This is a genomic window from Lacisediminimonas profundi (genome assembly GCF_008831265.1).
Taxonomy (GTDB): domain Bacteria; phylum Pseudomonadota; class Gammaproteobacteria; order Burkholderiales; family Burkholderiaceae_D; genus Lacisediminimonas; species Lacisediminimonas profundi.
Genome location: NZ_VTTH01000007.1, coordinates 115,344 through 228,885 on the forward strand (window position 1 = coordinate 115,344; position 113,542 = coordinate 228,885).

The 113,542-nt window shown below is 61.3% G+C and carries 103 protein-coding genes (2 of these 103 only partly in view); 54 read left to right on the forward strand and 49 right to left on the reverse strand.

The features are described 5' to 3' along the window. Positions 1 to 613, forward strand: partial view of an NnrS family protein gene (locus FVE66_RS18100; RefSeq protein WP_151448877.1) — the 3' portion only. 614 nt of this gene lie to the left of the window's left edge; 613 of the gene's 1,227 nt are visible here — the last part of the coding sequence; the start codon falls outside the window, past its left edge; the stop codon is at positions 611 to 613. A 90-nt stretch (positions 614 to 703) separates the two neighbouring features. Here FVE66_RS18100 and ribA read toward each other — a convergent pair whose 3' ends face one another. The 3 genes from ribA to FVE66_RS18115 form a co-directional block, all read right to left on the reverse strand. Further along, positions 704 to 1,330: a GTP cyclohydrolase II gene (ribA, locus tag FVE66_RS18105; RefSeq protein ID WP_151448878.1), complete on the reverse strand. Its 627-nt coding sequence runs from the start codon at positions 1,328 to 1,330 to the stop codon at positions 704 to 706. A 106-nt stretch (positions 1,331 to 1,436) separates the two neighbouring features. After that, positions 1,437 to 2,567 carry an alkene reductase gene (locus tag FVE66_RS18110; protein ID WP_151448879.1) on the reverse strand — a complete coding sequence of 377 codons (1,131 nt, stop codon included), beginning with the start codon at positions 2,565 to 2,567 and terminating at the stop codon, positions 1,437 to 1,439. A 93-nt stretch (positions 2,568 to 2,660) separates the two neighbouring features. Beyond that, a complete protein-coding gene (locus tag FVE66_RS18115) occupies positions 2,661 to 3,221 on the reverse strand; it encodes an NADPH-dependent FMN reductase (protein ID WP_151448880.1) in 561 nt (186 codons plus the stop codon). A gap of 212 nt (positions 3,222 to 3,433) precedes the next feature. Here FVE66_RS18115 and FVE66_RS18120 point away from each other — a divergent pair, with 212 nt between their 5' ends. The 7 genes from FVE66_RS18120 to FVE66_RS18150 all read left to right on the forward strand — a co-directional run bounded on the left by FVE66_RS18120 (position 3,434) and on the right by FVE66_RS18150 (position 10,150). Further along, positions 3,434 to 4,813 (forward strand): NAD(P)/FAD-dependent oxidoreductase, encoded by a 1,380-nt coding sequence (locus tag FVE66_RS18120; RefSeq protein ID WP_151448881.1) that lies wholly within the window; start codon positions 3,434 to 3,436, stop codon positions 4,811 to 4,813. A 1-nt stretch (position 4,814) separates the two neighbouring features. Further along, a complete protein-coding gene (locus FVE66_RS18125; protein ID WP_151448882.1) occupies positions 4,815 to 5,627 on the forward strand; it encodes a DUF1365 domain-containing protein in 813 nt (270 codons plus the stop codon). After that, positions 5,624 to 6,910, forward strand: coding sequence for an SAM-dependent methyltransferase (locus tag FVE66_RS18130; protein WP_151448883.1), 1,287 nt, complete (start codon positions 5,624 to 5,626; stop codon positions 6,908 to 6,910). The genes FVE66_RS18125 and FVE66_RS18130 overlap by 4 nt, the downstream gene beginning before the upstream one ends. Further along, a complete protein-coding gene (locus FVE66_RS18135) occupies positions 6,867 to 8,246 on the forward strand; it encodes an MFS transporter (RefSeq protein ID WP_241673272.1) in 1,380 nt (459 codons plus the stop codon). The genes FVE66_RS18130 and FVE66_RS18135 overlap by 44 nt, the downstream gene beginning before the upstream one ends. A gap of 64 nt (positions 8,247 to 8,310) precedes the next feature. Beyond that, positions 8,311 to 8,871 (forward strand): DUF3833 domain-containing protein, encoded by a 561-nt coding sequence (locus FVE66_RS18140; protein WP_206668791.1) that lies wholly within the window; start codon positions 8,311 to 8,313, stop codon positions 8,869 to 8,871. Positions 8,872 to 8,897: 26 nt separating this feature from the next. Continuing rightward, the gene (locus FVE66_RS18145) at positions 8,898 to 9,704 is read left to right on the forward strand and encodes an SDR family NAD(P)-dependent oxidoreductase (protein ID WP_151448884.1); all 807 of its coding nucleotides are present in this window, start codon (positions 8,898 to 8,900) and stop codon (positions 9,702 to 9,704) included. 5 nt (positions 9,705 to 9,709) lie between these two features. After that, positions 9,710 to 10,150 (forward strand): nuclear transport factor 2 family protein, encoded by a 441-nt coding sequence (locus FVE66_RS18150; RefSeq protein ID WP_151448885.1) that lies wholly within the window; start codon positions 9,710 to 9,712, stop codon positions 10,148 to 10,150. A 101-nt stretch (positions 10,151 to 10,251) separates the two neighbouring features. Here FVE66_RS18150 and FVE66_RS18155 read toward each other — a convergent pair whose 3' ends face one another. From FVE66_RS18155 to FVE66_RS18165, 3 genes are all read right to left on the reverse strand, one after another. Beyond that, the gene (locus FVE66_RS18155) at positions 10,252 to 10,638 is read right to left on the reverse strand and encodes a Zn-ribbon domain-containing OB-fold protein (protein WP_151448886.1); all 387 of its coding nucleotides are present in this window, start codon (positions 10,636 to 10,638) and stop codon (positions 10,252 to 10,254) included. A 4-nt stretch (positions 10,639 to 10,642) separates the two neighbouring features. Next, entirely contained in the window at positions 10,643 to 11,806 is a 1,164-nt protein-coding gene (locus tag FVE66_RS18160) for a thiolase domain-containing protein (protein WP_151448887.1), read from the reverse strand. Between the two features lie 92 nt (positions 11,807 to 11,898). Further along, on the reverse strand, positions 11,899 to 12,879 hold the full coding sequence (locus tag FVE66_RS18165; protein WP_151448888.1) for a Bug family tripartite tricarboxylate transporter substrate binding protein: 981 nt from the start codon (positions 12,877 to 12,879) through the stop codon (positions 11,899 to 11,901). A gap of 383 nt (positions 12,880 to 13,262) precedes the next feature. Between FVE66_RS18165 and FVE66_RS18170 the strand changes: the two genes are divergently transcribed. Next, complete coding sequence (locus tag FVE66_RS18170) at positions 13,263 to 14,231, forward strand: Bug family tripartite tricarboxylate transporter substrate binding protein (RefSeq protein WP_151448889.1); 969 nt, start codon at positions 13,263 to 13,265, stop codon at positions 14,229 to 14,231. Positions 14,232 to 14,287: 56 nt separating this feature from the next. Here the strand turns inward: FVE66_RS18170 and FVE66_RS18175 are convergent, their stop codons facing one another. The 11 genes from FVE66_RS18175 to FVE66_RS18225 form a co-directional block, all read right to left on the reverse strand. Beyond that, positions 14,288 to 15,523 (reverse strand): YlbE family protein, encoded by a 1,236-nt coding sequence (locus FVE66_RS18175; RefSeq protein ID WP_151448890.1) that lies wholly within the window; start codon positions 15,521 to 15,523, stop codon positions 14,288 to 14,290. 6 nt (positions 15,524 to 15,529) lie between these two features. Continuing rightward, positions 15,530 to 16,342: an ABC transporter ATP-binding protein gene (locus FVE66_RS18180; RefSeq protein ID WP_241673273.1), complete on the reverse strand. Its 813-nt coding sequence runs from the start codon at positions 16,340 to 16,342 to the stop codon at positions 15,530 to 15,532. Then, positions 16,339 to 17,103 (reverse strand): ABC transporter ATP-binding protein, encoded by a 765-nt coding sequence (locus FVE66_RS18185; protein ID WP_151448891.1) that lies wholly within the window; start codon positions 17,101 to 17,103, stop codon positions 16,339 to 16,341. Before FVE66_RS18185 ends, FVE66_RS18180 begins: the two co-directional genes overlap by 4 nt. Next, positions 17,100 to 18,101 carry a branched-chain amino acid ABC transporter permease gene (locus FVE66_RS18190; RefSeq protein WP_151448892.1) on the reverse strand — a complete coding sequence of 334 codons (1,002 nt, stop codon included), beginning with the start codon at positions 18,099 to 18,101 and terminating at the stop codon, positions 17,100 to 17,102. The genes FVE66_RS18185 and FVE66_RS18190 overlap by 4 nt, the downstream gene beginning before the upstream one ends. Continuing rightward, entirely contained in the window at positions 18,098 to 18,961 is an 864-nt protein-coding gene (locus FVE66_RS18195; protein WP_151448893.1) for a branched-chain amino acid ABC transporter permease, read from the reverse strand. The genes FVE66_RS18190 and FVE66_RS18195 overlap by 4 nt, the downstream gene beginning before the upstream one ends. A 106-nt stretch (positions 18,962 to 19,067) precedes the next feature. Beyond that, the gene (locus tag FVE66_RS18200; protein ID WP_151448895.1) at positions 19,068 to 20,261 is read right to left on the reverse strand and encodes an amino acid ABC transporter substrate-binding protein; all 1,194 of its coding nucleotides are present in this window, start codon (positions 20,259 to 20,261) and stop codon (positions 19,068 to 19,070) included. Positions 20,262 to 20,313: 52 nt separating this feature from the next. Next, complete coding sequence (locus FVE66_RS18205) at positions 20,314 to 20,967, reverse strand: SRPBCC family protein (protein WP_151448896.1); 654 nt, start codon at positions 20,965 to 20,967, stop codon at positions 20,314 to 20,316. Further along, complete coding sequence (locus FVE66_RS18210; protein WP_151448897.1) at positions 20,957 to 21,487, reverse strand: (2Fe-2S)-binding protein; 531 nt, start codon at positions 21,485 to 21,487, stop codon at positions 20,957 to 20,959. The genes FVE66_RS18205 and FVE66_RS18210 overlap by 11 nt, the downstream gene beginning before the upstream one ends. Further along, positions 21,484 to 22,338 carry an FAD binding domain-containing protein gene (locus tag FVE66_RS18215; protein ID WP_151448898.1) on the reverse strand — a complete coding sequence of 285 codons (855 nt, stop codon included), beginning with the start codon at positions 22,336 to 22,338 and terminating at the stop codon, positions 21,484 to 21,486. The genes FVE66_RS18210 and FVE66_RS18215 overlap by 4 nt, the downstream gene beginning before the upstream one ends. After that, entirely contained in the window at positions 22,335 to 24,731 is a 2,397-nt protein-coding gene (locus tag FVE66_RS18220) for a xanthine dehydrogenase family protein molybdopterin-binding subunit (protein WP_151448899.1), read from the reverse strand. The genes FVE66_RS18215 and FVE66_RS18220 overlap by 4 nt, the downstream gene beginning before the upstream one ends. A gap of 14 nt (positions 24,732 to 24,745) precedes the next feature. Next, positions 24,746 to 26,017 carry an amidohydrolase/deacetylase family metallohydrolase gene (locus tag FVE66_RS18225; RefSeq protein ID WP_151448900.1) on the reverse strand — a complete coding sequence of 424 codons (1,272 nt, stop codon included), beginning with the start codon at positions 26,015 to 26,017 and terminating at the stop codon, positions 24,746 to 24,748. Between the two features lie 432 nt (positions 26,018 to 26,449). Between FVE66_RS18225 and FVE66_RS18230 the strand changes: the two genes are divergently transcribed. The 12 genes from FVE66_RS18230 (at position 26,450) to FVE66_RS18285 (ending at position 40,803) form a co-directional block, all read left to right on the forward strand. Then, positions 26,450 to 26,983, forward strand: a complete 534-nt coding sequence (locus FVE66_RS18230) for a MarR family winged helix-turn-helix transcriptional regulator (RefSeq protein ID WP_151448901.1) — start codon at positions 26,450 to 26,452, stop codon at positions 26,981 to 26,983. A 145-nt stretch (positions 26,984 to 27,128) separates the two neighbouring features. After that, a complete protein-coding gene (pabB, locus tag FVE66_RS18235; protein ID WP_166454489.1) occupies positions 27,129 to 28,943 on the forward strand; it encodes an aminodeoxychorismate synthase component I in 1,815 nt (604 codons plus the stop codon). A gap of 244 nt (positions 28,944 to 29,187) precedes the next feature. Continuing rightward, a complete protein-coding gene (locus tag FVE66_RS18240) occupies positions 29,188 to 30,141 on the forward strand; it encodes a LysR family transcriptional regulator (RefSeq protein WP_151448903.1) in 954 nt (317 codons plus the stop codon). Positions 30,142 to 30,426: 285 nt separating this feature from the next. After that, positions 30,427 to 31,407, forward strand: a complete 981-nt coding sequence (locus FVE66_RS18245) for a Bug family tripartite tricarboxylate transporter substrate binding protein (RefSeq protein WP_151448904.1) — start codon at positions 30,427 to 30,429, stop codon at positions 31,405 to 31,407. 140 nt (positions 31,408 to 31,547) lie between these two features. Next, positions 31,548 to 32,909: an amidase gene (locus tag FVE66_RS18250; protein WP_421830253.1), complete on the forward strand. Its 1,362-nt coding sequence runs from the start codon at positions 31,548 to 31,550 to the stop codon at positions 32,907 to 32,909. A 7-nt stretch (positions 32,910 to 32,916) separates the two neighbouring features. Then, positions 32,917 to 34,125 carry an IscS subfamily cysteine desulfurase gene (locus FVE66_RS18255; protein ID WP_151448906.1) on the forward strand — a complete coding sequence of 403 codons (1,209 nt, stop codon included), beginning with the start codon at positions 32,917 to 32,919 and terminating at the stop codon, positions 34,123 to 34,125. Between the two features lie 15 nt (positions 34,126 to 34,140). Beyond that, positions 34,141 to 34,818: a DUF2848 domain-containing protein gene (locus tag FVE66_RS18260; RefSeq protein ID WP_151448907.1), complete on the forward strand. Its 678-nt coding sequence runs from the start codon at positions 34,141 to 34,143 to the stop codon at positions 34,816 to 34,818. Positions 34,819 to 34,832: 14 nt separating this feature from the next. Next, positions 34,833 to 35,225 carry a cupin domain-containing protein gene (locus tag FVE66_RS18265; RefSeq protein ID WP_151448908.1) on the forward strand — a complete coding sequence of 131 codons (393 nt, stop codon included), beginning with the start codon at positions 34,833 to 34,835 and terminating at the stop codon, positions 35,223 to 35,225. Between the two features lie 193 nt (positions 35,226 to 35,418). Then, on the forward strand, positions 35,419 to 36,393 hold the full coding sequence (locus FVE66_RS18270; protein ID WP_151448909.1) for a Bug family tripartite tricarboxylate transporter substrate binding protein: 975 nt from the start codon (positions 35,419 to 35,421) through the stop codon (positions 36,391 to 36,393). Between the two features lie 65 nt (positions 36,394 to 36,458). Further along, entirely contained in the window at positions 36,459 to 37,931 is a 1,473-nt protein-coding gene (locus FVE66_RS18275; RefSeq protein WP_151448910.1) for a UbiD family decarboxylase, read from the forward strand. Between the two features lie 65 nt (positions 37,932 to 37,996). After that, positions 37,997 to 39,676, forward strand: a complete 1,680-nt coding sequence (locus FVE66_RS18280) for a thiamine pyrophosphate-binding protein (RefSeq protein ID WP_151448911.1) — start codon at positions 37,997 to 37,999, stop codon at positions 39,674 to 39,676. A gap of 131 nt (positions 39,677 to 39,807) precedes the next feature. Beyond that, positions 39,808 to 40,803, forward strand: a complete 996-nt coding sequence (locus FVE66_RS18285; RefSeq protein ID WP_151448912.1) for a Bug family tripartite tricarboxylate transporter substrate binding protein — start codon at positions 39,808 to 39,810, stop codon at positions 40,801 to 40,803. A gap of 79 nt (positions 40,804 to 40,882) precedes the next feature. Here the strand turns inward: FVE66_RS18285 and FVE66_RS18290 are convergent, their stop codons facing one another. Genes FVE66_RS18290 through FVE66_RS18300 form a run of 3 tightly spaced genes read right to left on the reverse strand, consistent with a single transcriptional unit; the run spans position 40,883 to position 44,172 of the window. After that, positions 40,883 to 41,431 carry a flavin reductase family protein gene (locus FVE66_RS18290; RefSeq protein ID WP_151448913.1) on the reverse strand — a complete coding sequence of 183 codons (549 nt, stop codon included), beginning with the start codon at positions 41,429 to 41,431 and terminating at the stop codon, positions 40,883 to 40,885. A gap of 19 nt (positions 41,432 to 41,450) precedes the next feature. Then, on the reverse strand, positions 41,451 to 42,941 hold the full coding sequence (locus tag FVE66_RS18295) for a 4-hydroxyphenylacetate 3-hydroxylase family protein (RefSeq protein WP_151448914.1): 1,491 nt from the start codon (positions 42,939 to 42,941) through the stop codon (positions 41,451 to 41,453). 22 nt (positions 42,942 to 42,963) lie between these two features. Beyond that, positions 42,964 to 44,172 (reverse strand): ABC transporter substrate-binding protein, encoded by a 1,209-nt coding sequence (locus tag FVE66_RS18300; RefSeq protein WP_151449013.1) that lies wholly within the window; start codon positions 44,170 to 44,172, stop codon positions 42,964 to 42,966. A 186-nt stretch (positions 44,173 to 44,358) separates the two neighbouring features. Here FVE66_RS18300 and FVE66_RS18305 point away from each other — a divergent pair, with 186 nt between their 5' ends. Beyond that, entirely contained in the window at positions 44,359 to 45,021 is a 663-nt protein-coding gene (locus tag FVE66_RS18305) for a MarR family winged helix-turn-helix transcriptional regulator (protein ID WP_151448915.1), read from the forward strand. Between the two features lie 942 nt (positions 45,022 to 45,963). Here FVE66_RS18305 and FVE66_RS18310 read toward each other — a convergent pair. Continuing rightward, entirely contained in the window at positions 45,964 to 47,250 is a 1,287-nt protein-coding gene (locus tag FVE66_RS18310) for an O-acetylhomoserine aminocarboxypropyltransferase/cysteine synthase family protein (RefSeq protein ID WP_151448916.1), read from the reverse strand. A 106-nt stretch (positions 47,251 to 47,356) separates the two neighbouring features. Then, the gene (locus FVE66_RS18315; RefSeq protein ID WP_151448917.1) at positions 47,357 to 51,139 is read right to left on the reverse strand and encodes a hydantoinase B/oxoprolinase family protein; all 3,783 of its coding nucleotides are present in this window, start codon (positions 51,137 to 51,139) and stop codon (positions 47,357 to 47,359) included. A gap of 428 nt (positions 51,140 to 51,567) precedes the next feature. Here FVE66_RS18315 and FVE66_RS18320 point away from each other — a divergent pair, with 428 nt between their 5' ends. The 3 genes from FVE66_RS18320 (at position 51,568) to FVE66_RS18325 (ending at position 53,080) form a co-directional block, all read left to right on the forward strand. Then, on the forward strand, positions 51,568 to 51,969 hold the full coding sequence (locus FVE66_RS18320; protein WP_151448918.1) for a GreA/GreB family elongation factor: 402 nt from the start codon (positions 51,568 to 51,570) through the stop codon (positions 51,967 to 51,969). A gap of 92 nt (positions 51,970 to 52,061) precedes the next feature. Further along, positions 52,062 to 52,226 carry a hypothetical protein gene (locus FVE66_RS20240; protein WP_161993337.1) on the forward strand — a complete coding sequence of 55 codons (165 nt, stop codon included), beginning with the start codon at positions 52,062 to 52,064 and terminating at the stop codon, positions 52,224 to 52,226. Beyond that, a complete protein-coding gene (locus FVE66_RS18325; RefSeq protein ID WP_151448919.1) occupies positions 52,217 to 53,080 on the forward strand; it encodes a DUF342 domain-containing protein in 864 nt (287 codons plus the stop codon). Before FVE66_RS20240 ends, FVE66_RS18325 begins: the two co-directional genes overlap by 10 nt. A gap of 83 nt (positions 53,081 to 53,163) precedes the next feature. On the opposite strand, the gene FVE66_RS18330 is transcribed toward FVE66_RS18325, so the two are convergent. From FVE66_RS18330 to FVE66_RS18355, 6 genes are read right to left on the reverse strand one after another with little or no spacing between them, the layout of a single operon-like run. Next, positions 53,164 to 54,204 (reverse strand): extracellular solute-binding protein, encoded by a 1,041-nt coding sequence (locus tag FVE66_RS18330; protein WP_151448920.1) that lies wholly within the window; start codon positions 54,202 to 54,204, stop codon positions 53,164 to 53,166. Between the two features lie 48 nt (positions 54,205 to 54,252). Further along, complete coding sequence (locus FVE66_RS18335) at positions 54,253 to 55,059, reverse strand: ABC transporter permease (RefSeq protein ID WP_151448921.1); 807 nt, start codon at positions 55,057 to 55,059, stop codon at positions 54,253 to 54,255. 11 nt (positions 55,060 to 55,070) lie between these two features. Beyond that, entirely contained in the window at positions 55,071 to 55,922 is an 852-nt protein-coding gene (locus FVE66_RS18340; protein WP_151448922.1) for an ABC transporter permease, read from the reverse strand. Positions 55,923 to 55,926: 4 nt separating this feature from the next. Continuing rightward, positions 55,927 to 56,973, reverse strand: a complete 1,047-nt coding sequence (locus FVE66_RS18345; RefSeq protein ID WP_151448923.1) for an ABC transporter ATP-binding protein — start codon at positions 56,971 to 56,973, stop codon at positions 55,927 to 55,929. A gap of 25 nt (positions 56,974 to 56,998) precedes the next feature. Then, entirely contained in the window at positions 56,999 to 57,433 is a 435-nt protein-coding gene (locus FVE66_RS18350; protein ID WP_151448924.1) for a cupin domain-containing protein, read from the reverse strand. Continuing rightward, positions 57,430 to 58,113 carry a GntR family transcriptional regulator gene (locus FVE66_RS18355; protein WP_151448925.1) on the reverse strand — a complete coding sequence of 228 codons (684 nt, stop codon included), beginning with the start codon at positions 58,111 to 58,113 and terminating at the stop codon, positions 57,430 to 57,432. Before FVE66_RS18355 ends, FVE66_RS18350 begins: the two co-directional genes overlap by 4 nt. Before the next feature lie 145 nt (positions 58,114 to 58,258). Between FVE66_RS18355 and FVE66_RS18360 the strand changes: the two genes are divergently transcribed. The 4 genes from FVE66_RS18360 to FVE66_RS18375 all read left to right on the forward strand — a co-directional run bounded on the left by FVE66_RS18360 (position 58,259) and on the right by FVE66_RS18375 (position 61,642). Then, positions 58,259 to 58,672 (forward strand): RidA family protein, encoded by a 414-nt coding sequence (locus FVE66_RS18360; protein WP_151448926.1) that lies wholly within the window; start codon positions 58,259 to 58,261, stop codon positions 58,670 to 58,672. 2 nt (positions 58,673 to 58,674) lie between these two features. Next, positions 58,675 to 59,529 (forward strand): fumarylacetoacetate hydrolase family protein, encoded by an 855-nt coding sequence (locus tag FVE66_RS18365; protein WP_151448927.1) that lies wholly within the window; start codon positions 58,675 to 58,677, stop codon positions 59,527 to 59,529. A 71-nt stretch (positions 59,530 to 59,600) separates the two neighbouring features. Continuing rightward, positions 59,601 to 60,560: a Bug family tripartite tricarboxylate transporter substrate binding protein gene (locus tag FVE66_RS18370; protein WP_161993338.1), complete on the forward strand. Its 960-nt coding sequence runs from the start codon at positions 59,601 to 59,603 to the stop codon at positions 60,558 to 60,560. 161 nt (positions 60,561 to 60,721) lie between these two features. Next, on the forward strand, positions 60,722 to 61,642 hold the full coding sequence (locus FVE66_RS18375; RefSeq protein ID WP_151448929.1) for a LysR substrate-binding domain-containing protein: 921 nt from the start codon (positions 60,722 to 60,724) through the stop codon (positions 61,640 to 61,642). Between the two features lie 46 nt (positions 61,643 to 61,688). Here FVE66_RS18375 and FVE66_RS18380 read toward each other — a convergent pair whose 3' ends face one another. From FVE66_RS18380 to FVE66_RS18390, 3 genes are all read right to left on the reverse strand, one after another. After that, entirely contained in the window at positions 61,689 to 62,471 is a 783-nt protein-coding gene (locus tag FVE66_RS18380) for an enoyl-CoA hydratase (RefSeq protein WP_151448930.1), read from the reverse strand. An 11-nt stretch (positions 62,472 to 62,482) separates the two neighbouring features. Further along, positions 62,483 to 63,463, reverse strand: coding sequence for a Bug family tripartite tricarboxylate transporter substrate binding protein (locus tag FVE66_RS18385; RefSeq protein ID WP_151449014.1), 981 nt, complete (start codon positions 63,461 to 63,463; stop codon positions 62,483 to 62,485). 62 nt (positions 63,464 to 63,525) lie between these two features. Then, the gene (locus FVE66_RS18390) at positions 63,526 to 64,716 is read right to left on the reverse strand and encodes a CaiB/BaiF CoA transferase family protein (protein ID WP_151448931.1); all 1,191 of its coding nucleotides are present in this window, start codon (positions 64,714 to 64,716) and stop codon (positions 63,526 to 63,528) included. 221 nt (positions 64,717 to 64,937) lie between these two features. Between FVE66_RS18390 and FVE66_RS18395 the strand changes: the two genes are divergently transcribed. From FVE66_RS18395 to FVE66_RS18430, 8 genes are all read left to right on the forward strand, one after another. Continuing rightward, positions 64,938 to 66,086, forward strand: a complete 1,149-nt coding sequence (locus FVE66_RS18395) for an acyl-CoA dehydrogenase family protein (RefSeq protein WP_151448932.1) — start codon at positions 64,938 to 64,940, stop codon at positions 66,084 to 66,086. Further along, positions 66,083 to 67,237 carry a thiolase family protein gene (locus FVE66_RS18400; protein ID WP_151448933.1) on the forward strand — a complete coding sequence of 385 codons (1,155 nt, stop codon included), beginning with the start codon at positions 66,083 to 66,085 and terminating at the stop codon, positions 67,235 to 67,237. Before FVE66_RS18395 ends, FVE66_RS18400 begins: the two co-directional genes overlap by 4 nt. A gap of 1 nt (position 67,238) precedes the next feature. Continuing rightward, positions 67,239 to 67,637, forward strand: a complete 399-nt coding sequence (locus FVE66_RS18405; protein ID WP_151448934.1) for a Zn-ribbon domain-containing OB-fold protein — start codon at positions 67,239 to 67,241, stop codon at positions 67,635 to 67,637. Then, a complete protein-coding gene (locus FVE66_RS18410) occupies positions 67,634 to 68,038 on the forward strand; it encodes a hypothetical protein (protein ID WP_151448935.1) in 405 nt (134 codons plus the stop codon). Before FVE66_RS18405 ends, FVE66_RS18410 begins: the two co-directional genes overlap by 4 nt. An 8-nt stretch (positions 68,039 to 68,046) precedes the next feature. After that, positions 68,047 to 68,448 carry a MaoC family dehydratase gene (locus tag FVE66_RS18415; protein WP_241673274.1) on the forward strand — a complete coding sequence of 134 codons (402 nt, stop codon included), beginning with the start codon at positions 68,047 to 68,049 and terminating at the stop codon, positions 68,446 to 68,448. Positions 68,449 to 68,543: 95 nt separating this feature from the next. Beyond that, a complete protein-coding gene (locus tag FVE66_RS18420; protein ID WP_241673275.1) occupies positions 68,544 to 69,740 on the forward strand; it encodes a CaiB/BaiF CoA transferase family protein in 1,197 nt (398 codons plus the stop codon). A gap of 46 nt (positions 69,741 to 69,786) precedes the next feature. Next, entirely contained in the window at positions 69,787 to 70,758 is a 972-nt protein-coding gene (locus FVE66_RS18425) for a tripartite tricarboxylate transporter substrate binding protein (RefSeq protein WP_151448936.1), read from the forward strand. Between the two features lie 90 nt (positions 70,759 to 70,848). Further along, a complete protein-coding gene (locus FVE66_RS18430; RefSeq protein WP_151448937.1) occupies positions 70,849 to 71,634 on the forward strand; it encodes an IclR family transcriptional regulator in 786 nt (261 codons plus the stop codon). 75 nt (positions 71,635 to 71,709) lie between these two features. Here the strand turns inward: FVE66_RS18430 and FVE66_RS18435 are convergent, their stop codons facing one another. From FVE66_RS18435 to FVE66_RS18445, 3 genes are all read right to left on the reverse strand, one after another. After that, on the reverse strand, positions 71,710 to 72,537 hold the full coding sequence (locus FVE66_RS18435) for a response regulator (protein WP_151449017.1): 828 nt from the start codon (positions 72,535 to 72,537) through the stop codon (positions 71,710 to 71,712). Beyond that, positions 72,530 to 74,530: a PAS domain-containing hybrid sensor histidine kinase/response regulator gene (locus FVE66_RS18440; protein WP_241673276.1), complete on the reverse strand. Its 2,001-nt coding sequence runs from the start codon at positions 74,528 to 74,530 to the stop codon at positions 72,530 to 72,532. Before FVE66_RS18440 ends, FVE66_RS18435 begins: the two co-directional genes overlap by 8 nt. Before the next feature lie 108 nt (positions 74,531 to 74,638). Beyond that, positions 74,639 to 75,382 carry a Crp/Fnr family transcriptional regulator gene (locus FVE66_RS18445; RefSeq protein WP_151448938.1) on the reverse strand — a complete coding sequence of 248 codons (744 nt, stop codon included), beginning with the start codon at positions 75,380 to 75,382 and terminating at the stop codon, positions 74,639 to 74,641. 228 nt (positions 75,383 to 75,610) lie between these two features. Between FVE66_RS18445 and FVE66_RS18450 the strand changes: the two genes are divergently transcribed. The 3 genes from FVE66_RS18450 (at position 75,611) to FVE66_RS18460 (ending at position 77,060) form a co-directional block, all read left to right on the forward strand. Further along, the gene (locus tag FVE66_RS18450) at positions 75,611 to 75,922 is read left to right on the forward strand and encodes a BON domain-containing protein (RefSeq protein ID WP_151448939.1); all 312 of its coding nucleotides are present in this window, start codon (positions 75,611 to 75,613) and stop codon (positions 75,920 to 75,922) included. A gap of 66 nt (positions 75,923 to 75,988) precedes the next feature. Next, on the forward strand, positions 75,989 to 76,201 hold the full coding sequence (locus FVE66_RS18455; protein WP_151448940.1) for a glycine zipper 2TM domain-containing protein: 213 nt from the start codon (positions 75,989 to 75,991) through the stop codon (positions 76,199 to 76,201). A 235-nt stretch (positions 76,202 to 76,436) separates the two neighbouring features. Further along, the gene (locus FVE66_RS18460) at positions 76,437 to 77,060 is read left to right on the forward strand and encodes an outer membrane lipoprotein (RefSeq protein WP_151448941.1); all 624 of its coding nucleotides are present in this window, start codon (positions 76,437 to 76,439) and stop codon (positions 77,058 to 77,060) included. Positions 77,061 to 77,543: 483 nt separating this feature from the next. On the opposite strand, the gene FVE66_RS18465 is transcribed toward FVE66_RS18460, so the two are convergent. Together FVE66_RS18465 and FVE66_RS18470 are read right to left on the reverse strand one after the other, a co-directional pair. Then, on the reverse strand, positions 77,544 to 78,659 hold the full coding sequence (locus tag FVE66_RS18465; RefSeq protein WP_161993339.1) for a glycine zipper 2TM domain-containing protein: 1,116 nt from the start codon (positions 78,657 to 78,659) through the stop codon (positions 77,544 to 77,546). Positions 78,660 to 78,722: 63 nt separating this feature from the next. Beyond that, the gene (locus FVE66_RS18470) at positions 78,723 to 79,109 is read right to left on the reverse strand and encodes a hypothetical protein (RefSeq protein WP_151448943.1); all 387 of its coding nucleotides are present in this window, start codon (positions 79,107 to 79,109) and stop codon (positions 78,723 to 78,725) included. A 255-nt stretch (positions 79,110 to 79,364) separates the two neighbouring features. Between FVE66_RS18470 and FVE66_RS18475 the strand changes: the two genes are divergently transcribed. The 6 genes from FVE66_RS18475 (at position 79,365) to FVE66_RS18500 (ending at position 88,904) form a co-directional block, all read left to right on the forward strand. Continuing rightward, positions 79,365 to 80,591 (forward strand): AI-2E family transporter, encoded by a 1,227-nt coding sequence (locus tag FVE66_RS18475; protein WP_241673277.1) that lies wholly within the window; start codon positions 79,365 to 79,367, stop codon positions 80,589 to 80,591. A 167-nt stretch (positions 80,592 to 80,758) separates the two neighbouring features. After that, positions 80,759 to 81,454, forward strand: coding sequence for an OmpA family protein (locus FVE66_RS18480; RefSeq protein ID WP_151448944.1), 696 nt, complete (start codon positions 80,759 to 80,761; stop codon positions 81,452 to 81,454). A 131-nt stretch (positions 81,455 to 81,585) separates the two neighbouring features. Further along, a complete protein-coding gene (gene cls / locus FVE66_RS18485) occupies positions 81,586 to 82,932 on the forward strand; it encodes a cardiolipin synthase (protein WP_241673278.1) in 1,347 nt (448 codons plus the stop codon). A 417-nt stretch (positions 82,933 to 83,349) separates the two neighbouring features. Then, positions 83,350 to 85,014, forward strand: a complete 1,665-nt coding sequence (locus FVE66_RS18490) for a ShlB/FhaC/HecB family hemolysin secretion/activation protein (RefSeq protein ID WP_241673279.1) — start codon at positions 83,350 to 83,352, stop codon at positions 85,012 to 85,014. A 60-nt stretch (positions 85,015 to 85,074) separates the two neighbouring features. After that, the gene (locus tag FVE66_RS18495; RefSeq protein ID WP_151449020.1) at positions 85,075 to 88,005 is read left to right on the forward strand and encodes a two-partner secretion domain-containing protein; all 2,931 of its coding nucleotides are present in this window, start codon (positions 85,075 to 85,077) and stop codon (positions 88,003 to 88,005) included. 92 nt (positions 88,006 to 88,097) lie between these two features. Beyond that, a complete protein-coding gene (locus FVE66_RS18500; RefSeq protein WP_241673280.1) occupies positions 88,098 to 88,904 on the forward strand; it encodes a hypothetical protein in 807 nt (268 codons plus the stop codon). Here the strand turns inward: FVE66_RS18500 and FVE66_RS18505 are convergent. The 4 genes from FVE66_RS18505 to FVE66_RS18520 all read right to left on the reverse strand — a co-directional run bounded on the left by FVE66_RS18505 (position 88,878) and on the right by FVE66_RS18520 (position 93,898). Further along, on the reverse strand, positions 88,878 to 90,104 hold the full coding sequence (locus FVE66_RS18505) for an ATP-grasp domain-containing protein (RefSeq protein WP_151448947.1): 1,227 nt from the start codon (positions 90,102 to 90,104) through the stop codon (positions 88,878 to 88,880). The two genes, FVE66_RS18500 and FVE66_RS18505, sit on opposite strands and share 27 nt — an antisense overlap. Next, complete coding sequence (locus FVE66_RS18510; RefSeq protein WP_151448948.1) at positions 90,091 to 91,314, reverse strand: NAD(P)-binding domain-containing protein; 1,224 nt, start codon at positions 91,312 to 91,314, stop codon at positions 90,091 to 90,093. Before FVE66_RS18510 ends, FVE66_RS18505 begins: the two co-directional genes overlap by 14 nt. Positions 91,315 to 91,335: 21 nt before the next feature. After that, positions 91,336 to 92,499 carry a GNAT family N-acetyltransferase gene (locus tag FVE66_RS18515; protein WP_161993340.1) on the reverse strand — a complete coding sequence of 388 codons (1,164 nt, stop codon included), beginning with the start codon at positions 92,497 to 92,499 and terminating at the stop codon, positions 91,336 to 91,338. Between the two features lie 247 nt (positions 92,500 to 92,746). Beyond that, positions 92,747 to 93,898: a GNAT family N-acetyltransferase gene (locus FVE66_RS18520; protein ID WP_151448950.1), complete on the reverse strand. Its 1,152-nt coding sequence runs from the start codon at positions 93,896 to 93,898 to the stop codon at positions 92,747 to 92,749. 197 nt (positions 93,899 to 94,095) lie between these two features. On the opposite strand from FVE66_RS18520, the gene FVE66_RS18525 reads away from it, so the two are divergent. Then, positions 94,096 to 95,154: a polysaccharide deacetylase family protein gene (locus FVE66_RS18525; RefSeq protein WP_194164412.1), complete on the forward strand. Its 1,059-nt coding sequence runs from the start codon at positions 94,096 to 94,098 to the stop codon at positions 95,152 to 95,154. A gap of 65 nt (positions 95,155 to 95,219) precedes the next feature. On the opposite strand, the gene FVE66_RS18530 is transcribed toward FVE66_RS18525, so the two are convergent. The 4 genes from FVE66_RS18530 to FVE66_RS18545 form a co-directional block, all read right to left on the reverse strand. After that, positions 95,220 to 95,603 (reverse strand): hypothetical protein, encoded by a 384-nt coding sequence (locus tag FVE66_RS18530; protein ID WP_151448951.1) that lies wholly within the window; start codon positions 95,601 to 95,603, stop codon positions 95,220 to 95,222. 133 nt (positions 95,604 to 95,736) lie between these two features. Next, positions 95,737 to 96,714: a YihY/virulence factor BrkB family protein gene (locus FVE66_RS18535; RefSeq protein ID WP_151448952.1), complete on the reverse strand. Its 978-nt coding sequence runs from the start codon at positions 96,712 to 96,714 to the stop codon at positions 95,737 to 95,739. A gap of 84 nt (positions 96,715 to 96,798) precedes the next feature. Continuing rightward, positions 96,799 to 98,886 carry an AsmA family protein gene (locus FVE66_RS18540; RefSeq protein ID WP_151448953.1) on the reverse strand — a complete coding sequence of 696 codons (2,088 nt, stop codon included), beginning with the start codon at positions 98,884 to 98,886 and terminating at the stop codon, positions 96,799 to 96,801. Continuing rightward, positions 98,883 to 99,035 carry a DUF3096 domain-containing protein gene (locus FVE66_RS18545; RefSeq protein WP_151448954.1) on the reverse strand — a complete coding sequence of 51 codons (153 nt, stop codon included), beginning with the start codon at positions 99,033 to 99,035 and terminating at the stop codon, positions 98,883 to 98,885. Before FVE66_RS18545 ends, FVE66_RS18540 begins: the two co-directional genes overlap by 4 nt. Before the next feature lie 457 nt (positions 99,036 to 99,492). On the opposite strand from FVE66_RS18545, the gene FVE66_RS18550 reads away from it, so the two are divergent. The 4 genes from FVE66_RS18550 (at position 99,493) to FVE66_RS18565 (ending at position 104,225) form a co-directional block, all read left to right on the forward strand. Continuing rightward, positions 99,493 to 100,806, forward strand: coding sequence for a tyrosine-type recombinase/integrase (locus FVE66_RS18550; RefSeq protein ID WP_151448955.1), 1,314 nt, complete (start codon positions 99,493 to 99,495; stop codon positions 100,804 to 100,806). A gap of 379 nt (positions 100,807 to 101,185) precedes the next feature. Further along, a complete protein-coding gene (locus FVE66_RS18555; protein ID WP_151448956.1) occupies positions 101,186 to 102,322 on the forward strand; it encodes a hypothetical protein in 1,137 nt (378 codons plus the stop codon). A 908-nt stretch (positions 102,323 to 103,230) separates the two neighbouring features. After that, a complete protein-coding gene (locus tag FVE66_RS18560; RefSeq protein WP_151448957.1) occupies positions 103,231 to 103,623 on the forward strand; it encodes a helix-turn-helix transcriptional regulator in 393 nt (130 codons plus the stop codon). Next, positions 103,623 to 104,225: a hypothetical protein gene (locus FVE66_RS18565; RefSeq protein WP_151448958.1), complete on the forward strand. Its 603-nt coding sequence runs from the start codon at positions 103,623 to 103,625 to the stop codon at positions 104,223 to 104,225. The genes FVE66_RS18560 and FVE66_RS18565 overlap by 1 nt, the downstream gene beginning before the upstream one ends. Before the next feature lie 435 nt (positions 104,226 to 104,660). Here FVE66_RS18565 and FVE66_RS20630 read toward each other — a convergent pair whose 3' ends face one another. Further along, positions 104,661 to 104,972: a helix-turn-helix domain-containing protein gene (locus tag FVE66_RS20630; RefSeq protein ID WP_338325411.1), complete on the reverse strand. Its 312-nt coding sequence runs from the start codon at positions 104,970 to 104,972 to the stop codon at positions 104,661 to 104,663. Positions 104,973 to 104,985: 13 nt separating this feature from the next. Between FVE66_RS20630 and FVE66_RS18575 the strand changes: the two genes are divergently transcribed. From FVE66_RS18575 to FVE66_RS18585, 3 genes are all read left to right on the forward strand, one after another. Then, on the forward strand, positions 104,986 to 105,222 hold the full coding sequence (locus FVE66_RS18575; RefSeq protein ID WP_151448959.1) for a recombinase family protein: 237 nt from the start codon (positions 104,986 to 104,988) through the stop codon (positions 105,220 to 105,222). Between the two features lie 259 nt (positions 105,223 to 105,481). Continuing rightward, positions 105,482 to 105,676 carry a hypothetical protein gene (locus FVE66_RS18580; RefSeq protein WP_151448960.1) on the forward strand — a complete coding sequence of 65 codons (195 nt, stop codon included), beginning with the start codon at positions 105,482 to 105,484 and terminating at the stop codon, positions 105,674 to 105,676. Positions 105,677 to 105,718: 42 nt separating this feature from the next. Further along, complete coding sequence (locus FVE66_RS18585) at positions 105,719 to 107,308, forward strand: hypothetical protein (RefSeq protein WP_151448961.1); 1,590 nt, start codon at positions 105,719 to 105,721, stop codon at positions 107,306 to 107,308. Positions 107,309 to 108,306: 998 nt separating this feature from the next. Here FVE66_RS18585 and FVE66_RS18600 read toward each other — a convergent pair. The 4 genes from FVE66_RS18600 to FVE66_RS18620 form a co-directional block, all read right to left on the reverse strand. After that, on the reverse strand, positions 108,307 to 108,726 hold the full coding sequence (locus tag FVE66_RS18600) for a hypothetical protein (RefSeq protein ID WP_151448963.1): 420 nt from the start codon (positions 108,724 to 108,726) through the stop codon (positions 108,307 to 108,309). A gap of 785 nt (positions 108,727 to 109,511) precedes the next feature. After that, the gene (locus FVE66_RS18610) at positions 109,512 to 110,228 is read right to left on the reverse strand and encodes a M48 family metallopeptidase (protein WP_151448965.1); all 717 of its coding nucleotides are present in this window, start codon (positions 110,226 to 110,228) and stop codon (positions 109,512 to 109,514) included. Then, the gene (locus tag FVE66_RS18615; RefSeq protein ID WP_151448966.1) at positions 110,228 to 113,281 is read right to left on the reverse strand and encodes a type I restriction endonuclease subunit R; all 3,054 of its coding nucleotides are present in this window, start codon (positions 113,279 to 113,281) and stop codon (positions 110,228 to 110,230) included. The genes FVE66_RS18610 and FVE66_RS18615 overlap by 1 nt, the downstream gene beginning before the upstream one ends. Further along, positions 113,278 to 113,542: the final stretch of a DUF262 domain-containing protein gene (locus tag FVE66_RS18620; protein ID WP_151448967.1), read on the reverse strand. It continues 1,607 nt past the right edge of the window; the window shows 265 of its 1,872 coding nt (coding positions 1,608–1,872); the start codon falls outside the window, past its right edge; the stop codon is at positions 113,278 to 113,280. Before FVE66_RS18620 ends, FVE66_RS18615 begins: the two co-directional genes overlap by 4 nt.

A 113,542-nucleotide genomic window follows, 5' to 3' on the forward strand; every position in this document is an offset into this window, starting at 1 on the left:
CGGCGGCCGCGTCATTCCCGGCTTCACGGCGAACATGGCGCGCGGCGCGCAGCCCGTGGTCAACGCGCAGCGCGACCGCATCTGCATCGCCCTGGTTGCCGCGACTGCCCTTGCGTGGAGCGTAGGCCTGCCCGCGCCGGTAACCGCCAGCTTCAGCATCGCGGCCGCCTTCGCCGTCCTGACCCGCCTGCTGGGCTTCATGCCGCAGCGCTCCGTGCGCCATCCGCTGCTGTGGATATTGCATCTTTCCTACGGCTGGCTGGTCATCGGCCTGTTCCTGCTCGGCCTGTCATCCCTCGGCTTGGTCAGTACCAGCGCGGCATTCCATGCGCTCGGCGTCGGCGCGACTGCCGGCCTGGTCATCGGCATGCTGACGCGCACCGCGCTCGGGCATACCGGACGCCCGCTGAAAGCGGGCGCAGCAGAAATCACGATGTACCTGGCCTTGCACGCGGGCGCCGTGCTGCGGGTGCTGGCATCGCTGCAGGTGACGGATTCGTATGCCTTTCTGGTGGGAGCCTCGGCGCTTTGCTGGAGTGCCGCTTTCCTGCTGTATGCGGTGGTGTACGGCCCCTGGCTTTGCAGCGCGCGGGCAGATGGCAAGGATGGTTGACCCACAATCACCGGCATTGCCCTGCGGCCAGCGGTCGGGCCGGGGCAAGTACGCCAGACCGGGGCGACGAGGGCTATCGATCCGGGAAGCTCAGAACAGGTGCCCGAGCTTGCTCGATTTGGTATCGAGATAGCGTTCATTGGCCGGGTTGCGGTTCACCGCGAGCGGCAGCCGCTCGGCCACATTAACGCCGGCGGCCTGCATTGCCGCCAGCTTGCGCGGGTTGTTCGTCATCAGCCGCAGCGACTTGATGCCGAGAGCGTCCAGCATGGGCCGGACGATGGAGTAGTCGCGCAAGTCGGAGTCGAATCCGAGCGCGTGGTTGGCCTGCACGGTGTCGGCGCCCGCATCCTGCAGCCGGTAGGCACGCAGTTTGTTGACGAGTCCGATGCCGCGACCCTCCTGGCGCAGGTACAGCACAACGCCACGCCCTTCGGCCGCGATCCGTTGCAATGCGGTTTCCAGCTGCGCGCCGCAGTCGCAACGCTGGCTGAACAGCGCATCGCCGGTCAGGCACTCCGAATGGATGCGCGACAGCACCGGCTCACCGTCGGCGACGTTGCCGAGCACCAGCGCCAGATGTTCCTTGCCAGTTGCATGCTCGACAAAAGCGTGCAGGGCAAATGTCGCCCACGGCGTCGGCAAGTTGCACGGCGGGATGATGTCGAATGGCGGATCCGTTGCCGGGCTGTGTGCCTGCGGTGGCGTTGAAGTCATGAAAGAAAGCTATTGGATGGTTCGGTAAGACAGGTCATGCACGCCAGCATAAACGAGATGGCTGCCGGCGGGTACGCCGCCCTGCGTGCTGACCGTTCAGATGGCGTCAGCCTTCCAGCGAAGGATAATCGATATAACCCACCGGGCCCGGCTTGTAATAGGTTTTCGCATCGGCCTGGTTCAGCGGCGCATCCTTTTTCAGGCGTTGCACCAGGTCGGGATTGGCCAGGAACAGCCTTCCGAATGCGACCGCATCAGCACGGCCGGTCTCGACCGCGTCGATTGCCATCTGGCGCCCATAACCGTTGTTGGCGATGTACGCGCCGCGGAATGCCTTGCGCGCCGCGGCGAAGTCGAAGCCTGACAGCTCACGCGGGCCGCCGGTGACGCCCTCGACGAAATGAATGAAGGCGATGCCGCGCTTGTCCAGTTCTTCAACCAGGCGCCCGAACACGGGCTGGGGATTGCTGTCCGTCAGTCCATTCACCGGCGCCACCGGGGAAAGGCGGATGCCTACCCGTCCAGCGCCAATTTCCGCCACGACTGCATCAACCACCTCGAGAGCAAACCGGCAACGGTTCTCGACCGAGCCGCCGTAACGGTCGGCGCGCTGGTTGGCGCCATCGCGCAGGAACTGGTCGATCAGGTAGCCATTCGCGCCGTGGATCTCGACACCGTCGAAGCCGGCCCGGATTGCATTGGCAGCAGCGCGCCGGAATTCGTCGACGATGCCGGCAATTTCATCCATTGCCAGCGCTCGCGGTTGCGGCACCTGCACCTTGCCTGAATGTGTATAGGCGTCCATCTCGGGCTGGATGGCGGACGGCCCGACTGGCTGCACGCCACCGGTCAGTTCCGGATGCGTGACGCGCCCGACATGCCAGAGTTGCGCCAGGATTTTTGAGCCCGCCTGATGGACCGCGTGGGTGATACGCTTCCAGCCGTCCACCTGCGCATCCGAATAGATGCCCGGCGTCGCCATGTAGCCCTTGCCAAGCGGCGACACCTGGGTGCCTTCGCTGATGATGAGGCCGGCGTTGCTACGCTGGCGGTAATACTCGACGTTCATCTCGCTGCCCGGAATATCGCCGGCGGCTTCATCCGCACGGCTGCGCGTCAACGGCGCCATCACCACGCGGTTGGCGATTTCAATGTCGCCGATTCGGGTCGGCTGGAACAGCTTCACGGCTTCGGCCCGGCTGATGTCGGGATCGGTTTGCGTCAGTGGTGCATTCATCGCTTCTGCTTTCTCTTGCCCTGGGGACGGCCGGACCGGCATGGGCCGGTTGCCGTGGCCCATTGCTGTAGTCCGGTTATTGCGGCCCGACTACTACGCCGTATGCTGCTCAACCCAGGCCGAGAATGCGACCCCGAACTTGGACAGGAATTCGCGCGTGCTTTCTGCCGTCATGTTGCCCTCGGCGTCGAACATGCCGGCGACGTTGCCAAGATAAACCTCAGGCTGCTGCATGCAGGGCACATTCAGGAATACCAACGACTGCCGCAGGCTGTGGTTGGCGCCAAAGCCACCCAGCGGGCCCTGTGAAATGCTGACCACGGCGCCCGGCTTGCCGCTCCAGACCGCTTTGCCGTATGGCCGCGATCCGACGTCGAGCGCATTTTTCAGTAGCGCCGGCAAGCCGCGGTTGTACTCCGGCGTCACGAACAGCAGCCCGTCGCAGTCACGGACCTGGTCCCGGAAACTCAGCCATTGCGCCGGCGAATTGCCAGCATCTTCCAGATCCTGGTTATAGAAAGGGAGCTGGTCGATCTCGATGATTTCCATGCTCAGCGAATCGGGCGCGAGCGACACGATGGTCTTTGCCACCTTGCGGGAAAACGATTCCTTGCGCGGGCTTCCTACCAGTACGGCGATTTTCTTACGGGCCATTTATGTTCCTTTTTGGGAAGGTTACGGAAATGAGGCTGAATCAAGCCGCCCTATTCTACTGACGCCGCCGTCGATTTGCTTGCGGCCAAGCCATCGCAGGATGAAAATCATCTTGTCTTGGACAATTATTGGACAATTCTGATTATGATGTAGAATTTCCGGTGAAATTCAAATATTTGACCAAGACAAACTAAGCGAACTAGGCAAGGCTAATGAACATTGCTGTCATCGGCGCTGGCATCAGCGGACTTGCGTGCGCATGGAAGCTCGAGCGCCTGTTCGCCGAGCGCGGCCAACACCATCACCGCGTCACGCTGTTCGAATCGAACCGCTACTTCGGCGGACACAGCAACACCGTCGAGGTGGGCTTCGACACGCCGGCCGGGGTCGTCTCGCACGGCGTTGACACCGGCTTCCTGGTCTTCAACCGCCGCACCTATCCGCAACTGGTTCAACTTTTCGAGGAACTCCAGGTAGCGACGGCGGCATCCGACATGTCGTTTGCCGTGTCAATCCCGGAACTCGATCTTGAATGGTCGGGCAGCAGCCTGGATACGGTCTTCGCGCAACGCCGCAATTTGCTCAATCCGCGCTTCCTGCGGATGCTGGCCGATATCATGCGTTTCAACCGGCTCGCGACCGGCTTCGCCGCATCGGGGGAGCTGGATCAGTTGCATGTTTCGCTGGGTGATTTCCTGATCCTGCACGGGTTCTCGGCCGAATTTCGCGACTGGTATTTCCTGCCCATGGCCGGCTGCATCTGGTCCTGCCCGACAGCGCAGATGCTCCAGTTCCCCGCCAGTACGATGATCCGGTTTTGCCACAATCACGGACTGTTGCAAGTAAGCGAGCGCCCGCAGTGGAGCACGGTCCAGGGCGGGTCACGGGAATATGTGCGACGGATGGTGGCGCAGCTGCGCGATGCGCGGCTTGACCCGGTGATCGCCGTTCGCAGGAAAACGACAGAACACCAGGCGCAGGACGCGAACAAGGCCCCGGGAAGCCTGCAGGTTCACAGTAATGCCGGGGTCGAAACGTTTGACGAGGTGGTGTTCGCCTGCCACAGCGACCAGGCACTGGCGTTAATGGCGGACGCCACGCCCGACATGCGAGCGGTGCTGGGAGCAGTGCAGTACCAGCCCAATCGAGCTGTGCTGCACACGGACACATCCCTGTTGCCAGCACGCCGCAAAGTCTGGTCGGCCTGGAATTACACCAGGCGCATGCCGGCGTCGCCAGCGGCCGACGGACCGGGAGCGCAGGTGTGCGTGCATTACCTGCTGAACCGCTTGCAAGCGCTGCCCCCGGCCTGGGGTGACCGTGCTGTCATCGTCAGCCTGAATCCCGTGACGCCGCCAGACCCGAACCTGGTGCTGCGCGAAATCGACTATGCGCACCCGGTATTCGATGCGGCGGCCATTTCGGCGCAGCGCGAATTGCCGCAGTTGCAGGGGCGCCGCCATACCTGGTTTTGCGGCGCCTGGACCGGCTACGGCTTCCACGAGGACGGATTGCGCTCCGGCCTCGACGTTGCGAACCGTGTCGCTGCCTTGACGGCGCCCGGGGATTACGACACCGTGCGGGTCGCCTGAAATGAAACCGGGAACAGCGTCAGTGCAGTTGTGCCTTGCCCTGGTGCGGCATACCCGCCTGCGCCCGATCCGCCATGCCTTCAACTATCCGCTCTACCAGTTGCGGCTGCCGCTGCGTTCCATGCAGGAAAAGACCTGGAGCAATGCGCTGCTGTCGCATAACCGCTTCAACCTGCTCTCCTTCCACGACTGCGACCACGGTGACCAGGGTGAACGCAAGCAGCCGCCGCTCGAATGGATAGAGCGCCTGCTGGCGGCCGAGGGCATTGACGGCGCAGACGGCGAAATATGGCTGCAGACTTTCCCGCGCGTCCTCGGCTTTGTCTTCAATCCGGTCAGCTTCTGGTTCTGCGAATCTCGCGACGGTCAGCTGCGCGCAATCCTGTGCGAAGTGAACAATACCTTCGGGGAGCGCCATTGCTATCTGCTGGCCGGCAACGACGGCAACAGCCTGCAGTGGGGCGCCGAACTGAGCGCGCCCAAGCGCCTGCATGTCTCTCCATTCTGCCCGGTATCGGGCCGCTACCGGTTCCGCTTCATGCAAAGCACCCGGCCCGGCCCGAACGGCGCCACCCTGCTGCGTCATGTGGCGCGCATCGACTATGAAGATGAGGACGGCCCGCTGTTGCTGACCAGCATAGGCGGCACCGCCCTGCCACTGACGGCGATGCGGGCGCTGGCCGCATTCCTGCGCCTGCCGTTCATGACCCTGGCTGTTTTCGTGCGCATCCACAGCCAGGCGCTGCGACTGTTCCTGAAGCGGGTACCCGTACTGCGCAAACCCGCTCCCCCTGCCAACCAGGTATCCCGATGATTGAAGCCAGCCCATTCAGAGCCCTGCTTGCACGACGCGACCGCGCGGCGGCCGAGGCCTCCAGTTCCCGTAATCCTGCGCTCGATGTCTCCCATTTCCCGATGGCAGGCAAGATCGCGGTGCGCGTGCTCGAACGCTTGCGGGCAGGAGCGCTGGCCGTGACCTTCCCGGATGGCCAGCGCGCTGTATTTGGCCACGGACCGGATGCTGCCGACATCACGCTGCGCAACTGGAACGGCGTTCACGCCGCCCTGCGCTCCGGAGACATCGGCTTTGCCCAGGCCTACATCGACCATGGCTGGAACACCAGCGACCTTCCCGCCCTGATGCATCTGCTGCTGGCAAACCGGCAGGCGCTGGAACAGTTCGTCTACGGCAGCTGGTTCGGCCGGTTGGCGCACCGCGTGCGCCATCTGCTGAACCGCAACAGCCGAGCCGGCAGCCGTCGCAACATCCACGCCCACTACGACATCGGCAACGCGTTCTACCGCCTCTGGCTGGACCCGAGCATGACTTACTCGTCGGCCATGTTCACCCATGCCGGCTTCAATGACGAAAGCCGCGACGACGAAACGCTGGCGGCGGCGCAGCAGGCAAAATATGAACGCCTGCTCGAACAGTTGCAGCTGCAACAGGGCGCTACCGTGCTCGAGATCGGTTGCGGATGGGGTGGATTCGCCAGCGTCGCGCAAGACCGCGGATTGCGGGTAACCGGGCTCACGCTGTCGTCCGAGCAGCTGGCCTGGGCGCGCGAACGCTGCGACCCGTCGCTGGTTGAACTGCGCCTGCAGGACTATCGCGATTGCGACGGACAGTACGACGCCATTGCCTCGATCGAGATGTTCGAAGCGGTCGGCGAACAGTGGTGGCCTGCCTATTTCGCGGCAATAGCGCGCAAGCTCAAGCGCGGCGGGCACGCATGCATACAGACCATCGTGATCGACGACAAGCTGTTCGAACGTTACCGCGTCAGCAGCGACTTCATCCAGCAAACCATCTTCCCGGGCGGCATGCTGCCGAGCGACCAGCAGTTCCGGCTGCATGCGCAACGGGCCGGCCTGGAAATCATCGACACCTGCAACTTCGGCCTCGACTATGCGCGCACCCTGCGGGTGTGGCGCGAGCGCTTCCACAAGGTGCTGCCACAGATGGACAAGCTGGGCTTCGATCAACGCTTCATCCGCACCTGGGATTTTTATCTCTGCTACTGCGAGGCAGCTTTCCGGAATGGAAATACGGATGTTGTCCAGTACACGCTGCGCCATGAAGGCAGCGGCGGATGAAGCCGGGCCGGGCCCGCGCCAGGTGACCATCATGGCGAACGGCATTGCCGTACGCAGCAGCAGCCTGCTCGCGTATGGGTTTCTCGGCCTGCCGCTGGCGTTTGCCGCCATGCCGCTGTACCTGATGCTGCCGGACTGGTATGCCCGCATGTACGGCATTCCGCTGGCCCTGATCGGCCTGCTGCTACTCGTCACCAGGCTAGGGGATGCCTTGGTCGACCCCCTGATTGGCTTATGGATAGAACGCGTGCGCGCCCGAGCCGACAGCTACCGGGTTCCGGTATGCGTTGCGCTGCCGCTGCTCGCAGCCGGCTTCATCGGCTTGTTCCACCCGCCGTCCTGGGCACTTGCCATGCTCCCCGCCTGGGCCTGCCTGATGCTGGTGATCACCAACCTCGGGTTCAGCACCGCCACCATCGCCTGGCAGTCGTGGGGCGCCGCAGCAGGCGGGTCGGCAGCCCATCGCGCCCGTGTGTCGGCCGTGCGTGAAATATTCAGCATCGGCGGTGTATTGCTGGCAACCGCCCTGCCCTCTGCGGGAGGCATGCCGCTGGTGTCAGGCAGCCTGGTGTTGCTCCTGGTGCTTGCCGCTGTACTGCTTGCGTACGTGCCGAATCAGCAAACGCAGGCAAGCGCCGGCTTCAGCGCTGCAATCGGAACCCGGCCCGCCGCCAGCATGCTGTCCTGCTGGACCGACACCCGCTTTCGGCGCTTGCTGGTCATCTTCGCGCTCAACGGCATCGCCAGCGCGCTGCCTGCAAGCTTGCTGCTGTTCTTTGTGCGCGATTCCCTGAAGCTGGAATCGCAGGCTCCGGTGTTCCTGGCGATCTATTTCCTGGCGGCTGCCTGTGCCATGCCAGCCTGGGTGAAGGCGGTTGCCCGGTTCGGACTGGTGCGCGCCTGGCTCGCGGGGATGATGCTGGCGGTATGCAGTTTTGCCTGGGTGATGCTATTGCCCGGCGCTGCGCCCGGGACCGCCTATGCAGGTTTCGCGCTGGTGTGTGCGGTTTCCGGCGTGGCGGTTGGCGCCGACCTGGCCCTGCCTGCGGCGCTGCTTGCCGGGGTGATCCGGCGTTCAGGTGGCGAGGGCCGGAAGGAAGGTCGGAAGGAAGGCCGGCAAGAAGGCCCGTATTTCGGTGCCTGGAACCTGGTGGTGAAGCTGAACCTTGCCCTGGCCGCTGGCGCTTCCTTGCCCCTGCTGCAACTGGCAGGCTACCAGCCCGGCGCTGGCCATGTTGCGGCACTGACGCTGATGTACGGACTTGCCCCTTGCGTGATGAAACTCTGTGCGGCCGCGCTGCTGTGGCGCTGGCGCACGCATCTGGAGACGACCTGACATGTCCGCAATTGCCGATCCAATCCCCCATCATTCGCGCCTGCCCGGCGCCGCTTCGATCCGCATGCTTGCATCCCGGCTGGCAAGCATGGGAGCGTGGCTGGTGCCGGGCCTTGCGCTTCTTGCCGGCTGCGCCAGCGTCGAGCCGGAAAGCTATGCGCGGGAAACCCCGATCCTGGACGTGAAGGAGTATTTCAACGGGACAGTCGACGCCTGGGGCATCTTCACCGACCGCTCCGGCAAGGTCGTCAAGCGCTTCACGGTAGAGATTCGCTGTCGTTGGGAATCCGTTGACGGCATAGAGACCGGAATCCTGGATGAACAATTCATCTACTCCGACGGCACCCGGCAACGCCGGGTATGGACGCTGCAGAAGACCGGCCCCGGCCAGTTCAGCGGCACCGCGGACGACGTCGTCGGCACCGCGCAGGGACGGTTGGCGGGCAATGCGCTGCAATGGCGCTATACGCTCGCCTTGCCGGTCGACGGCCGCGTCTGGAACGTGCAGTTCGACGACTGGATGTTCCTGATGGACAGCCGCGTGATGATCAATCGCGCCGTGATGAGCAAGTTCGGCGTACGGCTGGGCGAGGTCACGCTCTCGTTCCGCAAGCGGGGAGACTGAGCATGGTGCCATTCCGGATGCGTCCGATGAATCCGCCGGTGACTTCGTGGGCGGGAAGGCGGGTCTGGATCATCGGCGCCTCCAGCGGGATAGGCGCTGCCACGGCCCGGCTGCTGCGGCAGCACGGTGCCCGGCTGGCCCTATCCGCGCGCTCGGGCGCTGCGCTGCATGATATTGCAAATGAGCTGGCAAATGACCTGGCAAGCGAGACGGCGACAGATCAACCGCACGGCGTGACGATCCTGCCGCTCGACGTGACCGATGCAGCTGCAGTTATCGAAGCAGCACAGACCTTGCGACGCCTGTGGGGCGGCATTGACCTGGTGCTGTTCGCGGCCGGCGTCTACCAGCCCATGCGTGCGCAGGACATCGACCCGGTGGCTGCAGGGGCCATCCTCGACACCAACGTCAAGGGTGCGTACAACGTGCTGGGGGCAACCGTGCCGATGCTGCGGGCGCAGGGACAAGGCGCGGTGGCGCTGGTTGCCAGCGTGGCCGGTTACAGCGGCCTGCCGAAAGCCCTGGCTTACGGACCGGGCAAGGCGGCGCTGATCAACCTGTGCGAAGCGCTGTATTACGACTTGCACCCGGCCGGCATCGGCGTGTACCTGATCTCCCCCGGCTTCGTCGCCACGCGCCTCACGGCGGCCAATGATTTCACGATGCCGGCCCTGATCACGGCGGAACAAGCTGCCCGCGAGATCGTGCGCGGCATCGAAGGCGGCGAGTTCGACATCCATTTTCCAAAACGCTTTTCGCGCATGCTGAAGCTGCTGCGTTTGCTGCCCTACCGGCTCTATTTCCCCGCGTTGCGACGCATTACAGGACTGTGAACCAGATGAGCCAATCTTGTCATGCCGGGCACCTGCAAGAGCTGGTGCAATTTTTCCAGTCCATGACCGCCGCCGACGTGCCCCGTTTGCGCGAACTCTACGCGAGCGATGCATTTTTCAAGGACCCGTTCAACGAAGTGCATCACATCGACGACATCGAGCGGATATTTGCCAGGATGTATGCCGACGTCGACCGGCCGCGGTTCATCATCACCGGCACCGTGCAACAGGACGACCAGGCCTTCATTACCTGGGACTTCCGGTTCCACCTGCGGCGCTGGCGCAGCGATGAACAATGCATACGCGGATGCAGCCATGTCCGCTTCCATGAAGATGGCCGGGTCGGGTTTCATCGCGACTACTGGGATGCGGCGGAGGAGTTGTATGAAAAGCTGCCCCTCATCGGGGCACTGATGCGATGGATGAAACGACGAGCGCACGCCTGAGCGCGGCTGAGAGGCGTGACGTGACGTGACGTGACGTGACGTGACGTGACGTGACGTGACGTGGCGGACGGGCCAGGCAAAGCCCGGCCCTCCGCCGTTTTTCAGCCGGCAGGCCGGAACATCGGCACCGCAGTGCCATCCTCCGCTGGCTGGAACACCACTTCGACTTGCTGCCCGATGCGCAGCGCATCGAAATCGCATTCGACGATATTGCTCATGATGGTCGGCCCTTCCTCCAGCGTCACGAACGCGATCGCATACGGCACAGGCACGCGACGCATTGCGCTCCAGGAGTAAATCGTTCCCTTGCCGCGCGATGCCAGCCATTCGGTATCGTCGCTGCCGCAGAAGGGACAGATGCTCCTCGGATAAAAATGCGGCTCGCCGCAGGCGCGGCAGGTTTTCAGCAGCAGCTCGCCCTTGGCGGCCGCCTCCCAGAACGGCATGGTCTCCGGATTCTTTACCGGCGCTGGAATTTTTCTGCTCATGTTGCTACTCCCTTTCCAGGATCACGGTTGCCGAGCCATGCCGCGTGCCCAGCGAACCGCCGGTACCATGCGCGAGCGCGAGGTCGCAGTTCTTCACCTGCACCGCCGGATGCGCTTCACCACGCAGCTGGCGCACTGCCTCCAGCACCTTGGTCATGCCGCCACGGTTGCCGGGGTGGTTGTTGCACAGCCCGCCGCCGTCGGTATTGAAAGGCAGTTTGCCGACACCCGAGATCAGGTTCCCGTCAGCGACGAACTGGCCGCCCTTGCCTTTCTCGCAAAAACCCAGGTCTTCCAGCTGCATCAGCACAGTGATGGTGAAGCTGTCATACACGGAGGCATATTTGATGTCGGCCGGCGTCACGCCCGCTTCTGCAAATGCGCGCTTGCCCGACTCGACGCCACCTGAATACGTCAGGTCGACCTTGCCACCCAGGTGATATTTCAGGGCCTCGGCGGCGCCGATCACCTTGACCCGCGGCCGGTTCAATGTTTTCGCGACCTCGGGACTGACCACAATGATCGCCCCGCCGCCGTCGCTGACCACGCAACAGTCCAGCCGGTGCAAGGGATCGGCGACGATCGGCGAATTGATCACGTCCTCCACCGTCACCACGTCACGCAGCATTGCATGCGGATTGTGTTGCGCATGGTGCGATGCCGCCACCTTGATCCAGGCCAGCTGTTCGCTGGTGGTGCCGTACTCGTACATGTGGCGCATCGCGCACATGCCATACGCATTCACGATCGCCGGGCCGTAAGGCACCTCGAACCCACCCTCCGGGAACAACTCGGTGCGCAAGCCGAGGGAGGGGGCGCCGCCCTCGGCACGCGGGCGGCCTGCCAGCGTGATCAGCGCCACGCTGCATTTGCCGCTGGCAATCGCGCGTGCCGCATGGCCGACGTGCAGGATGTAGGACGAACCGCCGACATCGGTCGACTCCACATGCTTCGGCTTCAGGCCGATATATTCGGCCATCGACAAGGGTCCCAGCCCCGGGGCATCGCCGGCGCAAAAATAGCCGTCAACGTCATCCTTGGTCAGGCCCGCATCCAGCAAGGCGCCGCGTGCCACCTCGGCATGCAGTTGGGCCAGCGACTTGTCATCCGCCTTGCGGGTCGGATGCTCGTAAATTCCTGCGATGTATGCGCTGCCCTGGCTTCTCATTGCTGACCTCTCATTGCTGGCTTCTCATTGTTTGTTTTTCCGCATGGTCTGTCTTCTCCTCTTTTCCGGACAGGATGCTATCAGCATCGCCTTCAGTCGCGCCGGATGCCGGCGCGCTTGACGATCTCTGCCCAGCGCACGATTTCAGTAGCCTGGAAAGCCGCCAGCGCCTCCGGCGTGGAGGTTGACACCTCGCCACCGATGTCGGCAAAGCGGGCCTTGTTGGCGGCCGTATTGAATGACTTCGCCAGGTCCCCATTGATCTGCTGCTGGATGGCGGGCGCGATGCCGGCCGGCGCGTACAGCGCATACCAGGCGAAGGCGTTGAAGTCTTTCAGGCCGCTCTCGGCCAGCGTGGGGACGTCCGGCAAGACCGGTGAACGCTGTGCCGTGGTCACGGCCAGCGCTTTCACCTTGCCGCCCTTGATCAGCGGCAGCGCCGCGACCGATTGTTCAACGATGAAATTGATCTGTCCGCCAAGCAGGTCGGTCAGGGCCGGCGCAATACCCTTGTACGGCACATGCATCATGTTCAGGTTGGCCACGCTGGCCAGCATCACGCCGTTGGTGTGCTCGGTGGTGCCGTTGCCGGCAGAGCCGTAGGAAAGCTTGCCCGGATTGGCGCGGGCATAGTTCAGGAATTCCTGCACATTGTTTGCCGGCACCGTCTGGTTCACGATCAGCACGCTCGGCATCTTGAGCAACATCGAGATCGGCGTGAAGTCCTTCACCGCGTCGTAACGAATATCCTTGTGGATGTGCTGGTTGACCGTCATCACGCCGATCGAACCGAGGAACAGCGTATAGGGATCGCCGGCCGCGCGGGCCACTGCCTCTGCACCGACCATGCCGCCGGCACCCGGCCTGTTTTCCACGATGACCGTCTGCCCCCATGCAGACTGCAAGCCGGAAGCGACTGCGCGTCCGATGTTGTCGGCAGCGCCACCCGGAGGAAACGGGACGACCAGCTTGACCGGCTTGTCAGGGTAACGGGCCGGACTGGCTGTCTGTGCGAATGCGGGGGCGATGGCGGCTGCCATCAATGTTGCAGCGAGCAGGTTCAGCAGTTTCATGTCGTCTCCATGGGTCCGCGCCCTGGGACGAAAATGGCCCTGGCGTCGTCTTGTTTGACGTGAAGTCTACCCTTGCTCGCACGAGCGTGCAACGATACCTCGCACATATGTGCAAGAAATGAAGGCTCCGGCCTGGCAAAGCGGAGGAGACAGGAATGCTGGCATCGCATGCCAGCCCCGGAATTTTTCGACGACGGCTTTGTCGGAATCGGATTGGTCGGCAAGCCGCGCGGATCACGCACCAATCTTTTCAGGCGCTTTCCAACCGCTGGCGCATCGCGCCGGTTTGCCGCATCATGGACTCCCGGCCCGGGGCGCACGGGCACCGTTTACCCGCTGCCAAGGTCGACAAGCAATATCAACAACTACAACGAGAAATCAAAATGAGACCAAGGATGATTCGCAAACTCGCCGGCGCAGCCCTGTTGCTGTGCTCTTCCGCCGCATTCGGCCAGGCCTTTCCCGCCAGCACGGTCACACTGGTCGTTCCCAATCCCCCCGGTGGCCTGGTCGACACTTCCGCCCGACTGGTGGGCGAGCCGCTGTCGCGCCTGCTGAAGCAGACAGTGGTGGTCGACAACCGGCCCGGCGGCAGCGGAAATATCGCCTACCAGATGGTGGCGCGCTCGAAACCGGATGGCTACACGCTGCTGACATCCTACTCGGCCTACCATACCGGCAATCCGAACCTGATGAAGAACCTGCCGTGGCAGCCGAAGGATTTCACACCGGTGGCGCTGCTGACGGTGGCGACCAACGTCGTCGCGGTCCATCCGTCGCTGCCGGTGAACAACCTGAAGGAACTGATCGAGTACGCGAAGAAGAACCCGGGGAAAATCAATTACGCGTCGCAGGGCAACGGTTCGCTCTCCCATCTCGGCACCGAGTTGTTCAAGCAGCTGACCAACACCGAGATCACGCACGTCCCCTACAAGGGATCGGGGCAGGCGATCCAGGACGTGCTGGCCGGGCAGGTTCAGCTGTTCATCACCACCCCGCCGTCGGTGATGCAGCACGTGCAGGCGGGCAAGCTGAAGGCGCTCGCCATCGCCGGCAAGAACCGTCATCCGATGCTGCCCAACGTGCCGACCACTGCAGAAGCCGGCCTGCCCGGCTTTGAACTGGAAAGCTGGGTCGGCCTGTTCGCGCCCGCCGCGACCCCGCCGGCGGTGGTGACGAAGCTGAGCGAAGAAGTGAAACGCGCACTTGAACAGCCGGAGGCGAAGCAGCAGGCTGCCGGGCAAGGCATCGAGCTGCGCTATCTGCCGCCCGAGGCGCTCAACGCACTGGTACGCAAGGAACTGGACTACTGGGGCAAAGTCATCAAGACCGCGAAAATCACGCTCGACTGACGCTTTCACTGCACGGCTGCGCGGGGCCGGCGGCGGTAACTCTCAGGATTGCGGGGTCAGGAGTCCTGCTCCGCGAGCCGCAACGCTGCCACTGCCTTCGCAAAAAGCTCGGGCGATGGCGTGAACACACCGCGGCCCAACAGGCCGTGCTCCCCATTGGCGTCGATCATGGCAATCGCGGCCAGTGGCGCCAGGCCGCTTGCCACGACGCGTCCGGCATCCAGTCCGGCACGCAAACCGGCGTCCGCAAATGCCGGGTGGGTGCCGATCAGGAGCGCGGGCCGGTCCTGCCAGCGGGCCGGCAAGCACCCTTGCAGCGCGGCGCTGATCTCGGGTGAAAAGGACAAGGCCTGGCCGCCGAACCCGACGGCATCGATTGCCCCGCTGTCTCCGATCACCGGCAGCGGCTCCGCTTGCAGGCCGGGATTGAAGCGCGGGCCAACGGGCGGACGCCCGGGCTCGGTAATCCATTGCGACGGGTTGCCGGCCAGGCGGATGCCGAAATGCTCGCCATTGCCGGCAAAGCCCACCACCAGGCTCGACGTCCGGTCTCGCCCGCGGTCGGCGGCGGCGTCCAGCATCAGATGACACGCCGCCATCCACAAGGTGAGGAAAAACAAGGGGCTCGAGGCCAGCATGCTCGCCACTTCGGGCGGCGCATCGTCGGGCAAGGCGGGAATCAGGCGTTCACACAATGCCGCATTGGCCGCACTTGTGCGGCCATGCATGTCGTCGCCACCCGCCAGGCCTGCAGTGGCCAACTGATTGAGCTCGATCGCCCCCTTCTGCAATGCGGCCGACAGCGTAGGCGCAAGCACACGGTCGCGCCAGAGCAGCCGCGGCTGTATCTCCGGATTGCGGCTGCCAAAGCGGATTTGCGGGCCGGCGCCGCTACCCAGCAGCGACCAGGCACGCCGCGCCGGCTGGCCACCGTTCAGGTCCGTCACCTCCACCAGCGAGGTGGACGGCGATATCACCGCTGCCAGCGGCGTCACTGCACCGTGCTGCTGGGCAGGAAAAAGCGCGATTCGTCCATCTTCGATCAGACGCTGCGCTTGCGCCTCGTCCTGTGCCCATCCCTCATGCAAACAGCACAGGATGGCAGAGGCCAGCACCGGCTTGGGCGGCTGCCGCGGATTGTCCAGCGGCGGCCCGGCGTGCAACAGCGTATCTTCCGGCAGGCCGAGCGCCTCGCGCGCAGTGCGCACCGCAGTCCATGCCGGTCGCACCTTGCCAAGCCGCGCCAGCGCGTTCAGGTTGGCCTGGCTGATGGATGCAATTGAAATATCCATGCTGCCTCAAATCCCCATGTACGCCTGGCGTATGCGCGGGTCCTCGGCGAGCTCCGCCGTTGAGCCGGAAAGGGAAACACGCCCCGTTTCCACCACAAACGCCTGGCTGGCCAGATCGAACGCAGTCAGCACATCCTGCTCCACCAGCAAGATCGTCAGGCCGGCGCGATTGATTTCCAACAGCGCCTCGCCCAGCTTTTCGACCGCGCGCGGCGCCAGCCCCAGCGATAACTCATCGATCATCAGCAACTGCGGGCGCGACATGATGCCGCGTCCAATCGCGCACATCTGCTGCTCGCCGCCGGAAAGGGTGGTCGCGTCCTGCTTCTCGCGCTCCTTCAGGATCGGGAACATGCTGTAGATGAACTCCAGGTCATGTTCAATCTCGGCCCGGCTGTCATTGCGCATGTAGGCGCCCAGCAGCAGATTGTCACGGATCGACAGCCCGCGGAACAGCCGCCGCCCCTCGGGCACATGGGCGACGCCGGCACTGAGCATGGCGTCCGGCGTGGCGCCCGTCAGGTCGCGGCCGGCGAAATTGATGGTGCCGGAGTTAACCCGGACCATGCCCGATATGGTGCGCAAAAGCGTCGACTTGCCGGCGCCGTTGGAGCCGACGATGCAAGTGATCGCACCCGCCTTCACCTGCAGGTCGACGCCCCACAACACCTGCACGTCGCCATAGCCGGCGGTCAATCCGGAGATGCTCAGCAGGGATACGTGTTCGCGAGCTGCCGTCCCGAGGGGTGCACTCTCCTTTTCGGCCGGCCCCGTTGCCGGCATCGCCGGCGGGACATATGGTTGGTCGACCAGCATCATGCAATCTCCTTTTTCGCCATCGCGTTCTCGCGTGCCGCGAATTTGTTTCCGAGGTAGGCCTCGATCACGCGGGGATCGTTCAGCACCGCATTCGGCGCGCCCTGGCTGATCAGCTCGCCGTGATGCAGCACCAGCACCCGCTGGCTCAGCGAGGTGACCACCTTCATCAAATGCTCTATCAGCAAGATCGTGATCCCGCGCGCAGCAATCGCGCGCATCAGCCCCAGTGCCTGGTCGATTTCGGATGTGTTGAGACCGGCATTCACCTCGTCCAGCAGCAGCAGTTTCGGCTTCATGGCCAGGCTCTTTGCCAGCTCCAGCCGCTTGCGGGATGGCAGGGTCAGGGCAGTTGCCGGCCGGTGGGCCTGCGGCGCGAGGCCGACGAATTCCAGATGCTCCATCGCGTCGCGCTCGGCCTGGGCGCCACTGATTGCGCCGCCGGCGAACAGTGCGCCGGCCTTGACGTTTTCCAGCACCGTCATTTGCGGAAACGGCTGCACGATCTGGAAGGTGCGCGCCAGGCCAGAGCGCGCGGCTTCATTCGGGCGCTGCCGGGTGACGTCCTTGCCGCAAAAGACGACGCTGCCTTCGCTGGCGTTCAGGACGCCCGTGATCAGGTTGACCAGCGTAGTCTTGCCGGCGCCGTTGGGACCGATCAGTCCGACGATCTCGCCTTGCTCCAGGTCGAAGCTGACATTGTTGGTTGCCAGCAGGCCGCCGAAACGCTTGCTCAGGTTGCGCACTTCAAGAAGCTTGCTCATGAGCGCGCCTCCACTGGCAATGCGGTCTTGCGCCGCAGCATGGGCACGCGATCGAACAAGCGCCGGTAATCCAGCTTCAGCAAGCCACCCGGCAGGAAGAAGATCAGCAGCACGATCACCACGCCCAGGATCGCCTGGTGATAATCGAGGAACTGCGCCCAGATGGATTCTTCCATCAGCACGAAGGCGGCGGAGCCAACCAGCGGACCGTACACGGTGCCGACGCCGCCCAGCATCGCCATGACCGGCACTTTCAAGGTAAGGACGATGCCGAATGCGTCGGCCGGCGCAATGTAGGAAACCCAGGAAGCGTAGATGGCGCCGACCGTGCCGCAGTAGACAGCTGACAAGGTGAATGCCGCCGTCTTGTACCGGACCACCCGCACGCCGACCATGTCTGCCGCGTCTTCGTTCTGATTGATGCAGCGCAGGCCGAAGCCGAGCGGCGAGCGGTCCACGATCAGCGTCGTCGCCCACGCCAGCACCATCACGGCCAGCATGGCGTACAGGAAAACCCTGCCGGCAAAGTCCGGGCCGCCCGGCATGATCGCCACATTCAACCCGTCGCCGCCGCCGGTCACGCCCGACCACAGTGAAGCAATCAGGCGCAACACCTCGACCAGCGTGATCGATCCGATGGCGAAGTAATGTCCCTTCATCCGCAAGATGCCAGCGCCCATCAGCGCGGCAAAAATGGTAACGAAGACCGTGGCGCCAATCCATGCGAGCACCATCGGCGCTCCGGCGTTTTGCAACAGGCCCCCGGCATAGCTGCCCAGGCCGACGAACGCTGCCGTCGAGAAGGATGGATAGCCGCAATAGCCGCCGATGAAATTCCAGGACAGCGCCAGCGCGCCATACATGCAGACGAAGGTAGCGAGCCGGACATAATAGTTGTCGGCAATCCAGGGCATGAGGGCAAGCGCCAGCACCCAGATGCCAAACACGATATGCGCGGTCCTCGGCTTGCGCGGTGCGGGAGAGATAGCGGATTTCATTCGTATCCTTTCTTGCCGATCAGGCCGGTCGGTCTTGTCATCAGGAGCGCCATCATGATCAGCGACCCCAGCAGAATTGCGTATTGCGCACCGAGGAAATTGCCGGCGACGCTTTCAATCAGGCCCAGTGCCAGTCCGCCCACCAGCGCGCCCGGCACTGAACCGAGCCCGCCGATCACGCAGATCGCGAAAGCCTTGCCCAGCAGCAGGCCAGTGATATTGGTCGTGACCGGGAACACGATCGCCATGAGCGAGCCGCAGGCGCCTGCCATCAGCGCGGAGATGCCGAAGGTGATCGCATACACCTTGTTGACCTTGATGCCCATCAGCGCGGCGGCGTCGCTGTCCATGCGCACGGCGACGATCGCACGCCCCACCCTGGAGCTGCGCAACACGTAGTAAAGGATCCCGGTCAGCGCGAAAGCGAGCAACATCGCGACCAGCCGGTCGTTGGGCATGATGACGCCGGCAATTTCAGTGCGCCCGAGGTCAAGCGAGACCCGGCGCGGCGTCGCGTCGAAGCCAAGGTTCATGAAGTTGTACAGGATCATGTCCAGGCCGAATGTCAGCGTCAGCGTCGTCAGAACCGGCTGCGCAACCACGCGGTTGATCATTGTGTATTGCAGCAGATAGCCCAGGAAGAACAGCAGCGCGCTGATCGCAAACAGCGCGACGAAAGGGTTCAGGCCCAGGTGCAGCCAGGCGAAGTAGGTCAGGTAGCCGCCCAGGACGATGAAGCTGCCGTGCAGCATGTTGATCACGTTGAGCACTCCCCATACCAGGGAGAAGCCCACCGCAATACATGCATACAGGGATCCGAGCATCAGTCCATTGACCAGGATTTGTACAAGTAAAGTCATGTTCGATCGGGTCCGATAAAGGGGTGGAAGAAGGTGACGGCTGACGGCTCCATCCACCCCGGTTCTGGCATCGCCGGCGATCCGGCCGCCGGGCGATGCCGCATGCTCAACGAGCCGTAACCGCTTTCAGGTTGGCCTGCTTGACTGCTTCAGGGAACAAGACCACCACTTTCTTGTTCTGCACCTGGATGATCGGCAGGTCACGCCCGCTGTTCATGCCGTTGGCGCCAAACTTGATGGGGCCGAAAAAGGTGATCACATCGAGCGAGGCCAGTGCATCGCGCACTTTTGCCTTGTCCAGCGTGCCGGCTTTTTCGATTGCCATTTGCAGCGCAACCAGCGCGGCGGCGGAAGAAGCATGCACATAGTCGGGGTCATGCTTTTCGCGTGCGTGGAACTCGTCGTAGAAGGCCTTGGTCGAGCCCCAGACATCGTTCGACTTGTACTGGGTCAGGTGGTGCCACCAGGTGGTGCTGGTGATGTTCTCGGCCAGCGGTCCGAGCGCATCGATGAACTCCTGGTAGGCCGGACCGGTGATCATGGTAACGATCGGCGCGGTCACGCCGAGGTCGGCCATTTGCTTGCGGGCCAGGATCAGGTCCTTGGAGTAGCCGGTGATGTAGATCCAGTCAGCGCCCGAGGACTTGATCTTGGACAGCGAGGCAGAATGATCCAGTGCGCCGACCGGATACAGTTCGTTGTGCACGACTTGCATGCCGGCCTTGTCGGCAAGTTCTTTCATCGTGGCTGCCATCGAGCGCGGGAACACGTCCTCACGTCCGAGGATCGCGATTTTCTTCACGTTGGGCAGCTGCTTGGGGAAGGTCTTCAGCATGGTGTCAACCAGGCCGCCGTTTGGCGCCAGCGTGCCGAACATGAACTTGTAACCCTGGTTGAACACCGATTCCGACGATGCCACCGGCGCCATCACCGGAACGCCATAGCGCTCCGCCACACCGGCCACTACCTTGGTATGACCGGAGCCAAAGGGCGAAGTCAGGAAGCTGACCTTGTCCTGGGTGATCAGCTTTTCTGCCAGTTGCTGGGCGCGTTTTTCATCGGACTGGTAGTCGTAGGTCACCAGCTCGACTTTCATTTTCTGGGCGCCGACCTTGATGCCGCCGGTGGCGTTGACGCGCTTGACCCACATGTCGTAAGCGACCTGTTGTTTCTTGCCTTCGTCAGCCAGACCGCCGGTCAAGGCCAGTGGAGCGCCGATCTTGATGGTCGACTGGGCCTGGGCGCTTGCGCCGGCCAGGAACAGTAGTGCGGGAAGCAGATGCCTGAGTCCGAATTTCATGATGTCCTCAAAAAGAAAAAGTGGGAAATGCCCTGGAGCCTGGGTACGACGATCAAACTTTCTTGTCCGGCCTGAAAAAGCCCTTTACACGCGCCACCAGCATTGGCCAGAACAGGCGGCCGAGGTCGAGCGGCGCATTCGGACTGGCCGCCGGCGACGGCTTGCTGACCTCCGCCGACGGCGGCACGCTGCCGGCAGAGGTGATGGATGGTTCCGGAATCGGGATCACGGCGGCGCCGGCTTGCACGCTTTCCGCCTCCAGTGTCTGGCGCAGGTTTTCGGCAAATGCCTCAGTCATGCGCGCGGCCAGCTCCTGCACGATGCCGCCGCGGGAAAATTGGGCAAGGCTGCCGGCGATGGTGAAATCTACGCTGACGTCGACCCGTGTGGACGGCGACGGACCAGCCTGTTCATGCAGTGAAAATGCCGCTTCGCCCTTGACCCGCGATCCGCTCTTGCGGTCGCTGCCGCCACCCGCCACGCTGCCCTGGAAGCCGCTGTCGTCCAGTGTCATCATGGCGTCGCCGGCAAAGGCGGCGACGATCGGTCCGAGCTTGACGGTCATGGCCAGCTTCAACATGCCGTCGACTGGCGGCGCGCTCAGCGACGCGCCCGGCAGGCAAGCGACGATGCCCTCGGCATTCCGGAAGCTGCGCCAGACCAGCGCCCGCGGAAACGGCACCTGGAAACTTTGTTCAACTTGCATGGGGCCCGTCCTTGTCCATGCTTGCGGCGCCCGCGGCAGCGCGAGCTTCACGATCTGCACGACGCGCATCCAGCACGCGGCGAATCGCTCGCACCAGTCCGACATAGCCGGTGCAGCGGCACAGGTTGCCCGACAGTTCGTGGCGGATGCGCGCCTCGTCCGCATCGGGGATGCGGGTCACGATGTCACGCGCGGTGGCCAGCATGCCGGGTGTGCAATAGCCGCATTGCAGCGCGTGCTCGGCCGTGAACGCCGCCCGCAGTTCGGCCATCACCGGGTCCTGGTCAAAGTCTTCGATGGTGCGAACCTCTGCGCCCTGGCAGGTGACGGCAAAGGTAATGCAGGAGCGCTGCGGCACGCCGTCGATCATCACGGTGCAGGCGCCGCAGACGCCCTGCTCGCAACCGAGATTTGTTCCGGTCAGCATGCGCGTTTCGCGCAGGAAATCGGCCAGGTGGGTACGGGGCTCGACGGCGCATTGCACCGTGCTGCCGTTGACTTTCAATTCGATCGGTTTCATTCGGCTTTTCCGGTCAGGGACATGTTCGGCGCGGACAAGGCTTGTGCCGCACGTTCCAGCGCGACGGCGTGGATCCGGTATTCGTAGGTGTCCGGCGCCAGGCCGGCGGCCTGCAACTGCGCCCGGGCGAACGGCTCGTTCCAACCGTCGACCAGCGGCGATGCATCCGCAATCACGAACGGCGTGGCTTCGATGGCGCCGATAACGGCGCGGCAAATTCCTCGCACGGGGTCGACCACGAATGCTGCAATCGCTTCCGCAAACTCGCCGGGCTTGCGATTGAACTTGTAATAGCTCCAGCGAGCCGAGGCCGACAATTTGGCAATTCGCACGCCGGTCAGGATTTCATCCTCGGCCAGGGCGGTGGTGAAGGCGCCCGACATCCAGCCTGCGTTGCCGACGATGCGGCTGCCGCCAGGCCCGGTGACCAGGTATTGCGCGTCCAGCAAGGCCATCACGTTGATCCAGTCTGCTGCCGGATCCGCGTGCGCCAGGCTGCCGCCGATGGTGCCGCGGTTGCGCACCGCGCGGTAGGCGATATTGCGTGCCACGTACGGCATCAGGCCACGGGTCGGGTCGGGCACCTTGCCGTCCTCGATCGCGGCGTGCGTGGTGCAGGCGCCGAGCACGATCGCATCCGGCTCGACATCCGGTACGTCAACCCAGCCATCCAGGGCGGCAATTGCACGCAGGTCGATCAGCATCTCAGGTTGCGCCAGACGCAGGTTCATCATCGGGCCGAGCGACTGTCCGCCGGCGACCGGTTTGTTCATGCCCGCCCCCGTTCCCAACAGGGCGATCGCATCGCCGGTGGAAGTCGGCCGGGCGTAATCGAAGCTGGCGGCCTTCATGCGACTTTCCTTTCTGCTGCGGTCGCCCCGGTCACAGCGGCCAGCGCATCGAGGATCACGCGCGGCGTGATCGGTAATTCATTGACCATCGCACCCAGCGGGCGCAGTGCGTCGTTGACGGCATTGGCAACTGCTGCGGTGGAGCCGATGGCGCCGCTCTCGCCTATGCCCTTCTGGCCGAATTCCGTATAGGGGGCCGGTGTTTCCATGTGTTCGATCCGGATCGCCGGCACTTCGGTTGCGCCCGGCAAGATGTAGTCGGCCAGGGTCGATGCCAGCGGCTGCCCTTCCGGGCTGTAGCGCATTGCCTCGTACAACGCCGTGCCTATGCCCTGTGCGGCGCCGCCGTAGACCTGGCCGTCGACCACCATCGGGTTGATCAGCACGCCGCCGTCTTCAACGATGACGTAGTCGAGCAACTCGACCTTGCCCAGTTGTACGTCGACCGCCGCCACAATCGCGTGGCAGGCATAGCTGAAGGTTCCGGTATCGCGTTTGGCCTGATAGGTGGTGGCTACTTCCAGGCCGCGAGCATCCACATCCGGCGGCAGCAATTGCGGCTTCAGGTACCAGACGTGGGCAATCTCGGCCAGCGTTACCCGCGCGCCGGCGCTGACGGCGACATCGCCTTCCCAGCTGACCTGCGCGGCATCGGTCTTCAACAGCCACGCTGCAATCTTCAACAGCCGCTGCTTCAATTCCTTGCAAGCCTGTCCTACCGCGCCGCCTGCCATCACAATGGAGCGGGAGCCCCAGGTGCCGGTTGAATACGGCGTGACGCCGGTATCGCCCAGCACCACCCGCACGCGCCCGGGGTCGATGCCCAGCACTTCGTTGGCGATCTGCGCCAGCGTGGTTTCCATGCTCTGGCCATGCGAATGCACGCCAGCCCGCATTTCCAGGATGCCATCCGGCGACAGCCGTATGTTCACCGGTTCGCGTCCCGGCACCATCGGAATGCCCCAACCGTGATAGACCGATGTGCCATGCGCGCCCTGCTCGCAGAACACGGCCATGCCGAATCCGATGCGGCGGCCATCCGGCTCGCCTTGCTGCTGGCGCGCCCGCACGGCGTCGAGGTCGATCGCCTTGATCGCGCGCCGCACGCACTCCGGATAGTCGCCACTGTCGAAATGCTTGTTGGTGATGTTGTCGAAGGGCATTTCGTCCGCTTGAACCAGATTGCGCAAGCGCACTTCATGCGGCTCAAGTCCGGCTTCGACGGCGATCGCATCCATCACGGTCTCCATCGCATAGCAAACGCCGGTACGGGCGACGCCGCGAAACGGCAGGATCGGCGGCTTGTTGGTGGCAACCGACCAGGTACGGCAGCGGTAGCGGTCCATCTTGTAAGGGCCAGGCAGGATGCTGCTCACCTGGGCCGCTTCCAGGCAGGCCGAGAACGGATAGGACGAATACGCGCCGGAATCGACAGTCGCCTCGCAGTCGATGCCGATCAGCCGGCCATCGCGATCGGCGTAGGCGGTGATGTCGTAATCGTGCTCGCGGCAATTCGCGTTGGCGGTAAGTTGCTCGCGCCGGTCTTCTATCCAGCGAACCGGGCGCCCCAGGCGCATCGCCAGCCAGGCCACGGCCACCTCTTCCGGCAGCAGGATTCCTTTGTAGCCGAAGCCGCCGCCGACGTCGGGCGCGATCACACGGACCTGGCCTTCGTCCAGGCCGAGGCAAGCTGCCAGTCCGGTGCGGTTGATGTGCGGCATCTGCGCCGCGGTGTACACGATCAGCTGGCCCAGCCGCCGGTCCCAGTCGGCGACCACGCCACGCCCTTCCATCGGCGCCATGCTCTGGCGCGCGGTCCGCAGCAAGCGGTGCACCTTGATAGGCGCGTTGCGGCAGACCGCATCGAAATCATTGCCGTCCTGGCAGCCCACGGCAGTTTCCAGGAACACGTTGTCGCCCCAGTGCTCATGCACCAGCGCCGAGGCAGGCAAGCGCGCGTCCAGCATGTCCACCACCGCGGGCAACTCGTCGAAATCAACGAATACTTGCGCGGCCAGGTCTTCGGCCTGCGCGCGCGTGTCGGCCACGCACATCGCGATCATCTCGCCGACCTGCCGCACCTTGTCGGCTGCCAGCACCGGTTGCGCGGATGGCTTGAAACCCTTCAGCCCGGAGTTTGCGACGATGGGCTTGACCCCGGCCAGATCGGTCAACGTGAATACCGCGTGCTCCATCCCTGGCGGCTTTTCGATGCCGCGTATGCGGCCGTGCGCCACCGGGCTGCGCGCAAACGCCACATCCTGCATGCCGACCATGCGGATATTGGCGACGTATCCACCGCGCCCACGCATGAAGCGATCATCCTCCTTGCGCAGCAAGGAAGCGCCTATGCCCTTGTGGGCAACGCCGGGGGACTCGGGTTTTTCGTTCATGCTGGCTCCTGTGCTCAGGCTGACTGCAGGGCCGGAAGGACCGGAAGAATCGGCGCATCGGCGTCAAAGCGTTCGCCGGCCCGCAGGCAGAACAGCGGCGCCAGCTTCTGCCGCGCAATGACCTGGTTGCCTTCGTTGTCCGTCATCACCCAACTGCCGCGGGCGTCTTCCAGCACCGTGATATCCGCCACGCGCCCGGGTTGCAGTGTGCCGATTTCGTCTTCCATGCCGATCATGCGCGCCGCATTGATGGTGACCATGGGCACAACCTGCTCCAGCGTCAGGCCCAGCGCCAGCATGCTGGTCATGGCCGATACCAGGCTGAAGCGGGTGCGGCCGAGGAACATGTGGTCTTCGTCAGGATGCGCGGCCGGGGTGCCGGCTGGCGCTGGAACCGCGGTGTTATAGCCGTGCATGTCGGCGCCCAACGTGTCAGGGATGAAGCCGGCATCCAGGACCGTGCGCGCCATGGCGTAACTGAAATGCGAACCATGGCCGACATCGATCTTGAGTCCGCGGTTGACAGCCTCGCGCACCAGCGGGTGCACTTTTCCGTTGCGCTCGACAAAGCCGCCGGGGTGGCGGCTGAAAGGATGGGCCAGCACGTCGCCCGCTTTCAGGAGGTCAACCACCTGCTCGAAGATTGTGTCGGCATCGACCGGCAGCCCGCCGTCGGCCGGCATTGGCCACAATTGGCCGAAATGGATGTAAACCGGCAGCCCGGTGCGTACGCCGATCTCGGCGGAGGCCCGCATCACATCCACGCCCCAGCGGGCGAAGCCACCCAGCTCGGCATGTGCCTTGAGTCCTTTCACCAGGTCCGGGTTTGCCATGGCCGACCTGACCGTGGCGTCGACGTCAAGGCACTCGGGGCGGTACAACTCGGGATAGAAATGTCCCTCAAGTCCGCCAACCAGATAAGCGGACAGGAAAGCCACCACCCGCGTCTTCGACGGCTCGACGATGTAATGACGAAAACCGGGCAAGGTGATGCAACTGGCGCCGCCCTGGTCGACCAGCGTGGTCACGCCCGACCTGACGCCGCACATGTCGGGATTGAGGCCGAACCGGCCCGTCACATACTGGTAGACATGGGCATGCGTATCGATCAGGCCAGGCAGCACAAGCCGGCCGCTGCAATCGATCGTCTGCGCGTCGCCCGCAGGCAGGTCTTCACCGACCGCGGCGATGCGGCCCTGGCTGACCCGCACGTCGAGCACGGCATCGGTTCCGGTAGCGGGGTCCATCACCCGCCCGCCTTTCAGCAGAATGTCTTTGAGATTCATTTTTCAGTGCCGGCTGGCCGCCGGGAATATTGGGCAAAAGGTGCAATGCAGGATTTCGGTGGCATGGCTCTCACTCATCAGTTCATTGCTTCGGGAGGCGTTCAATTTCCTGCCTCGTGTAAGGTCGATCTGTTCAGCTGCGCGCCGCGGTGCTGCATCGCTTTGTTGTTTCCATATCGCAAGAGCCGTGCCTGCAAAAAGAGTGGCATAGCCCGCATTTTTCGCACCAGCATGTGGCGGAACGGATGCGCCGGTCAGGTCCGGACCTTCGGAATTCGACCCGGAATGGGGCGTGCCGCATCACGCTTGTGCAAAACAAGTGGCATGCCACATTTATCTGTTTTATTGATGCCAGGAGGCGGGGATTTGGCAATAGAATCCGGTTGTCGACACACTGAAGCGAGCGGAACCTGCTGTCCGCCACAGCTATCCATGCCTACCGAATTGAAGATCAGCCAGAGCAAGGCCGGCATCAAAGCGCAGTTGCGTGCCGCGCACGATCGCTCGGTGTTGCTGAGCCGGCCCGGCTTCCTGATGCGGCGCCTGCACCAGCTGCACTGCGCGCTGTTCCTTGAAGAGACCCGCGAGTTCAATATCACCCCGGTGCAATACAGTTTGCTCACCGCCCTGGCCGAGACGGCCGAGCTGGACCAGAAAAGCCTTGCACATGAAATAGGCCTGGAGCGAACCACTGTCGCCGAAGTGGTTCTCCGGCTGCAATCGCGAGGGCTGCTGGAGCGTCGCGAAAATCCGGACGACGCCCGCGTGAAGCTGGTCAGGCTGACCCGCAAGGGAAGAAACCTGGTCGAAAAGATGGCGCCTGCCGTGCAACGCGCACACGACCGCACCGTCAGCCAGATTCCCAAGGAAGAGTGCGACCTCTTCCTGTTGCAACTGATCCGGCTGGTCGAAGCGAACAACGATATTGGCAATGTCCCGTTCCGCTTGCAGGACAAGCCGCGCTGAGCGCGCAGGCACGCTAGCGCGAAACGCGCTGAATCAGCGGCGCAAAGCCATCAAGGCGATCAAGCCCTGAAGCAGGGCCGGGAGAAAATCGCCGGCCCGCCGTACAATGCGTCCTTTCATCGCGCATCGCGCCCCTGCTAACCCCATGTCCGCTTTCGCCCTGCTGGATGACTGCTCCGGCAATGGCCGCTCCCGCCTTTACACCAGGCATGTCGACACCCTGAGCTGCGACCACTGGTCGGGGCTGTCCGCGCTGCTCGACCGGCTTTCGGCAATCCATGCCGCCGGCAACAGCGTGCACGCGATATTGCTGTTCAGTTACGAGCTCGGCGAAGGCCTGCATGGCATCGAGCCACGCCGGGCAAGCACACCAGCCGCGCAGATCCTGCTTTTCGCCCGATGCGAGACTTTTTCTGCCGGCCAGGTCGACGCCTGGCTGGAGATGCACGGCAACGGCGACGCCGGGATCGCGCAGGCGGAGCCGGACATCACGCAAGCGGACTTCCGCGACGCCATTGCCCGCATCCACAACTATATAGAGGCCGGCGACACCTATCAGGTCAACTACACGATGCGCCTGCGGTTCAGGTGCTGGGGCGAACCGGCTGCACTGTACCGGCGCTTGCGCGCGCGCCAGCCTGCGCCCTACGGCGCGCTGATCGGACTGCCCGACGGCGGTGCGATCCTGTCGCTGTCGCCAGAACTGTTCCTGCAGCACCAGGACGGCAAGCTGACGGCGCGCCCCATGAAGGGCACCGCGCCTGCAAGCGGCGATCCGCTGCAGGATGCCAGCCTCGCATCCGCCCTGGCGGGCGATGCCAAGAACCGCGCCGAGAACCTGATGATCGTCGACCTGTTGCGCAACGACCTCGGCCGGGTGGCGCAGCTGGGCTCGGTGACCGTGCCGGCACTGTTCGACGTCGAGCGGCACGGCTCGGTGCTGCAGATGACCTCGACCGTGCATGCGAACCTGCGCAGCGATATGACCCTGGCCGGCATGCTGGAGGCCGTCTACCCCTGCGGCTCGATTACCGGCGCCCCCAAGCGTCGAACCATGCAGATCATCCGCGAGCTTGAAGACACGCCGCGCGGACTCTACACCGGCGCCATCGGCTGGCTCGACGCACCGCGCGATAGCCGTCAGGTCGGCGACTTCTGCCTGTCGGTTCCGATCCGTACGCTGGTGCTGCAGGAGCCGGGCGCCGATGGCTGGCGGGCAGGCGAAATGGGGGTCGGCGCCGGCATCGTCCACGACAGCGATGCAGCGGCGGAATATGCAGAATGCCAGCTGAAGGCCGGCTTCGTGACTGGCCTGCATCCCGGCTTTGCATTGTTCGAAACCATGCTCGCCACCCAAGCCGGCTGCAATCACATCGACCGCCATCTGCAGCGCCTTGCCGGCGCGGCGGCACGCTTCGGGTTCGCACTGGACCAGGCTGCGCTACGCCGCGCGATCGGGGAAGCTTGCGGCAAGCTTGCCGACGGCAATGCGCACCGGATGCGGGTCGCGCTGCAGGTGGACGGACATTGGGACATCAGCAGTGCGACCCTGACAGCACTGCAGGCCCCGGTGCGGCTGCTGGTCGCCGCCGACCGGACCGATCCGGATGCGCTGTTCTTGCGTCACAAGACCACCCTGCGCGAACGCTACGACCAAGCCTGGCGTGCGGCCGAAGCGCAGGGCGCATTCGACATGTTGTTCTTCAATACCCGAGGCGAGCTGACCGAGGGCGGCCGCAGCAATGTGTTCGTCAAGCTCGACGGCCGCTGGTATACCCCGCCGTTGTCGAGCGGGCTCCTTTCCGGCGTGATGCGCTCGGTACTGCTGGAAGACCGGGCCATGCAGGCCAGCGAGCGGGTGCTGCTGGAGGATGACTTGCGCAATGCGCAGGCGGTGATGGTGTGCAACGCGCTGCGGGGCGCGGTGGTTGCAGAAGTGGATTGGGGCAGTACAGGATGAAAGTCGGTGCCTTCGATGGAGGCTATCTGGCTGTCGGGATGTCGGGCCAAGCCCTGGCCTGCCTGGCCGGAGCGTCTCGACCCGATTTGCGCAGCCCTGCGAATCCAAGTGATAATCGAGCGCAATAGCCCGGCGTAACCGGAACGCCTGCGAATACGGGCGCAGCTTCGTCCCGCGCGCAGAAGCGCGCCAGGCTGGCGCGCCTCCTTTCACCCTGCTTCATGAAAAAACGGCAAGCTGCCCAATGAACGTCCGCTTCCTCGAAACTTTTATCTGGCTGGCAAAGCTGCGTAATTTCCGCCTGACTGCGGAACGCCTGCATACCACCCAGGCATCTGTCTCGAACCGGATCGCATCGCTGGAGCAGGACTTCGGCGTGGCGCTGTTCAACCGCAGCCCGCTTGGCGTCAACCTCACTCCCGAAGGCGCCAAGGCCCTGGTCTACGCCGAACGGATCCTGAAGCTGGCGCAGCAGATGGAGCGCGACCTGTCCGACAATACAGTCGTCACCGGAACCATCCGCATCGGCGTGATCGACACCATCGTCCACAGCTGGCTGCCGCAGTTCCTGGAACGCATCCAGCAGCTCTATCCGAAGATCCTGATCGAGCTCAACAGCGACACGACGGTTCACCTGTCGGAGCAACTGCTCAAGGGCAATCTCGACCTGTCCTTCCAGGGCACGCCGGTCGTTGACGAGGAGATCGTCAATACCAACCTGTGTGCTTTCCCGATGCGTTGGGTGGCCAGCCCCATGCTGGGCATGGGCGACGGGCCGCTCGAGGCAGCCGACCTGGCGCGCTTTCCCGTCATCAGCTTTTCCCGCCGCTCCTTGCCCCATAACGCTGTCGTCCAGCTGTTTTCCAGCGCCGGCATCGATGAGGTTCATATCAATTCGATTGCATCGGTGGCGGCCATGATCCGCCTGGCGGTGGACGGCTTCGGCGTTGCCGTCCTGCCGCCCGCGGTCATCACCCATGAACTGGCATCGCAGCGCTTGCAGCTGCTGGAGACCAGGCAGTCATTTCCCGACCTCGTGCTGTCGGCGTCCCACCGCCCGGCGCCGGTACACCCCGTCGTTGCCTCGCTGGTATCGCTGGCACGCCAGGTCGTTTCCGATTTCAGCCTGCAGCATGGCACCGGGATGGCCGTGGTGCCACGCGAATACCCGTCGCAGCCAACGACTGACAGCGTTTAGCCGTCCCGCCCTCGCCCTCGCCCTCGCCACCAGATTTTTTCAGATGCAGGTGCGCCACTTCGGGATTATCAGCTTGGCAAAATTTCCCTGTTGCAGTGCAGTATCCGCCGCCACACAGTGAATCGGCGCTGCAATTCCCGGGGCAATGCACCCGATCCATGCGAGATAAGAAAACCTTATCGGGAAGAGATAATTTTTCTGGTTGGACACCTGCACCGACACAACCCTAGACTCCAACTCAAATATGGTCCGACCCATTTCCTATTCTTGTTGAGGAGCTTTCTCGTGTTGAACTTTCGATCCCTGTTTTCCCTGGCTGCATGTTCACTGGCGGCTGCCGTCGGCTTTTCCGGTGTCGCGAACGCTCAAACCTGGCCCGAAAAGCCGGTAAAAATCATTGTTCCCTACCCCGCCGGCGGCAATACCGACAACCAGGCACGGATGATTGCCCAGCACATGAGCGGCGTCTATGGACAGCAGTTCGTGGTCGAGAACAAGCCGGGCGCGAACGGTGTGATCGCCGCCGAGTTTGTCGCCAATTCGCCCGCCGACGGCCACACGATATTGATCAGCGCAGTCGCGCAGATGGCGATCGCACCGGCCATGGCAAAGCTGCGCTATGACCCGGTCAAGAGTTTTTCCCCGATCAGCATCGTTGGCACCAACGCGCTGGTGCTGGCGGTCGGCAAGAACATCCCCGTCAATAACCTGAAGGAATTCGTCGAGTACGCGAAAGCCAAGAACGGCCAGCTGAACTACGCGTCCGCCGGCAATGGCAGCGTCCCGCACCTGGCAGCCGTACTGTTCTTCAAGCGTGCCGGCCTGACCCTTTCACACGTGCCATACAAGGGCGGCGCACCTGCGATTGCCGACGTGCTGGCCGGACATGTTCCCCTGTATTTTGCGAACGTCGCAGAAGTCCTGCCGCACGCCAAGACCGGCAACCTGAAATTGCTGGCCATCACCGGCGACAAACGCGTCGACCAGTTGCCTGAGGTGCCTACCATCGCTGAATCAGGCTTCCCGGGCTTCAGTGTCCATACCTGGAATGGCCTGCTGGCACCGGCCGGCACCCCGCAAAAACTGATCGATCAACTGGCTGCACATGTCGCAACGGCAGCCAAACGCCCGGACGTCATCGAGAAAATGAAAGTGATTGGCGTGACGCCGGTTGGCAATACTCCTGCGGCATTTGCCGAAACCATACGCCGCGACATCGCAATGTGGGGCGAAGCAGTCAGGATTTCAGGCGCCAGCTCGAACTGACAAGACGGCCGGGCCACGCCCGCACAGCCGATAGCAGCGCCGGTTTGCAGTCCAGCCAGCCCCCAAGGGCCAGGCCGGGCGGCCACCGGCGCCTCTGCGCAGGCGGGCGCCACGCACAAGGAAAGCAAAGGACAAACATGGTGACGCAAACGATCAACGCATTGGCAAACGCGCTTGCTGCCGGAGAGCTGAGCAGCGTCGAATTGACCGAGCAGGCATTGGCCAGGATTGACGATCAAGCCGGTGAAGGCGCGCGCGCCTTCACCCATGTCTATCACGATGACGCACGAGCAGCAGCGCAAGCCAGCGACCTGCTGCGGGCGCATGGCGGCGCAGTGTCGCCGCTGGCGGGCATTCCGATTTCGATCAAGGACCTGTTCGACGTGCGTGGCGAAGTCACGCTGGCCGGCTCGCGGGTACGCAGCGACGCCGCGCCCGCGACCGCGGACGCACCGCCCATCGCCAGGCTGCGCCAGGCCGGCGCGGTCATCATTGGCAAGACCAACATGTCAGAGTTCGCATTCTCGGGACTCGGCCTGAATCCCCACTACGGCACGCCGAAGAGCCCGTGGGACCGGGCAACCGGCCGCATCCCGGGCGGATCCTCGTCCGGCGCGGCGGTGTCCGTCAGCGACGGCATGGCGGTCGCTGCAATTGGTACCGATACCGGCGGATCCTTGCGGATTCCGGCGGCTTTTTGCGGCATCGTCGGCTTCAAGCCGACCGCAAGCCGGGTTTCGAGGGATGGCGCATTTCCCCTGTCCACCACGCTCGACTCGATCGGCCCCATGGCCAACAGCGTCAGTTGCTGCGCGACGGTGGATGCCATCCTGGCAGGGAACGCGATACCGTCCCTGCAGCCGTCCGCCTTGCGCGGATTGCGGCTGGGACTGGTGCAGGACTACGTGCTTGACGGTATCGATGCGGATGTCGCCGCCGCGATTTCAACAGCCGTCACCTGGCTGTCGGCCGCCGGCGCACAGGTCTACGACGTCGCCATGCCTGAACTGCGCCAGATCCCCGAAATCAACAAGCAAGGCGGCCTGATCGCGGCCGAGGCATATTTCATCCATCAGCACGACCTGGCTGTCGAGGCCCGGGCCGCGCTGTACGACCAGCGCATCGTTGCGCGCATCCGCCGCGGGCATGATATTTCCTCCGCCGGCTATCTCGGCGTGATCCGCGACCGGGCGCAGCTGAACCAGCGCTTGAACGCCATTGCCGGCGAATTCGACCTGCTGCTGATGCCGACGGTCCCTGTCGTTGCGCCGTCGATTGCGCAGCTGGAGCAAAGCGACCAGCAATTCATGGAGACCAATGGCCTGGTCTTGCGTAATCCCACCGTGGTCAACTTCATGGACGGCTGCGCGCTGTCGCTGCCCTGCCACCGTCCGGGCAGCGCACCGGTCGGCCTGATGCTGGTTGCCCCCAATGGTGACGACGACCGCCTGTTCCGCATCGGACTGGCGATCGAGACTTTGATGAATGAAAGACGAGCATGAAATGAACATGAAGCGCCCCATCTACCTGGATTACTCCGCCACCACGCCGGTCGATCCGCGCGTGGCGGAAAAACTGGTTACGTACCTGACCGACAAATTCGGCAATCCTGCCAGCCGTTCGCACGCCTACGGCTGGGAAGCCGACGATGCGGTGGAAGACGCGCGCCAGCATGTGGCCGCGCTGCTCAATGCCGACCCCCGCGAAATCGTCTGGACCTCGGGTGCGACCGAAGGCAACAACCTGGCGATAAAGGGCGCGGCCAATTTCTACAAGGGAAAAGGCCGCCACATCATCACCGTAAAGACCGAGCACAAGGCGGTGCTGGATACGGTGCGCGAGCTGGAACGCCAGGGATTCGAGGCGACCTATCTGCAACCGGAACCCAACGGCCTGCTTGACCTGGCCAAGCTGGAAGCGGCGATCAGGCCGGATACCATCCTGGTGTCGGTAATGATGGTCAACAATGAAATCGGCGTGGTTCAGGACGTCAAGGCGATCGGTGCAATGTGCCGCAAGCGCGGCATCATTTTTCACTGCGACGCAGTGCAGGCCGCGGGCAAGGTCGAGATTGATTTGCAGGAGCTGCAGATCGATCTGCTGACGGTCACGGCGCACAAGATTTATGGTCCGAAGGGCATAGGCGCACTTTATGTGCGCCGCAAGCCGCGCGTGCGCATCGAGGCCCAGATCCATGGCGGCGGCCATGAGCGCGGCATGCGCTCCGGCACCTTGCCGACCCATCAGATCGTCGGCATGGGCGAGGCCTTTCGCATCGCCAGGGAAGAAATGGCGAGCGAGGGCGAGCGCATCGGCCGGCTGCGCAAGCGCCTGCTGGATGGCCTGCAATCGATGGAGCAGGTTTTCCTGAATGGCGACACGGTGCACCATGCGCCAAATATCCTGAACATGAGCTTCAACTATGTTGAAGGCGAGTCCCTGATCATGGCGATCAAGGAAATTGCGGTCTCGTCCGGGTCGGCCTGCACCTCGGCCAGCCTGGAGCCGTCTTATGTGTTGCGGGCGCTTGGCCGCTCCGATGAGCTGGCGCACAGCTCCATCCGCTTCAGCATCGGACGATTCACGACGGAAGAGGAGATCGATTTCACGATCGATCTCCTGAAAACGAAAGTGGCGAAACTGCGCGAACTGTCGCCACTGTGGGACATGTATAAAGAAGGTATCGACATCAGCGCCATCCAGTGGGCGGCACACTAGCAAAGGAAGCGACAAATGCATCAACTCAAATTCTCGATCGACGGCCAGGTTCGTGAAGTAGCAATCAAGGATCTGGTGGTGGCAGGCTGGACCGGGCGCGACGCGGACGCGGTGGAACATCACATCGCCGAGCTGGAAGCAATCGGCGTAGCGCGTCCACGCACGGTGCCGTGTTTCTACCGCGTCAGCAACACCCTGCTGACGACTGAAGAAAACCTGGACATGACCGGCCCGGACTCCAGCGGCGAAGCCGAATTCGTGATTGTTTCGCTGGAAGACGGACTGTACGTCGGCATCGGCTCGGATCACACCGACCGCAAGGTGGAAGCCTATGGCGTGACAGTGTCGAAGCAAATGTGCGCGAAGCCGGTCAGTGCCACGCTGTGGCGCCTGGCCGACGTCGAGGCCCATTGGGACAGCCTGCTACTGCGTTCGTGGGTAACCCGCAATGGCGAGCGCTCGCTCTACCAGGAAGGTCTGGTAACCAAGATGCTGGCGCCGCTCGACCTGATCGGACGTTACACGAATGGCGGCAGCACGCTGCCGGTAGGCACCGCGATGTATTGCGGCACGCTGACCGTGATCGGCCCGATCGGCGGCGGTGAACGCTTTGAAGTGGAGCTTGAGGACCCGGTCAACAAGCGCATCCTGAAGCACGCCTATAACGTGCGCACCCTGCCATATGTAGATTAAAAAGGAAACATCACATGCCCATTCATAAAGAACACAAGGAATTCCACACGATCGACCTGAGCACCGGCTGGGAAACCCCGCCCGGTTATCCGGAAGGCATCAAGCAGCAGATCCTGGCGGGTTCGCTGGACGAGAAGAACAAGACCGGTTCGCGCACGCGGCATTTGCGTTTTGACGCAGGCGTGTACACCACCGCACCCTTCGTTCATGACTACTGGGAAGAGGTCTACCTGCTGTCAGGCGACCTGACGGTCGGCAATGACGTCAACGGCAACGGCGGCACCAGCTTCGCGCCTGGCACCTATGCCTGCCGCCCGCCTGGTGCTTACCACGGGCCGTTCAAGTCGGAGAAGGGCTGCATGCTGCTCGAGATCCACTATTACGACGAAAGCAACAAAGCAGCGTAAGCAGTAAAGCGGCAGAAGCAGCAGGCTGCCGGCATCACTGCCGGCGCCCGCTGTTCACACCGGCACGAAAAAAAATTTACAACAAGCAGTACTGAAAAAAGTACGCAATATTTCGCCCTGCAATGCGGCCCGGAGACAATTTTGGGGCACTGCAACCTGGGTCTTTATCTGACACGGACAAACTGGAGTTCTCATGATGCGCAAAATTCTTCTTACCGCTGTGATGGCCGGACTGGCTTTTTCCAACACCGCTGGTGCCCAAAGCAATGACTATCCCAACCGGCCGATACGCATCATCGTGCCATTCGCCGCTGGCGGAAACACCGACGTGGTTGCCCGTGTGACCGCTCAATACCTGACGCAATCGCTTGGCCAGACTGTCATCGTCGAGAACAAGGCTGGCGCCGGCGGCATGATTGCTACCGAATACGTCGCCAAGGCGGCTCCCGATGGCTATACGCTGCTGATGTCGTCCACCGGTCCGCATACGATCTCGCCGAGCCTGATGGCCAAGATCAACTACGATCCGGTCAAGGACCTGGCACCGGTCAGCAACGTCAGCAGCAATGCGCTGGTCCTGCTGGTCAATCCGTCAGTGCCGGCAACTTCGGTCAAGGAGTTGATCGCACTTGCCAAGGCACAGCCGGGCAAACTGAGTTTCGGCTCGGCCGGCATCGGCGGCACCACGCACCTGTCCGCAGAAATGTTCAAGTCGATGGCGGGCGTCAACATCCTGCATGTGCCCTACAAGGGCGGCGCGCCGGCGACTGCAGCAGCCCTGGCCGGCGAAGTGGCGATCACCTTTGCCAACCTGTCGGACGCACTGCCGCAAATGAAGGCGGGCAAATTGCGCGCACTGGCAGTCACCAGCGCCGCGCGCCAGCCGCAGGCGCCGGACCTGCCGACGATCGCCGAAGCGGGATTGCCCGGTTATCAATGCATCGTCTGGAATGGCCTGGTGGCACCGGGCGGAACGCCGGCGGATATCGTCAACAAGCTGTCAGCCGCAGTCCAGAAAATCACCCGCACTCCTGCCTTCCAGGAAAAAATGACCCAGATCGGCTCGGTGCCGATCGGCGATACGCCAGAACAATTCCGCACATTTGTCGCCAAGGAATTGGTTACATGGAACAAAGTCGTCAAGGATTCCGGCGCCAAAGCTAACTGAGAGTTTCCCCCGGTTGATCCCGGGGGAAGCCCAAGACAGCCGAATCCAGAAAAAAGGAGATCAACATGAGTACAGAACTGCCCGCAGTCATTGACACACGATTCCGCACCGCGCTGCGCCGGCTCGCCGCAGCCGGCCGCATCGAAAGCTATGCCGGCGCTGCCGATGTCGAATACGAGATCGCTGGCGTCCTCAAGAAGCGCGATGGCGGCAAGGCCATCCTGTTCCCCGAGGTCAAGGGCCACGACATGCCGGTGATCGGCAACTTCCTGGCCTCGCAGGCAAACTGCGAAGCCGCCTTCGGGGTCGACTTCCGCGGCATCCGCCAATTCGTGGCGCGCGCCATGGGCAACCCGATCGACCCGGTAGTCATGCCGACCGCCCCATGGCAGGAAAATGTCTACACGAGGGATTTCGACATTGGCAAGTTGCTGCCCGCATTGCGCCATGCAGAGAATGACCCGGGACGTTTCGTGACCGCAGGCGTCGTGATCGTGCGCGACCCGGAGACTGGAATTTACAACGCGTCGTATCACCGGCTGCAACTGGTCGGCCCCAACCAGACCGCCCTGAAAATGGACTACGGGCGCCACCTGCGCCTGGCGTTCGAACGCGCCTGCGCGCGTGGCGAAGACCTGCCGATCGCCGTCTGCATCGGCACCGATCTTTCGGTGCTCTACACGGCAGCGACCATGGGTTCGCAAATGCCGGAGACAGCCGATGAAATGAAGGTCGCGGGCGGCCTGATCGGCGCGCCCCTGCCGGTGTGCAAGGGAATCACGCAGGACTTGCTGATTCCCGCCGAAACCGAGATCGTGCTGGAAGGCATACTGCGCCGCGACCAGAACGTGCATGAAGGTCCCTTCGGCGAATTCATCGGCTACATGTCGGCCGACGGCCCGGCGCCGATTTTCGACATCACGTCGATCGGACATCGCAACGACCCGATTTACTATGCAATCAACGGCTTTGGCCGGGAAACGGTCATGCTGCGCAAGTATGTGCTGGAGGCCAGCCTGCTCAAGGTACTGCAAGCAGCGACGCCGTTTGTCAATGATGTCGAAATCACCGCCGGTGGGCTGCACCGCTTCCATGCGGTCCTCAGCGTGCACAAGACATCGCCCCAGCACGACGGGCTGCAGCGCAACGCCATCCTGGCGTCCTTCGGGGCCTTGAAAGACCTCGACATGATCATCGCGGTCGACAGCGACATCAACATTCACGACCCGGTCGATGTCGAGTACGCGCTGGCGACCCGGATGGAAGCATCGCAGGACCTGTTCGTCATTCCGGGCGCGCGTGGACACGAGTACGTGCGCAAAGGCCGTGACGGCATCCGCGCCAAGCTGGGGATCGACGCTACGGTGCCGTTCGAGCAGAAGGAGCGTTTCACGCGGGTCAAGTTCAAGGACATCAAGGTCGACGAGACGCGTTTCGGTTCGAAGGCAGACGAGCATGTGAAGTGGCTCGGCGAGCAGGGCAAACCGCAGGGCGCGCCCAAGCCGCAATCGGAAGACGGTCGCGTGCCCGCACTCTGAGCTTTGGCCATCGACTCGCCTGGATTGCCAGGCGAGTGCCTGAAACTTTTATAAAAAGGTAGGCAATGAAGGAGACATCAACTCGCAGCGGCGGACACGTGCTGATCGATGCGTTGAAAATTCACGGTGCGAAGACAGCCTTTTGTGTGCCGGGCGAAAGCTTCCTCGATGCGCTCGATGCCCTGTACACCGAGCGGGATTCGATAAAGCTGGTCGTTTGCCGGCAGGAAGGTGGCGCCGCCTACATGGCTGAGGCATATGGCAAGCTCACCGGCGAGCCGGGCATCTGCTTTGTCACACGCGGCCCGGGCGCGACCAACGCCAGCATCGGCATTCATACGGCAAGCCAGGACTCGACACCGCTGATCGTGTTCGTCGGCCAGGTCGCGCGCGAGACCGCCGGGCGCGAAGCATGGCAGGAAATCGACTACCGGCAGATGTTCGGTAACATCGCCAAATGGGTCGACCAGATCGACGATGCACGCCGCATTCCGGAATACGTCAGCCGCGCGTTCCACATCGCCACCTCGGGCCGCCCCGGCCCGGTGGTGCTGGCGCTGCCGGAGGACATGCTGGTTGACCAGGTTTCGGTAGCAGACAGTCCGCGTTACCAGCGCTTCGAAACCCATCCGGCGCCGCAGGTCATGACCAAGTTGCGCAGCATGCTGGCGACGGCCCAACGGCCATTGGTCATGCTGGGCGGCGGCGCATGGTCGGACCAGGCCTGCAAGGACATCGCGCAGTTCGCCGAAAATTTCAACTTGCCGGTGGCCTGCGGCTTCCGTCGCCACGACCTGATGGACCACCGCCATCCGAATTTCGCCGGCGAGGCCGGCCTCGGCATGGATCCACGACTGGCGGCGCGCATCACGGCGTCGGACCTGGTGATTGCAGTCGGGCCACGCCTGGGCGAGACCACGACCAACGCCTACTCGCTGTTTGCGATACCCAAGCCGGTGCAACAACTGGTCCACGTGCATCGCGATTCAGGCGAGCTGGGACGTGTGTACCGGGCCGACCTGATGATCCATGCAGGCATGGACGAATTCGCCAGCGCCGCCCGCGCGCTCGAGCCGATGGCATCGGTGCCGTGGGAGGACTGGAGCGCCGGCGCCAGGGAAGACTATCGCAACAACCTCAAGCACACGCCAGTGCGGCGCCTGGTCGACATGGGCGAGGTGATGAAGCATTTGCGCGAGACCCTGCCGGCCGACTCCATCGTGGTCAACGGCGCTGGCAACTACACCTTGTGGGTGCAGCGTTTCTACCAGTACCGCGGCTATCGCACGCAACTGACGCCCACCAGCGGCACCATGGGTTACGAGGTGCCGGCGTCAATAGCAGCCAAGCTGGTGCATCCGGAGCGTACCGTGGTCTGCTTCGCCGGCGACGGCTGCTTTCTGATGAATGGCCAGGAACTTGCCACTGCCCGCCAGCACAAGCTGAATGTGGTCTTCATCGTGGTCAATAACGGCATGTACGGCAGCATCCGCATGCATCAGGAACGCCACTATCCGGGACGCGTAAGCGGCAGCGATTTGTTCAACCCGGATTTCGTCGCATTGGCCAAGGCATATGGCGCGTCTGGCGAACTGGTGGAGGACACGGTGGATTTCGCAGCCGCGTTTGCACGCGCCAGGCAGCATGACGGCCCGGCATTGATCGAGCTGCGCGTGGATCCGGATGTCATCACGCCCCGCACCACGATCACGGCATTGCGGGCGCAGGCACGCCCCGCGAACTGAGGCAACTGACGCAACTGATGCCCATGGTCCGGTGCACTAGAGGCGCCGGACCTCCAGTGCGGATTGATTTTTCGATGCAGCCCTGATGTTCAGATTTTCAACCATACCAATAAACCACGGAGACAGTAATCATGAAAATCCTGCCACGCCTGATCGCATCGCTGTTGCTCGCCGCAACCGCATCCACCACTGCGCTGGCGCAGTCATCGCCTGCGGCCGCCGATGCGCCGTTCCCATCCCGGACCATCCGCATCATCAACCCCTTCTCCGCTGGCGGTCCGACCGACATCCTGGCACGCATCGTGGGCGCCGAGCTGAGCACCCGCTGGGGGCAACCGGTCATCGTCGAATCCAAACCGGGCGCCGGCGGCGGCCTCGGAATGGAAGCGGCTGCCCGCTCTCCGGCCGATGGTTACACCCTGGTCGTCGCGCCGACCGGACCGCTGGTCATCAACCGCCACATCTTTTCCAACCTGCGCTATGACAGCGCGCGGGACTTCGCACCAGTCTCGCTGATGACCAGCATCGACAACGTGCTGGTGGTCCATCCGGCCGTGCCTGCCAAGGACCTGAAAGAGCTCATCAGCTACGCCAAAGCCAATCCCGGCAAACTCAGCTACGGCTCGGCTGGCGTGGGCCAGCAGCCGCATCTGGCGGGTGAACAGCTGAAGCTGGCGACCGGCACTGACATCCTGCACATTCCCTACAAGGGAACCTCGGAAGCAGTGACCGCCGTGCTCGGCGGCCAGGCCAACATGATGTTCGGGCAGGTCTCGGCCGTTGCGCCACTGCTCCAGAGCGGCAAGGTGCGCGCGATCGGCATCGCCAGCAACAAGCGCTCCCCGGTGATACCGACAATTCCGACCTTGCAGGAACAAGGCCTGACCGGCTTTGAATCGGCATCGATCTACGCCTTGCTGGCTCCCAAGGGAACACCGGCGCCGGTCGTCGAGAAATTGTCAGCGGAAATACGTTCGATACTGCAATCGCCGGCAATCAGGAAGAAAGTGTCCGACATGGGTATGGACGTCGTTGCCAGCAGCGCCGAGCAACTTGCCGAGCTGATGCGCACGGAATCGGCGCGCTACGAGAAGATCATCAAGGACGGCAAGATCAAGGCCGAGTGATCCTGCTACAGGCCGGCCTGCCCCCTGGCCGTATGCGGACCGGGGGCAGGCCGGGAAATTCCTTTTTGGCGGCCGCGAGTCAACCCCAGCCCGGCACGCCGAAATCGGACAGCGTACCGTCATGCGGCGGTACTTTGCTCCACTGGTCGCGCGCATAGGTGCCGTATGCGCCACGGTAAAACAGCAAGGGCTGCGTCGCTGAACGCAGATGAAAATCGGTGACCTGTCCGAGAAAAATGACGTGGTCGCCGCCTTCGACTTCCGACGCCCTCTTGCATTCCAGCTGCGCAACCGACTTCCCGAACAGGGCGCAGCCGCTCGCCCCTTCGGTATAGCTGCCCGCTTCAAATCGCGCGGTCGATGGCTTGGCGAACATGTTGGACAAGGCCTGCTGCTCATGGCCAAGCATGTTCACCGCAAAATGCGTTGCCTGCTGAAAGGTCGCCAGCACGTTAGCGGTGCGTGCCAGCGAGAACAGGATCAGCGGCGGATCAAGCGAGACCGACGAGAACGAGTTGACGGTGACACCCACGTGCTCGCCCGAAGGCGAACGCGTGGTAATGATGGCCACCCCGGTAGCGTAGCAGCCCAGGACGTTACGCAGCGCGCGGGGATCGATCTGTGTCATCGCTCTTGCTTCCCTCGCCTCAGGCGCCGCGTACCGCTTTGAACACCGCAGCGGCATCTTCCGGCAGGCCATAGCTCGACATCATGGTGTCGACCATGCCGACCGCCTTGTCCCAGTCGTAGGTACGGAAGGCATGACCGCGCGTAACCATGTTCGCACCGGAGTAGAACATTTCGTACTGCAGGTGGCGCGAACCGAACTCCGATCCGACCGCATCCCACGCCAGCTTGAACAGTTTCACCCGTCCCAGTGAATCCGTCACGGGCGACTGCTGGGTCTTGTCGATGTGGCTGGCGATTTCCGGATTGGCGAAATCTTCGACGCAGGACGGCAGCATGATCATGCCGCCGCCGGCCAGTTCACGCAGCGAATGCAGGAATTTCGGATACAGCTGCTGGGTCAGCACCGTGGCCGAATAGAGCCGCTTGGCATTGGGCACGAAATACTTGCCATACATCGAGCCGCTGATCTCCATCGACTCGACCATGCCTTCGACCATCGAGACCTCGGCCGCCATCTGGCCGAGCGTTTCCTTGACCGGCGGGAAGCCGATCACGCCGTTGGTTTCGGTGATCTTGCGGGCCAGGCCGAGCAGGAAGCGCATCTTCGCCACCAGGCGGATCTGGCACTGGTAGTTCTGGAACACATGGGTCGGGATGGCATGCCATTGATCCTGCGCCATCTTGATGTCGTTGTGCACGAACACCCGCTCCCAGGGCACCTTTACCTCGTCGAAGTACAGCACGCTGTCGTTTTCGTCGAAGGAGGAGGAAAGCGGATTGTCGAATTTCGAGCGCGCCGCTTCTTCATAGGATTTCCGGGACATCAGCTTCACGCCCTTGGCGTTGAGCGGGATCATCGCGGTAAAGCTGTACTTTTCATCGCCAGCCTTGAGCGGCTGGATACAGGCAACCATGACCTCGTTGGACATGGGGCAGCCGGTGCCAAGCATCTTGGCGCCCTTGATGGTGATGCCTTCATGGTCTTCGTCGACCACCCCGGCCACCAGGAATTCATTGGCCTGTTCCGATGCGCTCTTGCTGCGGTCGGCTTGCGGATTGATGATGACGTAGGTCAGGTACAGGTCGCTGTCGCGCGCATACTCGTAGTAATCCGAGAGCGCATTCGCAAACTTGTCGCCGGAGCGCTTGTACAGGTCCATGCCCATGTACATGCCGGCCAGCGCGGAGCCGACGTGGTCGGGCGAGCGGCCGAAAAAGCCGCCCGACAGGTTTGCCCAGGACTCGAGCGCATGGCGGCGCTCGACCAACTCCGCGTACGACGTCGGCAGCTGCCACATGCGGCTGACCCGTTCGCCAGTTTTCGGCGACGCGAACGTCATGCGTTCGACGTTCTCGGCCTTCATCTGGTAGTCGTACATGGCAGCAGCCGACTGGATGCTGTTGCGGAAGGCAGGGTGGTCGACATGGTCGTCGACCACCGCGCCGTTGATGTAGACTTCGCGCCCGTCTCGCAGGCTTTCAATATGTTTTTTTCCGTCTCTGGACATGATTTGGCTCGGCTTCTCGTCGTTACTTCTTCATTAATGGGCAAACGCTCTTTGCGGCAGGCAAGAAAGCCTGATCGCCAGGGATGACAGCTTTGATCTTGTAGTAGTCCCAAGGCGTGCGGGACTCGGCCGGCTTCTTGACTTCAACCAGCAGCATGTCGTGAACCATGCGGCCGTCGGCGCGGATCCGGCCGTTCTTGGCGAAGAAGTCATTGATCGGGGTGGCCTTCATCTTGGCCATCACGGTCTGCGCCTCGTCACTGCCGGTCGCCTTGATCGAATTCAGGTAGTGCGTAACTGAGGAGTAGATGCCGGCGTGGACCATGGTCGGCATGCGCTTGTGACGCTCGAAGAAGCGCTTCGACCAGGCCCGGCTTGCGTCATTCTGGTCCCAGTAGAAACCGGTGGTCAGCGTCATGCCCTGCGCCAGCGGCAGCCCCATCGAATGAACATCAGAGATGAACACATGCAGGCCGGCCAGCACCTGCTTGCCCGACTTCAGGATGCCGAACTGTTCCGCCTGCTTGACGACGTTGATCACGTCGCCGCCGGCGTTGGCCAGCGCGATGACCTTGGCGCCGGATGCCTGCGCCTGCAGCAGGTAGGAGGCCATGTCGGATGCATTGGTAGGATGGCGCAGCGAGCCGACGATCTTGCCTTTATTGGCGTTGAGCGCGTCCGTTGCATCCTTTTCGAGGGCACGGCCGAGCGCGTAATCGACAGTCAGGAAATACCAGCTGTCGTAACCCTGCTTCTTCATCGCGTTGACGGTATTCGTCGCCAGCGCGTAGGTGTCGTAGGTGTAGTGAACGGTATTCGGCGAGCAATTCTCGTTGGTCAGGCTGGAGGTGCCGCCACCACTGATCAGCACGATCTTGTTCTTCTCGCGCGCCAGGTTGGCGATTGCCAACGCAACCGAGGACGGCAACAGATCGACGATGGCATCGACCTTGTTTTCGTCGTACCACTGGCGTGCCTTGCTGCTGGCAACGTCGGGCTTGTTCTGATGATCGGCAAACACGACTTCGATCGGCATGCCATTGACCTTGCCGCCGAAATCTTCGACCGCCATGCGCGCTGCGATGACCGATCCCTGGCCACCGATATCGGAGAACAGCGAGCTCATGTCCGTCAGGACGCCGATCTTGACGGCGCCATCGGAAATCTTGTTCTGGGCGTGAACGCCGCCTGCTGCCATCGCCAGGGCCAGCGCGCTGGCAAGTACTTTCATCTTCAACATGTCATCTCCAAGTGGGGTTGCGGAACGACGTACATAGCATCGTTCGTGCCAGCGAAAGATAATTGAGACACGACCTTTCGTCAACTAACTTGATTAAGTTGCTTAATTAATTTGGTTGGCGATACCCGGCCCCAATGGAGGCTGTATGCTTATCCCCTTTCAGATTAAAGTGCTGATGTGATCCGCCCGACCAAAACCACGCGCTCGACCAAGCCGGCTTCCGAGCCGAAAAAGAAGACTTTGCCCGCACGCAGTGCCTCCCGCGCCCCAAAAAAGAGCAGCGAGCGCACGTTTACGCTGCTGCCCACGGTCTCCAAACCGGAGCTGCTGGATGAGGACGGAACGTCGGACCGTAATTTCCGGCAATTCCTGTATGACTTTTCCAGCCTCGCGAATTACCTTGCATCCGCCCGCGCCTATCTGGCGGAACGGCTGGGCGTCACATCGCCCCAGTACAACATCCTGATGATCATTGCGCAGTACCAGGGAGCGTCAGGCGTCAGCGGCAGCGACGTCGCCCAGCACATGCACGTCACGACGGCCTTCATCACGAGTGAAGTACGAAAACTGGAAGCCGCAGGGCTGGTGGAAAAGCGGCCGAATCCGAACGACGGCCGCAGCGTATTGCTGCGCCTGACGCCGGCGGCAAAAAAGAGCGTGGAGCGGATCGCGCCGGAACGCCTGTTCGTCAACGACCAGTTGTTTCGCGCGCTATCGGGGGAAGATTTTCGTCACCTGGCCAGCACCGTTGCTTCGCTGATCGATGATTTTTCACATACGGTGGATTTGCTGAAGACAGTGCAGCGCGGGCGGGCGCCGAAGCTGGGGGGACGGAAGTAGGAGCTCCATCAGCGCCAGCAGCTCCACATCGTGATTCACAACGTAGACCGGCGCACGCCACAAACGCTCCCTCCGCATGAAAGCTGAGGCTCGCCCGTAATCTTGGGTGAGCGGTTTTGTGGCTCTCTGGCTCTCTGGCTCTTTGGCTTGCGGTTCGTGTGGCTGGGTTTGATGGTTGTCGGTGTGAAGCCGGGAGACACCCCGGCGGGTGTGTAACTTTCTTTTGGAAAAGAAAGTCACCAAAGAAACCAAAGTCAAAACCCACTTGGCCAACGCCTGGTTCGGTAGCCAAACAGACTCGGACGCCTGGGCCGAACCATTGCGGCGTTCGCGAGGAGGGTCCTGCCACACGTTCGCCTCTGACCGGGATCAGTCAACCCGCTTCAATGCCGCCGACCGCACACCACCGCTCGTTGACTCCCAATTGTTTTCGAAGCCGCTAATTGGCGTTTGAGGTCTGATTGCCAGCGGGGTGGGGATCTCAGGGGATTTTCTGCCGTTCTCTGCCGTCCCTGAACAGATCCCATCCGTCGCTTGTTTGAAGCTTCGAAAACAATTGAGAGTCAACGGTGCGCTGGGCATCGGTATAAGACACTTCATGGGGTTGGCTGATTAGGTAAGCGGCACCCAGCCGAGGGATCATCTCTCGCGAACGTCGCACTGGATTAGCCCAGACATCCGCGTCTGGTTGGCGTTCGGCCCCGCCGTTGGCCAAGTGGGTGTTGACGTTTTTTTTTTGGTTCCTTTCTTTTTCCAAAAGAAAGGAACACACCCGCCGGGGTGTCTCCCGGCTTCACACCGACAACCATCAAACCCAGCCACACGAACCGCAAGCCAAAGAGCCACAGAACCCCTCACCCAGGGTTACGGGCGCTGCTCAGCTTTCAAGTTGAGGGCGCCATAAAGTCGATCGGTCGCGAGCGCTATGGCTGCGCTGGAAACTCAAGCCGCAGCCAGCGCCCGATCCAGATCCTCCAGCAGATCGTCGATGTGCTCGATCCCGACCGACAAACGCAGCATTTCCTCGGACACCCCGGCCTTGGCCAGTTCTTCCGGGTTCAACTGACGATGCGTGGTCGAAGCCGGATGCGTGGCCAGCGATTTCGCGTCGCCGATATTGACCAGGCGGGTGAACAATTGCAGCGCATCGAGAACGCGGGCACCGGCAGCGCGCGGATCACCCTTGTCGGCCGTCTTAAGGCCAAAGGAAATGATTCCCGACGCCTTGCCATTCATGTATTTCTGCACCAGCGCGTGATCCGGATGGTCGGGCAGGCCAGCGTAATTCACCCAGGCCACCTTCGGATGTGACTTCAGGTGCCGGGCCAGGGCCAGCGTGTTGTCGCTGATGCGATCCATGCGCAACGCCAGCGTCTCTATGCCCTGCAGGATCAGGAATGCGTTCATCGGCGCAATCGCGGCGCCCATGTTGCGCAAGGGGACCACGCGTGCACGACCGATAAAGGCCGCCGGTCCCAGCGCGTCCGTATAGACCACGCCATGGTAGGACACGTCCGGCTCGTTCAGGCGCTTGAAGCGAGCCTTGTGCTGCGCCCACGGGAATTTGCCGCTGTCGACGATGGCGCCGCCGACGCTGTTGCCGTGGCCACCCAGGTACTTGGTCAGCGAATGGACGACGATATCGGCGCCATGTTCGATAGGCCGGCACAGGTAGGGACTGGGGACCGTGTTGTCGACGATCAGCGGGATGCCGTGCGCGTGAGCGATGTCGGCCAGCTTGCCGAAGTCGGTGACGTTACCGAGCGGATTCCCGACCGATTCGCAGAAAATCGCCTTGGTCTTTTCGTCGATCAGCGGCGCAAAGCTGTCCGGGTTTGACGAATCGGCAAAACGCACATCGATGCCCATCTGCGGAAACGTGTGCGCGAACAGGTTATAGGTGCCGCCATACAAGGTGCTGGCCGACACGATATTGTCGCCGGCTTCGGCAATGGTCTGGATGGCGTAGGTAATCGCGGCCATGCCGGACGCCACCGCCAGCGCAGCGATGCCGCCCTCCAGCGCGGCGACCCGCTTCTCCAGCACATCCTGGGTCGGATTCATGATCCGCGTATAGATATTGCCCGGGACCTTCAGGTCGAACAAGTCGGCGCCGTGCTGGGCGTTGTCGAAAGCGTAGGCGACTGTCTGGTAGATGGGGACCGCTGCTGATTTCGTTGTCGGATCCGGCGAATAGCCAGCGTGCACGGCCAAGGTCTCGATTTTCATTTTTGTTCCTGTGAGTCGATTGAAGGATGCATCCTGTTAATCAGTTGCAGCGTTCCTGCCAGCTTGCACCCCGAGTTTATCCGATCGGCGTTGGCAAGCGGGACGGTCACTGCTCGACTGGGCCGAAGCCGCCACCACCTGGCGTCTCGATTTCAAAGGCATCGCCGGCCAGCAGTTGGGCCTGGTCAGCATGCCGAAGCGGTTCAACCCTGCCGTCAGCGCGCAGCACGCGCGCAAGTCCGCATGCGCCCGGCGCGCCGCCGCGCAGGCCGAACGCCGGATGGTTCCAGCCATTGGCCAGGATCGAGACCGTCATCGCTTCCAGGAAACGCAGGGTGCGCACGCCGCCATCGCCGCCGCGCCAACGACCGCCGCCGCCGGAACCATGACGGATCTGGTAGCGCTCGAGCCGGACCGGGAAACGCTGTTCCAGGATCTCGGGATCGGTCAGGCGCGAATTGGTCATGTGGGTCTGGACCACCGAGGTGCCGTCGAAACCGCCCGTCAGCGCACCCGCCGCATCGAAGCGGCCGCCGGCGCCGGAACCGCCGGAGATAGTTTCGTAGTACTGGTAGCGCGCATTGCCGAAGGTCAGGTTGTTCATGGTCGGCTGGCTGCCGGCCAAAACCCCCAGCGCGCCGTACAACGCATTGGTCACGCAAGTCGAGGTTTCGACGTTGCCGGCCACCACTGCCGCCGGATAACGCGGATTGAGCATGGACCCCTCCGGCACCACGATGTTCAGCGGCTTCAGGCCGCCGGCATTCATCGGGATATCGTCGCCAACCAGGGTGCGGAACACGTACAGCACGGCTGCCGTCGTGACCGCGCACGGCGCGTTGAAGTTGTTCGGCAACTGGGCCGAGCTGCCGCTGAAGTCGATGGTCGCACTGCGTGAGGCGTGGTCGACCGAGACCGCCACCGATACCTGCGCGCCGTTATCGAGTTGAACCTCGAAGCGCCCGTCCTGCAGGCGATCGATGGCGCGCCGCACCGATTCTTCGGCATTGTCCTGCACATGGCGCATGTAGGCGTGCACCACATCAAGTCCGAAGTAACCGACCATGTGCAGCAACTCCTCGCGCCCCTTTTCATTGGCGGCGACCTGGGCTCGCAGGTCCGCCAGGTTCTGCTCGACATTGCGCACCGGGTAGCGCGCGCCGGCCAGCAAGGCGCGCAATTCGGTTTCGCGCAAGCGCCCTTCCCTGACCAACTGGAAATTGGTGATCAGTACGCCTTCGTCTTCGATTGTGCGTGAATCCGGCGGCATGGAACCCGGCGACAGTCCGCCGATATCGGCGTGATGTCCGCGCGAACCGACATAGAACAAGGGCTTGCGATTGTCAGCACCAGAATCAGCACCAGAATCAGCGCCTGAATCAGCACCTGAATCAGCACCTGAATCAGCACCAAACACCGGCGTGATGACGGTAACGTCCGGCAGATGGGTGCCGCCGGAATAGGGATCGTTCAATACGTAGACGTCCCCCGGGCGCAGCTGGCCGGCATTGGCGTCGATCACGGCACGCACGCTGGCGCCCATCGAGCCGAGGTGGACCGGAATATGCGGCGCATTGGCAACCAGATCGCCATCGGCGTCGAATACCGCGCAGGAAAAATCCAGCCGCTCCTTGATGTTGACCGAATGGGCAGTGTTCTGCAGCCGATAGCCCATTTGCTCGGCGATCGACATGAACAGGTTATTGAAAATTTCCAGCATCACCGGGTCGGCGTCAGTCCCGATCGCCCGCTGCTGCGGACGCGGCACCGCTCGTTCCAGCACGATGTCGCCGCGCTCGGTGACACTGGCGCGCCACTGCGGATCGACGATGGTGGTGGCATTGGCATCGCTGATCGCCGCCGGTCCGGCCAGGATGTCCCCGGCCTGCAGGTCGACGCTGCGATACAGCGGGCAGTCGTGCCATGCGCCGTCGGCATGGATCGAAACGACGGCGACCGGCTGCGCTGCGTCGCCAGCGTGGCGCTGCTCGCGCCCGGCGTCCGCCGCTGCACCGCGCGATCCAGCCGTCGATCCAGCCATCGATGCGGGCGCCACCGCATCATGCGCAGTCGCTTCGGCCACCGCCGATTCGATCATCAGCGCGCGTTCCGGCATCAGGAACGAAAAACGCTGGCGGTAGGCCTGCTCGAAGGCCGCGCGCATCGTGGCGGCATCGGCCAGGCCGACGGGCAGTCCGGTGTCCGTGCCCTCGTAACGCAGGAACAGCCGGCATGCGACGCACACGTCCTTGTCGGCTGCCCCCTGCGACTGCAGTTCGGCACGCGCCGCATCGGACAGCGACGCCAGGACGCGCCGCGCCGCCGCTTCGCCATCGGCGTCGAAGCGGCGCTCCACCGAGCGTTCACGGATCGCCGTTGGCAAGGCCAGGCCTATGCCGTACGCCGACAGCACGCCGGCCAACGGATGGATCAATACGCGCGGCATGCCCAGTGCATCGGCCACGGCGCACGCGTGCTGGCCACCAGCGCCGCCAAAGGTGGTGAGGGTGTAGCGCGTCACGTCATAGCCGCGCTGCACCGAGATGCGCTTGATGGCATTGGCCATGTTGGCCACCGCAATCTCCAGGAAACCATGGGCCAGCTGTTCCGGACTGGTCGGCCGGCCGCTTGCCTGCGACACTTCAGCCGCCAGTTGCGCGAAACGCTCGCGCACCACTGCTGCGTCCAGCGCCTGGTTTCCCTCGGGGCCGAATACGGCAGGAAAATGCCGCGGCTGTATCCGGCCCAGCAACAGATTGGCATCGGTCACGGTCAAGGGACCGCCGCGCCGATAGCAGGCCGGTCCCGGATTGGCGCCAGCCGATTCGGGCCCCACCCGCAGGCGGGTGCCGTCGAATCGCAAGATCGATCCGCCACCGGCCGCCACCGTATGTATGCTCATCATCGGCGCGCGCAAGCGCACGCCAGCGACCAACGTGTCGAAGCTGCGCTCGTATTCGCCAGCGAAATGCGACACGTCGGTCGAGGTGCCGCCCATGTCGAAGCCGATGACCCGATCGAAACCGGCCGCATGCGAAACCCGCGCCATGCCGACGATGCCGCCAGCCGGCCCGGACAGGACCGAGTCCTTGCCCTGGAAGCTGTGGGCATCAGTCAATCCACCGTTGGACTGCATGAACTGCAGGCGCACGCCCGGCAGCGCGGCGGCAACCCGGTTCACATAGGAGCGCAGCACCGGCGACAGGTAGGCATCCACCACCGTGGTATCGCCGCGGGCAACAAAGCGGATCAGTGGCGACACCTGGTGCGACACCGATATCTGCGTGAAGCCGGCCTCGCTCGCCAGCGCCGCCACACGCGCCTCGTGCGACGGATTCAGGTAGCCATGCATGAAGGCAATCGCCACTGCCGTGTAGCCGCGCTCACGCGCCGCCTGCAGCGCAGCGCGTGCGCCCTGCTCTTCCAGAGCCGTCACGATGCTGCCGTCGGCCGCAATCCTCTCCTCGATCTCCGCCACTTCTTCATAGAGCAGATCGGGCAGCACGATTTGCAGGTCGAAGATGCGCGGCCGGTTCTGGTAAGCGATGCGCAAGGCGTCGCGAAAGCCGCGCGTGACGAGGAACAGCACCCGCTCGCCCTTGCGTTCAAGCAGTGCGTTGGTGGCGACCGTGGTGCCCATGCGCACTACGGCGATTTTCCCGGCGGGTACCGGCGCTCCGGATTCCAGGCCCAGCAACTGGCGTATGCCCTGCACTGCCGCATCCTGGTATTGCCCCGGATTTTCGGATAGCAGCTTGGCGGTGACGATGCCGCCGTCCGGCCGGCGCGCCACGATGTCGGTGAAGGTGCCGCCACGGTCGATCCAGAATTCCCAGCGGCCGGCATCGGCGCCCGGAGCTGGCGTTGAAGAGCGAATCGTTGGAGGCATGGCGGGTACTTGATGAAGGTTCAGTTATGCATGCGCAAAGAGTCAGGCATATTCCCGTATTGTGCAACAAGCCAGGCTGTTTCCCGATCGGGGAGCGGCGCAGGAAGCCCGCCGCAATCAGGATCAGGATGAAGTCCTTGTTGCCGGCGGGCGCCCATTTGACAAGGACGCGGGATTCGCCTACCTTCGGGCCTATGGCAATTTCCTTTTTCTTCGTTCGTTCGCACAAGGCCGCACCGTCCATGACGGTCGAGGCGGGCTGTCGCGCGCCCAAACGAACGAACACCAGGAAAACCTGCCAGCCCGACGCAGATTCCTGAGCCCGGCGATACCCCTTCTCATTAGCGCAAACGCTATCGCCGGGCTTAAACCAAGCGCGATAGTTGCCGGCTCATTCCGAGTCCTGGCCGCACTTTTGGGAATCCTCCATGCCTGCGATCATCCGCGGTGAGCGTGTCCTCACCTCGCTCGACTTCGCCCGCTTGTCCAAACTGGACAGCGGCCATCTGCCCGACGATCTTGCCGACAGCCTGGAATCGGCTGACGTGATCCCGCCTCCAGCGGTTCCTGCTGATGTGGTGACCATGTATTCGCAAGTCGAAATCCTCGACCTCAGCTCGGGTCTCAAGCAAAGGCTGACGCTGTGCTATCCCGAGCACGCCGAGCCCCGGCAGGGATTCATTTCAGTGCTCTCGCCGGTGGGTGCAAGCCTGCTGGGCCTTCGCGTCGGCTCGACGGCGCAGTGGCAACTCCCGCACGGTGAGGAGCGCTCGGCTACGGTCGAAGCGATCCTGTTCCAGCCGGAAGCCAGCGGCGATTACACGACCTGAGCGACCTGAGCCACCTGATCGTCCGCCGCTCATTTCTTGAACGAATTCCAGGCTTGCCAGCCTGGAATTCATTCGCATTTCCAGGATTTTCAATGAACATCAAATCCATAGGTGCGCTGTCCAATTTCAGCGCCAACAGCCACGCCTTGGGCCTGCTGCTTTCCCTTCCGGCCGGTCCCCGGACCAGTCCGCGCATCGCCGGGTTCATGAAATTCATCCCTGCATTTCTTCCAGATGCGGAGTCGCCATGGACCTGACACGAGAGTTCGTCAAGGCGAAGCGCCCATGCGCCGACGGCTTTCGCTGGTTTATCCGCAACCATGAGCGCGGCGGCGATTACCAGCCGCTTCTGGATGCCCTGGTCAGGGATGGCCGCGTCAATGATGCTTGCTGGCTTCTGGATCAATTTGGCCCTACCGATGCCGTGCTGACAGTCGATAGCATCGAGGCCGACGCCATCGTGTTTGCCGGAACGCTGGATGTACGCGGCAGCATTGACGTCGATTCCATCGTCCGGGCTGGTAGGTCCATCCGTACGGGCGGCGGTGTGCGTGCGGGAACATCGATCATTGCCGGCGAAGACATTCGGGCCGGTGGAGCAATTCGCTGCAGCGGATCGCTCGACGCTGGCGGCGACGTCAAGGTGGACTGCGGCATCGAGCTTGAGGGGCCCCTGCGTTGCGGTGGAAACTTGCGGGCCGAGTGGGACCTGGTTTGTCGCGGCGCCCTCCATGTCGGAGGCGCTGCGGCTATCGGGCAGGACCTCGTCACGGAAGCCACAGTCCAGTGCAGCAAAGGACTGCGGGTGTGCGGGTCCATCACCGGCATGGACAATATCCACGTGGGCAATGGCATCGAGTGCGGCGAAGCGATTCTCTGCCACGGGCATCTGGAAGCCGGCTGGGGTATCAGGGCCGGCAAGTCGATCAGCGCAGCCGGCGCAATCAAGGCCGGGGAGAGCCTGCTGGCCGAAGATGACATACGGGCTGGCGAAGGGTACGGCATCTATGCCGGCCTGATTGTGCAGTTCGACGCCTGGGAAGCGAGCGCGCAGGTACGTGCCCGGTCCAGGCCGGAGCGCCTGGTCAGCGGTTGGTGGGTCGATACCTGATCCGGCCTGGCAGATCCCGGCGGCGGCCGGGGCCTGCCTGCGCTTGCGCTCGAAGCAAGCCCCGACCGGTGCGAAACCGGACCTTAACGGTTGACTACCGCCGCCCAGCGATCCACGAACGCACTGCGCTGCTCCGCGAAGTAGTTCCAGTCCAGCGTACGCAGGCGATCAATCGTCGGCACCGTGGCTGCCACTTCGGCCGGCACCTTTGCTTTTGCGTTGATCGGCCGGCCACCGCCGATGCGGGCCCATGCTTCCTGTGCTTCGACTCCCAGTACGTGATTGATGAAAGCCTCGGGCGCATTGCCTGCGGAGGGGTTCACCACGCGCGTGATGCTCATCGGCAGCGAGTAAGCGCCTTCGCTGGGCACGCAGAAGCGAATGTCCTGCAGGTCAGGATCGCGCGCCATGGCCAGAACGTTGCCGCTGAAGTAAGGCGTGGCCCAGATCTCGCCGGTCTTGAGCCAGCCGAGGGCGATGCTTTCCTGGTCCCACAAGCCAGGGCCGCTGGTGCGGATGGTATGCATGGCTTTCAGGCCGGCGTCGGGTTTGCGCAGGCTGCCGCCTTCCAGCGAAGCCATGGCGTCCAGCGTGTACACGGAGGAGTTGTAGGTGATATTGGGGGACGAAACGTGGCCTTTGAGGTCGGCGCGCAGCAGGTCGGCCCATGAAGTGACCGGCTTCTTCACCCGCTTGGCGTTGTAGGCAATACCCCAGGCGCCGTAGGTCACCGGCACAGCGTGCAGTCCGACCGGCAGCTTGACGCGCGGATCGATGTCCTTGAGGTTGGGAATGGTCGCCGGGTCCATCAGGCTGATCAGTCCGGAACGGGCGATCAGTGGCAACAGCACGTCGGTGAACACGCCGATATGCAGGTTGGGGTTGCTGCGGTTGGCCTGCATCTGCGTGAAGCGGGCATTGTCGAATGATTCGATGATCCTGGCGCTCTTGCCCGCCGGGTAGGTGTCCAGGAAGCTGCGGCGGAAATTGTTGCCCAGCTGTCCCGGGTACCAGCCAATGGTCAGGGGCTGGGTTTGGGCCCAGGCGGGCATCGAACCCAGGCTGGCGGCGCCAAGCGCAGCAGCTGCTCCAAGGAATTGACGGCGGCTAAAGGTGGAAGTCATGCGATGGTCCTTTCAGGTATAGAGCGGAATGCAGCGTTGGAAGAAAGCTCAGGAGCCGGTGCCTGCGAGATGGCGCAACCACCCGAGACGGTCGATCACGAACGCGATCAACAGTCCCAGCACCACCAGCACTGTGGAAACAGCAGCCGCGACAGGGTCATTTACGTCAAACAGGTATTTGTAGATCGCCACCGGCAGCACGATCTGCTCGGACTGGGTGACGAACAAGCTGACCGTGAACTGGTCGAGCGAGATGATGAACGAGAAGATCGCACCCGAAATGATCCCCGGAACCAGTCCCGGCAGCACCACGTGGCGCAGCGTATAGGCCGGACTTGCTCCGAGGATCTCGGACGCGTCCGTCAGCGCCTGGCGCAGTCCCAGTACGCTGGTCAGCACGGCGCGGAACATGAAGGGAAAAGCGATCACGGTATGCGCGGCCAGCAATGCAGTAAAGGTATCGAGGATCTGCGCCCGGTTGAAAGCGTACAACAAGGAAATGCCAATGATCAGTCCGGGGACGATCAGCGGCGACAGCATGAAAAATTCCAGCGCGACTCGCAAGCGCCCATCGGGCAGCTTCCTGAATGCCAGCGCCGCCGGCACCGCCAGCGCGGTTGCCACTGCGGTGGACGCGATCGCGAGGCCGAAGCTGCGCAAGGCAGGTCCAAGGAACAGCCCGGATTCCCATGCGGCCTGGTACCACCGCAGGGAAAAACCGGTCGGCGGAAATTGCAGGAACGAACGTTCGCTGAAGCTGAACAGGATCACCACCAGCAAGGGCAGGATCAGGAACAGGTACACCAGCAGCGCCATGCTGTTGGCCATGTACCGGAAGGCTTTTTGTGCTTGCATGCTCCGGTCTCCTATTGACGTGTAAGGCGCTTCTGAAGGAAATAGACCGCCAGCACCACCAGCATCAGCAGCATCGACAGCGCGGTGGCTCGCGGCAGGTTGAACAGCACCAAGGCATCGGTGTACACGGCAACCGAGATGTACTTGATTGCAGTTCCGCCCAGAATCAGCGGCGTCACGAACGCGCCCAGCATCAGGCTGAAAACCAGCACCGAGCCGGCAATAAGGCCCGGTACCGCGAGCGGCAGCGTGATGGTGAAGAAGGCCCGCACCGGGCCTGCGCCAAGAATGTCTCCTGCTTCCAGCAAGCGCCGGTCGATCCCCATCAGCGAAGTGGTCAGCGACAGGATCATGAAGGGCAGGAAGACCTGGGTGCCGCCGATGATCAGGCCGAGATAGTTCCCGGTCAGCGCCAGCGGACTGTCGATCAAGCCGGCACCGAGCAGGGCCTCGTTCACCAGGCCCTTGCGTCCCAGGATCAGCAGCCAGCCGTAAGTACGCACCACGGTGTTGACCAGCAGCGGCGCCGCTACCAGGAAGTACAGGATCCCGCGCCATTTTTCCGGTGCGCGGGCGATAGCCGCTGCCACCGGAAAACCGAGCAGGACGCACAGCAGCGTCACGGCGGTGGCGGTCAGGAAGGTATTGACGAACAGCGTCACGTTGCTGGACTTGGTCAGCAACTCAATGTAGTTGCGCAGCACGAATCCGGGCTGGATCTGGCCGAAGCTCTCGCTGCGAAAGCTGATCACGGTCATGTCGGCCAGCGGCAGGACCACGAGTACGGTCAGCAACAGTAGCGCGGGCAGCAGCGCCAGCCAGGGCACCTGGCGCACGGCATTGCTGGTGTTGGGGCTGGACATGGCTTCAGGTTCCAAAAGCAAGGTGACAGTCGGCGAAGGACAAATGCACTGCCTGCCCGGGACTGTCGACGCCGCCTGCCAGTCCGAGGCTACGCACCTTGACCTCCTGGCCGCTGGCAAGCCGCACGTTGTAAATGGTGGTGCCGGTCTGGTGCGCCACCTGGATCACGACGCCGGGGACAGTGTCGGCGCCAGGGCTGGCGATCTTCACGTTTTCCGGGCGCACGGCCAGCCGCACCGGGCCGGCGGGCAGCGCAAGCCGGGCCGGTATGGCACTGCCTTGCGGCAGTATCACGACACGGAGTCCGGGATCATGGATGCCGTCGATGAAAGCCACGTCGCCGACAAAGTCGGCCACGAATTCGTTGACTGGCTGCAGGTAGATGTCCTGGGGCGAAGCCAGTTGCTCGATCTTCCCGCCACGCATCACCGCCACCCGGTCGGACAGGTACAGCGCCTCCTCCTGGTCGTGCGTCACGAACAGGAAGGTGGTCCCGGTTTCCCGATGGATGCGCTTGAGTTCGGCCTGCAGCTGGCGCCGCAGCTTGAGGTCGAGTGCGCCCAGCGGCTCGTCGAGCATCAGCACCGAGGGACGGGTTGCCAGGGCACGCGCCAGCGCCACTCGCTGCTGCTGTCCGCCCGACAGCTGTCCCGGCTTGCGGTCGCGCAGGTCCGGCAATTGCACCAGCGCCAGCATTTCCGTCACGCGTTTTTCGATATCGGGTTCGGGAGCGCGCTGTGCGCGCAGTCCGTAGCCGATGTTTTCACCGACTGTCATGTGCGGGAACAGCGAGTACTGCTGGAACACCATGCCCAGCCGACGCTGCCGCGGCGGCAGGTGGGTCACATCTCGTCCATCGATGGTCACGGTGCCCGCATCCGCGGTCTCGAAGCCGGCGATGATGCGCATCAGGGTGGTCTTGCCGCAGCCGCTGGATCCGAGCAAGGTCAGGAATTCGCCATCCTCGATGTCGAGGTCGATATTGTCGGCGGCAGTGGTCGTGCCGAAGCGCTTGACGAGTCCGCGGACGGACACTTTGGCTTTTTTCATCGTAGTGGTCGCTTCGTCGATGCTGTCAGCTGGCCTGTCCACCCGGGATGACCATGGTCTGGTCCGTGTGGTATTCGGGCTTTTCGTAGTAATGGCGGCCGTCGTAGAGCTCGATCAACAGGCTGCGCTGGCGGGCCACGGTCGGGCCATGCGCGTTGTCCTTCGGATTCATGTAGAAGTCCCCGGGACGCAGCACCAGGTTGTCGGTGGTGTATTCGTATTCGCCCTCGATGCAGTACATGAACTGGTTCGACGCGTGGGTGTGGCGCACCGGGATGCCGCCGCCTTCCGCAAACTCCAGCAAGGCGATGCTGGCGCCGGTTTCAGGGTGAACCCAGTACAGGTATTGGCGCAGCCCGATGTCGGGAAAGTCGATCCAGCGCGCCGGATCAAGGTCTTTCGGGCTGATCAGGATTTCGCCCATTGGCGACTTGATGTGGATGCGTTGGTCGGCGGTCATTTTGCTGAGGATTTGAGGGTTGAAAGGTGGTCCGACATGGCGCGGGCCGCTTCATCGGGATCGTGTTTTTCAACGGCGGCGAGGATTTGCTCGTGTTGCTGCAGGACGACTTCGTATTCCTTGCGTCCCGAAATCGGTGAGTACCAGAGCAGCGAGGAGCGGTGATGCAGGTTTTCGACGAGTTCGGCAAGCACCGGGCTTTGCGCGAATCGGGCCAGGGATTCGTGAAACTCCTGGTCCAGGCGCATCAGCCCTTCACGATCGGATGCCGCAAGCAAGGCGGGTCCGCCATCCAGCTTTTCACGCAGCGTCCGGATATCGCGGTCTTCGGCGCGCTCGGCGGCCAGGCGGACCATCGCGGTTTCGAGCGGCAGGCGTGCTTCCATCAGGTAAGCCAGGTCGCGCGGTGACCAGGTCTTCACCTGGGCGCCCTTGCGTGGGCGTATTTCCACCAGTCCGTCGTATTGCAGGCGATGCAGCGCCTGGTGGATAGGCGCGCGACCAAAGCCGGTCGATTCGACCAGGCTTTGTTCGTTGAGCAGCGTACCTGGTGCCATCTCCATGCTCAGGATGCGCCATTTCAGGATTTGGTAAATCTCGTCTGTCAGGGATGGGCTTGCGGTGCGGGCGGCAGGAGGGTTCTTGCGCTGCCTGTCGCCGGCCTGGGATGGGGTGGACATGTGATTTGCCTTGAGGATTTGGAATAATTTTAGGTCGGATCATCTGATCTAGCAAGTGATACTTCATGTGATATATTACTGATTCCGACTCAGATCGCTGCGCTTGCAGCGTCACCCCCCTTTTTATCCACTCGAGGAGTTATTCATGAGCGAACCGAAAAAACGCATCATTTCCCCCAAAGTCGCCGAAGCGGCACCGAAGCGCTGGTCGAACTGCCTGGTCGTAGGCAACGTTGCATACACCTCGGGCCTGACCGCCCGCGGGCCGGACGGAAACACCATCCTCGGCAACGGCGAATATGAGCAGGCCAAAGTCACGTTCCAGAAGATCAAGGATTTGATCGTCGAGGCGGGCGGCGTGATGGATGACGTCGTCAAGCTGACCATTTTCGTGACGAACATGGCCAACAACACCGAAGTCTGGCGTGCCCGCGAAGAGTTTTTCAGCGGTGACTTCCCGGCCTGCACCCTGGTCGAAGTCAGCTCGCTCGCGAAGCCGGAAATCCTGCTCGAAATCCAGGCGATCGCCCATATCGGCTGCTCGACCGCGGGACGCTGACCATGAAGCTGATGTCTTTTACGTCAGCGCAAGGCTCAAGCTATGGCGCGGTTGAAGGCAAGCGTGTTCGCGACCTCGGCGCCCGCCTGGGAGCCGAGGCGCCGGATTTGCGGGCTGCGATCGCCCTCGGGCAAGTTTCGCGCCTGGAGAAACTGGTCGCTGCCAGCGAAGCCGACTTTTCCCTCGACGAGATCAGCTTCCTGCCGGTGATCCCCAATCCTGGCAAGATCATTTGCGCCGGCCTGAACTATGAGGCGCATCGCACCGAAGGCGGCCGTCCGGACACCAGCGACCCGGCCCTGTTCCTGCGCTTTGCCGAGTCGCAAACAGGTCACGAACAGCCCCTGCTCTGCCCGCATGAATCTGCCGACTTTGATTTTGAAGGTGAAATCGCGGTCGTGATCGGCACTGGCGGCAGGCGCATTCCGCTGGACCAGGCCTTGTCCCATGTGGCAGGCACGGCCTGCTACAACGACGGCTCGGTTCGCGATTGGCAACTGCGGACCACGCAGTGGACGCCAGGGAAGAATTTCCCGCAAACGGGAGCGTTCGGACCCTGGATGGTCACCGCCGACGAGCTGCCGGCAGACCGCGTACTGAGCCTGGTGACGCGCGTGAATGGCCAGGAAATGCAACGCACGACGACGGACCTGATGACCTTTCCGGTTGCACGGCTGATCAGCTTCATCTCCACCTTCACGACGCTGGAGCCAGGCGACGTGATTGTCACCGGAACGCCGGGCGGGGTCGGATTCCGGCGAAATCCCCAGGTGTTCCTCAAGGATGGCGACATCGTCGAAGTGGAAGTCAGCGACGTAGGCATCCTGCGCAACACGGTACGCAAGGAAGTTTTGTAGCAAAGGCGGGCACCACCAGCAATGGCAGGTGCCCGCTCTCATTTCACGATCCAACTTGAATGAAGATCATCATGAAAAAATTCATCCTCGCCATGGGAATGCTGTCCCTGGCCGCGGTACCCGCATTCAGCCAGGAAGCATATCCGGCGCAACCCGTGACACTGGTAGTTCCCTACGCGCCGGGCGGCACTGCCGACCTGCTGGCACGTTCCCTCGGGAAAGCGATCAGCGCCGACACCGGAAAGAGCGTGGTCGTCGACAACCGTCCTGGCGGCGCAACCGTGATCGGTGCCCAGGCGGTGCTCGGCAAACCGGCAGACGGCTACGCCGCCCTCGTCTCCGCAGCCAGCTTCGTCATCAATCCACACCTGATGAAACTGCCGTTTGACCCGGCAAAGGATTTCCAGCCTGTGACCCTGCTGGCGAGCAACCCGCACGTGCTGGTGGTGAGCGCCAAGGTCCCGGCCAACACGCTCTCCGAGTTCATCGACTGGGCTCGCAACAAGCAAGGTGCAGCGACTTTCTCCTCGTTCGGGAACGGCTCATCCGGCCATGTCGGATTTGAAATCCTGAAGCAGCTGGCCAAGCTCGACATGACGCACGTGGCCTACAAGGGCGCTGCCCCCTCCACGCTGGCGGTCCTGAGCGGTGAAGTCGATGCCACGCTGGGCGATATCGGCATCGTGGCGCAACACATCAAGTCCGGCAAGGTCAAAGCTATCGCCATCACCGGCGACAAGCGCAGCGCGGTGCTGCCCGATGTGCCGACCTTCGCCGAAGCGAAGTTGCCGCAATATTCATCGCAGACCTGGATAGGCTTGTGGGTGCGCAGCGACGTGCCGGCCGATCGGGTCAAGAAGCTGAATGAACTGCTTGCCAGGGCGCTGCAGAACCCGGAAACGCAGAAACTGCTGGCAGACCAGGGAATGCAGGCGCGGCCCATGAGCAGCGATCAGTTCAAGGCATTTACCCAGGCTGAAAGCGAGCGCTACCAGGCGGCCATCAAGAAAGCCGATATAAAGCTTCAATAGCCCGGATTCATTGGCAGCGGTGATAGAGCCGGGGCCGGGCGCATCAGAATGGCCGGGATGCGGTTAAGATCTCTGGAACATGCGCCCAACAGGCGCATCAGGACAGTCGGAATTTCGATCTGGAACCGGATGCGCCTGTCACTCCCCCGCTCGAGCATTCCATGTCCTATGACCTGACCGACCTGAAGCTTTTCCTCGCCATTGCCGAAGCAGGAAACCTCTCCAACGGCGCATCCAGCGTCCACATCACCGCGTCGTCTGGCAGCTATCGCCTGAAAAACCTCGAGCACGCGCTGGGAACTGCGCTGTTCGTCCGCACGCCGCGGGGAATGGACGTCACGCCGGCAGGAAAAATCCTGGTGGCGCATGTGCGCCAACTGCTGGCGGGCCTGGAACGGATGCACGGCGAGGTCGGCCGGTTTTCGGCCGGCCTGAAAGGGCAGATCAGGCTGCTGGCAAACAGCAGTTCATTGAATGGCTTCGTGGTACCCAGCCTGAGCCGGTTCCTGGTTGCCCATCCGAACGTCAACATCGATCTGGAGGAGAGAACCAGCCAGTCCATACCCGGGGCGATTGCAGCGCACGAAGCAAACATCGGCATCATGGCCGGAGATATCGATATACCGGGGCTGAAATCCTGGCGCTATGCGGTGGACAAGCTGGTCCTGGCGGTACCCATCGGGCATCCGCTGGCCAGAAAAGCCGAAATACGTTTCGGAGAAGCGCTGGATTTCGATTTCGTCTGCACCGGACGCTCCAGCAGCAATTTCCTGTTCCTGCGCGATACGGCCCAGGATACCGGCAAGCAGCTCAACGTGCGGCTTCACGCCAACAGCTTTGACACTGTCCTGACCTTGGTGGAACAAGGCGTCGGGGTGGCGCTGATTCCCTTCAGCGTCGTCGCCTCTGCACTGGACACGGCGCGAGTAGCCGCGCTCGATCTGCGCGAGCCGTGGGCCTTGCGCAAGCTGTCGATGGTGGTCCGCGCCGAGGAGGAGTTGCCGTCATTTGCCGCTGCGTTTGCCGAGTTCCTGCTGGCCGACCCACGTGTGGCGGCAACCCGGGAAGGGCAGTCCGGATAGGATAGCGCGGGCCCGAACTAGCCGGCCAGCCGGACCGCAACCTTCCTCATTTCGCTGCGCGCTTGCGCTCCAGGAAGTCATTCATGTAGCGCTGCGGCTCGCCGGTATTGAAGGCGGCGCCGAATTCCCTGACGCTGCGCTCGATGGATGTATCGAGAGGCTGGTCGTCCCATTCGCGCAAGAGCCGCTTTTGCTGACGCATGACAGCCGTGCCGCACTCGGCCAGCACTGCTGCCACACGTCGCACTTCCTGGTCCAGGTCCTGCGGCGGAACCAGGCGATTTACCAGGCCCCAGTCCAGTGCTTCCCGCGCCGTCACGATTTCGCCGGAGAGCAGCATCCAGTTCGCGCGTGAATTGCCGATCAATCTTGGCAGCAGAGCCGCATGAATGACTGACGGAATGCCTACCTTGACTTCAGGCATGCCGAACCTGCCGTCCTCGGAGGCAATCCGGATGTCGCAAGCGAGCGCCACTTCCAGCCCGCCGCCCAGGCACCAGCCCGGCAGACGGGCGATGACGGGTACCGGCATATGGCGCAGGCCATCGCAGAATTTGCGCAGAAGGGAGATGAAAATCTCGCCGCTCTCCTGCGTCAATCTTGCCATCTCGCCGATGTCGGCGCCGCCGATGAAACCCTTGTCGCCGGTGCCGCGCAGCACCACTACCCGCAGGTCGTCCCTGGTGGCCAGCAATTCCAGCGCCTGGACCAGATCCTTCATTACCGGTGTGCTCAGGATATTGAGCGACCCGGCGCCCGAGATGGTAAGCGTGGCCACATGGCCGTCCATCTGCACGGCAGCGTGAGTAAGCGTGTCAACAGTATTCATCTGTCCTGCCCTCACAGCTTGGTGAAGTTGATATCGATGACCACTTTCTTCCAGTGATCGTTGGAAGACTTGATCAAGTCGGCGAATTCCTTGCGCGTCGTGTAATCGGGAATCGCGCCCTGCTTCTCGATTGCCTCCACCACGTCTGGCGACTCCAGCGCCTGCTTCACTGCGCTGTTGAGCTTCGCGAGAATTGGGGCCGGCGTACCGGCTGGCGCGCCGATGCCAAACCACGAAGGATTGTTCATTGGCGCCAGGCCTGCTTCTGCGTAGGTCGGCACATTGGGCAGGATCTTCAGGCGCTTCTTGGCGGCCACGGCAAGCGGGCGAATCCGGTTTGCCTGGATCAATGACGAGGACGACGGAATATTGTCGAACACGACCTGGATCTGGCCAGCCATCAGGTCGGTCAACGCCGGGCCGAGCCCCTTGTAGGGCGTGTGCAGCATTTTGGTTCCGGTCGTCTTTAGGAACAGCTCGCCATTCATGTGGCTCAGGCCGCCGTTGCCCGACGAGCCAAATGCGTACTTCTCCGGGTTGGCCTTCAGTTCCTTGACCAGTGCGGGCAGGTCCCTGGCAGGGAAGGAGGGATTGACTACCAATACGTTGGGCACGTCCGCCAGGTTGCTGATCGGGTCGAAATCCTTCACCGGATCGTAGGGCGTCTTGGCATAGACATTCGGATTGACCGCATGCGAACTCTCCACCACCATGACCAGGGTGTAGCCATCCGCCGGCTGCTTGGCTGCAAAAGAGCTGCCGACCGCCCCGCCCGCGCCCGGACGGTTTTCGACGATGAAGGTCTGCTTCAGGATGGCGCCCAGCTTGTTTCCCACGATGCGGGCCAGGATGTCAGTGGTGCCGCCCGGTGCGTAGGGGACCACGATCCTTACCGGCTTGTTGGGATACGAGGGATCGGCGTGTGCGCCACCGCTTGCACCCATCAGGCAGAACGATGCGGCAGTGGCCGCAAATATTTTCGTCAGTTTCATATGTTTCATATTCATGTCTCCTTTGTTGCGATTGATTCGGATACGGCGCGTCATTGAACCTGTCATTGAACCTGCTGGGCCAGCGACCCCAGAACCTGTTGCGTGTGCTCGCCCAGCATGGGAGGAGGCGCGATCGGCGCGGCGGCGTCAGCGACGCCACTGAGCATGGGGTTGCGCACCATGCGGATTGCGCCCATGACCGGATGGGCGACCACTTTCACAAGCTGCCGGTGCTGCACCTGCGGATCCTGGAAAACATCATCCAGCGTGTTGATCGGCCCCCACGGAACACCGGCGGCATCGAAGGCCCGGGTCCAGTCGTCCCGATTGCGTTGCACGAACAGGTTGGCAAGAATCTCGCGCAGTACCCGCAAATTGATGATCCGGTTCGAATTGGTGGCAAAACGAGGGTCGGCCGCCAGGGCCGGCGCGCCAGCCACGTCACAGAAGCGCTGGAACTGACCATCGTTTCCAATCGCCAGGATCAGATGGCCATCGGCGCAGCGGAACACTTCATACGGCGCGCAGTTCGGATGCGCATTGCCGGAACGCGGCGGATTAACCCCCGAGGCCAGATAGTTCGCGCCCTGATTGGCATTCAAGGCAACCGCAACATCGAGCAAGGCCAGGTCGATGCATCCCCCTTCGCCCGTCGTGGAGCGCCGGAACAGCGCTGCCAGCACCGCGGAAGTGGCATACATGCCGGTTGTCAGGTCCACTACCGCGACCCCGGTGCGCAGCGGCCCCGCCCCCGGCTCGCCATCCGGCTGGCCGGTGTAACTCATCAAGCCACCCATGCCCTGGAACACGTAGTCGTATCCCGGCTTGTCGGACATCGGCCCTGATTGTCCGAATCCCGTAATGGACAGATAGATCAGGCGCGGGTTGGCGGCTTTCAGCGATTCGTAATCAAGTCCATAGCGCTTCAAGGTGCCCGGCTTGAAATTTTCGACCAGCACATCGGCGTCCCTGGCCAGCTCGCGAATGACAGCCGCCCCCTCGGGGCTTGCAAAGTCCACCGCAACCGAACGCTTGCCGCGATTGCAGCACACGAAATAGGCCGACAGCCTGTGCTCGCCTTGTTCGGATTCCAGGTACGGCGGCCCCCAGCCGCGGGTATCGTCGCCGCGCGTGGGGTGTTCCACCTTGGTCACCTCGGCGCCGAGGTCGGCCAGGTTCTGCGTACACCAGGGTCCCGCCAATATGCGGGATAAATCCAGGACCTTGATGCCTCGAAGGGCTGTTTGGAGCATGCCGTCTCTCGCTTGCGCAATCAAAGACGGCGAGTATAGGAGTGCCCTTGCATGGCAACCAGTTCAATGTTTCGAAGCCTGCGTTCAAACCAGACCAACACGCCGGCCGGGCGCAGCGCCTGCCGGCGATCGCTTGACAAGCGAAACGCCCCCGTCATATCATTTCTTACAGCGAATGATATTCGGCATAGAGAATAGAAAAAGCATTTTAAGGAGACAAGATGGCGCTTTCATTCCAGTTTTCCAGCGAGCATGAGGCTGTGCGCGACACGGTACGGCGCCTGTGCCAGGAAGAGTTGTCGCCGCTGGTCGACGATGCCGAAGAAAACGAGGTGTTTCCGCGCCATGTGTTCCAGCGATGGGGCGAGCTTGGCTTGATCGGCGTTCGCTATCCGGAACGCGATGGCGGCACCGGCATGGACAAGGTTTCCGACTGCATCGTGCGGGAAGAACTGAGCTACATGAGCCAGGCGTTTGCCACCAGCTGGTCGGCCCATTCCCATCTGGGCATATGGCCGATCTGGAAGGTCGGCACGCCCTGGCAGCGCGAGAACTATTTCAAGCCAGCCCTCACGGGTGAAAAGGTGGCGGGCTTTGGCCTGAGCGAGCCCGACGGCGGCTCCAACGTGCGCGCCCTGAAGACGCGCGCTGAGCGCGTTGACGGCGGCTGGAAGCTAAACGGCAGCAAGCTCTATATCACCAACGCCCCATTTGCCAATTTCCTGCTGGTCGCCGCACGCACCCGGCCCGAGCTGAAGCCGGAATCGATCAGCCTGTTCATCGTGGATTTGCCCAATCCGGGGTTCGAGGTCCACAAGCTGCGCAAGGAAGGCATTCGCGCCTCGGAAACCGGACTCATCCACATCGAAGACGCGTTCGTGCCCGATGAGTGCCTGCTGGGCGGCATTGAAGGCACCTACCCGGTGATCCTGGAGTGCCTGAGCGAAAACCGGGTTGGCGTGGCGGCCAACGCACTTGGCATGGCGCGCGCCGCCTTTGACGCCGCCAAAGCCTATGCCAGCGATCGCATCGTGGCCAACAAGCGCATCGGCGACTACCAGGCGATTGCCCACAAGCTGGCTGACATGGCGGCGCAGATCGAGGCCGCCAAATGGATGGTCTACTACGGCGCATGGCGCGTGGACCAGGGCACTCTCGATGCGGCCACCGCTGCGCGCGTGAAACTCATCGCCAGCGAAACCGCGCTGGCCGTCAGCGAACAAGCCATTCGCATCCACGGCGGCGCCGGCATCATGCGCGAATATCCGGTGGGGCGCATCCACCGCGACGCCTTCGTCTATGTGATTGGGGAAGGCACCAGCGAGGTCCAGCGCAACATCATTGCCCGCGACATGGGATTCAAGCCATGAGCATGGACGCCTTCATCACCGGCGCCTGCGACACCGAAGTCGGTGAACTGGCCGGCAGCAGTTGCATGGGCTTGCACGCGCAAGCGGCGATGGGGGCAGTGGCCGACGCAGGCTTGACGCTGGCCGATATCGATGGCGTGCTGTGCGCCTATTCGTTCACCGAGCCGCACCTGATGCTGGCATCGGTATTCTGCGAGTACCTCGGGATTCACCCGGGTTACTGCACCTCGATCCAGGCCGGCGGCGCCAGCGCAGCCATCATGATCATGCAAGCTGCGGCGCTGGTGGCCAGCGGGCAGTGCCAGCACGTGCTGGTGGTCACCGGCGATAACAGGCTCACCGGCATGACGCGTGACGGCGCAGTGGCCGTGCTCTCCGAAGTGGGGCATGCCCAGTTCGAGCGCCCGTTCGGCATCAGCGTGCCGGCTTCCTATGCGCTGGTGGCGCAGCACTACATGCACGAATATGGCGTGACCCCGGAACAGCTGGCAGCCATTGCCGTGACCCACCGCCAGCACGCCGGCCGTCATCCCAAGGCCCATAAACGCGAACCGATCACCATCGAGCAGGTGCTGGCGTCCAGGATAATTTCCTCGCCATTGCACATGCTGGATTGCTGCCTGATATCCGACGGCGGCGCCGCCCTGGTTGTCAGCAGTCGCGCAGCGGCGGCTGACACGCGTGGAACTGCCATTGAAATCCTGGGCGCGGGCCAGGGCCACACGCACGAGCACATCATCTCCGCTCCCAGCCTGACCGATTTTGGCTGCAAGGCCTCGTCCGCCGCGGCGTTTGCGCGCGCCGGGCTGACGCCGGCGGACATCGACGTTGCGCTGATCTACGATTCGTTCACCATCACCTTGCTGGTCGAGCTTGAATCGATCGGCTTTTTCGAACGCGGAGAGGCCGGGCCTGCCGCCATGCGCGGCGAGCTCGACCTCGGCGGCAGCTTGCCCTGCAACACGCACGGCGGCTTGCTTTCATACGGGCACTCTGGCGCGGCGGGGGGCATGTTCCATGCCGTCGAAGCCGTGCACCAATTGCGCGGCCGCGCCGATGCCCGCCAGGTGCCCGGCGCGCGTCTGGCGTTCGTGCACGGGGATGGCGGGATCCTGTCCGCCCATTGCTCACTGGTCCTGGGAGTAAATTGACATGAGCCGCCCCCTGCCCCGTCCGACTGCGGACACCCGACATTTCTGGGACGGCTGCGCCACCGGCGAACTACGCTACCAGCGTTGCGCCCACTGCGGCGAGGTGCAGCTGATCCCGCGCTCGCTTTGCTCGGCCTGCCAGCATGCCGATCTGGAATGGCACCGCTCCGGCGGCCAAGGCCGGGTGCTGAGTTACACCGTGGTGCACCGCGCCCCGACGCCGGCATTCAAGGACGAGACACCCTACATCATCGCCCTGGTGGACATGAGCGAGGGCTTTCGGCTGATGGTCAACGTCCGCGGCGGCGGCGCAACGCCGCTGGCAATTGGCCAGTCGGTGCGCATAGGTTTCCGCGAGATTGAAGGCATGGCTTTGCCGGAAGCACAGGTGCTGGAATGAAGAAAGCCATCACCTTCGCCGATTTTCAGGCCGGCGCCGTGCTGGGCGAACACATCGAGGCATACGACCGGAACCTGGTGAACGCATGGCAGCGCATTTTCGGCTCTGCGCCAGCCGACGGCGCCAATAGCGCTGCCGAAGCCGCCAGCATTGCCATGGTGCTCGCCATGCGCGCCTTCCTGACCGTAGTCGCGCCACGGCCACCAGGCAATGTGCACGCGCGCCAGCAGTTCAGGCTGGACACTTTGCCGCAGCCTGGCGAGCAGGTGCGCACGGTCGTGTCCTGCGTCGACAAGCAAGTCAAACGGGAACGGCTCTACGTTGATTTGCGCGTCCAGGGAAGCGGCGACGACGGCCGTGCGCTGTTTACTGGCTGCATGAGCCTGATATGGGCCGCCTGATGACTCCGATGAGCACCCTGCCCGACATCCTGTCCCCGGTACGCATGAAGATCGAACCGGCAGTGATCGCCGCCTACGCCGAGCTGACCAATGACTTCAATCCCATCCACCTCGACCCCGAATTTGCGTCAGGCACCCCAATGGGCGGCGTGATTGCGCACGGCACCATGTCGATCGGGCTGATATGGCAGGCCTTGCAGCGCAGCCTGGGGAGCGCAGCATTTGAACAGTCCGAGCTGGACATCCGTTTCGTCAAACCTGTGCGCCCGGGTGAAACCCTGGTTGCCGGCGGCCAGGCACGGCCGGATGCCCCCGGGGTGTACGACGTGTGGGTCCGCGCCGAGGATGACGGCGGCGACCGCATCGTTGGCAGCGTGCGTGTGCCAGGCGCAGCGGCCGGAGTGACATAAAAAAAATGGAACACGCTCCATCCCGCATTGGCAATGGCCAATGGCCAATCGTCAAGGGGCAAGGGGCGGCATCAATCATTGAAGTGGAGCGAGACATGAACATGCTGAGCAAGGCGCTGGACGGCGTCAAGGTGCTGGATTTCAGTCAGGGAATCGCGGGTCCACACGGCGCCTGCCTGCTGGCGGAAATGGGCGCTGATGTACTCAAGCTGGAGCCACCGGCAGGCGACTGGCTGCGCGTGCTGGGCGCGCGCAGGGGCCAGTCCAGCGTACTGTTCGGCACCTTCAATCGTGGCAAGCGCAGCCTCGCCGCGGATCTGAAGCAGCCGGGCGGGCGCGACATAGCGCTCAAGCTGATTGCCGATGCCGACGTGATGATCGAAAGCAACCGCGTCGGCGTGATGGCGCGCCTGGGTCTGGACTACGAGAGCGTCCGGGCGCTGAATCCCCGGCTGATCTACGTATCGGTAACCGGCTTCGGACAGAAAGGACCCTACATCGACCGGCCAGCCACTGACGCGGCCGTGCAGGCGTACACCGGCTTCTCGTTTGGGGCCGGGGACATGGTCGAGCCGGTGCGAGTGCGCATATCGCTGGTCGACATCATCAGCGGCATCTATGCCAGCAACGCCATTGTCGCGGCGCTGTTCCAGCGGGTGCGCACCGGCGCCGGCCAGTACATCGACCTGAGCCTGATGCACAGCATCACCGCGGTGCAGGGCTACAAATACGCGGAGCACGAACTGACGGGCGGCGCATTGAGCGGCGAGTTATTTGCGGGGATCGGCATTTACCGCACGGCAGACGGCTTCATCGCCTTGTCAGCGATGAAGGAGGAGCATGTCACCGACTTGATTTCCCTGATTGGCCGCAGCGACCTGCTGACTGATCCACGTTTTGCGACAGCGGCTGCGCGTTTCGAGCATCAGGGCGAACTGAGAAAAGTCATTTCTGCCGAACTGCTCAAGCAAGCGTCCGCCCGGTGGCTGCCGAAGATGCGTGCGGCCGACCTGATCCATCAGGAAGTCCTGACATACGACGCCTACCGGAACGACCCGCAAGTCCTGGAGCAACGGCTGTTTACCCCGACCGACCTGAACGAAGTCGGCACGCTGCCCACCGTGCGCATGCCTGGACTGCCGCCCGGCGACAGTTCGCCGGCCAGGCCGCCATCGATCGGTGAACACACTGACACGGTGCTGGAAAGCCTGGGATTCAGTGCTGACGAAATCGCCCGGCTGGCGATCACGAAAATTGTTGTGCAAGCAAATGCGAATGGGCCGGTCAATTAAGTGACTGAGCCTGCCCCTTCGCTCAATACCAATAAAGGAGACCAACATGTCCATGTTTCGCAAATGCCTCATCCTGTCCGCCCTGATGATTCCTGCGTTGCCGGCGGTGTACGCGCAAGAGATCCCCGCTGGCAAGCCGATACGCATCATCGTGCCCTACGCTGCCGGCGGCACATCTGACATCCTGGGTCGCTCGCTGGCCCAGCGACTGGGGCAGCGGCTTGGCCGCTCCGTCATCGTCGAGAACAAGGCTGGCGCCGGCGGCTCGCTAGGAACCGAGGCCACGGTGCGCGCCGACCCCGATGGCACTACCGTGCTGCTGCACAGCGGAGCGATTGCCACGGAACCATCCCTCAAGCGCAATCTTCCCTATGACGTGTTGCGCGACCTCGCGCCGATAAGCACGGCAGTGATGGGCCCGTTTGCCGTGCTGGTAAGCCCGCAATTGCCGGTGAAGTCTGTCGCGGAGCTGATCGCCTATGCCAAGGCCAATCCTGGCAAGCTCAACTTCGGCACGCCAGGCACGGGCACCTCGGTACATCTGGCCAGCGAGCAATTCAAGGCAGCGGCTGGAATCCAGATTGTGCACGTTCCCTACAAGGGCGCCGGGCCCGCGCTGACGGCCGCGATGGCCAACGACGTGCAGCTGGTGATTGACCCGCTGGCGACCGCAAAGAAATTTGCCGAGGCGGGCAAATTGCGCGCGCTGGCCGTGACCACTGCGCGCCGCACCGATCTGTGGCCCGAGATGCAGACCGTGGCAGAAACCGGTTTGCCGGGATTCGACGCCTCGGTCTGGTATGGACTTTATGTGCCGGCAAAGACGCCCGCCGCCATCGTCCGGCTGCTGAATGCTGAATTCGTTGCCATCCTGAAGTCAGCCGACATGACGCAATGGCTACGCAATGAAGGTCTTGAAGCGGTAGCTGATTCGCCGGAGCAGTCCAGGCAATGGCTGGCCAAGGACATACAGCGCTGGAAGGCGGTAGTCCAGGCGGCGGGGATCAAGGTGGAATAAGGGCCTTCCCGGTTTCCGTAGCTGGGGAAAGGCACACGCCGGCCGCATGTGCCTTACATTAACGTCAGTTACGCAATTTTCAGAATCAACATGTCCAAAACGAATGCACCTGAAAAGCCGGTCGGGGCGCTGGTCAGCGGACTGGCTGTCCTGCGCTATCTGGCCTCTACAAGAACGCCGGCTGGCGTGACGCGCATCGCGCGTGACCTGGAGCTGAACTCCAGCACCTGCTTCAACCTGCTCAAGACGCTTGCTCATGAAGGCTTGATCAACTTCGATGATCCCACCAAGACCTACACCATAGGGCTGGGCCTGGTTGAACTTGCCAAGGGAGCGCTGGAACAGTCCTCTTACGTGCGAATGGTGCATCCCTTCCTGGAGCAAATCGCCGCCAATCATCGTGTCACGGCGACGCTTTGGCATCGAACCCACGGAGATCGCGTCGTACTTCTCGACCGGGCTGACCATGAAGCCGCGATCCGGGTTCACATGAGCATCGGACAACGCTTGCCCATGTATATCGCCGCCCTTGGGCGCTGCATGGCGGCCTATTCGCGCCTGGAACCCGAGCAGCTTCGTCTCCATTTCGAGAATCTGCGCTGGGAGAGCGGCCCCACGTTCGACGAATATCTGCTCGAGATCGAAGAGGTCCGCAAACGGGGCTATGCCGTCGACAGCGGCAGCTATGTCAAAGGCGTCACGACTGTTTCCGCCGCCGTTCTCGATGAAAGCGAGCGGCCTGTCATGGCAATCAGCGCGGTCGGCTTCAGCGGCCAGCTCGACAAGACCGCCATCAAGGCGCTCGGTGAGGCTTTGAAGGAAAGCGCTGACAAGGTCTCGCGCGCGCTAGCCGGACATGTGCGGGCCCGGCCGTGAGTGCTGGCGCTGCGGCCAGGATTCTTCCCTCAACGCTATTTGCGCCAGCTGTTCCCGCACATCTTGCTACAAGCCTTACGACTGGTGGGGCACTGCGCGTTCGGTAATGTCGATCCCGATGCCGCGATAGCCGGCAAAGCGGCTGGCTGAGTCGAACACCGGTTCGCCGCTGACCTGCAGCACCTGCGTGCTGCCGTCGGCATTGCTGTGGGTGTAGATCAGATCGACGAAAGGCTGTCGCGCCGCAATGTTGGCGTCCAGCTGCGCCCGCGCGATGGCATTGCGTTCGGCCACGGCAGCGGATTCGCCCGGCCGGTCGCCCTCGCCTATGCCGAGCATCTCGAACACCGGGCCCGAGACATTGGTGAATTTCCCCTGCGCGTCCTGCTCCCAGTACCAATCCGAAGAGAGTTCGGTAAAGCTCCTGAAACGTGCTTCGCTTTCGCGCAGCTCGGCCGTGCGTTCCTGCACCGTCTTCTCCAGCAGCCGGTTGTAGTCGGCCAGCTTGCGGTACAGCAGCCGGACCTCCAGCATGTTGCGGATTCTCATCTGTACCTCGACCAGGTCGAAGGGCTTGCTGACGAAATCCCTGGCCCCCGCATTCAGCGCGCGCAGCTTGTGGCCGGGCTGCGCCGTGATGACCAGTACCGGCAAGTAGTCGGGCTCGATTTCCTTCAGACCCTCCATGACCTCGAACCCGTCCATGCCCGGCATCTGCAAATCCAGCAAGATCAGGTCGTAGCGGTGCTCCAGGTGCATCGGACAGACCGAATGCGGATCCATGGTCGTCGCGATTTGCGTGTAGCCGACGTTGTGCAGCATTTTTTCCAGCAGCATCACGTTGGCTTGCTGGTCGTCGACGATCAGGATCCTGGCATTCAGTATTTCGGAGGGCTTAATCATCATGTTCTTTCATGGAAGTCTCACGGCGTTCACCAGCATTTGCCGCCGGCGCCAACATCGCGGAGCGGCGGTCTTCCCCTGTATTTTCAAGCACTACATCCAGCGCTTCCATCAGTTCCACGACCTTGATCGGTTTGGTCAGGTAGCGGAAGAAGCCTGCGTCCATTCCCCGCTTGATGTCGCTCGGGACGGCGTTTGCCGACAGCGCAATGACCGGAATATCCGCTGTCGCCGGGTCGGCGCGCAGCGCTTTCAATGCGCCAAATCCGCTGATGCCGGGCAGGTGGATGTCCATCAGGATGACGTCGGGCTGGGCCCCTTGCGCGATCGCGATTCCCATGTGTCCGTCTGTCGCTGTCAGCAGCTTCAGGTCGCTGCGGCGGCCGATCAGCTGCTCGACCAGTGCCAGGTTCGCCGGATTGTCCTCGACGTAGAGCAAGGTGCGCTGCTGTCCTGCCGGCAGCGAAGGCGCCAGGTCGGCGCCAACCGGCAGCATATGGTCGGCTCCGAACACCAGCTCCGGTGCAGTCGACACTGGCAGCTCGATCCAGAACAGGCTGCCGCCTCCGACGGTGCTTTCCACGCCGATGGCGCCGCCCATCAGCTCGACCAGCTGCTTGGTGACGACCAGGCCTATACCGGTGCCCTCCTCCGTGCTGGCCTGCTGCCCGAGCCGGTTGAATGGCTGGAACAGTTGCGCCAACTGCTCGGGTGCGAGACCCGCGCCGGTGTCGCGCACACTCACACGTATCCGGCTTTCAGCGGCCGGATTGCATTCAACCGTGACCGTGCCATCCATCCGGTTGTACTTGATCGCATTCGACAGCAGGTTGATCATCACCTGCTTGACCCTGGTCCGGTCGGCATGGACGAAGATCGGGTCGTGGAGGCGGGGAAAGTGCATCTGGATGCCACGCTTTTGCGCCTGCGGCTCGAACATCGCCTGGCAATCCTCGAGCACATCCGTCAGCGACATCGACTCCTGCGAAATGGTGACCTTCCCGGATTCGATCATCGCCAGATCCAGGATCTCGTTGATCAGGCGAAGCAGGTACCAGCCTGCTTGCAGGATCTGGATGATCGACTGCTGTTGACCGGAGGAAGGTGGCGGCGTGTCCGACTCCATCAGTTGGGCAAAACCGAGTATGGCGTTGAGCGGGGTGCGCAACTCATGGCTCATGCTGGAGAGGAATTCGGATTTCGCAAGGTTGGCTTTTTCCGCGGCTGCCCGGGCGGCCTCCAGTTCGATATTGTTTTGCTGGAGCGCGTGCTGCTGGTCGCGCAAGCGCTGGTCGAGCACGGCCTGCCTCGCTTCGACCCGCTTGCGCGCCGTGTTGTCGGTACCGATCAGCAGGTAGCCAATGATATTGCCCTCCTCGCTGCGCAGGGCGGTGGCCGATACGATCGCCGGGAAGCGGGTGCCATCATTGCGGATGTAGGTCAGTTCATAAATGTCTTCGATGCCGCGCGATGCCTTGTAGACCAGGGCCGCCAGGCCGGGCTCGATCTGCGAACCCCATTCAAGGCTCAATGCCTCTGCCCGGGCTACCAGTTCGTCCGCGTCGGAGATACCGGCTGGCGTGATCTTGTCGATCACCTCGGCTGCCGCGTAACCGAGCATGCGCTCCGCGCCAGGGTTGAAGATCCGGATCACCCCTCTGGCGTCGGTCGCAATCAAGGAAAAATTGATGCTGTTGAAGATGGCGTGTTGCAGCGCCCCGGCCTGCAACAACGGCCGCGGTTGCAGGCCAAGGACGCCGCCCGGCAGTGCACGGATTCGGCGCCAGACCGGCACCGCCAGCACGGCAAAAAAAACAAAGAGAAGAAAAATGCTGGCCTGGATGACAATCGCATCCGGCGACGGCTGCTTCTCGTTTTTAAGGGCAAGGAAGGCGACCAGAAGCAGCACCAGCAAGGTGGCGCCGATAGCGGCGAACATCAGCAGTTCGATCGACAGTTTTCTGGCCGGGGCTGCAGGGACGGTATCAGGCATGGACATCTTATGGTGACAGGACTAATCCGGGGAAACGCGGTGAAGACCTTGCGCTACAGGCGACGCTCCGGCGGCAGGTGACGATCTCTCGCCGCCGATCATGGCGGATCAGTTCGCCTTGCTTGTGGCAGCGCTGCCCTGGCGCCGGCGAACGTCTGAGAGCAGGCGCGCAAATTCTTTCTTCACCACTTCGTAGCATTCGCAGACCTGGCGCTCCAGCCCGGCCCGATTCAGCACCGTGATATGGCCGCGGCGATAACGGATCAGTCCGCTGGCCTGCAATTTGCCAGCGGCTTCGGTCACGCCTTCGCGCCGCACGCCCAACATGTTGGCGATCAGCTGTTGTGTAATCGTCAGTTCATTGGACGGCAAGCGATCCAGCGTCAGCAGCAGCCAGCGGCATAACTGCTGTTCAACCGAGTGGTGACGGTTGCACACGGCTGTTTGCGACATTTGCGTAATCAACGCCTGGGTGTAGCGCAGCAACAGGCGCATTACCGGTCCGGCCCGGTTGAATTCATCCATCAGGACCTGCGCGCGTAGCCGGTAGCCATGACCGCCGGTCTGGACGATGGCGCGGCTTGGCGTGGTATCGCCGCCCATGAAGAGCGAAATGCCGAGCACGCCCTCATTGCCGACGCCGGCAATTTCCGAGGAGCCGCCGTTCTCCAGCTCATAGTGGAGCGAGACGATTGCCGTGGTCGGGAAATACACGTACTGGAGTTTTCCGCCGGACTCGTAGAGCACATCCCCCAGCAGCATCGGAATCAGTTCGAGGTCAGGCGCCAGGCGGTCGAATTCAGCGTCGAGCAACGCAGCGAGGAGATGATTCTGGTTCGGATCGTGCGACATGAATATGGTTACGGTCCTGTGCCAATGAGTTGCGGTGCCTGAAATGGACAGCCAAGGCTATCTCGCCGGCAGACGGTAACACAGTACCGAAAAGCGCGAGAGAACCAGGTCACGGAAAAATTTTCCGAAATGCGCACGAAATGCCAGTTATGGGCGGTGGCGCACATACGGGACCCGGCAAGCGCCTTATCTTGAGTCGTCCCATCCAAACTCACACAGGAATACAAAATGAAAAACTTCAAGATCCTCTCCGCCCTGGTCGCCGCCCTCATGTTGACCGCTTTGGCGGGTTGCGCCTCCGGCCCCCAGCAGGAAAGCGCTGGCCAATACGTGGACGACACCGTCATCACCACCAGCGTGAAAGCCGCCATCTTCAACGAACCGACATTGAAGGTCAGCGAAATCAACGTCGAAACCTTCAAGGGCATCGTGCAGCTGAGCGGATTCGTACGTTCTTACGACAACATCAACACGGCAACCAACGTTACCAGCGCGGTCAAGGGTGTGAAATCGGTCAAGAACGACATTCGCATCAAGTAAATCCTTTGCCGGTTCCAGGACGAACTGTCCACGGAAGCCAACGCTCAATTTGAGAGAGAGTACAAAATGAAAAATATCAAAAAATTCGCATCGGCCGCGTCGGCACTCGTCGTGGCAATCGCCCTGTCCGGTTGTGCCGGCATGTCGACCCAGGACAAGCACACTGCGGTTGGCGCCGGAGCTGGCGCTGTCGCCGGCGCGGTCCTGACAGGTGGCAGCACGGTTGGCACGGTCTTGGGTGCGGCCGCAGGTGGCGTGATCGGCAACCAGGTCAAGTAAAGCCCGGATGGCCTCCCGGCCATCCCGTGGAAGGGGACTCCCGGACGGGAGTCCCCTTTTTTCGCTTGATGCATGCAATAGCTGTCCCTATGCGCGGTACCGAACGGTCGATATCGCCGTAAAGAAGGACTATGGCTCATCAAACGAGAAGCACGATGCCCTCTCTTGCCAACACCCCCTGTCGGATCGACACCAACTGGCCAGCCGCCAGACAACAACTTCAAAAAGGTATCTCATGGAACCCTCCCTCGGAACTCCGCAAAAGCCAAGTACCCATCCCGCAATTATTGCCGCGGGTGTTGCCGTTGTCCTGTTCTGCGCGGTTGGCACCGCTGCCATCATGGGCTGGATTCCTTTGCCGACAGGCGGAAAGGACGCCGTTCCGCCAACACCAGTGGCAGCGTCGGCACCGGTAAAGTCCAGCGCAGCACGTAGCACCCAGCAGGCATCTGCAACACCCGCCCGCCAGATCGAGGGGACGACGCAATCCACCCACGCGGCAACCATACCGGCAACCGCCTTGTGCGCCAATTGCGGCGTGGTCGAGTCGATCCGCCAATTCAGCACGCGGGGCGAAGGTTCGGGCCTGGGCGCCGCTGGCGGCGCAGTGGTCGGCGGCCTGCTTGGCAACCAGGTCGGTGGCGGTCGCGGGCAGGACGTGATGACCGTGGTTGGCGCAATCGGCGGCGCGGTGGCCGGCAACCAGATCGAAGGCAGGGTTAAGACGACCCAGGGCTATGAAATCGCCGTCCGCCTTAACGATGGCTCGCTGCGCACCGTGCAACAGACTGCCGTGCCGGAATGGCGTCCAGGCGAGCGGGTGCGTATCGTCGACGGTGTCGTCAAATCCAACGCCTGACCCGGTAGTTCCAGCAGATCACGCCCCATGGGGTGAGGCCTGCCGGAACGACGCACAAACGAAAACGCCTTGCCGCAACAGCGCAAGGCGTTTTCGTTTGTGCTGCCACATCGATATTGCCACCTGCGGTCTGCTGTGGCGGATGCGGATCGCCGATGTAAATCGGCCCGGCTCAACAGGACCCGGATGAGCCGGAGAAAAGGCCAGGACCGGCCAGGCCAGGCCAGGCCAGCCGATGCTACTGCATGTTTCAGATGTCGCACCCCGGGGAAAACCCCTTGCCGTAGCAACGCAAAGCGTTTTCCCTCACGTGGCCGCATCAATGCTTCCTCCTGTCGCTGCCTTCTGTTGCGCTACCTGTTGCGCTACCTGTTGCGCCGCCTGTTGCTGCCACCTCCGGCTTGCTGCAGCGGATGCTAATCGGCCCCGACTACCTGGATTCAGGTAGACGGGGCCGAGGGCCCGTCACTTCTGCTGCATGGCTCAGACGTCGCGCACCAGCCCGCCGTCCTGTACCTTCACCTTGTCGCCGACCTTGTAGCCGGGGTCAGAGGCGAACGAGATCGTTTGCTGGCCACCGTTTTGCAGGCGGACCTGCACTTCGTAGTGGACATTCTTCTTGGTGTTGCCTTCAATGGCGCGACCAGCATAGGCGCCACCCAAGGCACCGGCTATGGTCGCAGCCGTCCGGCCGTTACCGCTGCCGACCTGGTTGCCCAGCAAGGCACCGACCACACCGCCGCCAATCGTGCCCAGATAACCGCCCTCACCTTTGGTCTCGATGGCATTGACCGCTTCGACCGTGCCGCAGGCAACGCAGATCGGTGCTGAACGGTAGGCGGTTGGGGCATTGCTTTGCAGCGACTTGTTGAGCTTTCCTGTGACGATCCTGTCACCTACACGCAAGTTGGCGGACACCACGCTGTCTGACGTGATCCGGTCACGCGGCTTGATCGTGTAGACGCCGGTGTACTCGCCGCTGCGCATTTCCTGCAACAGGAACTTTCCTTTCATGCCCTTGATCATGACATTCGCTTTGCCGCCCGGTGTTCCGGTCAGTGTGAACGCCAGCTGGTTGCCACGGCTCAGTTCGGCACTCGGATTGACATCGAAGCGCGAGATCCGGGGGAAGTCGCTGGACGACTTTTCAGGATGGTATCCGACGCCCTTTTGCAGGGACTCGCTGAGCACGGCGCTGACCACTTGGTTGCCCAGCCGGAGATTGGCCGTGACCGGACTGTTTGCAGTGATCTTGTCGCGGCTGCCAATGGCATACGTGCCCTCGTAGACGCCGGCGTCCACCTCATTGAGCGTCAGTCCGCGCTGCGCCCCGGCTATATGCAGGGTGGCTGTTGCGCCGGGCGTACCGTAAATGTTGAAACCGAGTTCCGACCCGGCCCTGAGGACCGGTATTTCATCGACACTGAAGCCGTCGATCCGCAGCACGCTGGCACTGCTGTTGTAAAGCTGGGCGCTTGCTTCAGTGGCCGTGAGCGCCAGTGAGAGCAGCGGTATGAGGGCGAACAGCCCGACGAGTAGCTTGCGGTAGGTTTTGATGAAAATCTCCTTGTAAAAATCAGTTGCGGTCGATCCCGTCATCCGGGCTTGGAGTACCGGAATGCCAGGATCATGAATGGCTGCGTCATGCGTCAACGCCATGGCCTAGCGGCCATGCTTGCCGTTGCCTTTACCTTCGCCATGGCCATTTCCATTTCCATTTCCATTTCCATTTCCATTTCCATGTCCATGGTCTTTCTTTGCATGTTTATTGGCTTTGCGTGCGTCGTTGCGCTGATGAGCTGCCGCGCTGACCACTTGTCCGTGGTTGTGCGGGCTCTCGCGCCAGGCCTGCGCACGCAACTGCCGCTCGCGCCAATCGGCTTCATAGCGCGGATCGATGTAAGCCGGACGCGGCATGGAGGGCGAATACACGACCGCGCCGGGCAGGACCACGTTGACATCGATGGAAGCGGCGACGGCTGGCACGACTGCGAGGGCCAGGGCTGCGCCGGCAATGAGGCCGGCGGCAATACGGCGATATGTTTTCATGGTGGTTCTCCTGACTTGTTGGACTGCAGGATGCTGTTATCCCACCTTCATACCGTTGCTTCTGTTCCATAGCGCACATAAGGGATTGTTGTCGACTCGCCGCTGTGCGCGACACCGAACAGACCCCCCCGGCTACCTGGCATATACCTGCAGCACTTGTGGTTTGACGCAAACGAAAATGCGTCCCGCTGGTGCCACACCAGACACCTGACCTGAATCCGAGCGCACCGCCGCTCACCAAGAGGAAACATATAAATGAGCGCACAAATCCAGGAGCGCGGTACCGCGTCCGGCGACGTAGCAAAGCAGCTGGTCGATCCACAACCCATGCCGCCACCAGAGCCCGGCGCCCCGTTGCCGGAGACATCTTTTTCCGGCATCCCTGTCATTGCGCGCAGTGTCGCGCTGGGGATCATGGCATCGATTGCAGTCGTGTTTGCCTTGCAATGGGGTCAGCGCTTCTTCATCCCGCTCGTGTTCAGTATCGTGGTCGCTTACACATTGAATCCGGTCGTGGTATGGCTTGAGCGCCTGCGGATTCCGCGGATCCTCGGGACCGCCATCGTGCTGACTAGCCTGATCGGGGGCGCCGGCGTGGTCGCCCATTCGCTCAGGGAGGAATTCCAGTCGATCCTGGTCAGCCTGCCCAATGCGGCGCACCAGATCTCGAAAGCGATTGTTGCAAATGACGACGGCCAGCCAAGTACGATCGAGCAGATGCAGGCGGCGGCCACCGAAATCGAGAGGGCAACCAACGGCACGACTGCCGCGCCTGCAACGCGCTCCGGATCCAGGGCGGCAGTATCGGCGGCACCGGTGGCGCCGGCCGCCACGCAGTTCAGCTTGCGGGACTGGCTATGGGCCGGATCGCTGGGGGCGCTCGAGTTCGCGGGCCAGGCGACGATGGTCGTCTTCCTCGTGTTTTTCCTGCTGCTGTCGGGCGATAGCTTCAAGCGCAAGCTGGTGAAGATCACGCCCTTGCTGTCCTCGAAGAAGATCACGGTCCGCATCCTCGACGACATCAACAAATCGATCCAGAACTACATGTTCATGCTGCTGGTGACCAATATGCTGCTGTCCCTTCTGCTGTGGGTGGCCTTTCGCTGGGCAGGGCTGGAAAACGCGGGGGCGTGGGCGGTGGCGGCCGGGTGGCTGCACATCATCCCCTATTTCGGCTCGATCATTGTCGCCTCGGCAACCGGACTGAGCGCCTTCATCCAGTTCGGGTCGCTATCGCAAACGCTGCTGGTATCGGGAATCTCGCTCGCGGTGGCCACCCTGGTGGGCACATTCATCACGACCTGGATGACAGGGCGCATGGCAAAGATGAATCCGGCGGCAGTCTTTATCGGATTGCTTTTCTGGGGCTGGCTATGGGGCGTCTGGGGCCTTCTGCTGGGCGTTCCCATCATCGTGATGGTGCGGGTGGTTTCGGAGCACTTGCAGATGATGATGCCGATCGCCGAGTTGCTCGGGGAATGAGCCGCCACGCAGCCGGACCGGCCGACGGCTGCCTGGCGAACGCCCTGCTGATTTTTTATTTCGTCGCTTGGTACGTTACCTCACATACACGGCGCGACTTGCTGCGTAGTCTTCGGACATCGACGCAAAGCTGCGGTAGCGAATGCGTCATTAACTCAGGAAAAAAAATGTCACGCACACGCAACCAGCTTCTGCACACCGCAATCGTCGCGGCCCTCAGCTTCACCGCATTCACGCCAATGATGGCGTCGGCCCAGGCCACCAATCCGGACTATCTGACGAACTACCCCGGCACCGTCGTGAAGAGCGGATTCGGACTCTGCTGGCACACCACCAGCTGGACCGAGGCCAGCTCCGCCGTCGATTGCGACGCCCCGATCGCAGCAGCAGCGGCGCCTGTCGCCCCCATCGTGATGGCAGCAGCGCCCATGGCAGCAGCTCCTGCCGCCGCTGCGCCGGTTTCTGCCAGCAGGGAGATACGGAAGGTCACATTCAGTGCCGAGGAATTGTTCGATTTCGACAAGTCGGTGTTGAAGCCCGCCGGCAAAAAAGGCCTGGACCAGTTAACTGCCGACCTCGCTGGCGTCACCTACACGAACATCGCCGTGACCGGCCATACAGACCGCCTGGGCACCCCTGAATACAACCAGAAACTGTCAGAGCGCCGCGCAAACACCGTGATGACGTATCTGGTGGCTCAGGGTGTGCAAGGGAGCAAGATCACGGCAGCCGGCGTCGGCGAAACCCAGCCGACTACCAAGGATTGCAAGGGCCCGAAGAGCAAGGCGCTGATCGCCTGCCTGCAACCCGATCGCCGCGTCGAAGTGAGCGTCACCGGTAGCCAGCAAGTCGCGTCGAAATAACAGCCGTCGGGCTTGGCCAGGGGCTCGCAGTGCACGCCCCCTGCCGGGCCATTTTCCGGAAGAGCAAAATCGACATCATCATCAAGACCGGCCGACTCCTCCATTGGATGCTTATGCATCGGTGTTTGCGAATGGCCGGGCTCGTCGGACTCCTGTCTTCGTGCGCAGTCCTGCCAAACGCCCGGATGCTGGACCAGACGCTCACGCCCAGGGCGGCACCGACGGTGTCCAATGCAAAGGGCGTCCTGTCGGATGCAAAAGCCGATGCGCTGCTCAGCAAGCGATGGGCCCGGGCGGCGATCGATCTCAAGACCCAGGCCGCGTTGGAAGAAGCCGCCACAGGCGTGCCACTGATCGCCGGGAACAAGATCACCCTGTTGTTCGACGGCCCAAGAACGATGGCCGCGATGATGACTGCGATCGCGTCAGCAACAAACCATATTCATCTTGAAACCTATATTTTCGACCAGGACGAGATGGGCCTGCGCTTTGCCGAGTTGCTGATCGAGAAGCAGAAGGATGGCGTGGCGGTCAGCGTCCTGTATGACAGCGTTGGCACGCTCGGCACGCCAGAGGCTTTTTTCGAGCGGATGCGGCAGGCGGGCATCCGGCTCATCGCCTTCAATCCGGTCAATCCTGCGGCGGGATCAGGCAAATGGCGGGTGAACAATCGGGATCACCGGAAGATATTGATTGTCGATGGCACGCAGGCCTTTACCGGCGGCGTCAACATCAGCGCGACCTACGCCAAGAGTTCGCTGTTTCGCTCCGGCGCCAAAGCCGATGCGGACGTCGGCTGGCGCGATACCCACATCAAGATCGAAGGTCCGGCGGTAGCCGCCCTGCAGTGGACATTCCTGAAGTCGTGGACGCAACAGGAGGCCGGCGAACTGCCTGCAGCGCATTTCTTTCCCCCTTTGCCTGCTGCCGGCGACAAGATCGTGAGGATCCTGGCAAGCGAGCCGGGCGGCGATCATGAAATCTTCAAGGCTTATGCGCTGGCAATACAAAGTGCGGAAAAGTCGATTCACCTGACCGCGGCCTATTTCGTGCCGGATTTGCAGACCATCGAGTCGCTGACTGCGGCCGCGCGCCGCGGTGTCGACGTCAAGCTGATCCTGCCAGGCGTTACCGACAGCAGCCTGGTGTTTTATGCCGGGCGGGCCGCATACGAACAACTGCTGGCGGCCGGCGTCAGGATCTATCAGCTGAAAGTCGCGGTACTGCATGCAAAGACCGCCGTGATCGACGGCACCTGGTCGACAGTCGGATCCAGCAATATCGACCTGCGCAGTTTCCTGCACAACAGCGAGCTCAATGTCGTGATCCTCGGCGAGTCGTTCGGCCGCGAGATGGAGAACGCGTTTGCGGAAGACCTGCGCGACTCGCAGGAAATCACGCTGCAAACGTGGCAAGCGCGGCCGATTTCCGACCGTCTGCGGGAGTGGGCAGCAAATGCTCTTGGCTATTGGCTGTGAGTTGAACGTTTCTTACGTATCCCAGCGAATTGAACGCAGTCGCTGGTGCACCTGCAACTATTCCTGAATGCGGGGGTCAGGCGGTTTCCCGCCTCGTCGGGCAATCCACGCATGGCACCCGAACTCGCACTACGGCAGCGGCAACCAGACGCCTGCCAGACCATCCCGGAATAGCGAGAGCACCGCGCGAACCCAACCTGGATTGTCCCCGCCGTATTCAGCGCTACCGGCATTGCGTTGCAGGCACCGCTTTCACGCTTTCTGCCCCCGCGTCCGACCACCCGCCCCCTGATGATCAATGCTCGCTGTGCGCAGCCTGAGTTCGACCCGCGCTATGTGTGCTAGCGCCCCGACAACATGGTTCCTGCCCGGCAATATGGCATCAGTCATTCCCCTTTCGCTCAATCAAGGCGCTCCGTGATAAATAATAAATTCCTCCCATTCGCACTGCTGGCCTTGACCCAAGGCGCATTTGCACAGCAGCCGCCGACTTCAGGCGGCCAGATGCAGCAGATTCCGCCGGCGCCGGCGCAGGAACGTCCTGCTCCCCAGATTCAGCTTGATCGCGGCGCCGCCCCAGGGATTGCTGCTCCTGACAGCGCCAGGATCATGGTCAACGCCTTGCGCGTGACCGGCGCCAAAGCCTATTCAGAAAGCCAACTGCTGGCCGTGACCGGCTTCAAACCCGGCACCCAGCTCACACTGGCCGAACTGCGCGGCATGGCAACCCGAATTTCGGACTACTACCGTGCCAATGGTTACTTCATCGCCCAGGCCTATCTGCCGCCGCAGGACATCAAGGACGGCATCGTCGAAATCGCCGTGCTCGACGGACAGTACGGCAAGGTCTCGCTCAACAACAAGACCCGACTTTCCGACCGGATCGCCAATAATTTGCTGGGCGGCCTGAACAGCGGCGACCCGGTGATGTCCGATCCGCTTGAAACCCGGCTGCTCTTGCTATCGGATGTGCCTGGCGTGAACGTGAAATCGACCCTGGCCCCGGGTTCCGATGTCGGCACCTCCGATCTGCTGGTCGACCTGACACCTGGCAAAAGCGTCACCGGCAGCGTGGATGCCGACAACGCAGGCAACCGTTACACCGGCGAATATCGCCTGGGCGCGACGGTCAACCTGAATAATCCGACCGGCAATGGCGACGTCGCCAGTGTGCGGGTGCTGACTTCCGGCAGCGGATTGAACTACGCGCGCGCTTCATACCAACTGCAACTCGGCAAAGCCAGGGCCGGCGTCGCCTACAGCTATCTCGACTATGAGCTTGGACGCGAGTTTGCCAGCCTGCGAGCGCATGGCACGGCAAAAATCGCCAGCGTCTTTGGCACTTATCCGCTGATCCGCTCACGCAACTCGAATCTCTATGCGCAACTCGCGTTTGACGACCGCACTTTCCAGGACAAGGTCGATTCGACTTCTTCCGTGACCGACAAGAAGGCCCGGGTATTGATGGCAAGCCTGTACGGCGATCATCGCGACCGGAATTTCGGCGGAGTGACCGGATATTCAGTCACGCTTGCCACCGGCAATCTCGACATTGTCACCCCCGGCGTTGCCGCTGCCGATGCTGCCACCGCACAGACTAATGGCCATTACAACAAGCTGAGCTTCGGCGTAACGCGGGCGCAGGCGATCGTACCGACCGTCTCGCTGCACGCTGCGTTGAGCGGCCAGATCGCGTCGAAAAATCTCGACGTGTCGGAAAAAATGGGCTTGGGCGGAATGTATGGGGTGCGTGCCTTCCCGCAGGGCGAGGCCTATGCGGACCAGGGCTATTTGCTGAACCTGGAACTCCGTAAGCGCTTGACCACCAGCGCCGAGAAACTGCCCGGCAAAGTGGACCTGATCGCCTTCGTCGACACCGGGACTGTTACCACCAACAAGAGCCCGTGGGCTGCAGGCAGCAACAGCAGGACCCTCAGCGGCGCCGGCATAGGTGTCAACTGGACTGGCAACGACAACCTGATCGTGAAGGCTTATTACGCCCGCAAGCTGGGCAGCGAGACCGCGATCTCGGCACCCGATGAATCGGGCCGTTTCTGGATCCAGGCCATCAAGTTCTTCTGAACCCGGCACCAGAACAAAATCCCGGCTTGAACGCCAATCAAAGAATTCAGGAGCAAACAAATGAACCACATCTACCGATCACTCTGGAATGCCAAGTCCGGGACTTTTGTCGCCGTGTCGGAACTCGCCAGTAGCGCTGGCAAGAAAGCCTCGCCGGTTTCGTCCGGTCCAGCAGCAAAATGCGCATTCGCATTGAAAGCGCTTGCCGGTTCGCTGGTGCTGGCGTTTGGCGCCAACGTCTACGCCCTGCCTGCAGGCGGCGTGGTGGCCGCCGGTGGCGCGACCATTGCCGGCAGCGCCAACAGCACCACCATTACGCAGACTACCGCCAACGCCGTGATCAACTGGCAGAGCTTCAACATCGGCCAGGGCCAGTCGGTCCAGTTTGTCCAGCCGTCGGCCAGCTCGGTCGCGCTTAACCGCGTGATGGATGCAAATCCCTCCAGCATCATGGGCAGCCTGTCCGGCAACGGCAAGGTGTTCCTGGTCAACCCGAACGGTATCCTGTTCGGGCAAGGCGCATCGGTCAGTGTCGGCAGCCTGGTTGCTTCGACGCTGAACATCAGCGACAGCAACTTCATGGCACGCAACTACGTCTTCAGCGGCAACAGCACTGCCTCGATCCTGAACCAGGGCAGCATTGTCGCCAACGGCGGCGGCTACGTCGCCCTGCTGGGCGCAAACGTCACCAACATGGGGCTGGTCTCGGCCAATCTCGGCACGGTTGCGCTGGCCGCAGGCAATGCCATGACACTGGACATGGCCGGCGATGGATTGTTGAACGTGATGATCAGCGAAGGCGCGGTCAATGCGCTGGTGCAGAACGGCGGCATGCTGCGCGCCAACGGCGGCGAAGTCGTGATGTCGGCCCGCACGGCCAGCGGCTTGCTCGCCAGTGCCGTCAACAATACCGGCATCATCGAAGCGCAGACGCTTGAAAATCGCAACGGCACCATCCGGTTGAGCGGCGATCCGCAAGGCGGCACGGTCACTGTCGGCGGCACCTTGAATGCATCCGGCACCGGCGCCGGACAGACCGGCGGCACGGTCGAGATCCTCGGCCAGTCGGTCACGCTTTCAGGGGCGACAATCAATGTCTCGGGTGACGCTGGCGGCGGCACCGTCCTGGTAGGCGGAAACTTTTACGGGGCTGGCCCGCAGCAGAATTCGCAAAGCACCACGCTGGACAGCGCGACGCTGGTGAATGCAGATGCGATCGGCGCCGGCAATGGCGGGCGCATCGCCGTCTGGTCCGACGGCACGACCTCCACCGCGGCCCGGCTAAGCGCCCGTGGCGGCGCAATTTCCGGCGACGGCGGCTTCATTGAGACCTCCGGCCAACGGGTCGTGATCGCTGACGGATCCAACGTGAATACGCTGGCGCCGAACGGCACAACCGGCCTGTGGCTGCTTGACCCGCCCGACTACACGATTGCAACGCTTGGCGGCGACGAGACCCCGGCGGCGGTTGCAATCAGCCTGGCGACGTCAAATCGTCTGATCGTCGCCACCAACGACATCCTGGTCAATGACGCTGTCACGTGGAGCACGGCACAAACGCTGACGCTGAATGCGGGACATGACGTCAAGGTGAACAAGACGATCACTGCCAGCACCGCAGGTTCCGGCGTGGTGCTTATCGCCGGCAACGATGTCACGCTTGCCGCGCTGGAAGCGATCACCGCGAGCGGACTCAATTCAGTGATCCGGATTACCGCTGTCAACGATGTGCTGGCCGATGGCACCATCACCGCCAGCCAGGCCGGGACCCTGGTTGACATCACCGCGGGACGCGACCTCAAGGTTGCGACGGTGACCACCAACGGCGGCGGCAGCATGAACCTGCGCGCCGGCAACAACGTGGTGGTCAACAATGCCCTATCGGCCGACACCGGCGTGGTGACATTGCGCGCCGACAATGACGGCACCGGCCCTGGCGCCGCGGCCGGCACGGTAAGCTTCCTTGGACTGGGCAGTGTCAGTGCACCCACGACCGTGATCCGCTTCAATCCGGCCAACTATGCTGCTACCGCCGCTGAAATAGCCGGCTACACGGCCAAGGTGAATGGCGCGCTCGACGCCAGGGCCTGGGTATTTGCGCAAGGGAATAACAAGGTCTACGACGGCAACACGGCAGCAACACTCGGGCTCAAGGGCGATCCGACCACGGGCGGCGACGTCACCCTGAATGCCGGCACGGCGAACTTCAATACCAAAGACGTTGGCAATGCCAAGCCGATCATCTACACCGGCTATACGCTGGCCGGCGCGAATGCCGCCAGGTTTGCTCTCTACACGCCGACCAACGGCATCGTGGGCGACGGCACGACGACCGGCAATATCACCCAGGCGCCGCTGACGATTACCGCCAATGACGCCACCAAGGTATTTGGCACAGTGGCCACCTTCGCCACTTCGGCCTTCACCTCCACCGGACTGGTGAATGGCGAAACCGTGGGCGGCGTCACCGAGACCAGCCCAGGCACCGTGGCGACGGCACCACCCGGGCCCGCCTATGCAATCACACCCAGCAACGCCACCGGCGGCACTTTCGCCACGTCCAACTATGCGATCAACTATGTCAACGGCAATCTGTCGGTGACTCCTGCGCTGGCCGTAGTCACCCTGCCGGGATCGACGCCGCCGGGTTCCACCCCGCCGGACGCAACGCCACCGGACCTGCCAACCGACACGCTGCCCGGAACAACCAGTCCGAGCACGACCAGTCCGGGAGACAGCGATACCGGGACCTCGACACCCCTGGGATCAGCCGGCCGCTTCGGTTTGCTGGACGTGAGCAACGGTGGGTTGAATGTGCCGCCACTGCGATTGGCACAAGTCTCGGCACCTGATCCTACGCCTGTAGCAGCACCGATTGTGGCGCCGGTTCGCGAGTCAGCGGCCAAGCCATTCGTGGCACCAGTACCTGTAGCGCAGCCACTCGCACCAGTCGCGCCCTTGCGCCGGGTCCCTAAACAAGACCGTAACTGACAACGGGCGGCGGCAATGCGCGGCGGCTAACCGGGATGAAAATCGACCGGCCCGTCGCGCATTGTCAAACGCAGATCAAGGCCTCAAATAACATGATGAGCAGCCACAATCCGCCAGCCGGGCCGGACAAGCCTTTGCTCGCAGCGCGCATTTGCGGGGGATTTTTCCTCGCGATTTTCCTCGCGATGATGGCGGCCGGAATCGGTCCGGCTCCGGCCCTGGCCGCAAGCATTGCGGCCAGCACGGCGAGTCCATCCCTGGTCAGTGCAGACTCTGGACAGAAACAGCAAGCATTACCGGCTCCAGTGCAGGCCAGGGCATGGTTCGGACAAGAAGGCGCATCGGCCGAGGCCAGGCAATTCGCCGATTGGGTAGTCGATTCGCGAGACAATCAAGGCATGCCCTTCATTGTCATCGACAAGGCCGATGCCAGGGTGTTCGTGTTCGCCGCCGATGGAAGACTGCGCGGCGCGGCTGCCGCATTGTTGGGCCTGGCCCGTGGTGACGATTCGGTGCCGGACATCGGCAACCGGCCGCTCGCCACAATTCGACCTGAAGAACGTACTACGCCGGCAGGACGTTTTGTGGCGGCACTCGACCGCAACCTGCACGGCGTGGAAATCCTCTGGGTCGACTACGATTCCGCGCTTTCGCTGCATCGGGTGGTTGCCGGCTCCGCGCGCGAGCAGCGAGCGCAACGCCTGGCAACGCCATCGACGCAGGACAATCGTATTTCCTACGGCTGCATCAATGTCCCGGTGGGCTTTTACAACAAAGTGGTCAATCCGGCGTTCACCGGCACCAATGGCATCGTCTACATCTTGCCGGAGACTCGCTCGCTGGCGGCGACATTTCCCGCGTATTACCCGGTATCAAGCACTGTCGCGTCGCCGAGCTGAAGGCGGCGGCGCCGTCGGCAGCCGGATCGGGCGCAGCAGCTTGCTCCAGTACCACTCGGCGCGCGCACGCAACTGCTCGCCCAGCGTGTCCATGTCGCGCATCATCCAGCGCACCATCCGGCGGCGATGCGCGACGCGGCCGAACAGCGCCTGCGGCCAGAGCGCAGGGCGAAACAGCGGATGGTAGAAAGTGTCGGCGCTGCCCGCGGCCAGGATGTGATTCTTGTCGAGGGCTGCCGGCGGCCCCAGGCTCTCGGCCACGAAATTGAGTCCGCACCACACCGACGCTGACAGGCTGCGCCAGTAGCGAGGGTTGGATTCGAACAGGTAGATCTTGCCGGTTCCCTCTTCCACGCGGCAATCGATGTTCATCACGCCGTGATATCCGCTGGCCCGGCACAGTGCGCAGGCCAAGTCTTGCAGCCAGGCATTCTCGATAAAGTTGATCCTGGAATCGGCATGTTGTGGCGGATCACGGCGCTGAACGGCAAGCGCTCTGACGTCGCCGCGAATAGCCAGCAGGTTCACGCCGAGATCGACACCCGGTACATGGCGCTGGACAATCAGGGGCGCAAACCGGTACTCGGGATTGTCGAGGATTGTGCGGCCCCAGTCCTCGCGGTCCGCGATGACATGCACGCCCCTGGACGCCTGGGTGTTGGTGGGCTTCACCACGAACGGCAGGCCGAGTTCGGCGGCTATCAATGCGAAGTCGAGCTCGCGCTTGGAACGCAACAGCAGAGCCGACGGCACATTGAAGCCGTGCTCGATGCAGAACTGGTGGAATCGCCACTTGTCGTCGAAACAGTCCAGCATCGAAGCGTCGGGCGTGGGCGCTACCCGCGCAGCCAGGCGCTCATCCGGCTGCGCACTCATCTGCTCATTCAGTTGCGCATTTTTCTCCCCACATAGCCTGTTGATCAATCGCGATCCATCGCAATCGGCGGGGATGACCACCAGGTCCGGCGACGCTGCCGCCAGCCGGTTGACGTAGGCGATCACAAGGCCGTCGTCCCTGCCGGCGAAATCCGCCTCCAGCATGCCGGTCGCCAGCGTGGAAAAGGTTCGGGGCCAGGCATCGGAGGACGGTGCACAAACAGCGATACAGTCGGCTTCAGCGTCGGCGTGCAGGGCAAGCAGGACCTGGGTCACAAGTTCCCGGGTCGTTCCAAGCACCACGAATTTTCTAGGCAAAGCCATTCTGCCCCCGCTGCAGCATGCCGGCGGGTCTCAGATGCCGGGACAGCGTGCGCGAGGCAAAGCGGGCGCCGGCGGCGAAGCGCATCACAGGTCCGAATGTGCTGGCGGCGATCGGGCCGGCGAAGTACAGGCCAGGTACGGAAGATTCGAAGTTCGCTGACAGCCGTGGCATCTTGCCGACCAGCTGCAGTTGGTCCAGCAGTTCCGGGCCGAGGAAAGGCAGGCGGCGCACATCCGGCTCGTATCCCGTGGCCGCAATCACATGGTCAGCCTCCAGCCTGCGCTCGCTTCCATCCGGGCCACGCAGCCGCAGACACACACGCCCCCCATCGGCTTGCGCCGCTGTCAGCGCATATCCAAGACACAGGGATAGCGACGCGGCGCGTTCCTTCATGCACCAACCGCCGGAAGGGCCGAGCAAAGCCTTGGCGGTCCGGACGCGATAGCCATCAGGCAGATGGCGATAGGCCCAGGGCATTCCGGAAAAGACGTATTGATACCAGCCGGGACCGATCGGGGACAGCGGCCAGCGTATCCGGTCCAGCCACGACCGTCCCGGCCCGCCCCAGACGCTGCCGAAATTCAAGTAGTCCTTGCGTGCGATCAAGCTGACTCTGGCGCCCGATTCGTGCAGCAGGACTGCGGTGTCGATAGCGGATGCGCCACTGCCCAGGACAGCCACGTCCTTGCCGCGGAAGCTGCCCAGGTCGGAATGATCGGCACTGTGGGAATGCAAGTGCGCAGGCAGCCCGGACAACTGCGATGGGACATGGCGAAAATAGTCCAGTCCGACCGTCAGGATCACTGCCCGCGCATCGAACGATGTCCCGTTCTGCATTTGCAAATTGAAGCCGTCGCGGCAGGGCGAAAGCATCGCCAGCTGCTCGTCCTCCAGTTGCGGGACGAAGCGCCTCTGGAACGCCTCGCCATAGGCGATGAAGGTCTCGATCGGGATGCCCACTCCAAGGTCGTCGTAGGGAAGGTCGTGCTCCCGGCAGAATTGCGCAAGCGTGAAGCTTCCACTTGGCTCATGGAGATTGGACGCAAAGCCGGCGGACTTCAGCAGCATTCCTTTGGGCATGTTGTTGCGCCAACTGTGCATCGCACTGCCGATCACCCGGCATGCAGTCTCCTCTCCTGACATATGCGCGGCCGTCGACAGTCCGAACGGACCGGCACCGACAATGGCGACAGGCGGCGTGGCCTTCATGATGTCCTCCCTCGAATTCGGTCACCCGGACCGGGTCCTGGTTTTAAATCCATCGGCCTGCCCCGGGCCCGGAACATCGGCCCGCATCAGCGCCGCCCTCATGGCGTGGTACAGCGGCTTCAGGCGCGACTTCCCGGTGCTCTTCAGGCGGCTCAGGCGCCCCACCGGCGTGCTGTTGAAGCTGCGGATCCTGCGCACTTCGTAATGCGCCGGCAACCAGTCGCTGTGCCATTCCATGTCGGCCACAAGATTGAGGTAGCGGAAGCCCCCTTGTTCCACACCGTCTCGCAGCACATGATCGAGCAGGACATTCCCGGGGCTGAGATGCGCGTGCTGCTCGTCATAGGCCATCTTGAGAAGGTAGAGCGTGTCCCCCTCAATCAGGCAGAAATGCGCCGCGATAACCTGCCCGTCGATCGCCAGGCAATTCAGGCGGACCCGGCGATTCGGCGCGAATTCCATGATCAGCCTGTGATAGAACGCTTCGAGCGAGGGATCGAGGGCGATGGCGGTACCGCTGCCGGCAAGCCCCTTCCATCCGGCCGCTTCGATACGCAGGAACTCGGAGAAGCCGCGCTCCACCTCGTCGGTCTCGACCGTCGAAAAATACCTTGCGCCATGAACCTTGGCCCAGCGGTTGTGGGCCTTCTTCAGGTTCGCCTGGAAATTTTTCGAGAAACCCTTGACCATCCGCTCAAAGGGCGGCTCGCACACGAAATAGGCGCACGGAGACAGCGCCTTGATTTCGAACTGCTCCTCATCGAGTCCGGCCAGCGGCGATTCGGCGAGAACCGGACCAAAGCGCATCAGGTCCCAGTCCGGCATCTGCCCGCGCCCCAGGCTTGAACGCAAGCCTTGCAGCAGTGCCGGCAAATCCGCGCCAGGCCTCAATAGCATGTCGTGGAAAGGCAGGTGCGCATGCTCGGGAAAGGCCAACTCACGCCGGGGCAGTCCCATCCAGCGCACGACCCGGTACTGCATTGGAAGGATTGCGACTGGTCCCAGAGCGTCGCGAAACAGGAAAAAATGAAGGGAGTCCGGGTCGGGCTCGAGGGTTTCGAGATAGGCACGCCACCATCCCTGGCCATGACAAATGCGCGGACGCGCAAGCTGTGCCGCAAGATGCGACCAGTCCTCTGCCAGGGACGCCAGCCCACCAAGGCCCCGATAAGCTTCGATGGCCATGCTCGCATCGGCCGCCATGTCATTGCGTCCGATGTGAAAAAATGCCAGTGCTTGTGCTGTGATCCATAACTCTGCCAGCCGGAACACTCATTCAAGTCGTCTGCGTGTTTGTGCGTGTATTTTGCAGACCCGTTCGACCCATTCGGTCGCATCACAGATCATTATCAACACGAGCTGCCACTCGGCCTTGTTCTTGCTCAATGCCGTAGATGCGTGCCGGCGCGACATGAATTTCCTCTCCAGGTGCTCAGCGTTCGACCGGGCTCGCGCGGTTCCCGCGGTATGCAAGCAGCGTGTCTCGGCCCCGCTTCACGATGTCTGCCAGTACGAACTTCAGACGTGGACGCTGCAAGGAAATCCATTGCAGGCTGGTTTGCGACGTCGCGAGACTTGCCTTGTAGCGGCTCTCGCCTGCCATCAGGTCAAAGACGCAGGCGCCCTGCTGCGCATGGTGCCGCGCGGCTGATACCAGGCAGACCAGCCCGGGTTTCAACTTCCCGTCCTGCTCGAACACGAATCCGCTGGCGTAGTTTCCTACCCAGCCGCGGTGGATGAAGTTATAGAGATAACCGATCTCGGATTCTCCGGCGCTCACGCGGAGAAGCTCCACGCCTCCCTGCGGGTGGCAGCGGCGGATCAGGTCGCGGTGGAAGCGCTCGAAGAAGGGATTGGAAAACGCGCCCGGCTTGCCGCGGCGGACCCACGTGGCCTGGTGCAGCGACTTCAATCGATCGAGAAATTCGAGTGCTTGCGCAAGGTCGTGCGCCGGCGTCACCGACAGCGCCCCGCGCCGCGCATAGTGCTGCAGCGAGCGGCGGATCTGGTACCGCGTATTGGCGCTCAGGCATGACAGATGGGTACGACCGGAGTCCTGCAGTGCGCGCAAATCGATCGCCGAGGCTGGCTGCTCGTCAATCAGGCGGACCACAAGATCGATACCGGATGCAGAAGCGGCATAGGCGGCATAAGCAGGAGGTACCCCGCTCAAGCGCAATTCATCCCATGCGCCAACGCCATCCAGCCGCTTCTGCAGCATCAGGTGGCGCAGCACCGATTCGATCACGGGCCGCTCCCATCGCCGATCCACCAGGAATCCGTTGTACTCGATATAGAGCGCGTCGATCCGCGGGTCGCCGCTTTCGTGCAGCAGCAGTGACTTCACCGGCAGCCAGCCATTGCGCCAGCTCCACGAGGCATGCACTATGCCGAGGCCAACGGTCTGGCCCTCGATCGAGGCCTTCAGCAGGATCGGGCGCAAACGGGTCTGCGCCAGCCAGCAGCCGATCCAGCTCCAGGATTGAAAGAAGCTTGGGTCGGCGCGCGTTTCCAGTTCACGCCACTCTACCTCCAGCGCGCACAGGTCATCCACCTGGCAGCTTGTAATGGCGATGGGCTGCATGCATTCCCCGGGCAGTCAGATGCTCAAGGATTACACGGTCGGCGGCGCGGCAAGCTTGCGCCATGTCATATCAGGCTTCGCTTTCGACTGCGGCCCGAAACAATGTCGCCGCGAGCTTGTCAATTCTTTCAAGCGAACCTGTGATCTGGTAAAGAATCACGGGAGGGGATCGCATCAGTGTGAACGTAACAATGAGAGTGTCCATCGCGGCGGCCATGATCAAATATGCCAACCTCCCGCCTGCGTTACCGCCTCTCCTGGCGGTCGTGGTCGACACCGAAGAGGAATTCGACTGGGGGAGGCCGCTGGATCGGTCCGAGGTCGGCGTCACATCGATTCCCTGCCAGGAACGGATGCAGGAGATCTTCAGCCGGTACGGGATCATTCCGACTTACGTCATGGATTATCCGGCGGCGACCACCCCGCTTTCACGCGACTATCTGCGCCGGCTGCACAAGGATGGATTGTGCGAGATCGGGGCGCATCTGCACCCTTGGGTCAATCCACCGTACGAGGAGGAGGTCTGTAACAGGAATTCATTTCCTGGCAATCTTCCGCCTGATCTGGAGCGCAGGAAATTGGCGGCGCTCACCCAAGCGATCCAGGAAAATTTTGGCATCCGGCCGCGCATCTACAAGGCGGGACGATACGGGATTGGCCCCAGCACAATGGAAATCCTCGAAGAACTCGGCTTCGAGATAGACCTCAGCGTGGCGCCCCACACCAGCTTCCGTGCATCGGAGGGTCCGGACTTCCGCTCGCATGCTGACCGGCCCTGGCTTGCCGGTGCTTCGCAACGCATCCTGGAGATCCCGCTATCGATCGGCTTTGCCGGGCCGCTCGCGCCGGTCGGCCCGACGATGTTTCGCCTGATTGACCAACCACTCGGCCGCCGCCTGCATCTACCGGGGCTGCTTGCCCGCACGCGGCTGCTGGAGCGGATTTGTTTAACACCCGAGCATGTCGACCTGAGCGCGCAGATGCGGCTGACCCGCTCCCTGCTCAAGCAGGGGAAACGGGTATTCAGCTTTTGCTATCACAGCCCCTCGCTGGCCGTGGGCCATACGCCTTACGTTCGCTCCGAAGAACAACTGCGTGACTTCCTGTCCACCTGCGATGCGTACTTCCGCTTCTTCTCGGAGGAGATCGGCGGGCAGTTCATTTCAATGTCGAAGCTGCAGCGCGCCCTTGCGCCGGCAGCTCGCAGTTCACATCCTGGTCTTGAACCGCCGCCGTATCTGGACATCCGGACATGAAAAAACCCGGCAGGTCGAACTGACCTTCCGGGTTTTTCTGAAACCGGCAACCAGGGCAAACAGGATTACTTGCTGGTAGCTGCTTTCACGTCGGCCTTGCCTTCTGCTTTCACTGCAGCGGTATCCGCTTTCGCGGCTGACTTGTCAGCAGCTGCATTGGATTTTGTGCTCTTGGCTTTAGCGTCGGCTTTGGCCTTTGCTTTTTTTGCTTTGGCTTCAGCTCTGGCCTTTGCTTTGGCAGCCTTGGCTTCTGCCTTGTCCACTTTCACGTCTGCTTTGGCATCGACCTTCGCCTCGCTCTTTTCTGCTTTGGTGTCTGACTTCGCGGCCTTGGTTTCAGCCTTGATGACAGCCGGTGTAGCAGGAACTGCTGGCGTAGCAGGAGTAGCCTGGGCAAAAGCGGAAGATGCAAACAAACCGGCGACGAGAACAGCGATTACTTTATTCATGAGATCCCCTTGGGTTCGATCAGTCTGAAAAGCGGGAGCTCTTCGTGGCTGTGTGTATGTAACGTAAATTTTGCAGCCCCAGTTGACCCCTGGTTCGAAACAAGATGTAAGCGGAAACGAAAGTCGCCTTCTGCTACTTGCTCGTGTTGTCGTCATCGATGTCGGCTTCCTCTGCAGCGGCCTGCTTTGCTTCGACGAGCGGCGGATCGGGACGCGTGCTCGTGACCTGGCCAGGAATGAGGGGCGCGGCAGGAGGCAAGGCCTGCTCCTTGCGCGAACCAAAGGTAAGCGCATAAGCCCAGGTGAATTCGGCCCCCATCAGGAAAATCTGGGCCGAGTAGTAGACCCATACCAGCACCACCACCAATGACCCTGCGGCGCCGAATACCGACGTCACGCCGCTCTTGCCAATATATAGCCCGATAGCAAATTTCCCGATGGTAAACAGCAATGCAGTCACCGCGGCGCCTACCCACACGTCGGCCCAATCGACTCGCGCCCGCGGCATGATCTTGTAGATCATCGCAAACACGGTCGTCATGAGCCCGAAGCTGACCAGGAAGTTGACTACATTGGCAAGCGTCTGCCAATCCGCAAATAGCGGCCCCCAGAATTTTCCGAGTGCCGCCAGCAAGGCGCTGACCACCAGCGACACGGTCAACAGGAACCCGATGCCCAAGATCATGCCGAACGACAGTAGTCGCGCCCGAAGCAAGCTCCAGATGCCGCCCTTGGTCCTCTTTGGTACGCGCCAGATTCGATCCAGCGCATCCTGCAATTCACCGAATACCGTGGTGGCGCCGATCAACAGCAAGGCGGTTCCGACCAACATCGCGGCAATGCTTTCCGCCGGCTGGCTGACGCTGAGAAGCAGGGCCTGCACTGTTTTCGCGCCATCAGCTCCCATCAGTTCATGCATCTGGCCAAGTATTTCGCCACGCGCAGCGTCGACGCCAAAAATGAGTCCCGCAACCGAGATGACGATCAACAACAATGGCGCGATCGAAAACATGGTGTAGTAGGCCAATGCCGCGCCCATGCTCTGCGCATAGTCGTCAATCCAGGACGAGGCTGCAGCCTTGATCAGGATCCAGATATTTTTAAAAGTCATGTGTGCTGCCTGCTCCATGCATTTCCGGGTCACCGGGGCGATACGCATCCCGTGCCCGATTGTGTTCCCGGGCGCCCCGCACGGTTAGAGGTTCCTTGCCCGCACCGGAACCACGGACTTGCTGCGCACCACCTTGCCGGGTGGCGGCGCCACCGGCTTGACGCGGGCGGCCGCTAGCAGCCTGGCGCAGTCACCGTTCGCCTTTGGTCCGGCAGTTATCAGCGGCAGTACCGCCGCCACCGGCGCCAGCACGCCCAGGGCAATCGCCCCTCCCGCCTTCAATGCCATGACGCCCTTGTCCACGCTGACGACCGGCTGCTTGAAGCGTCCTTGCACATAAAGCGGCGCCCGCAGGGAGAACACCCGCAGGCCCTTGCTGCCAGGCTTGATCGTCAAGTCCAGCTGCTCGTCGGCCAAGCTGATGTCACCGCTCACCTCCAGCAGCGCATCCTCGGTATCGATGGTGAAACTCCGCGCATGCATCAGCCCCTTGTTGACCGCAAAATCGGCGGCCATGCAATTCAGCTTTACCTGCTTGTCCCCGGTCAGCGTAGCAAGCACCACGCTACCGATATTGAGTCCCATTTTTTCGAGCATGATCTTGCTGACCGTACCCTTGCTGATGAAGGTCTTGAATTCGCCATTGGATGCGCCCATCAGGCTTGCGATTGAATTGCCCACCGCGGAAAGCGAGGCATCGCCATTGATTTCTCCTGCGCTCTCCTTCAGCAGGTCGACGCCAGGAAACAGTAGTTTGAGCTTGAGTCCGCGGGCGGCCGCCTTGATCTCGCCCTTGATCACGTTCTCGCCGGTGGTGCCGCCATCAAGCTTGATGTCGGACGTGATGCTACCGCCAGCGACATCGAAATTCAGCGGCTTCAGACTCAGGATCCCGTCCTTCAAGTGCAGATTCGTGCTGAGCTTTTCGAGCGGGAGGTTTTTGTCTTTAATGATCTTTTCGGCGCTGAATTTGATGTCGGCATCAATGCCGGTCCAGCGTTGGCTGGCGAACGGCTCCACCGGAAACGCCTTGTTTGCAGGCTGCACTGCCGGGGCGCCGCGCTTTCGCTTGCTGGCGTTCGAGTCGGCGCCGATCAATGGAGCGAGGTCGGAAAACTTCAGTAGATGCGAAACCACCGTCCCGGATAGCAGCGGGCGCGGCGTGGCGGACTGGTAGTCGAGTGTGCCCCTGATATCGCTGCTGCCGACCTTGCCCTGAAAGTCCTTGTACGTCCAGTGGCCACCGCCGGCGCCCAGGATACCGATCAGGTGTCCCTCGGTGGTGAATGGCGGTGTTTCGGGCAGGACCAGTCCAGTGAAGGCGTCAAGCCGCGCCATGCTGACGCCTGAAATCTTCAGTTTCATGTCCAGCGCTGCCAGCTTGCTCGGCTTGGTCAGCGTTCCGGCAAGGTCGATCGCTGTTTTCCCGAGCTTGAGACTGGCGAGAATCGGATACGGCGCGGTCTGGTTTTGCAGCGACAGGACACCGCCCGCCTTGCCTTCCCCGCTGGCCGGCTCGCCCTTGAAGCGTCCATGCAGCTTCCACCCCACTCCATAAATCGGGTCGGCATCCAGCGTGTCGATCGCCATCGTCAGGTCAGCGCGACTGATGGCATCCACCAGCCGGATACTGCCTTTGCTGAAGCGAATCAGCTTTATTTCCAGCCCCCATGGAGACGGCTGGTCGCTGGCGCGGAAAGTCCAGTTATTGATGCCGCTGGCGTTGCGTGCAAGATGGACTGATGGCGCATCGAAGCCGAGAGCGGGAATGACAATTTTCTTGTCCAGCAGCGCAAACGGATTCAGTGAGAATGACAGCTCACCGATAGTGGCCATGTCGCTGGCCGCGGATACGGACGAGCCCACAGGCACAACGGCGTCCAGCGCCGGCGGATTGCCGATGTGGACGTCTCTTGCCACCAGATGCGGCCACGGAATCATCCGCCGCCAGCCTTCGCTCTGCTGGCCCGCGCCGTGCTCGCCCAACCATGTCACCGAAAGGTCGCCCGTAATGGCAAATGGACGGCCCAGCGCCTCACTGGCGCGGGCATTCAGCCACGGCCTGGCGCGGTTCCAGTCAAAATTCTGCAGCACGACCAGCGCAATCGCCGCGATGCCAATGATTGCCGCGCCGACAGCAATCGCGATTGCCTTGCGGCGCGACGGCTTCACCGAAACAGGCTGCCGCTGCCGAACAGGCCGACCAGGCCGACCACGATCAAATAGACTGCAACGATGGTGGACAGCAGGCGCGGTATTACCAGGATCAGGATCCCGGCGAAAATGGACACGACAGGGACAAGGCTGAGGGTGATGTTCACGATGGACTGCTTTCGGCGAAGGATGCAAACCGGGTTGGCTCGCAGATCATTCGACGCAGGGTACGGGCAAGCGGAAATTCGCTCTGTACGTTGACGCACAAAATGATGCGCTAACGTGAATCAAAGTCCGGGCGCGGGTGTCCCTCACGCAATCGGGACTGATCTCACCACTTGCAGGCCAAGGCGTGGTGGCGGCAGGCGCAAGCCTGGCGCAGCCCTGACGGGAGACTCCGCTCGGGGAATCAGGTTGACAAGTCGGATTTCAATGGTGCGGCTGGCTGGAATCGAACCAGCGACCCTTGGCTTCGGAGGCCTCGGATCAGGTCATTTACCATTATTCACCAACATTACAAATCATTGATTTTATTGGCTTTTTTTGTTTTAGAAGTTGCCGGACATTAACGCAGATCGCTTACTATTGCTCTTTCGGGTAGCACAGCGGTAGCACAGGATAAGAATGCCAACCACCAAGTTCATTTTCACGCGGGCCAGCCTCGCTGCCTTACCCTCACCCGCCAAGGGGCGCCTATACCGCGGCGACGCGCAGACGCGCGGTCTGGTTTTGGACATCCAAGCTAGCGGGACGAAGTCGTTTCAGGTCTACAGAAAGGTCAACGGGAAACCGACCAGGATCACGCTGGGTCGCTTCAACCCTGCCATGCCAGAGTCCAGAGAGGTGCCTGCTGGGACGGACCTGCTGGCGTTAGTGGGCACCTCCGCTGAACTCAATGTCCGGATGGCGCGAAGGCTGGCCGATGCGGTCAATGCGTCGCTTGACCGCGGCGTAGACCCCGCAAAAGAGGCTCGACTGAATCGTACCCAGCAAAGCGGTGAATTGACATTGCGCGCTGCGTTTGACACGTACTTCACCGAGCACCTCGTCCCTCATGGACGGAAGACCGCTGAAGACATGCGAAATGACTTTGCACGCTATTTGGGGAAGGTGCCGCCAGGTCAGAAGAAGCCGCGCGGCAAGGAGAAATGCAAGTCGAAGGGCGCGGTAGATTGGGAGCAGCGCAAATTGTCGTCGATCGAGCAGGGCGACATCCGCCGCATGATGATCCAGCTAAAGGAGAAGATCGGCGGGCGCACGGCGAACAAGGCCTTCGTCCTTCTACGCTCGCTGTACAACTGGGTGATCGCCCATGGATTCTATCCAGGAGTCAATCCCTGCTCGAACGTGGAAAAGTTCAAAGAGAACAGCCGCGAACGTTTCCTGACGAGCGAAGAACTTCCGCGCTTCATGGCGGCGCTGAACAAAAGCGAACACCAAGACTTCAAGGACTTCGTGTTCCTCGCGCTGTTCACGGGGGCTAGAAGGGAAAACGTGCTTGGGATGCGATGGGGAGATGTAGATGTTGGGTCGGGCATGTGGACCATTCCCGGGGCGCAGTCAAAGAACGACATGCCACTGACGATCCCTCTGACTTCAGCAACGAAGGCGCTACTCGCGATCAGGAAAGAGCAAGCCGCCGGGCCGTACGTCTTCCCGGCCGTCAGCAAGTCGGGCCACATGTCTGCCCCCAACAAGCATTGGAAAAAGCTTTTGATGGAAGCCGAACTGCCAGGCCTGCGAATTCACGACCTGCGCAGATCCCTGGGAAGTTGGGCTGCAATGACGGGGGCCAGCTTGGCAATCATCGGAAGAGCACTGGGGCACAAGAGCACCGATGCCACGGCCGTATACGCTCGCCTACAACATGATCCTGTCATGGAAGCAATGGAGCGAGCTACTGCTGCCATGTTGGAGAAGGCTGCCGCGACTGGCTAGGCCACTTCAAGACTACGTGAACATCATTCCGATATGGGTTGCGTTCATAGCCGGGCATCAGTCCTTACTTGAAAAGCCGGGCAGAACTGGTCCATGGAGTCCTGCGCGGAGCCACTTGGCTTGCTTGTGCGCTCCAAGAAAGTCAACTGTGTTCCCACGCTCACGTACCCATTGACTGCCCTGTGCGGCAGCTGCCATTGGCTCCGGTTTCGACCGTCTGGATCTGTTCTGAATCACCCAAATCGCGCGCCACTCAATCGAGGCGGCTCAGCGCGCCGTGGCAAATATACGACAGATTCAAATTGCCCCTACATTTCTCTTTTTTCGCCCATCTCCGGTTGTTAACGTCAGTGCCTTGACAAACTGAAGGAGAAAAATAATGAGCCACAGCCCACGAATCCGTCCTGTCTGTTTTCAGAATCCAACAGCACTGACCGTCGAGATGTCTTGTGGAACATGCCGATCATTTTCAGAATGCAATTTCCCAGAACTCCTAGGTGTCGAAAATAGGACCGCGTTGCGCCCTAGGCCGGTTGACCTAGATGACGATATTGATGCGCTGCTTGATGATTTAAACGACGAAGATGAAGTGCCCGTTACTTCAGCCATTGCAACTAAAAAGCTCGAACTGCTCAACCAACCGCTTGCTGCAGAACCAAAAAAAAATAATGCACCAATTTCAGCTGTTGTTACGACGCCGTCGGCTCCGTCGACGATCAGCCCAACTCCGGCGGCGCCTATGGTCAGTAGCCGCTCATATATTTTCCCCCTCGCCGGGCGGCCCTTTGAGAATTCTTCCGATGACCACTTGGCAGAGGAGCTTCGCACACTGGTTGACGCCGTAATTGACGGACGCATCACTTACGCAATCATCCGCGAGTCGCTCTGCTCAATTAATGTTGAACTGAACCTGCGACAGAAGTTTGCACCTCGATTTAGGCCGCTTGTGCCTGTCCCATTCACTGCACTAAACCCGGACGAAATCAATGCCTCCCGCGACAGGCAGGTCGTCGATGCACATTGGGTAGCACATTCAAAAGAGTGTCCAAATGTTCTTCCGGACAATTATCACACGCTGTTTCGAAAAGGCATCTTCTTCGACTTTGCAGCCGCAGCGCGGTTTGCATGTGAAGAATGGCGCTTGCCTGCAAAGGCGGTGCATTTGCATCTATCGGAGTTTCAACAGTGGGAACTAGCCGCTATCCAAGAAGTGGCGATTAGCAAGAAATGGCGGCTGATCCAGTTTGGGGATAAGTGCGGGGATCAGGTCCGAACCGTGGGTGCCATCCACATTTTTAACTCATTAAAACTCGCGTTAGGCAGATCGAGACCTACTCAGTCTGCAGAGGCCATTGATGGAATGGTATCCGCTTGGAAGGCGCGACAGATCGTCGGTGAAAGTCCCCTGGCAATCGTTAATTTTGTCGCGCTGATGACGGGTAAGAAGCCCCGCGACACCAGCGCCATGCGGCGAACGTTGGAGTCATTGGACCGGCATTTGTCCCGCTTGCCGTAGCCTTTTCTTCGCGTGCACCGGCCGGGGCGCTGCAAGTGCAAACCAGACTCGCCGGCGATGAATGCGCCGGTGACCTGGCCGAGACGGAGCCGTTCGGGGCGATGCCGGGTGTTTGGCCTTAAGGATCGCTGCCGGGACGAGAGGCCGGTGGCCCAAGGGGATAGTGGAAAGGATAGGTCAGTACGGAAGATTTCTCCATTGAATCAAGCCACTGGCTTCTGAAGCGGCATCGGATTACGGTCTTAAATACTTAGAGACATACAGACATACAGACTTAACTAAGTATTAAAAAACTATTGGAAAAAATTTGAGTGCCCACCCGCTCCTTCAACGCGGAGGTTAGGCGCCTGCGGCGCCCAAGGTCAAAAGCAAGCGCCTGCGGCGCTAGGCGCCTTCGGCGCCTGAAAGCCTACACCTTTAGTTCAAAACGGAATCACCAGGCGAAGGTTAGGCGCCTGCGGCGCCAGCATCAATGCATGCATCCTAGCTACCGGAAAGAGCGAAGCCGCCTGCGGCGCCTTCTTGGCCCCAGTCCCGGTAACGGGTGTCTTGCCCTCGAAACCTGCAGACGGCGGCGGGCCGCCGTTGCGCACGCGTTCGTGAGGCGTGTGAGCCGCCCCCTCCATACAGGTACAGCGGTTAGGCAACAAGCCTCGCCAACCATGTGGGGGTGCGTCGTATAAGAATGACTAAATATCGGGCACTTCGCGGTAGCGATAATGTGCGCGAAACCACAAATAATACGTACGGAATCAATACGTTACCGTCCATGCACCTCAAAACCATTAATCCAATCCGTCCGCCTGTATTTTGCGCTTGGGGTATGGGCTTTCTGCCGTAGTTTCAAGTGACCCGACAGCTATATTCTCATTGTCGCAACCCAGTTCACTTAACTTCGGAGAATCAAAATGAATCCATCACAGCAAGCACCAACTCTTATCGAAATCCTCTCGTCCGCACAGAGCGAATGCGGCAAGCCCGATGCCGAAATTTCTTCGGCTATCGGCAGTGATCGGGCGAACATATTCGCCATGATCAAAAACGGGAGCATCAAACTGCCGGTCAGCTTCATTCCGCTTTTGGCAGAAACGCTTTCGCTTGATCCAGCCTACCTGTTCCGCCTTACCTTGTCAGAGTCGATGCCCGATGTCCTGAAGGTGCTTGACACCCTGCACCCACATAACGCCCTGACGACCAACGAACGTGAGTTGATCGACTCGTACCGTTATCTGACCAAGGGAAGAGACGTGCGACCAACGGTGATCGATGCGAACTCCCTGATAGCTCTGGTGGCGGCCTGATGGTTGCGAAATTGTTGAGTAACGCCGACCTGCTGTGCGGCCTGCCTACACTCGCGGTTCGTCGGGTGTTCGAAACAGAGGATCGTTTCATCGGCACCATTGATATTGAGAAGTGCCTACATCTGACCACTTCGCGAGCCACTGAGGTGTTCTCGGAATTGGTGAGTCTGGGGTACATCGCTCAACGTCCAGGCCATGAAACGTGGTCGATGGGCGCCGCAACCGAACTGGCAAGAAGCCTTGTGGCAGCGCCAATACCGCCGCCAATGAACCGGCCACTCGCACGGCGTTTGGTTGCTCAAATCATGGAGGAGATCGAACTGGTCAATGTGAGTCCCGCGTATGCCTGCAACGTGACGTCGATCAGGATCTTTGGTGACCTTTTGTTTGGGTCCATCAAAGAATTGCCATTCCTGGAAGCAGAGGTAACCATAAAGCCGAAGGAAGGCAAGGCGTCGGCCCAGCGGGATGCAGAGTCGGTTGCGGCGGCGTTCAGGGACGGTCAGGATGGGCAGCGCCAAGCCGATGATTCGTACCGCGCAATCCAAGTGGCGCTCTTGGCTGTGCATCCGCAGTGGTGCCTGCGTTTTTCGAATGGTTAGGTAACGAGAAGCCGGGGGCGGTCCGGTACGTGCCGGACGCAAATGACCTTCACGTGAAGGTCATCATTGCCTCTATAAGGATGACGCCAGAATTTTTCGGATTGAAGGACTGAGTACCTATAGCGTCGACACTTATATCTAGGACTATTGCTTTCCTCGACTGGTCATGCGGTACAGTCGCAGTCGAATTTGCAGGCTTCCCTCCACACGCTCCTCGGACCCCAGCGGCGAGTCCGGCCCATTCATTGGGTTCCTGCGAGCGGCCCATTCCCTGCCCACGTCCGCAGTCACCTCTGCAGTAGGTGAATGGCTCTTCAGCGAGCCTTGACCACCCCGATCGCAAGGTTCAGTTGTCTAAGCTACTTCAGTGATCGTCGATTTCGATGATCTGGACTTGCAACGAAAGCAGGTCGTTGCGGGCGTCAACAGGCTTGCTTATTGCAGCGTCTCAGATCGGACCGTTCTCGATTCGAGGAAGCGATCCAGGTCTATCAGGCGATATTGAACACGGCGCCCTACTTTGACGTACGGAAGGTCATACCGTTTGGTGCAGCTCCAAACCGCAAGCGTTGCTGGTGCGACACCAAGGTAGTGAGCGGCTTCTTGGCGGCTGAGTCGTAGTGTGGGGGGCATTTTTTCGGCATAAGTCATTTGTGACTCCTTTCGTTCGTTGAGCAGGGTATCCGCCAATACGAGGATTGTAGTCAAAGCCGTTCCTAGAACTAAGGCGAAGTTCCGCGGTTCCATACAGGGGTGCGGATTGGATGCAGAGAAGCGTGACCGCTGCGGTCGAACCGTGGATGGTGGCGGCAGGTGGAACCTGGGGCAGATCCAGGCCGACCTTGCCTGGCACAAACAAAGCAGTCACTCCACTGCCAACCAGATGGCCCGCATCGAGGCCTATGCAGCCGCCAAGGGCCTCCACACCGTGAAGGCCTACCTGGGCAAGGGGAGGAGCGGCGAAAGCTTTCGGGGCCGTCCTGGCCTTCAGAATTGATCTCACGACTTCTCCACGCTAGGCGCTAGCTCAAGGCATTTGGAAGAACTGAAACTGTTATTGCAATTGGACGATTTTGTGCCTAACATCAACTATCAATGCCAATCTGTGATGGCGCTTAAGGGGTACATCCCGTACAATAGGCGGCCATCCCGCTAGGCTGCAGACAGGCACTGGATATGAGAAAACGCAGTGTATGGCGCAGCATTCAAAGATAGTGTTGACCGGCCGCTTAGGCTTTTTTCCAATGGAAAGCACAATGAAAACGAAAACCACCCTTGGCTGGTTCGTGCTTGAAACCGCGCAAGGTAACGCAAAGACCCACGTACTTCAGGAGAAGCAGGCGGAGGAGGTCCGAGACTGCCTGTCACAGCGGATCGATTCAAAGGTCGAGAAGATTCGATCCTCCCAGCGACGTGCATTTGAAGAGTCAAAAGCAATTACCGTTTTTTAAGAATGTGTCTCATTATGGGGCCGCCATCAGGCGGCTTTTTTTATGCCCGAACGTTTAACCATGGTTACCGTCACAAGCGAGGCTGAAATCGCTGACGCAGCCCACGCGGCCTTAAGGGCGCTGAGTCGGAGAGAGACCAAGCAGGTCGGCCCTGGCCGAGTCACGCCGCTGGAAAATTGCTGCAAATTCGCGTTTGACGCGGGGGCCGTCACGATCGTAGTGCAAACAAAGGTTCAAGATCCCGATTTTCTGGCAGAGTTCAGCGCCTACTACAGTCGGCAATTCGTGGACGTCCCTAGATTTTGCACCCGCCTCCACTTTTTTTCGGCGCTGCCCGAACCGGGCGGAGGAGTCTTAAACTTTCTCGATTTTGCACCAAAAGAAAGCTTCCTTGGCTTTCTCACCCTACGACCCGTAGTAAAAAGTCCTGTCGGCGCTACGATCCTAAAAACCAGCCACCTGCTCCCGAAGTACGTGCGGTGCAGCGACAGCTTCCCGGTCAACCTTGCCGGCGTCGAGTTTTCGGTGACCGGCACTCCCTTTATGCAGCAGGACAACGCGGTAGGAGCGTGCGCGCAGGCATCAATTTGGATGGCATTACGAACGTTGCGGAAACGCGAGGGTGCTCGCGCTTACGACCCAGCTCAGATCACAGACGCTGCTACCCGCTATTTCGTTAATGGGCGGACGCTTCCTAACCGCCAGGGACTAACCCATATTCAAATCATCGAAGCGATCCGTGCAGCCGGCTATTCCCCTCACATGGTTCCTCTAGGCGATTGGCATACCAAGGGGGCTTCGGCCATGCTGCCTGAACAATTCGGCGATTCACGGAGAGTTCTACACGCATATATCGAGTCCGAAATTCCCGTGATACTTATCCTTTTCCCGCCATCGGGGGGGCATGCGGTAGTTGCTCTTGGCCACGACTGGGACGTCACGCCGAACCCGCAAGTATGCGTCAGCTTGGACGTCGGAGGTGGCTGCGTATTATCGATCCCGCACTCCGTGAGTTGGGCGCGATCGTTCTTGATTCACAACGATAATACTGGGCCTTACCGTCTTTTGCTGGACAAGAACGACGACGACTACGCGTTTGAACATGCAGCCTACGCAATTCCGCTATTACCCGCGGACGTATTTATGAGCGGCGAAGAGGCTAGCCAGGTCGCACTGGAGCACCTTGCCGACATATTTCGAGAGTTCAAAGATAGAGGCATAAGAACAGATAACGAACTCAAGGACTTAACTGCTGGCTTGGCATTGCGCTTGCTTTTGGTCGAGAAACGAAAACTGCGAAAGTGGGCGGCGACAGAGAAAATGGTGCCAGAGTTACGCGAGCATCTGCGGGTGATGGACCTGCCTAAGCGTGTTTGGATGCTTGAGGTTCATCAGGCGGCTAACTATGGTCAACAGAACGGGCAGAACGCTCCACCAACGTTGGTAGCATTGCTTTTAATCGATCCAACCGCGGACATACCTCCTATGTCTATGCTGTTGATGCACTTCAATCTTCCGGCCTTGGTGGGACTGCCTCATGGGGTCTTGGTCAAGTGGGATACCGATACTGGTGCGCCAAGCATTGGCGTTCAGACGAACGACAATGGCCCGATTAAACCAATTAGAATCTAGTTTATGGGGGCAGAAGCCATCTGCATTGATTTCCTCGTTGGCCGGCCAATTCTCATAACTCTTGGCCACCCCAAATTCCGTCACTCCCTGACCGTTTGACGGAGCTGTAAGGCGCTGGTGGCGGTCATCGGGAGCATCCCGCGGGAGTACGCAAGGTCCAGCGCGAGATCGCCCGCACTCCTCGCGTCTACCCAAGACCATCCGCAGCCGGCTCCTTCATCCACGGCAGCGCCCCGCCGTCAGGTAGAGGCCATGTTCCATCACGAGCGCGCCCACTCAAGCGGTAATTCCCCATTTTCGCCGCTTGCATTGATCACGCCTGAGCTAGCGTGCCAGGCAATGATCTGGTCCAGGCTGCGGACGACCCGTTCTGATGGCAGTGAGAAATCGACGTCGATCCTTAGCGCTTCCCGATTGAAGTCGTCGATCAGATTGGGCCGCCGTATCCACCGTGTATGAGCAAACTCAACACAAGGAGTATGGATTAATCCGAGCCGTGGGATAAGTCTTGGGCGCGAACACATTGCCGAGGCGATCCGCGCATACATGGCAGACCCGAATTGCTTGCCGCGCCCGGCGCTGGTATAGGACCCGCCCCGCGAATCGGCTTACCACGATGAGGGCGCGCATCGACAATAATTTGATCGAGTCCGATATGCGTCCGTTCATGACCTGACGAGCGAAGCGGCTATTCGCGAGTTCCATCGGCTGCGGTCAATAGCTTCATTTTGGCTGCTCCAATCATAAAAGGAAAAATTTTCGCCGGGAGGGATACAAAACGCTCGCTTTGTTACTCATGGGGTTCTGTGCCAAACAATCATTGACGATTTCGCACGAAACGTTAGGCGCAAACAACCGATGAGGCGACCACATGAGCGAGCAAAATGATCCACGAATGGCGGCTGCACAGTACGTCCACATGTCGACCGACTACCAGCGGTACTCCACGGCCAACCAGATGGCACGCATTGAGGCGTATGCGGCCGGCAAATTCGCAGTTAATCTTTCTTTTTCTTCACCAAGTCTTGGCATCCAACGTCTTCGTAAGCCATTCTCTTCAACTCCGATATAACGAGTTCGTCGCTCTCCCTCAAGATGGCTAAGTCCATATTGCTGTGATTTATTTTCTTGGTTGAAACAAAAAAACGGTTAAAGCCTGTATAGCCACCATAGGAATTTTTTGCGTTCACTTCACCGCATAAAGCTTCGCCGCCTTTACCTTCAACAACGCGTAGGCTTTTGAACATAGCACTGTCCGGGTCTTTGAGCCGTTCGATTAACTTAGCCTTGTAGGGTGCCATTTTTTTCTCTAGCGCCGCTGCCTCAGAAGCTGCTTTTTCAGAAGCGATCTCCTCTGCTGACTTGCCGCATGAAGCTAGAAATGCGATACACAATACGATTGTCAAAAGTAATTTCATTAATTCCCCTAAAGAATCCAAGACGGCGCGTAGGTTGCTAGCAACATTGCTGTTTGTCGATATAGGATGAGAGATTAGTGGTTACCACGAAAAAGACTTCGAAGCACTAAGCCTTGTTCCAGCGAAATCACTTGCCAGTGAAGTGGCCTTCCCCAACAACATGGCTCAGCCTGATACCAATTGATTGGCGCAGCAGGTCTTGCCATTGCTGAAGAAAGTGGAATTCCCGACCTGAATGGCTGTATTGCCATTACTGAAAGAGGTCGAGTTGCCGACTTGGTTCGCAGTCACGCCATTATCGTAGAAAGTGCTGCTGCCAACAATTGTACTACTACCGAACAGAACCGGATTCCAAGATTGAGCCATCGCAGGGGGGAATTGAAATCAGGCCTGCGGCGATAAGCAGACGGGAGAAAGATTTCAATGACGCCTCCTAAATATGGTCTGTTTCTCGAAGTTCACATTAGCACATAACCATCGGAATGAAGGGCTGATCTTACAAAAGGGAACGGTTCAGTATACCGAAGTGCTACTTGGCGGCCCTCATGCAGGAACGGCATGTCCAAGTGAACCGTCGCGCTCGGTGATCGCGCATGGCGTGTCCTTCGTTATCAAAATCGGACAGCGAACTTTAGCAAAAACTGCACCATTTTTTTAAGGCTATGACGAACTTCGTCCATTTACACCTTGTGCTGCTGCACCGGAATGGCTGACCGGCTGGCAAACGAACAGGTACAGCAAACGCCTTTATCAAGCAGTGCTGCCTAGCCTAGGATGTGATCCGATCAATAGTCCCAACTTTCTTGGCGCACAGGAAGGCTATTCAACAACTGCCGATGTGACTGCCATTTGGGCATGAACCGGTCCATCAGACCAACGAAACGAACGTTGTGCGACGGCTCCAGCATATGGACCAGCTCATGAACCACGATGTACTCCAGGCATTCACGCGGCTTCCTGGCGAGGTCCGTGTTCAACCGAATGGTCCAGGCCAGCGGGTTACAACTACCCCACTTGGTTTTCATACGTTGCACAAAGAATCGATTTACCTTCACACCGATCTTCTTCTCCCACGTCGCCAATATCTCAGGGACAGCTGTCTTGATCAATTCACGGTACCAACCGTCTAGCAGCTCTTGCTTCCGTGCGCTATCCCAGCCAGGGCGCGTCTGAAAAAACATCCGCTTGTGAACTAATCGAATGCACGGGGGCGCCTCAACTTCCGTGACCGTCATTAGATAGCGGTCACCCCACACATAATGGCTTTCTCTGTTCAGGAACTCGCGCGGCCGTTCACGATCTTGATTAAGTAGTTTGCACTGCTGCCGACGTATCCAACTAAGCTTGGCAATCGCGAAGACGCGAAGGGTGTCAAGCCGCATGTGTGAAGGTGCAGCAATCGTGACGCGTCCAATCGGTGGATGCACACTGAGATGAATGTTCTTTATATCTTTGCGGACAACCTCCAATGTGAGGTCGCCGATTTGAATCTGATTCTTCATTAATATTCGGTTTGGGCTGCAATGATCAGGTAAATCCGCTCCACCTCGGCTCGATCATTCCCAAGCAATGGCAGCAGTGCCGCCTTGATGACGTTCTCTTTGGCCTGATTGCCCCTGAAAGCATTGGGCCGCACCCGGCGGACGGTAGCGTCAATTTGCAGAGCCAAAGCTTCGTTGCTATTCAGGTTGTGAAACAGTGCCCGCTTGCCTGGTGTGTTCAACGCGACGGGCATGTCTTCCGCCGTTCCAGCTTGCACACGCTTGGCCACATCCGAAATTCGCCTCAGGAATTCCTCGTAGTCGATCTGTTTGGCCCGCAGGTTTTCCAGAATCTCGCCCAGCAGCACCGACATCTTGTCGTAAAAAACCGGGTCATTGAGATGTTCTTTGATGATTTTGCTGCGCACGTTATTGGCAATCGTCTCAGCAATCGCGCCAGGGCTGTCTTTGATACCCTTGGGTAGGCTATTGATTGCATCCGCAATGCCACTTTTGACGATCAGGTCCAGGAGGCCTGTCTCGCCAAAGGCCGAAATCGGGCGCGGCCCGGACGCTTCAATGTAGGTATCGATCAGGTGCCGCATATCCGCCTCATAAGCCTTGAGATCGATGGTCTCGCCGCTTGCCTGCCTAATGATCTCTCGAAGCTTCAGGTAACGATCAATGTCCCGCTTAATTTGTTCAATCGCCGGTGCCGAATACCCCGCCCGCGGCAGGTCATCCGAAATGTTTGCGTAGGCCCGCACCAACGTGACCGTAGACTTATACAGAGCCACCCGCTGAGGCTCGGTATATTTCAAACCATCAGCATTTTCAGTGTTGCCACAGAAGTAGTGAATGTGCTCCAACTCGCCCTTGGGTGGCTGTACCGGCTCGCATAGCAGCGCCATTGCTTCCAGCGCTTCCTCTAGCCGTTCACGTCCCTTCTCCAACCGATCCTTCAACAAAATTTCAGGATTGGCCCCGCCCGAATCACTGTTGTCTAGTTCCGAGGTATAGACGGCAATCGCGCCCTGAACTTTTTTGAACAGGTCCTTGTAATCGACGATGTAGCCAAACGGCTTGTCATCCCCATCGAGCCGGTTGGTGCGACAGATAGCCTGAAACAAGCCATGATCTTGCATCGACTTGTCGATGTAAAGGTAGGTGCAGCGCGGCGAGTCAAACCCAGTTAACAACTTGTCCACCACAATTAGCAACCGCATGTTGGCAGGCTGGTTTTTGAACAAATCCTTGGCGTGATCCTCGTAGGTCTCCGTCTTGGTTTTGCCAGGCTGTGCGTTGACGTCTTTAAGCAGCACCGTGTACGTGTTGTACAAGAACTGCTTCTCGGTTTCAGTGTTCGCGCCGGTTTCCTCCAGCGTCACGTTTTGCGCCTGTGGATTGTAAGAAGTCACAACTGCGCACTGGCCCTTGAATGCAGTCTTCTGGAATAACTCAAAATACTTGCCAGCGTCGAAAATACTGGAGGCCACCAAAATTGCGTTGCCTCTGTGGCTGGCTAGCCGTGGCTTCACGCCAAAATCAAACACAATGTCAGCCACCACACGATCCATACGTGAGCGGGAACTGAGCACCTTCTGCATCGTGCCCCACTGGTCGCGCAACGCTGCCTTCTGCCAGTCATTCAGGCCCTTGGTCTTTGCCTCAAACCAAGCATCAATTTTGTCCTGGGAACCGAGGCTTTGCTCGATGTCGCGTGCTTCATACACAAGGTCAAGTACCACGCCGTCTTCGACGCCTTCGTTGAACTTGTAGGTATGAATGTAGCCACCAAAGACTTCCAAGCTGGTGGCCTTGTCTTCTTTGAGAAGAGGCGTACCCGTAAAGCCAATAAATACAGCCCCTGGCAGCATCGCCTTCATGGTCTTGTGCAGCTTGCCGCTTTGGGTGCGGTGACACTCATCCACAAACACAAACAACTCACCCACCGCTGGGCTGGGCTGCTTTTTCAGTTCCTCGATGAATGCGTCGAAGTTCTCCACCCCTCGCTTGCCGAATTTGTGGACCAATGAACACAGCAGACGGGGCTTGGCTTGTCCCAATTGCGACATGAGGTCTTGCCCGCTGCTGGTACGGTAAATCATCTCGCCGCTGTTCTGAAAAACCCCTTCGATTTGCTTGTCGAGTTCATCCCTGTCGGTCAGGATCAGCACGCGCGCGTTGGACTTGTTCTCTAAAATCCATTTCGCCAGCAGCACCATCACGATGCTTTTACCGCTGCCTTGGGTGTGCCACAAGATGCCACTCTTGTAAGCATGAACATGCGCTTGCGCTGCCTTGATGCCGAAGTACTGATGTACGCGAGGAAGCTTCTTTACTCCACCATCAAACAGCACGAAGTCGTGAATCAATTCGAGCAGACGGTCTTTACGACACATCTTGAGAAGGTACTTATCGAGCTTGAAACGGCTGTTGTCGGCCTCGTCCTCTTTCCATTGCAGGAAGAACTTCTCCTCCGTTTTGATTGATCCGTAGCGCAAACCTTCTGAGTCATTGCCTGCAAACACGATTTGCACGGTGCTGAAAAACCATTCGTTGAAGTCTTTCTGCTGGTTCGAGAGTAGCTGCCGGATGCCATCGCCGATAGAGGTGCGGCTATTCTTGAGTTCAATCACGCCTAGAGCGATGCCATTGATATACAAAACCAGATCAGGACGGCGCTCCAGGTTGCCCCGCAATGTGACTTCTTCAGCAATGGCGAAGTCGTTTTTCTCAGGCTCGTCCCAGTTGATCAGCTTGATGTTGTCTGCCGCCGTGCTGGAATCGACCTTCGAATCGACGCCATAGCGCAAAAGGCTGTAAATCGCTTTGTTGTTGTCGTACAGGCTGCGGTTGGGGTTGTTCGCTACTGTTTTGAGCAGATACAGGGCGCGGCTGATCTGGGCAGACGAATAGCCAGCATTAGTTAGGTAGGCGGTGAGCAAGCCTTCTTCGATGTTGCTGTTGTGTTGGTCACCCTTGTCGCCAAGGTAGCGGTAATCCAGCTCGTCACGAAATAGCGCGATGACGCGGTTCTGCGTGGAGCGTTCGGATTGACCGATGGTGCTCATGCCAGAAACTCTTTGAGTCGATCCGGCGACCAAATCTGATTGACCAATCGGCGAACCACTTCTCTGCGCTCCAACTGCTGATCCTTGCCGTATTTCTCATACGGTTTGAACGACAAGCCTTTGGTCGTACGAAACTGCTTGAATTGGGGTTCGTGTTCATATGCAGCAGCGGTGAGACTCGCCGCATACAGGTTTTGCTTCGCGTAGTGGGGCGCCTTCAGATTGAATGGCTTGTCCTGAAGACTACGGTTTACATCGGCA

What these genes read in the sequence shown, in the direction of transcription:
- ribA (WP_151448878.1), bottom strand. Translation starts at nt 1,330, where the DNA reads ATGACTTCAACGCCACCGCAGGCACACAGCCCGGCAACGGATCCGCCA.
- FVE66_RS18110 (WP_151448879.1), bottom strand. Translation starts at nt 2,567, where the DNA reads ATGAATGCACCACTGACGCAAACCGATCCCGACATCAGCCGGGCCGAA.
- FVE66_RS18115 (WP_151448880.1), bottom strand. Translation starts at nt 3,221, where the DNA reads ATGGCCCGTAAGAAAATCGCCGTACTGGTAGGAAGCCCGCGCAAGGAA.
- FVE66_RS18120 (WP_151448881.1), top strand. Translation starts at nt 3,434, where the DNA reads ATGAACATTGCTGTCATCGGCGCTGGCATCAGCGGACTTGCGTGCGCA.
- FVE66_RS18125 (WP_151448882.1), top strand. Translation starts at nt 4,815, where the DNA reads ATGAAACCGGGAACAGCGTCAGTGCAGTTGTGCCTTGCCCTGGTGCGG.
- FVE66_RS18130 (WP_151448883.1), top strand. Translation starts at nt 5,624, where the DNA reads ATGATTGAAGCCAGCCCATTCAGAGCCCTGCTTGCACGACGCGACCGC.
- FVE66_RS18135 (WP_241673272.1), top strand. Translation starts at nt 6,867, where the DNA reads ATGTTGTCCAGTACACGCTGCGCCATGAAGGCAGCGGCGGATGAAGCC.
- FVE66_RS18140 (WP_206668791.1), top strand. Translation starts at nt 8,311, where the DNA reads ATGCTTGCATCCCGGCTGGCAAGCATGGGAGCGTGGCTGGTGCCGGGC.
- FVE66_RS18145 (WP_151448884.1), top strand. Translation starts at nt 8,898, where the DNA reads ATGAATCCGCCGGTGACTTCGTGGGCGGGAAGGCGGGTCTGGATCATC.
- FVE66_RS18150 (WP_151448885.1), top strand. Translation starts at nt 9,710, where the DNA reads ATGAGCCAATCTTGTCATGCCGGGCACCTGCAAGAGCTGGTGCAATTT.
- FVE66_RS18155 (WP_151448886.1), bottom strand. Translation starts at nt 10,638, where the DNA reads ATGAGCAGAAAAATTCCAGCGCCGGTAAAGAATCCGGAGACCATGCCG.
- FVE66_RS18160 (WP_151448887.1), bottom strand. Translation starts at nt 11,806, where the DNA reads ATGAGAAGCCAGGGCAGCGCATACATCGCAGGAATTTACGAGCATCCG.
- FVE66_RS18165 (WP_151448888.1), bottom strand. Translation starts at nt 12,879, where the DNA reads ATGAAACTGCTGAACCTGCTCGCTGCAACATTGATGGCAGCCGCCATC.
- FVE66_RS18170 (WP_151448889.1), top strand. Translation starts at nt 13,263, where the DNA reads ATGAGACCAAGGATGATTCGCAAACTCGCCGGCGCAGCCCTGTTGCTG.
- FVE66_RS18175 (WP_151448890.1), bottom strand. Translation starts at nt 15,523, where the DNA reads ATGGATATTTCAATTGCATCCATCAGCCAGGCCAACCTGAACGCGCTG.
- FVE66_RS18180 (WP_241673273.1), bottom strand. Translation starts at nt 16,342, where the DNA reads ATGATGCTGGTCGACCAACCATATGTCCCGCCGGCGATGCCGGCAACG.
- FVE66_RS18185 (WP_151448891.1), bottom strand. Translation starts at nt 17,103, where the DNA reads ATGAGCAAGCTTCTTGAAGTGCGCAACCTGAGCAAGCGTTTCGGCGGC.
- FVE66_RS18190 (WP_151448892.1), bottom strand. Translation starts at nt 18,101, where the DNA reads ATGAAATCCGCTATCTCTCCCGCACCGCGCAAGCCGAGGACCGCGCAT.
- FVE66_RS18195 (WP_151448893.1), bottom strand. Translation starts at nt 18,961, where the DNA reads ATGACTTTACTTGTACAAATCCTGGTCAATGGACTGATGCTCGGATCC.
- FVE66_RS18200 (WP_151448895.1), bottom strand. Translation starts at nt 20,261, where the DNA reads ATGAAATTCGGACTCAGGCATCTGCTTCCCGCACTACTGTTCCTGGCC.
- FVE66_RS18205 (WP_151448896.1), bottom strand. Translation starts at nt 20,967, where the DNA reads ATGCAAGTTGAACAAAGTTTCCAGGTGCCGTTTCCGCGGGCGCTGGTC.
- FVE66_RS18210 (WP_151448897.1), bottom strand. Translation starts at nt 21,487, where the DNA reads ATGAAACCGATCGAATTGAAAGTCAACGGCAGCACGGTGCAATGCGCC.
- FVE66_RS18215 (WP_151448898.1), bottom strand. Translation starts at nt 22,338, where the DNA reads ATGAAGGCCGCCAGCTTCGATTACGCCCGGCCGACTTCCACCGGCGAT.
- FVE66_RS18220 (WP_151448899.1), bottom strand. Translation starts at nt 24,731, where the DNA reads ATGAACGAAAAACCCGAGTCCCCCGGCGTTGCCCACAAGGGCATAGGC.
- FVE66_RS18225 (WP_151448900.1), bottom strand. Translation starts at nt 26,017, where the DNA reads ATGAATCTCAAAGACATTCTGCTGAAAGGCGGGCGGGTGATGGACCCC.
- FVE66_RS18230 (WP_151448901.1), top strand. Translation starts at nt 26,450, where the DNA reads ATGCCTACCGAATTGAAGATCAGCCAGAGCAAGGCCGGCATCAAAGCG.
- pabB (WP_166454489.1), top strand. Translation starts at nt 27,129, where the DNA reads ATGTCCGCTTTCGCCCTGCTGGATGACTGCTCCGGCAATGGCCGCTCC.
- FVE66_RS18240 (WP_151448903.1), top strand. Translation starts at nt 29,188, where the DNA reads ATGAACGTCCGCTTCCTCGAAACTTTTATCTGGCTGGCAAAGCTGCGT.
- FVE66_RS18255 (WP_151448906.1), top strand. Translation starts at nt 32,917, where the DNA reads ATGAAGCGCCCCATCTACCTGGATTACTCCGCCACCACGCCGGTCGAT.
- FVE66_RS18260 (WP_151448907.1), top strand. Translation starts at nt 34,141, where the DNA reads ATGCATCAACTCAAATTCTCGATCGACGGCCAGGTTCGTGAAGTAGCA.
- FVE66_RS18265 (WP_151448908.1), top strand. Translation starts at nt 34,833, where the DNA reads ATGCCCATTCATAAAGAACACAAGGAATTCCACACGATCGACCTGAGC.
- FVE66_RS18270 (WP_151448909.1), top strand. Translation starts at nt 35,419, where the DNA reads ATGATGCGCAAAATTCTTCTTACCGCTGTGATGGCCGGACTGGCTTTT.
- FVE66_RS18275 (WP_151448910.1), top strand. Translation starts at nt 36,459, where the DNA reads ATGAGTACAGAACTGCCCGCAGTCATTGACACACGATTCCGCACCGCG.
- FVE66_RS18280 (WP_151448911.1), top strand. Translation starts at nt 37,997, where the DNA reads ATGAAGGAGACATCAACTCGCAGCGGCGGACACGTGCTGATCGATGCG.
- FVE66_RS18285 (WP_151448912.1), top strand. Translation starts at nt 39,808, where the DNA reads ATGAAAATCCTGCCACGCCTGATCGCATCGCTGTTGCTCGCCGCAACC.
- FVE66_RS18290 (WP_151448913.1), bottom strand. Translation starts at nt 41,431, where the DNA reads ATGACACAGATCGATCCCCGCGCGCTGCGTAACGTCCTGGGCTGCTAC.
- FVE66_RS18295 (WP_151448914.1), bottom strand. Translation starts at nt 42,941, where the DNA reads ATGTCCAGAGACGGAAAAAAACATATTGAAAGCCTGCGAGACGGGCGC.
- FVE66_RS18300 (WP_151449013.1), bottom strand. Translation starts at nt 44,172, where the DNA reads ATGAAAGTACTTGCCAGCGCGCTGGCCCTGGCGATGGCAGCAGGCGGC.
- FVE66_RS18310 (WP_151448916.1), bottom strand. Translation starts at nt 47,250, where the DNA reads ATGAAAATCGAGACCTTGGCCGTGCACGCTGGCTATTCGCCGGATCCG.
- FVE66_RS18315 (WP_151448917.1), bottom strand. Translation starts at nt 51,139, where the DNA reads ATGCCTCCAACGATTCGCTCTTCAACGCCAGCTCCGGGCGCCGATGCC.
- FVE66_RS18320 (WP_151448918.1), top strand. Translation starts at nt 51,568, where the DNA reads ATGCCTGCGATCATCCGCGGTGAGCGTGTCCTCACCTCGCTCGACTTC.
- FVE66_RS20240 (WP_161993337.1), top strand. Translation starts at nt 52,062, where the DNA reads ATGAACATCAAATCCATAGGTGCGCTGTCCAATTTCAGCGCCAACAGC.
- FVE66_RS18325 (WP_151448919.1), top strand. Translation starts at nt 52,217, where the DNA reads ATGGACCTGACACGAGAGTTCGTCAAGGCGAAGCGCCCATGCGCCGAC.
- FVE66_RS18330 (WP_151448920.1), bottom strand. Translation starts at nt 54,204, where the DNA reads ATGACTTCCACCTTTAGCCGCCGTCAATTCCTTGGAGCAGCTGCTGCG.
- FVE66_RS18335 (WP_151448921.1), bottom strand. Translation starts at nt 55,059, where the DNA reads ATGCAAGCACAAAAAGCCTTCCGGTACATGGCCAACAGCATGGCGCTG.
- FVE66_RS18340 (WP_151448922.1), bottom strand. Translation starts at nt 55,922, where the DNA reads ATGTCCAGCCCCAACACCAGCAATGCCGTGCGCCAGGTGCCCTGGCTG.
- FVE66_RS18345 (WP_151448923.1), bottom strand. Translation starts at nt 56,973, where the DNA reads ATGAAAAAAGCCAAAGTGTCCGTCCGCGGACTCGTCAAGCGCTTCGGC.
- FVE66_RS18350 (WP_151448924.1), bottom strand. Translation starts at nt 57,433, where the DNA reads ATGACCGCCGACCAACGCATCCACATCAAGTCGCCAATGGGCGAAATC.
- FVE66_RS18355 (WP_151448925.1), bottom strand. Translation starts at nt 58,113, where the DNA reads ATGTCCACCCCATCCCAGGCCGGCGACAGGCAGCGCAAGAACCCTCCT.
- FVE66_RS18360 (WP_151448926.1), top strand. Translation starts at nt 58,259, where the DNA reads ATGAGCGAACCGAAAAAACGCATCATTTCCCCCAAAGTCGCCGAAGCG.
- FVE66_RS18365 (WP_151448927.1), top strand. Translation starts at nt 58,675, where the DNA reads ATGAAGCTGATGTCTTTTACGTCAGCGCAAGGCTCAAGCTATGGCGCG.
- FVE66_RS18370 (WP_161993338.1), top strand. Translation starts at nt 59,601, where the DNA reads ATGAAAAAATTCATCCTCGCCATGGGAATGCTGTCCCTGGCCGCGGTA.
- FVE66_RS18375 (WP_151448929.1), top strand. Translation starts at nt 60,722, where the DNA reads ATGTCCTATGACCTGACCGACCTGAAGCTTTTCCTCGCCATTGCCGAA.
- FVE66_RS18380 (WP_151448930.1), bottom strand. Translation starts at nt 62,471, where the DNA reads ATGAATACTGTTGACACGCTTACTCACGCTGCCGTGCAGATGGACGGC.
- FVE66_RS18385 (WP_151449014.1), bottom strand. Translation starts at nt 63,463, where the DNA reads ATGAAACTGACGAAAATATTTGCGGCCACTGCCGCATCGTTCTGCCTG.
- FVE66_RS18390 (WP_151448931.1), bottom strand. Translation starts at nt 64,716, where the DNA reads ATGCTCCAAACAGCCCTTCGAGGCATCAAGGTCCTGGATTTATCCCGC.
- FVE66_RS18395 (WP_151448932.1), top strand. Translation starts at nt 64,938, where the DNA reads ATGGCGCTTTCATTCCAGTTTTCCAGCGAGCATGAGGCTGTGCGCGAC.
- FVE66_RS18400 (WP_151448933.1), top strand. Translation starts at nt 66,083, where the DNA reads ATGAGCATGGACGCCTTCATCACCGGCGCCTGCGACACCGAAGTCGGT.
- FVE66_RS18405 (WP_151448934.1), top strand. Translation starts at nt 67,239, where the DNA reads ATGAGCCGCCCCCTGCCCCGTCCGACTGCGGACACCCGACATTTCTGG.
- FVE66_RS18410 (WP_151448935.1), top strand. Translation starts at nt 67,634, where the DNA reads ATGAAGAAAGCCATCACCTTCGCCGATTTTCAGGCCGGCGCCGTGCTG.
- FVE66_RS18415 (WP_241673274.1), top strand. Translation starts at nt 68,047, where the DNA reads ATGAGCACCCTGCCCGACATCCTGTCCCCGGTACGCATGAAGATCGAA.
- FVE66_RS18420 (WP_241673275.1), top strand. Translation starts at nt 68,544, where the DNA reads ATGAACATGCTGAGCAAGGCGCTGGACGGCGTCAAGGTGCTGGATTTC.
- FVE66_RS18425 (WP_151448936.1), top strand. Translation starts at nt 69,787, where the DNA reads ATGTCCATGTTTCGCAAATGCCTCATCCTGTCCGCCCTGATGATTCCT.
- FVE66_RS18430 (WP_151448937.1), top strand. Translation starts at nt 70,849, where the DNA reads ATGTCCAAAACGAATGCACCTGAAAAGCCGGTCGGGGCGCTGGTCAGC.
- FVE66_RS18435 (WP_151449017.1), bottom strand. Translation starts at nt 72,537, where the DNA reads ATGATTAAGCCCTCCGAAATACTGAATGCCAGGATCCTGATCGTCGAC.
- FVE66_RS18440 (WP_241673276.1), bottom strand. Translation starts at nt 74,530, where the DNA reads ATGCCTGATACCGTCCCTGCAGCCCCGGCCAGAAAACTGTCGATCGAA.
- FVE66_RS18445 (WP_151448938.1), bottom strand. Translation starts at nt 75,382, where the DNA reads ATGTCGCACGATCCGAACCAGAATCATCTCCTCGCTGCGTTGCTCGAC.
- FVE66_RS18450 (WP_151448939.1), top strand. Translation starts at nt 75,611, where the DNA reads ATGAAAAACTTCAAGATCCTCTCCGCCCTGGTCGCCGCCCTCATGTTG.
- FVE66_RS18455 (WP_151448940.1), top strand. Translation starts at nt 75,989, where the DNA reads ATGAAAAATATCAAAAAATTCGCATCGGCCGCGTCGGCACTCGTCGTG.
- FVE66_RS18460 (WP_151448941.1), top strand. Translation starts at nt 76,437, where the DNA reads ATGGAACCCTCCCTCGGAACTCCGCAAAAGCCAAGTACCCATCCCGCA.
- FVE66_RS18465 (WP_161993339.1), bottom strand. Translation starts at nt 78,659, where the DNA reads ATGACGGGATCGACCGCAACTGATTTTTACAAGGAGATTTTCATCAAA.
- FVE66_RS18470 (WP_151448943.1), bottom strand. Translation starts at nt 79,109, where the DNA reads ATGAAAACATATCGCCGTATTGCCGCCGGCCTCATTGCCGGCGCAGCC.
- FVE66_RS18475 (WP_241673277.1), top strand. Translation starts at nt 79,365, where the DNA reads ATGAGCGCACAAATCCAGGAGCGCGGTACCGCGTCCGGCGACGTAGCA.
- FVE66_RS18480 (WP_151448944.1), top strand. Translation starts at nt 80,759, where the DNA reads ATGTCACGCACACGCAACCAGCTTCTGCACACCGCAATCGTCGCGGCC.
- cls (WP_241673278.1), top strand. Translation starts at nt 81,586, where the DNA reads ATGGCCGGGCTCGTCGGACTCCTGTCTTCGTGCGCAGTCCTGCCAAAC.
- FVE66_RS18495 (WP_151449020.1), top strand. Translation starts at nt 85,075, where the DNA reads ATGAACCACATCTACCGATCACTCTGGAATGCCAAGTCCGGGACTTTT.
- FVE66_RS18500 (WP_241673280.1), top strand. Translation starts at nt 88,098, where the DNA reads ATGATGAGCAGCCACAATCCGCCAGCCGGGCCGGACAAGCCTTTGCTC.
- FVE66_RS18505 (WP_151448947.1), bottom strand. Translation starts at nt 90,104, where the DNA reads ATGGCTTTGCCTAGAAAATTCGTGGTGCTTGGAACGACCCGGGAACTT.
- FVE66_RS18510 (WP_151448948.1), bottom strand. Translation starts at nt 91,314, where the DNA reads ATGAAGGCCACGCCGCCTGTCGCCATTGTCGGTGCCGGTCCGTTCGGA.
- FVE66_RS18515 (WP_161993340.1), bottom strand. Translation starts at nt 92,499, where the DNA reads ATGGCCATCGAAGCTTATCGGGGCCTTGGTGGGCTGGCGTCCCTGGCA.
- FVE66_RS18520 (WP_151448950.1), bottom strand. Translation starts at nt 93,898, where the DNA reads ATGCAGCCCATCGCCATTACAAGCTGCCAGGTGGATGACCTGTGCGCG.
- FVE66_RS18530 (WP_151448951.1), bottom strand. Translation starts at nt 95,603, where the DNA reads ATGAATAAAGTAATCGCTGTTCTCGTCGCCGGTTTGTTTGCATCTTCC.
- FVE66_RS18535 (WP_151448952.1), bottom strand. Translation starts at nt 96,714, where the DNA reads ATGACTTTTAAAAATATCTGGATCCTGATCAAGGCTGCAGCCTCGTCC.
- FVE66_RS18550 (WP_151448955.1), top strand. Translation starts at nt 99,493, where the DNA reads ATGCCAACCACCAAGTTCATTTTCACGCGGGCCAGCCTCGCTGCCTTA.
- FVE66_RS18555 (WP_151448956.1), top strand. Translation starts at nt 101,186, where the DNA reads ATGAGCCACAGCCCACGAATCCGTCCTGTCTGTTTTCAGAATCCAACA.
- FVE66_RS18560 (WP_151448957.1), top strand. Translation starts at nt 103,231, where the DNA reads ATGAATCCATCACAGCAAGCACCAACTCTTATCGAAATCCTCTCGTCC.
- FVE66_RS18565 (WP_151448958.1), top strand. Translation starts at nt 103,623, where the DNA reads ATGGTTGCGAAATTGTTGAGTAACGCCGACCTGCTGTGCGGCCTGCCT.
- FVE66_RS20630 (WP_338325411.1), bottom strand. Translation starts at nt 104,972, where the DNA reads ATGGAACCGCGGAACTTCGCCTTAGTTCTAGGAACGGCTTTGACTACA.
- FVE66_RS18580 (WP_151448960.1), top strand. Translation starts at nt 105,482, where the DNA reads ATGAAAACGAAAACCACCCTTGGCTGGTTCGTGCTTGAAACCGCGCAA.
- FVE66_RS18585 (WP_151448961.1), top strand. Translation starts at nt 105,719, where the DNA reads ATGCCCGAACGTTTAACCATGGTTACCGTCACAAGCGAGGCTGAAATC.
- FVE66_RS18600 (WP_151448963.1), bottom strand. Translation starts at nt 108,726, where the DNA reads ATGAAATTACTTTTGACAATCGTATTGTGTATCGCATTTCTAGCTTCA.
- FVE66_RS18610 (WP_151448965.1), bottom strand. Translation starts at nt 110,228, where the DNA reads ATGAAGAATCAGATTCAAATCGGCGACCTCACATTGGAGGTTGTCCGC.
- FVE66_RS18615 (WP_151448966.1), bottom strand. Translation starts at nt 113,281, where the DNA reads ATGAGCACCATCGGTCAATCCGAACGCTCCACGCAGAACCGCGTCATC.